This is a genomic window from Glaciecola sp. G7-5, assembly GCF_055808975.1.
The window spans coordinates 1,326,446-1,441,788 of the sequence record NZ_CM147892.1; the positions used below are offsets into that span (position 1 = coordinate 1,326,446).

The window sequence follows — 115,343 nt, forward strand, 5'->3', positions numbered from 1 at the left end:
ACTCTGTTCGTGTGTATTTAGTATTTTTTGAGGTGGTCGCGCCGTAGTTAGGTGCCAAAAAAACCATACCACCATCATCAGCGGTGTAAAAAACAGGTTTAAAAGTAAAGCCATTTTCAAGGGCTGCTTCTGGCACAGTTTGCGCGCTACCGCCTTCTTTACTGCTGACAGGGAGTGTTAGTTGCCAATCAAGTAAGTCAAAGTTTTTACCAGGCGCTAAATTAGGATCGAGTTTTTCAAAACTACCCAACAACTGACCTTCAGCTAAGTTTTTATGACTTGCAAGATCGGCATAAGAAGGCAGTGATAATCCTAGGGTCGTAAACAATGTGGAAAAGAAAAATAATGAACGAGCATGCGAAAACATTCTTAGTTTCATCACGTTAACGCTTTTATTGGCTTGCTTTATACACATTGTGAGTCTCCTAGTAATGGCGAAGCGCGCCAACTTTCGTTTGGGCTAAGTGGAAGCGATTTCAATCATACAATAAAAGTTTGGTAATACCAATAGTGTTAATATTGGTAAATCAAAAGTTGCCAATTGGTTAATAAGTGGTTGACAATTGCCCCTTCGCTTAGTTACATTTAGCCTCATCTGTATGCGCCGAAAACCTTACTGATTTACTGCATTCGGTGGCAATTGTGTCGTTTAACCATGACCACTTTTTACTTAAATCCGCGCTAGTAGTAAAGCGGTACAATGACTTGGAGAGCTGAGTATGTCGATGAAAGATAAAGTCGCAATTGTGGCCGGTGGTGGTCGCGATATTGGCGCTGCTTGCGCAATTGAGCTGGCGAAAGCAGGGGCTTTGGTAATGGTCACCTACCATTCTAGTGCTGATGGCGCTAATTCGGTGGTGAGTCAAATAGAACAATTGGGCGGTAAAGCACATGCAATGCAAGCTGATTTAACCGATGCCGCCGGTGTCGAAGCGGTTGTTGCTTCTACCCTCGAGATTTTTGGCCGAATTGACAGCTTAGTGCATGTATCTGGTGGCTTGATTGCACGTAAAAAAATAGCAGAAATGGACCTCACACACTGGAATACGGTAATGAATGTCAATCTGACCTCATTGTTCCTGATGACCAACGCTGTTATTCCCCACCTTTCTGATGGTAGCAGTATAGTGACGTTTGCATCACAGGCTGGTCGCGATGGTGGTGGCGGTGGAGCCGTCGCCTATGCTACAGCAAAAGGTGCAATTATGACGTTTACTCGTGGCCTCGCAAAAGAACTAGGACCAACAGTACGGGTCAACAGTGTTTGCCCAGGAATGATTGCAACGGGGTTTCATGATACCTTTACGAATCCTGAAATTCGCTCAAATGTAGCAAATGCCACGCTATTGAAACGTGAAGGAAGTGCAGAGGAAGTAGGTAAATTGGTCGCGTTTTTGGCTGGTTCTGACTCTTCTTATATGACAGGGACCAATATAGATATAAATGGCGGTCTTCTCTTTTCATAATATTTAACCCAATGTTTGGGCTCAAGTCCAAACTTACTACCGAATTTGGTCGTGTGTCTTGCGACCGCTTATGCTTGCTACTTGTTGATGTCTTGGCTTTACACTAAAGTTTGAGATTACTTTTTATACAATAGCTTGTGAACGAGTTTTGTAACAGGAATCTATACATGCTAAACCATATTAAACGTCGTCCGTATCCTCCCATCCTACAGACATTATCAAAATTCTGCCTATTGCTGACAGTAGGAGTTTTGGTTGCGTGTGAGCAAACGAGCCTATCGAGCATAAGTAATAATGCTGACGCAAATCGCATTGTTGTGTCGACTATCGAGCAATACAATTCGGCATTAGCAAAAGTTAAACCCGGGCAAACAATCGTTTTAGCAAACGGTACATACAAAGACTTCGAAATTGAGTTAAAGGGTGAAGGAAGCGCCGAAAAGCCAATCAAATTAATGGCACAAACAGAAGGAAAAGTAATTTTATCGGGCCTGTCTAATTTATACCTAGAAGGTAGTTATCTAGAAGTATCAGGCTTGGTATTTAAAAACGGTTATAGCCCGACCGGCGCAGTGATTTCTTTTAGAGGTAAAAGCGGAAAATATGCTAATCATTCTAGAGTAAGTAATACCGTCATAGATGGTTTTTCTAACCCCGACAAATTCAACTCAGATTCGTGGATATCAATGTATGGTAAACATAACCGTTTTGATCACAACCATATAGTAGGAAAGACTAACGCGGGTGTTACCTTTGCGGTGCGTTTGTCCTCACAAGATAGTCAGCAAAATTATCATCGTATAGACCATAACTACTTTGGTCCGCGCCAGATACTTGGTTCTAACGGCGGTGAAACATTGCGCATTGGAACTAGTAAATACTCACTAACAGATTCGTTTACTACGGTCGAAAATAACTATTTTGACCGTACCAATGGCGAAGTAGAAATCATATCTAATAAGTCTGGCAAGAACATCATTCGTAATAACGTATTTTTTGAATCACAAGGTACCTTGACCTTGCGCCATGGCAATGGAAACTTAGTTGAAGGTAATTTCTTTTTCGGAAATGGCGTTGAGCATACCGGCGGCATACGTGTTATTAACGCAGATCAAACTATCCGCAACAATTATATGGAAGGCCTCACAGGTATTCGCTTTGGTGGCGGTTTAGTCGTCATGAACGGTGTGCCTAACTCAAGCATTAATCGTTATCATCAAGTTAAGAACGCGAAAATTGAAAACAATACGCTGGTGCATGTTAGTAATATTAATCTAGCAGGGGGTAGCGATGCAGAACGTTCTGCTGTGCCTATAGACAGCACCTTTAGCCGCAATCTTGTGATTAGTAAAAAAGAACAACCATTCAAATTATTCGATGATATCTCAGGCATCGAGTTTTCAAATAACCTAAGTAACGTTGCAGTTTTAGAGCAAATGGAAAATGGATTTACGCAACAAGAGTTAAGCCTTGTGCGCAATGAAAACGGTGTGATGGTCAGTGAATATGCACAAGCCAATAACATCGGTATGGATACAAGCATTAAACCTACTGCAAAAGAAGACACTGGCGTAAGCTGGTATCCGAAAGCAGCGCCAGTTGTAGAGTTTAATTCAAATAATACTATTTTAGTTAAGTCTACAAGTGCCCTTGAAGATGCCTTTGCAAACGCAACAACAGGCGACAGGATTGAGTTAAGCCCAGGAGAGTATGAGCTTACAAAACAGTTATTAATTACAAAAGTACTCACCGTGACTGCACAAGCGCCAAATACTGTAACGCTTTTCCCCAGACGTTCAGTGATGATGGAAATAGGCGAGGGTGGCAGTTTACGCCTAGAAAATGTGACTATTGATGGCGGTAAAACACCTGATGCAGCAGGCAATGTACTTGTTAAGCACATTCCCATTCCTATGCAGATAAATAATCGTTTTGAACTTTCAGGTGTAAAAGTAGTGAATCTAAATGTTAACCATTCTGCGCATGTTTTTGATGCGGGTTACCGCAGCTTAGCTGACCATATCCTGATTGAGAATAGTCACTTTGAAAACATCACTGGCGACATCTTAAGGCTCGACAAAGAACAAGATGACCTTGGTATATACAATGCTGAATATGTGACAATCAACAACAGCAAATTTGCCAATATTGAAGGCGCAATCGCAAAAGTCTATCGTGGCGGTACCGACGAAAGTACTTTTGGCCCGCATTTCATGTTTACAAATAACAACGTGACCAACGTAGGTGGAGGAAAACGCAATAAGACTAAAGCAAGCCTTTATTTGCATGGTGTGCAAGATACCGACATTTTGAACAATGAGTTTGTAAATACGATGCCAGTGGTTGTCGAACACACTGTGGGCGAGCCTCAAACACTCATCGCTGAGAACCGATTTGTGAACGTGGCCCTACCGCAAGTGCCTGAGTTATTTACCAAAGGTGAGTCAACAGCAGTATTAAAGAACAACAAAGTAGAAGAGGCTAGCGAATAGCTAGCCCGACTCATCCGCAGGGCGAGTACTCGTTGCTTTGAGTCAAAACCGTCTTTTTGTATTTACTGTGCTTGACTAGAAGTTACAGACGCAGCGTAAGCAGAAGTTCCCCATAAAGGTACTGTCGACAAGCTATGTTTATAACTGCCCGAGGTTTCTTTAGTCGAATAGGATACATACATTAAGGTTTGTGATTTAGCGTCCAAGATGCGTCTTACTTTCATGTTTTTGAAGAAGATGCTTTTGGATTTTCTGAATACCACTTCACCTGAAGCGCTTTTGTCGATTTTGCTTATCATCTGCGCGGTGATTTCCCCAGTTTGTCTGCAAGCGATAGAACTATCGCTCGGATCAGCCAAATCTAAATTGGCTTCAATGCTTGATATATGGCAAGTAACACCACTTACAATAGGATCTTGTAGGGAGTCAATTTTTATATCTTTGGTAGTAAACACACCAAGAGACACATCACCCACCTCGTTATCGCTACAGGCTGACAGTAATATTGCTGTCAGACCTAATATTACAACGTTGATTGTTTTTTTCATTTGGTATTCCTTGGTTATGGGCTTAGGGACGAGCGTCTATGAAATAAAGATATTTTGTAAACAGCGCTTGCGCTTTAATAGTCAACTTTGCCACGTAGGCTTTTTGTAACTCCGCTTTTCTTTTTACTTTCTATTCGTTTCCTTTTGGCATTTAGCGAGGGGCGCGTTGCTTTGCGCACCTTATTCTCTTTTGTTGCCGCTGCGATCAAGTCTGCTAGTCGTTTGAGCGCATCAGTTTTATTTTTTTCTTGGGTTCTAAAAGATTGTGCTTTGATGACTAGCACGCCCTCTTTACTAATGCGGCTGTCATTTAAGGCCAATAGCTTTTCTTTGTAGCGATCAGGCAATTGAGATTGGCTAATATCAAAACGTAAGTGAATAGCACTAGACACTTTGTTTACATTTTGTCCGCCACTGCCCATCGCTCTAATCGCCGATAGCTCAATTTCATGGTCTTCTATGACAATATTTTCAGTAATCTTTAACATCAATTGCACGAGTGTGGTATTTTTATTATGGCTATTATATCTAAACCTTCAATTTATACTAATATTCAATCCCCAAGGAAGTAATATGCAATTTGTTCAACAAACAGCACCTATCACGAAGAAAATTGCTTTAGTCGCTCATGACCACATGAAAAGTCTTTTATGCGAATGGTGTGAACGCCATAGCGAGATACTTGCACAACAAACCTTATTTGGAACGGGCACCACGGCAACTAAAATCATGCAAACATCAGGTTTGAGTGTGAGCCCACTATTAAGCGGTCCACTGGGTGGCGATCAGCAAATTGGTGCAAAAATTGCTGAGCAAACTCTCGACATGCTTATTTTCTTTTGGGATCCTTTGGCTTCTATGCCCCACGATCCTGATGTAAAAGCATTACTAAGAATAGCCGCAGTTTGGAATATACCTGTGGCCTGTAATCCCAGTAGTGCAGACTATTTAATTAGTTCACCCTTGCTAACACAGGCGAATGAATATCGAGTGCCAGATTATGAATCTTATAGCGCTCAACGAGCATGAAGCGGGTGCTCTGCTTGATTTTACTTTTGCAAACTTCGCTATATACTGCGCGCCACTACTAATTAAAACACGAGGTTACTCATGCACGATTATCCAATAGGCAGCCAAGGCAAACCTTGGACCGACACTGATAAAAAGACCTGGCTTCAAGCACAAGAGATTAAACGTAGCTATGCAGACGAAGTGTTAAGTAAGTATAGTGAAGTGAGTGAGCGTTTTACGAAAACACAATACGGCGCACTACCAATAGACGAGAGTCGCTATCCGTTATATGCGTTTTCATCGACACCTTGGGATGCGAATAAACCAAACGTATTAGTTAGTGGTGGCGTGCATGGTTACGAAACTAGCGGCGTGTTAGGCGCTTTGGAATTTTTACTTACAGAGAGTGAGAAATATTTATCTCACTTTAATATTATTGTTGTGCCCTGCATTTCCCCTTGGGGCTACGAAACCATCAACCGATGGACATACAATACTAATGATCCTAATCGTTCGTTCTATGCCAATAGCCCTTCTCCAGAAGCGCAACAAGTTATGCAATTTGTGCAAGGATTTATGGCAAAACAAAAACAGCAGATAGACGTGCATTTTGATTTGCACGAAACTACAGATACCGACAATTCTGAATTTAGACCGGCATTAGCGGCCCGTGACGGTGAGGACCTAGATGAATGGGAAATTCCTGACGGATTTTATACTGTTGCTAACACCACAAATCCTCAAATAGACTTCCAAAACGCAGTAATAGCTTCGGTCGAGAAAGTGACGCATATTGCCCCAAGTGATGCCAACGGCAAAATTATAGGCACTGATGTACTTGCTCCTGGTGTCATTTGCTACGACAAAAAGTCGCTGTTCTTATGTGGTGGGTTTACCAACGCAAATTACGTTACAACAACCGAAGTCTATCCTGATAGCCCCAAAGCGACACCACAAATTTGTATACGGGCGCAGATTGCTGCTATTAGTGGCGGTTTAGACTATTTGATTGCTCACAAAATTAGATTTTAGGGATACTTCTAGGTCATGGATAAAACGGCGATAAAAGCACGATTAAAAGAAGTTCTAGCAAAGGCTTATAGCCCTTATTCGAAAGTAAAAGTAGCTGCTGCCGTATTATATGAGGTGAATGGTGAAACGCGCATTGCTTATGGTGTTAACGTCGAAAATGTATCTTACGGGTTGACCATCTGTGCGGAGCGATCGGCTGTCTCTAGCGCAATTGTAGATGGCATGGAGAAGGTAAGCGCCGTCTATGTTATGTCTAATCAAGCATCGCCAATTTCACCTTGTGGTGCATGTAGGCAAGTGCTTACTGAATTTATGCAATTCCCTGATGGATTGGTAGAATGCGTTAACGAGACCTTAGATAAAACGTGGACAAGTTCACTAGGTGAACTTCTTCCTAATCGCTTTGAGTTGTAACTAGAATTAGGTTCGCCATTACGAAAGGTCTTAATTTACCATTAAGGCCACGTTTTTTTCTTTACACCTTTTAAAGCCTCCTACCTCCCTCTCTTTTTTCACCAATTTAATATGTAGATGCAGACTTTTTGTCATTTAAACTGCAAGTACGAGCGCTCCAAAGTCCCTATTGGCACAGTCGCCAGCCCAAATGCTATATATAAAAAATTTGCGCGTAACTTAGTCGCTAAGGTGTTAATTTTATTAGATAAAAGTATAGATTTTAGGTATCAGGTGACTGTCGACAAATTTTACATAAGTTTCACGCGATTATCGTAACTATCTGAATTATATGCAAAAAATAAATGGTCCATATTTTGCAGAGTCACCACCGGGTGTCAGATGGCATCATATTTGATAAATAAATGGAGTAGCCATGAAACTTTTTAAAACAGTTATGATGCTTTCTTGTTTAACTGCAGCCGCATTTTCACAAGCAGGATTATACGAATTCAAAGCCAATCCTACGATTGGTGGTAATGTAGGCGACGCGGTTGAAGAAATTAACAGCACCTACGACTCAAACGCCCAACAATTCACCTGGGACGTAGATTTTACCAGTGCAACTACTGGTGTAGACGGATTTTGGTTAGTTGTAAACGCAGGTGGCAATCCAAAAGATTCTGACGTAAACGAGCTTGCTATCATATACGGCGATTTAGCAACAGGGATCGCTAGTACATATGTGTATAACGGCGCGAATAGCGCTAACAGTATTGACAATCCGGCTATCCTTTTACAGACTGATAGTTTTACTGCTAGCAACAGCGGTTTTAACTTAAATATTGCCACTGGCGCTATTAATAGTTGGTTATCTCCTGATCCTGATTACACTGGTATTTCTTACGATACTAGCATTGGCGTATGGTTCCACGTAGCAACAAATTCTTCTTTTACCTATTTAGATGGAAACATTGTTGACTTTAGTTTTGGTCATTCAGGTTGGTTTGATATCGCTGGTGGCACTGCTACTGAAGTTAGCTCACCAAGTGCGTTTGCATTACTTGGCCTAAGTCTACTCGGTATGTCTTTCTATAGAAGAAAATCTTAATAGATTGGTTGAGCTGAATAGTCTTGTTGATTGACTATTGAAAGAAGCGCTTTGTTGCGCTTTTTTTGAACCGTGTATTAAATCTGGCAGTTGTCTGTTTGCGATATGTAGATAGATCATTGCCTGTTCGGTTTCCGTTCTACTCTACTACCTATGGCAATGAACTAGCCTGTAAACCACTGATTGAGCGTTAAAGTTTGCATAAACAACATTCGCAGCACATACATCATTCACACGAGACGAGCTTGGAACAAAATAATCCACCACTAAGCAGTTTTGTGTTGAAATTGTCGTCTATCGTGTTGTTGGCTTTTCTTGGAGCCACTTTGCTTTTTGTTGTGTCCATATTTGCCGATTTAAACTTTGATAAAAATTTACCTAATGTAATTAAAGGCGAAATCGACCTTAGTGAAACGCCTCTTGGAAATGTTCGTTCTATACCACTTGATGGCGACTGGCACTTCTATTGGCAGAAGCTCATTAGCGCGCAAGATATCGACACTAAGGGCGAGAACAAGACTTTCCTTAAAACCACATCTAGTTGGAACAGTCAGACTATTGATGGAGAGTCGTTACCGAGCTATGGAAGTGCAAGTTATCATTTGCGCGTAAAGCTAGATAAAGCTTATGAAGATTTAGCTATTAGAATGCCTGAGTTAGGTTCAGCCTATAGGGTATACGCTGATGACCAGCTTATCGCGAGTGCTGGGGTAGTGGCATTAGATCCGCAAAAAGCGCAAAGTGAACTTAAGCCAACAATTATTACTTTCGACGCGCCCGCTGCCAATTTCGACCTGATTATACAGGTGTCAAACTACGAATATTATTGGGGGGGATGTGGGAGTCACCTCGCATCAGCCAAGCTCATATCCTGAATAGTGAGCTTAATAAACAGATTTTTCAAAGCGTATTTATCCTAGCTTTATTTTTTGTTGTTTGTGCTTTCAATCTTATGCAGTTCTCACTTAACCCCTTAAATGCATTGCCGTTAATTGTGGCCCTATTGTGTTTCTTACTAGGAGTGCGAGAGGCAGAAAATTCTGAAATTTTCAAAGTGATGAATTTAGTTCACTTGCCGTTTAAGGTTAATAGCCAAATAAATTTCCTTTCATTTTATTTAACAACCCTTGTGGTGATTACCTATTTTTATCAATATTTAAACGATATTCTGAACCGAAAAGTGATATTTGCAATTTGCATCATCTGCAGTGCTTTTTCTTTGCAAGTGCTCTTTGCTGATGTCTACACCTTTAACTCGGGTTTAGTTGCATTCCAAATTTTCTCGGTCATGTGTATGGCCTATTGTGTATATGGCCTAATCAAAGCGGTTAAGCGCAGACAAAGCGGTGCTTTGTTATTGTTGTTAGGAAGTGCCTTGTTATTTGCAAGTGCTATTAACGATATGCTTTATCTTACATCTAATATTGAAACGATCCCCCTTTCTAGCTATGGCCTTGTTTGTTTTGTCTTGTGTCAGAATTACTTAACCTACAGGTTTTTTACGCAGGCGAGTGAACAAAACATTGTGCTTAACTCAATACTCAAAACGAGGAATGCGCAATTAGAAGAACTAAGTGATTCACTCGAGCAAAAGGTGACTTCAAGAACAAATGCACTCGCAAATGCCAAAGAAGAACTAGAAATATTAGCGAATCAGGATCCGCTTACTGGAATAGCGAATAGACGCTATTTAATGCATAAGTTAGGCAAAGCAAAATACTTACAAGAAGTAAATAAACAAGCTTTTTGTATCGCTATGATTGACTTCGATCACTTCAAAAAGATAAACGATACCCTTGGTCATAATCAAGGTGATTTAGTACTCAAAGAAGGCGCGCGTTTGATGCTTTCAACCTTACGAGACAGCGACATACTCGGCCGCTGGGGCGGTGAAGAGTTTTTGCTGATTGCAAATAACACTGACTTGCCAGGCGCTGAAGTTATTGCATCAAAACTCAAAACGGTCGTTCAACAAGTGCTCTCTAAACAGTTAAACACTGCCGTATCAGTTACGGTTGGCATTGCCCGTTGTGATGCTACTGAATCAATAGATGATTGTTTAAAACGAGCTGACGATGCTTTATACGAAGGTAAGCGATTGGGAAGAAATCAAATCATTTTGGCTCCAAATACGCCAAAAGGCTGCGAAGAGCTTTAATGCTCTAGCTCTGCTATTTTCTACCTTAGCCATATTTTCAGTAATCCAACAACTTCAACGCTATGTGTCAACAAAATACAACACAAATTGAAAATTGAAATATTTGAAGCGTGTGGTGTTTTCGTGCTAAAATGTTTAGGTTATGATTTTTGCAAACTTGGGCACATTGTTCCTAAGCAGAGTTTCGTGATTGTATGACATTATTTCAACGGATATCTCAAGCTACTAGATTTAAGGACGAATTATGACGAATATACGTAAACAACTTATTTTACTGCCGCTAATGATTACCATTGCTGCTTGCGGCGGCGGAGGCGGTGGTGACAGCACAACAACGCCTCCTCCTACTACAAATCCTCCTGTTGTTGTCGATCCTACAGCTTCTGACAAACTAGCTGATGCTAATAGTTATGGTCAAGACGAACTTCTTGGCGCTGCAACAGAGCTTGCCAATAGCAAATATACCGGTAGCAGGCAACCAGCTGCTATTAATGTAGAAAACTCACAAAGCGCAATGAATTGGTTGTTCAACACCGAAGAGACTAACGTCCCGGATTTTTTAGAAGCGCCTTTGGAAGACTACCGTGATGCGACCGGAGCATTGAACGAAACTGTGCCATGTGCTTTTGGTGGCTCCTTAAAAATTACTGGCCAGTTAAACTCAGATTTGCAAGGGAACATAAGTTTTAAGTTAACCAATTGCAGAGCAAATAGATACTCTGAAATTCTAAACGGTACAGCTGCAATTACGATAACTAGCATTGAAGATAACCAAAGTGATGTGACGCTATATTATGATAATTTTGAGTATCAGCAAGAGGGAGAGCAATCCTTTGTTTCGGGCTTTATTAGCTATAAATCCGATTACAATAACAACACAGGCGCTTTCTCGAATATACAAGAAAACTACGTTGCTATCACCACAAATGGCACAAGCCTATTATTAGAATCTACTGCAATAGTGGCTAATGGAGGCAACCAAAATACTTTTTCAATGGAGGGTGAATTATTTGTAGAAGGAATGGGTAAAGTACTCGTTTCTACCGATTCTTTAGATTCGCCACCACCTTATCCGTCAGGCGGCTATATAACACTTGTAGGTGATAAAACAGCAACGATTGTATTTGAATCACCTTATATAAAATACCTTCAAGACGACGACAATGATGGCAATGCTGATTATGGCGCTTACTTCTCGGATGCGCTTGACTTTATGCAAGGTGATTTGTCATTAACAAATGTTGTTGCCATTGCAGAATTATCTTTGCCGCCAGTCGCCAGTAGTGTTTGGCATAATTACGACAATATCTATACAACAACGCCTATCGTTGTCTACTCCGGCGAGCCTATCGACCCAGACAATACAGTAGATGAGCTTACCGTGAGTTATGTTTGGTATTTAAATGACGAAGTAATCACCGGCCAAACGAGTAATATCTTACCGGCTAACATTGCTAGGTTTGGAGACGATCTACGCGTCGCGCAAGTCGTCTCTGATGGTCCTAATACGGCAGAAGGCCCAAGCACCCAAATTACAATATTGGATTCCCCCCGCTCTATAAGTGTAAGTAACATGCCTGAAAATGTTACAAGCTCAGACACCTTAACATTTACTACTTTAGTAACAGACCCTGACGAACCCGATTTCTCTGCAAGCGCCGCCGAATTTTTAGTGAGAGCACCAGCAGGGGCTTCAATAGATGCAGAAGGGGTGGTTACATGGCAAGTGCCCGACAGCCAGATGTTTTCATCGCAAACTTATGCATTCACTTTTGCACCAAATGGCGAGCTTGATGAAACTGCACAACTCGTGGATATTGATGTAGAGGTTAACTCTTCAAAAGCCATGCCTTTAGCACGGATGGGTGTAGAAGTGCCGCAAAACAATCGCTCGATGGCTATTGGAGATTTTGATGGCGACGGTACCAACGAGATATTATCAAGCGATAGTCAATCAAGTGTATTCTTATTGAAAAATGTTCCAAATAACTACGAGCAATTGTGGGTTTACCCTTTTAGCATTGAGTTGGGTGATATTGTTCAAGTTTTGGCTGCTCAGCTTGATGGCGATGCAGCGCTAGAAATAGTCGTTGTGTCTGACAATGGAATTAGCATTATTCATGACCTAGAAAGTGCAGCCGAAGTTATATTGACTACCGATCAATATATTCGTTTCGCACAATTAGCAGATACTAATGCTGACGGGGTAGTAGACATCGCCTATTTGCAATCTTCTAACGAATATTTTTATGACGATACTGAGCTTGTGGTCAAGTCGATGAATGCTTTAGACAGTAATTTGTTTTCAAGCAGCGTTGAGCAGGCCAAAGAGTTCTTATTTGGCAACGTTGACAGCGATAGCAACCTGGAGTTAGTGACTAATAATGGACTAGTTTATGACGCCGCTACCTGGGACATTCAATGGACAAGTAGCAACGAGTTTAGTACTGGCCCAATTGCGCTGGGGGACTTCAATGATGATGGTATAGAAGAGGTTGCTGGTGCAAATACTTGGGGAAGTTTAGTTATATATTCGGTTGCAGATCGCGCTCAAATTGCCTCAGTTGATAGTTTTAATAATTGTACTCTTATAGCAGAGAACCTTGACGCCGACAGCGCTGATGAGCTAGTCCTTGGTGATTGTCAGTGGGGTGACATTAGTGCTTTTAACTTAGTCGGAAATCAACTAGAGGAAATTTGGTCAGTAGGCAATGACGCACACGGCGCAATATCTCTAGTGAGTGGTGATTCTGATAACGACGGCGAACTCGAAATACATTGGGGGTCGGGCGTTACAAGCTCTGGAGAAGATAAGCTTGTAGGAGCAGATATTGATATTGCCTTAGGCACTGCGACTAAAAAGAGCTTAAGCCAAGATATTATGCAACTTGATTCGTTCAGCACTGCGGGCTGGTCCACTGTCAATGAGGGCGATGAGAAAGCGATATTTTATGTATTAGGCACTAATAGTGGCTATGGTGGTTCAAGAATTGTTTACATGAATTTGGACGGTACCTATACCTTAAGTAGCGAATTGGGCAACTCTTGGAACAATGACGGCAACGCAATCACAACTGATTTCAATAAAGACGGTGCTGGCGATATCTTCCTGCCGGAGGTAGGCCCGAATGGCAGCTTTGGTGCTATGCAATTATCAGATGAATCCGTGCATTGGCAAGCAGATGAAAGTTATTACTCTGCTGGGAATGTTAAAGTCCATGATATAAACAACGATGGTTTTGATGATGCCATTTTGATAAGTGGCAACACCCTTAAAATATTTGATGTTTACAATGAAACTACATTGGCGTCTATCACGCTGAGCAATTCATTCATCGACGCCGAAGCGTTTAAGCTAGGGGATAGCGCTGCCATTGTGTTAGTTGATTATGAAAAAACCGTGTTATATACCTATAACGGCTCTTCTCTATCAGAACAATCGTTCGTGACTCAAAGCTGTAGACAAATAGTGGCATTCAATTTTGATACTGATGCAGCAAAAGAATTGTTGTGTTTACAAAATGGTAGCGACTACCAATACAATGACCAACAAAGCTTAGTTGTATATGAAATACAAGACAACACCTTGGTAGAAAGCCAAAGAAATGAATTAAATGTTTATGTCTCAGCCTTAGCTGTTGACCCTAGCAGTGACACAGAGCAAACATTATTCTTAGCGGCTAGTTATCAAACATCTGACTATGTATCGGATTATGAAAGAAATAGCTTTATCGCTAAAGCAGGCGTTGATGGAAGTATTGTTTGGCGCAGTCGCCCGTTAGTAGGTGGCGCTAAAAAAGATGGATTGAAAGCGAGAGTAACACCCAGCGGTAATATTGAATTACTATATTCGACAGCACATATGATGTATTGGATTAAGTAATACAAGCAGGCTGACGATTAAGGCTAAGTCTTAATAGATTTGCATGTCATACTTTCAGAGGAGCATCTGCGCTTCTCTGAAATCCCTCTCATCCTCCTAGCTGCCGGCTTCACCTTCAGTGCCTTCATCTCTAACACGCACCCGCTTTCCCTGCGCCCCTCTCGTCATCCTTGCGTCCCTCTCGTCATCCCTGCGCCCCTCTTGTCATCCTTGCGTCCCTTTCGTCATCCTTGCGCAGGCATGGACCTCCTACAACATCCGCAAATACTAAACAAATAATAACGCACCTAGCGCAGATTCATCCTTCCGTAAAAAAGACTATAACTCAGCAAAAGCGAAGAGGTTCGAGTTTAAGCAAAACTTACTAATTACAAACAACATATAGAATAGATCCTAATTTCCCAAAACGCATGGTCTTACCAAAACGCATGGTCTTACCAAAATGCATAGTCTTACCAAAATGCATGCCAATCTAATATATTGGTCAGGTGTTTAGGTAATGCAATATGTGGTGATTATGTTAACCATTAGTTGATGTCTTGGTTTGGTTCGCGTATATTTCGGTTAACAGATGCGCAACATAAATATAACACGCGATTCGCAATCACATGCTCGCAAAAATAACGGAGAACTCGATATGTCGTTGATATCAGGTAAACACACAAGCTCAATCGACCAGGAAAAGCAGTTTACGCTTTCACCTGTTGCAAAGTGGGTAAAGGCGGCAGTAGTCGCCTCTATAGCAAGTTCAATTACATTTTCGGTAACTGCACAAGACTCGCAAACTGAAGAACAAAACAATGCCGAAGCCCCCGTCGAAGTCGTTGAGGTAGTTGGTACGCGTAAAACTATTCAAGACCAAATTGCCATAAAGCGCGAAGCGACAACTGTCGTTGACGGTTTATCGGCCGAAGATATTGGTGATTTACCAGCGCTGTCTATTGGTGAAGCCTTAGAATCAATCACAGGTGCCGCATCTCACCGTGAAAATGGCGGCGCTACTGAAATTACCATCCGTGGTTTAGGCCCATTTTTAAGCGCGACGCACATCAACGGTCGTGAAGCAACTAATGGTAGTGGTGACCGTTCAGTTAACTTCTCACAGTTCCCTTCGGAATTAATGAAGAAAGTAGCAATTTATAAAACCCAAGACGCCTCTATGATTGAAGGCGGTGTAGCAGGTGTTATTACACTCGAAACGCTAAAACCATTAGATTTTGGCAAGCAACGCTTTCAGGGTGAAGTCAAACTAAATTACAACCCAGATCAAGCAAATATCGATAATACAATGCATGATGATTTGGGTTATCGCGGAACGCTTAGTTTTGTAGACCAGTTTGAATTTGATGGTGGTAAAGCATTAGGTGTCACCGTTGGTATACAGCGCCAAAGTATCAGCCAACCTGAAGCTGAATCTCGCGGTTCAAGCCCCACTGGTTCTTCGCTTTGGGCATGTTTAAACGATCCAACCAATACAGCGACTGGTTTTTTTCGCGACAATGCAGATGATTGTGAAGATAGACGTGTTGGTACCTCCGACCAGAACGAAGGATACAATACAGAAATTGACCCAGCTACGGGTCGTGCAATAGACGCAGGTACTTCATATGCTTGGACTGGCTCTAGTAGAAGCTTCCGTCAAAACGAAACATCAGACGAAAGAGACGCTCTGTTTATCGGCTTACAATTTCAACCTTCTGAAAACTGGGATATAAACTTTGATGCGCAATTGTCAGACCGAAATCAAAAAGAAGCTCGCCATGATTTACTTTTCTTACAAAAGCGCGTTACCCCCGGAATAACCGGTCAAAATCTAGTTACCAACGATGTTGGCGGAATTTTGCATTGGGAAGGTTTTGATCGTGTTGAATCTGCCGGCGAGCAATACTCTCGTGAAGAAAATTATCGTGGCTATGGTTTACAAGTAGAGCATTACTTTAACGAAGACTTAACGGTCAGTGCCGATGTTTCTTATTCGCAAACAAAACGTGAAGAGCTTCAAATCTCAAACCGCGGAAGAACTTCGGGGCGTCCATTCTTCTCGTGGGATATGGGCGAGTATATTCCTAACTACACTATCACTGATTTTGACGTAACCGACATCTCTAATTTTACAAGTGATTTACGTACTCGTCTTGACCGAGAAAACCTACGCGAAAATGAAATTATGAGTGCTCGCGTTGATTTCACTTACGGCCTAAATAGTGGTGCATTTACCAGCATTCAAGGTGGCGTTAGGGTTTCTGAGCTAAGTTTCGTTCAATTTGGCGGCACCAACGGTAACGGCTCAAGAGATACATATACGTTAGACGAATCTTCGGTTTCTGCAATAGACATCCTTCAAGGCTGTCAAATCGACTTCCCTGAGACTGACTTTTTGTCAACAGTTTCTGACGGCGATTTGTTCACGCACATTGATAGTTCAGGTGCTGTAGTAGAAAGCGGCACAGGTTCTTCGTGGGCGACTTACGACAATGTATGTTTCTCACAAGCGGTCGTCGCGTCAAACGGTGCCGAGTTTGGTTATCCAGACGTTGTGTATGAAGATCCAGGCACAATTGACGTAACTGAAGAAGGGGTTCTAGGGATTTTCCCCTCTAAAGTAACATAAATCGCCACAACCCTCGCAGTTAATGGCTTGTGGAGCTGGGTTACCTTTCATTTTAGACTTCATTTTCAACAATAGGCCTAGTTATTTCCTGTAAATCAGGTAGTTTGCGGTTACTAGCGAACTGATAAGTGCCGCTCAGATTAATGTTCTGCCATGCAACGGGTGATACTTGTCGAGTTATTGCTGCTTTTTCCTCGTCACCAACTTCTTCAAAGTGCAGTAATAGATGACTTAGGATCATCGAGTTAAAGTAGATAATAGCATTTGCCGTCAAACGGGCACACTCGTTCCAGACGACTATTTCTGATTCGTTTTTTCCACGGAACTGGTCACGATTGACCGATGCAATAGCTCGCCTGAGGAAATGCCAGGCTTCGCCTCGGTTCAGTGCTCGTTGAACATATTGGCGCAGACTTGCATCATCAATATAATCAAGTAAATATTGGGCTTTGATGAGCCTATTATATTCCGTTAATGCTTGTAATATAGGGTGTCTAGATGGATAACCAGATAATTTGCGTACTAGCAATGCCTGTGTTGTGCGTTTTTCTTGAAGGGATAACACAATACGCTGAATATCCTGCCAGCCTTCTTCAATCACATTCATTTTTATCGGCTTTTTCAGCGCCAGATGCGTGTTTCCGTCGTCGCTTTCAGTTACGTTAAATAGGTCATTGATCACACTGGTGAACTGAGCATACCTAGGCGCAAAACTATAACCGCATAAATCCAATAAGGCATAATTAACATGATTAACATGATTAACACCATGGGTGTCGGTTGAGAGGACATCTGGCTTAAGATCACTAGTATTAGATTGTAGTAAGTCGTAAATATAATGGGACTCATGCTCATTAGATCCTATGATACGGGCATTTAACGCACTATGATTGGCAACTAACGTCATGGCCGTAATACCTTTGTTGGTGCCGAAGTATTTCGAGGAGTAGCGAGTTTTAAAAGTCTCAAGGTGAGTTTCAAATTTTTGCCCATCGGTACTGGCGTGCAGGACGTCTTCTTGGATGTGATAGTGGCGGAAAATAGGGAGTGCCGCTACTGCGTTATTGATGATATCACTAGCCTCTTGCAAGGTTTCAGGCCTAATATAATTAGCTTGTATAGTGCTTAGATGCTCATAACTGCGATCAGATATTTGTGCCATCCCATATACGCCGCGATGTGTCGCATTCGCAATTAGAATAGCCAATAAATCATCCTGATTGGCGCCTACTTGTTTTTGTATTGGCAGCACGTGTGCGAAGCATTGCATAAAGTTGGTTTCTTGTTCAACATAACGCAACACATCAGCAATACTGACGGGGATCATTTGTTTAAAGAAAGGGTTGTTGACAAGTGATTGGGAGCCTTTAACTGGCAGTCGCCATCGTGTGCCACTTCGGCTCTTCATGATCACATTGCGGTTATCACCATTATCAATGTGACGAGCAACATCTTCTAGGGATGTTGTTAAGCGTATTTGTTTTACTTGCAGTAGCTTCTGAATCGGCTGCTTTAGCTTTTCCAATGTTGATGATGCCAATAGATCAGGCTGTATTGACGATGCAATTAAGTCGTCTTCTAGCGCACGATATTTAGTGACGTTTGATAAGTAAATTCGACCATTAAGCCGAGAAGCCAGTTGACGGTAAAGCAACCATTCGTATCGCTGTGGATGAACAACATCCTTGTTAATTAACCATGGACGATGTTTTTGTTGGATAAGTGTACTATCCATTGTTTGCAATGTATTACCTGCTAATAGTTCTGTTTTTGTGGTTTTGAGCTGGGTCACTAATGCTTCTGAGCCTTTACCTGCTTGGCATTCAAGACATAGAAACACGGGCCTTAATAACTGCTCAATTAACCCGTTTTGATCATCATAATATTGCCATTGATATTCTTCTACCGTGCGTTTTTGCTTTTTTAAGTACAGGCATAGCGTTTCTATATCTTGGTTATTCATTACACTTAATGCTTGTTGCCTAACCGTTGCAAATGGTTGATTATCGTCGATACTGTCATCAACAAACAGATGCAGTAATTCTGCGGCTTTGGTGACATTGTCTGCAGCTGACCTCCATGAGTCAAACACTGCCTGTTGGGCAAACGCATGCGCAGCTTCTTGTTGTTTACGGATATGATGAATAAACCCATCAGCCAATCGCTCTAGGCTTTGCCGTATGCGTTGAGTCAGAAAACACAGCAACCATAGGTGTTGCTGTGGACGCTTAAAGCGTTTTAGTTTACTGCCATAATAATCCACCATTTCACCGAAGTGTTGTTGGTTTTTAGACGATAAGGCTAAGCCCTTAACAGCATTATCAATCTGTCTTGTATAAGGCTGTAACTGATGATACACCGTCAGTTCTTTTTTTAGCTCTGTCACCATAACGCTTTTTGCACCGGCTCGAAGCTGGCTTAAGGAGAGCCCATCTTTGTCATCGATAATAGTATTTAGAAATCCGTGTAGTTCAGATGAAACATGAATACGAAGCTTATTATTTAACGCCTTCTTGACCTGTTGGATAACACGACTGATAAGCTTTTGTAAGACAGTATATTTAGGGATGGCAATTCTATGCGTTGCTAGATATTCAGCGGCTGCATCGAATAGATAACGAGGCTCAAGCCAAGCTTTGCCGACCATAACAAGATGTTCGTACAGCGGCGCAAAGTGCAGACTTTCGTCCCATTTCTGATAGTTTAATAACCTCAGTATTCTTTGATATATACGGTCTCGCTGCATCTTATTAATGCTGAAAGGCCTGATCCCTTTGCCTCCTTGAACTTGCGTTGAAATAAACTGCATATCGTCAAAGATGAGGTTAAAGCTAGGTGAAAGAATCACAGGCTTAGACTTAAAATACCCTAATAACGCAATGAAATAGCATCGGTGGTTCCTTAGGCGAATACTTTTCAACTCTGTTAACTCGATCTCGTTTGGCGTAAAATACAATCGTTGTTGTTCAAGTGATAATAGCGGCGGAGAATATAGATCAAGCTGCTCAGCTTTGGTAAGAATTGATAGTTCGTTTTTTATAGCCATAGGAATTAAATTAAGTTTAAGGGGTTGTTAACCTCATAATTTGCCATACTTTGGAGAAGTAACCCACCTTTGTATGCCTTTAAATATGGTGAGTATGGCGATTTATGTTACTTTAGAGGGGAAAATCCCTAGAACCCCAATTTGGAATAGAGTTTTTCAGTGCGCCAACATAGTTTTTTATTGTTTTATCTGATTTACCAATAGACTTTGCCCAACGGCCATATTGGTCCTCTAATGAATCAAGGTTAGCTGATAATGCATTTCTTAATATTGAAGAGGTGTGTGGACTTTTTAAAAATTGAAACAACGCGTCGTCGAAATATGCAAAATTAACAGCTTTTTTGATAGCGGCATCCGTTCCCGATGTAACGGCACTGAAATATGACGCCTCTTCAGGTTTTACCATCAAATGCCAAATGCCTGAGGACTTCAAGTGAAAAAAGGGCAAGAATGGGCTGTCGGCGTCATTTCCTTGTTTTAAGCGTTCAAAGTGCCAGCTGAATCGGTTTTTGAGTCTGTCGTCATAATAAATGCGGTTGTCGGTAATGTGGCCTTGTTCAATTAAGTCTAGCACTGCAAACATCATGCACACTTTATGCGGGCGCGCATGACCTGAAGACCGGTCTGGCCGTATACTTTGCAACTTATCGATGTAGTAGGATAACTTCATTGTTATTGAACCGACTCTTTATGAGTGCGAATTGAAACCTAAATGGCGGTTAAATTTTTAAGGTTCAATGTGATATGTAAATATTGACCTTTCGGCCAGGCTATCAGATTTATTAATTATATGAAATTGAAACATTTTGGGGCGAGACCATTTAGGCGTATATGTAAATCACACAACTAACTTTCAATATAGCGACATTTTGGAAAGCTACTGCACCCCAAAAATTCGTTGCCTTTGTGCGCACCCTGCTTAGCAATTCGCTTAACCAACTTAGACGAGCATTTTGGACAATGATGGGTAACTTCGTTACTGCTCGCTGCAGACTCGTTTCGATTAGATTGAACATCAGCGATTAAATTTAATAAGTCATGACCTCCAATAAGCTCAATAGGTAAACCTCGAGCAAATGCAATAGCATCTTTCGTAAATGTGCCAGACGCAACAATAAATACACTTTTAGCATTAGTGGCTTCCTTGATGCCAAACATCTCTCGAACAATTGAGACTCCAATCTTTTTTGAACGCCAGTGCTTGCACTGAACAATGTGAGTCTTATCATCTCTTTTTAGCAGTAAATCAATACCACCATCAGCACCACCAGTCATATTTTCAATGACAGCAAAACCTTTGCGACGAAACGCCTCACCAACCAGCATCTCGAACTCTTGCCAAGAAAGCGCTTTTAGAGTGTCGATACTTTTTTGTTGAGCAAGTAGCTTTTGCTTTTTCTTTCGCATGAAGATTGAGGCAATAGCTGGGATTAGAAATAGGCTTCCAAAAAACGGCGCAATATTTTTACCGGCTTCAGTAAGCATAAATAAAATCTGATTTTCCGAAACCAGCGCTGGGAATACGTAGCTTAAGCAAACGTAAACGACTAACCCGCTAACAAAACTGATCCACCAAGGTAGATACGACAAAACGGTGAATAGTGGTGGCTCTTTTTTACTCAAGATTATTCAACCTTTTGGGAATGATAGATTGCAATGTATGTATTGTTGAATTTCTGCAATTTGCAAACAAGAGAGTAATTAATTAATGCGTATTAAACCTGATATTTAAGTGACTTGTTCGCTATCTTGAAAATGCACTTTTGGTAACTCTTACCCTTTACATTCAGCTGTATATTTTTGGTATAGCAATGTATCAAAAGATATTTTGCTATTAATAGTAAAGCGTGATCAACCGGTCGCTTTTTTAAACAATTCAGTTTTTATGTAAATTATTGCTATGTATTTGTTTTTATTATAAAAAGAATGAGGCAGGACTATGGGTTGGGTCAGTAATTTCGATTTCCTCAAAAAACATCAAGAGTGGTTGTTTAACTTGCAGAAAGTGCAGAACAGAACTTCAGTGTGTTTCCAAATACTACCATAGTCAACATGCGTCAACTTGGTGAAGTCATTGATCAAAATATTGCTACTCGCATTGGTGTCGAGTCTGGTAAAAATTTAAAGCAGATAGATCTGCTCAGAGCGCTTGATTACCACTTAAAACTCGATAACAACATACAAAAGCAACACCATACCGCAAAAGCTCGACTAAACAAAAAAGGAGAATTAATGGCTCGAGAGAAAAAGTTAATCGTTGGAACAATTAACGTTACGATAAAAAATCATACGCCAGAAAGATACGTAGAGCTTTTCAATGATGTATACAAGCTGAAACGTACTACCAAGATAGCCGGTGATCAATATGGCTTGTTAGCTAAATTGTCTGAGTTGCACAAAAATAAAAATTAAAACAAAAATGAGATCGGATCAATAACATGAGACATATTCCGATATACCAACATTGGCCAAAATGCACAACGGTTCAACATATCAACAAATGACTTTGCCAGTGAAGATGAAATTGTCGAGGCTAGCAGTCCCAAAAATTTAAAGTCAAATTCTGCAAGATTCTCTTATATATTTTTTCCTAAACAGTATTTGTTTTTTTACGAAGGTTATTACAACGGCAATTCATTTGGTCCGAGGAACAAAGGCAGACTTTGTTCGCTTCAGCGCGTGTTTATATGTATAGAAAAGGAAGTATTTTATGGCTAAAGAAGTCAAAGATTTAAAAGAGCAAGTATTCGAGGTTTGTGAGCACTTAGAGGAGCAAGGTGAGAACTGTACAGTGAGAAAAGTACTAGACAGAATTGAGGACTATAGCTCTGTCAGTACTACTCACCCATTCGTAAAGGCTTGGCAAGAAATGCGCTTAGCCGAGCGCGAAAAGTTACGCCAAAGCTTCCAGTTGTCTCCAGCCTTTTTAGATAGTCTAGTAACTGAGGCTGAAAAAATTAATAAAGCAGCGTTAAGGTTAGAACAAGAGAAGGTTGAAAATTATAAGTCACTTTCGCAAGAAGTTAGCGCCGAATTGACAAAATTGGCCCAGCAGCTTGTAGCTAGTATGCAAGAAGCAGAGAAACTGCAAAACGATAAGCGGGCACTTATTAATCAGGTAAATGTATTGCATCAAACGCAGGAGTCGAACAATACGGCTTTAAATGCAAAAGCTGAAAAGTTGGTCAGTTTGCACAAACAGGAGGTAGACATCAGCGTGGGGAGTGGTGTGCGAGCGACCCTATTTGAATGTACGGACTCAACCCTGACCTTGTCTTATTGTCAGAAATAACCTTTCAGCCCTCGAATAACGACCATCCCGGTATTTCAATCACACAATTAAGCGCTTTGTATTATTGATTTAGACGATTAGTGTTATAAATAAAGATTATTGAGCGTTGTTGGTTTTTATATTTGCATCATACTTATCCCATCGAAGCAACTTAATATATAAGACAAACAACGGAGGGTCACTATGACTAACATCGAAATATACAGCAAAGGCTATTGCCCATTTTGTAAAAGAACGAAAGCAACCTTGAGTAATTTAGGTTTAGAGTTCACAGAATATGACATTACAGACAATGACACATTGCGCGCCGAAATGATTGAGCGAAGCAATCGTAAAACGGTACCTCAAGTCTTTATTGAAGGCCATCATATTGGTGGGAGCGATGATTTTCATCAAGCGCTTAGCAACGATTTGTTAGCGCAATTTAGAAACAGAAAAACCTCAGAACATGCTTTATAAGCTTTATATAAAACAAGATTTAAACATTAATTAATTGGAGAAATTTATGACTATTACCGCTACTCAAACTCAACAAGCAACACCCGTAACTGGCAACAACTCAATTGATAGCCAAGCACAATTAGCAAAAAGCATAAGTACTTATGGCGATACGGCTTTACGCTTTTCTATTGCACTTATTCTTGTTTGGATTGGTGCTATGAAGTTTACAGGATACGAAGCAGGCGCAATTCAAGGTTTAGTCGCGTCGAGTCCTTTAACGTCGTGGCTGTATAGCGTGTTTAGTGTACAAGGTGCATCTAACTTAATTGGTGGATTAGAAATTGCGACTGCGATTGCTATTTTAGCAACGCCTCTAAATCGAGTTGTTGGTATTGTGGGTAGTCTTGGTGCGATTGCAACCTTTGCGGTCACTTCTAGCCTACTGCTCACAGCGCCTGTTTGGGAAGCATCACTTGGCGGTTTCCCTGCGCTAAATGTTGTACCGGGTCAATTCTTGGTAAAAGACCTAGTATTGCTTGCCGCTTCGGTTGTGCTATTAGGTAAAGCCTTAGCAATGAAAAAGTAATCTCTAGAGATTCGTAGGGCGCTTACAAAACTAAGCGCCCTTTTTTGTTTTGCTCGGCCTACTCTTGACGACACCAAATATTTCTAAGCATTTTTGTAGCTTTAGTAAAGTAAGCTACTTACTCTTCCTAAACTGTTTTGGCGTCATGCCTACATACTTGTTAAACGTTTTAGTGAATGCCCGCTCAGATTCATAGCCCACTGCAAGCGCAATATCATCGATAAATGCTGAGGTAGTTGTGATCATTTCTTTTGCCTTTTGGATGCGTAAATTCGACAAATAAGCAAATACGGTTTGTCCTACAAGATCAGTAAATTTTTTGGCAAAGGCGGCTCGCGACATCCCAATGCTTGTTGCTAGCGCTTCTATTGTCCAAGGGTTTTCTGGTGAACTGTGAATAAGATCTAAGGCTTTTTTAATACGTTTGTCTTTAAGTGCTCGTAAAAAACTATGTTCTTCTTGTCGTCCAAAGTTAATCCTTATTAGCTCGACCAGCACCACTTCTGTGAGTTTGTTCACGATAATTTCGTTGCCCGGGTTTTGTGCCATATATTCAGAACTTAGTTGGTCGAAAGTACTTTTAAGCCACGGATGCTTATTTAATTCATCTTCACGAACAATAGTGACTTGATGGAATATCTCGTTCAGAGGCGAGAGCTTATCGCTTTCGAACGAGCAATTGCCGCACAACAGAAGTGTTGAATCGCCGCTAATTTGCATCTTGCCTGGGGGCGGGATGCTCGTGAGTATATGATCAACACCAGGACCTAAAAATATCAAGTCTCCTGCATAGAGTTGGTCTATTTGATCACCAATTTTCACCCAACAAGCGCCGCGTCTGACTAAATGAAATCCTGCGGTAGTTTTGTTAAAGGAACTCTTTTGTCCAAGGCGGTTCAACATGGCTGCAAAAATAGACGCTGCCGCTCACACGTAAAGCATTCAAAATGTCGCTTAAAATTTCCATCAAGCATCCTTAAAAGTAAATGTGTTTTTAATATAGACGATTGATGCATAAAGTAAAGACATATAGACATTGTTGTAACTTTATTATCGACGATAATACTAATATTGAATACAGACAATGATTTAGGAACTCGAAATGAAAAGCAAACGTCCCCTTATACTATTAACACTATTATTCGTCATATTTTCTAGTTTAAGCTTACCTACACTAGCTAAAGATACCGCCTACTCAAGTGCCGTAGCGGTAGATGTATTAATTGGCTCAGACGATATAACGGGCCTTAGACTTGCTTATCGTCCCCATTCTTACGAACTAAGGGATGTACCTTACTTTGATTCGCTAGATATCTATTGGGAAGTCAGCGTAAATTTTTGGGAATACGGTGAAAACAATGAACATGAAACCAACGTGGTTATTGCGTTATCGCCTGTTGTTGGTAAAACATTTTATTATATAAATGATAAATATCCACTTAAATGGGAGTTTGGTATTGGTGTGTCTCTTGTTAATGATACTCGCTTTGCTGGTAAAGACATTGGTTCACATTATCAGTTTGAAGACCGTCTTGGCTTGAGTATGGATTTTGGTGAAAACCTAGAACAAAATGTATCTGTGCGTTATATGCACTATAGCAATGGCGGCTTGAACACGAAAAATCCGGGAGTCGACTTTTTGAATTTCTCATACGCTTTTACGTTTTAGGAAAGCACCACCATGTTACTTTTCATCACGTTTATTGGTGTGTTGTTAATTGGCTATTTAGCGCAAACAGCAGGTTTGTGCATGTACCGTGGTGTTAATTTGTGGATGCGTGGAAAACGAGAGTTTTTAATCGCAATTTTGTTAAGTGGTGTGTTTGCTTGGGTGGCTGCTTTTTATGCTTATTTTGCACATTTACCAACTGCTTTTATTACACTAAATGTAAGCCCATGGTTAGTACTCGGTGGACTATTGTTTGGACTTGGAACTGCATTTAATAAAGGTTGTGGGGTGTCTACCTTGGGTAAATTGACTCGCGGAGATCTTACCATGCTAGCTACCATCAGTGGATGGTTGCTTGGTTGGTATATACAGACTAAATGGGGAGGGCAAATTGATACAAAGCAAAGTGTAGCAACCAGCCTCTCTAGTTATATTTTATTGATGATTTTTTCTTTCGCCATATTGGTTTGGGTATTAATAGGTAACAAGCAACGCATACGATTATGGTTGCAGTTGATGACCATTGGTTTAGTCGCTGGTTTTCTTTTTTAATTGAACCTAAATGGCCGCCAAGTGGATTGTTAAACCATATAGCTGTTGCATTAACCAGCAACCTGCCTCAGCAATGGCCATCTTTAAACCAATACCTTTTGTTCGCCGGATTATTGATGGGTATGTTTGTTTCGGTATTTAGAGCCAAACGATTTGGGCTATTGTTACCTTCATTTAAACAAATAGTTGTGCACTTAACTGCGGGCACCTTAATGGGAATTGGAGCATCGCTTGCTGCCGGTGGCAATGACGCTCAACTGCTGCTTGCTATGCCTACTTTATCGTTATCAAGTTTTATTACTGTAGCGAGCATGTTGTTTGGAATATGGTGCGGTATTCGCATAAAAATCAAATTTACTTCTTAACTTTAGACTGTTTCAAGTATTGAAAATATAGACGAATAGTGTTGAAAATGAATACGTTCAAACATTGTTTAAATAACTTATTAGCACAGAATAGCGATATAGACAGTAAACGTTAGAACAACGGTGCCCAAGACATGCCTAACATTGAAATTTACACTAAAGGCCACTGCCCATTTTCTAAGGAAGCAAAAGAAACACTAAACAATCACCATATAGGTGACGGCGCAGATTTTCACGAAGCAAAGTGGTTCGTTAGATGAGCTTTTGTCAGCATAAACAAGATGAAATAAGGAATTAATATGAAACCAGCATTAAAAAACAAGCATGTAGATATTGCGATTATTGGTACAGGAACCTCTGGCATGGGCGCATATAGAGAAGCGCGCAAGTATACTGACAGCATTGCTCTTATTGAAGGTGGTGAATATGGCACTACATGCGCACGCGTTGGCTGTATGCCATCAAAACTGCTTATTGCGCCTGCTGAATTGAGACACAATACCGAAAAGTTTACAGACTTTGGCTTGCAAGGTGAAGTGCCAAAAGTTGATGGTAAAGCCGTGATGAATAGGGTGAAATTTGAGCGCGATCGCTTTGTTGGCTTTGTTAATGAAGACGTTGAAAGTTTTGATCAAAAACATCTAGTTAAGGCTTATGCCAGTTTCATAGATGATCACCAATTAAAGCTTAGCAATGGTGAAACAATTAGCGCAGATAAAATAATTATAGCAACGGGCTCACGCCCTAATATCCCAAGCTTTTTTGAGCAAGCCGGCGATAGGCTAATTACCAACGATGACGTATTTTCTTGGGATGATTTACCCAAGTCGATTGCGGTATTTGGTGCAGGTGTTATTGGTTTGGAACTAGGGCAGGCTCTGCATCGATTGGGCGTTAAAACACATTTGTTTGGAGTAGGCGATGCGGTTGGTCCGCTAAGCGATCCGGACGTAATCGCAAGCGCGCTGAATATTTTTAAAGACGAATTCCCGTTCCATAGCAATGGTCAGGTGAAAAGCATAGTGCGAACTGACCAAGGCGTGCAAATTACCTTTAAACCATCACCTGATGACGATGAAATAACAGAGACTTTTGATTATTTGTTAGCCGCGACCGGTAGAAAAGCAAACATCGACAGAATAGACATAGAAAATACCACACTTGCCCTCGATGAGCGTGGTGTTCCTTTGTACGATCCTATGTCGATGCAATGCGGCAACAGTCATATTTTTATTGCTGGCGATGTAAATGGCGATGTGCCCTTATTGCATGAAGCTGCTGATGAAGGTCGCTTAGCCGGTGAGAACGCTGCTCGTTTTCCCAACGTGTTCAAGCGCAGCCGAAAAACAGTATTGGGTGTGGTTTTTTCTGACCCGCAAATTGCAACTGTAGGGGCTTCTTTTAGTTCACTTAACGCTAAGCATGGCTGTGATTTTGCTGTCGGCAGCGTGAGCTTTGAAGGACAAGGCCGATCAAGAGTTATGTTGGTTAACAAAGGTTTATTGCGAGTGTATGGCGATAAAGAAACCGGTGTACTATTGGGCGCTGAAATGATTGGACCTCATAATGAGCATTTAGCACATTTACTCGCTTGGGTAGTACAAATGCGCATGACCGTAAGCGAAGTGCTGCAATTGCCATTTTATCATCCAGTTATTGAAGAAGGCTTGCGAACAGCTTTACGTGATCTATTGTTTAATTTAGGAATGGGCTCACATCCACCGCTTAATTGCATTGATTGCGGACCAGGCTCCTAAAATCTAAGTGTTTAATTTGTAGGTGCCCAAGCGGAGCGGCTTAAACATGGCGGAGCGGCTTAAACATGGCGGGGCGCCTCAAACAATCCGGAGTTGTCTAAAATGTGACTATACTCATGGAAATAAAACCCCTTTACTCACTACAAAACTAGGAAGCATTTATGCGTCAAAAAGTAGAGTTTACAAGCAATGGTAATACGCTGAGCGGCTTACTAGAAACACCCGAAACAAACGTTCGCTTTTATGCCTTATTTGCACATTGTTTTACCTGTGGAAAAGATGTTGCTGCTGCGTCACGTATAAGTAGAGCATTAACTGCAAAAGGTATTGCGGTATTGCGCTTTGATTTTACTGGTCTGGGCAATAGCGATGGAGATTTCGCAAATACAAACTTTTCATCAAATATACAAGATTTAGTCGCTGCTGCTGATTTTTTGCGAGATAACTTTGATGCACCTAAGCTACTTGTTGGACATAGTTTAGGCGGTGCAGCCGTTCTTGGTGTAGCCAGTAAGGTGGCAGAATCTGCGGCCGTTGTGACTATTGGATCGCCGCTTAATGCTGCGCATGTTGCGCATAACTTTGCCGCGCAAATAGACGATATTCAAACAAGCGGTAGGGCTGAAGTAAATCTTGGAGGGCGTGTTTTTACTATTCAAAAGCAATTCTTAGAAGACATCAATACGCATGACACCGGTCACATTCGCAAGCTTAACAAAGCCCTGCTAGTGATGCATTCACCAGTAGACGATGTTGTTAACATCAAAGAGGCAGAGAAGATTTATCAAGCGGCTTTACACCCAAAAAGTTTTGTAAGCCTAGACAACGCCGATCATTTACTTAAAAACAAAAATGATTCTGAATATGTGGCTGAAGTAATTGCTGCATGGGCGACTCGATATGTGTCAATTGACCGTAATACCGACTTAGCCAACATAAACAAGCATGAAGTAAGTCAAGGCAATGTGCTGGTTGAAGAGAAAGATCATAAGTTTGCCCAACATGTCAGTACTGCTAGTCATTACTGGTTAGCAGATGAGCCTGTAAAAGTTGGAGGTAGTAATAGTGGTCCCGATCCATACGAGCATTTGCTTGCTGGCTTAGGTGCATGTACGTCAATGACTTTAAGAATGTATGCTCAGCGCAAGAAGCTACCAATTACCCATATTAAGGTAGAGCTTTCGCATACGCGAAACTATCAAGATGATTGTAACAACTGTGAACAACTAAATGGGCTTGAAGCTATAGTTCGTAACATTACTTACACCGGTAATTTAGATGAGCAACAGCAAAAACGCTTTTTAGAAATTGCAGATAAATGCCCGGTACATAAAACCTTGCATAATAATGTCGCAGTGGTGAGCAAGTTGGTAAGTTAGCTTAGTGTCATTTCTCGTTGGTATAGCCATTAGCTTGATGTTCACGCAGTTCACTTGGATGCGCAGGGTAGCCGAACTTTTGTCAGTATTGGGGGTTAGCACACGCAGTCCATTGCACTTCGCGCAGTTTTAATGCTCTTATAATTGAATCGGCTAAATGACCTATCCTATTAGCCACGTAAAAGCCTTCTTCAATCATAGCAACCTTTCGATCTAGAAAGGTAGCTTCAACCGATATATCGGGGTATATGTCTAAAGGATATTGACGCGCTAGGGGATTTGAGCAAAGTCATGGCTCAAGCTAGTAATGATGATGTTTCTGAGCATCGTATTCAGTGTTTCTGCGCGCTGCAAGAGGTATTATCAAAAATAGCGCTTCGAAACACCCATTGTGAATCGCTTATTGAGGCATATGATAGAAGGTAATAAAGCTACTCACCAAATTAAAACCAAACATAAAGATGCGATGGATGGCTTAAAAGTAGCAAGAATCGCATTTCCTATACATAAATAACTACATCTGTATAGAAAATGAGATAATCTAGCCTTGCTTATTGAGTAGCGGCCTAGACCCTAACAAACTCAACGAGTTATCGAAAATAAACCGATCAAAAATGCCTGTTTGCCCACCAAACTGCCCACCACTTGTCTCTGGCTTTTATTAAATATTAGGGCTTAGCAATGGAAAAACAGTGCCGTTCTTATGCTGCTGTTAGGGTCTAAAAAATAGCAGTTTTGAAAAGCTTTATCGAATGATTTTTCAACACCTCAAGCAGAAATAGACACAATAATATCCACTTTCTGTTTTATTTCGCTATAATGGATATAACTGTATCCATTTGGTCTTTGCGGATGAATTTTACCTTACTTGATGATACCGATGTAAGCCAAGCCTATGCGGCTTATTTGCGTGAGTTACGAAAGCAGGCAAAGCTGTCACGCGCGGTACTTGCTGAGCGAAGCTGTGTACCTGCGGCCACCATTAAGAAATTTGAGCTGACCGGGCAAATTTCATTTCGCCAATTGCTGTTGCTATGGCAGACCCTCGACTCTTTGGATAGGCTTTATCAACTGACACAGCCGAGTAAAGAACACACTGCTATACCCACTAGCATTGATGAGGTACTAAAAGATGAGTTTTAAACCGATTCAAAAACTCATGGTAACTCGTAAGTTAAGCTCAGGTGAACAGGTTGCTGTAGGGATCTTGGCTCAGAATCGGCAAGGCGTTTTTTTCCAATATGCAGACGGCTATTTGCAACAGTTTGGCAATTTATCACCATTTACTTTGCAGTCGAACGTGCAAGTTCAAGCCGCACCTAAAGCGCCGCATCAAGGTGTACATGGCGTATTCGCCGATTGTTTGCCCGATGGTTGGGGCATGCTGTTACAAGATCGTATTTTCCGGCAAAAGGGCATCCTACCTAATCAATTAACAGCGATGGATAGGTTAGCCTTTGTTGGTGATAAAGGTATGGGTGCGCTGTCTTTTTCTCCGGTGTCTGAGTTTTCAGCCACGGCGCCTGCGGATATTGATTTAGCGACGTTAGGCTTAGAAGCACAAACGCTGTTCGATGCTTCAATGTCAGATTATATGGATGATAATCACGATGAGTTAGATGAGCACACGCAACAGGTGTTGGCCGCATTAGTCGCGGGTGGTAGTTCGGGTGGGGCAAGGCCCAAGGCACAGATTTATATGCCTACAGGGGAAACTCAGCAATGCCGAACCTTTGCTCAGCATGGAGATAAGGCTTGGCTGATTAAATTTACCTCAAAGAATCTAGCGCTCGGGCATGAAGAAGGTTTGTGTGAGGCGGCTTATTTGCAAATGGCTGAGCAAGCTAAGTGCCAACCACCAGTCTGGCAACTCATTGAAGCACCGCCTAAAAGCGGTGCGCCTGCGTGGTTAGCGCTTGAGCGTTTTGATTATGTCACTGAACAGGCCGACTTAGGCAGCAAGTGCAGTGCAGGTCGATTGCATATGCACAGCGCTTGCGGGCTATTGGATGCAGACTTTAGAACGCCAAGTTTAGATTATATTGACCTGATAAAAGCCAGCCGTCAGTTGTGTAAATCACCCGCCGTTGGGCAACTGCAATTTCGCCGCGCCATTTTTAACCTGCTTTCGTCTAACCAAGACGACCACAGTAAAAACTGGGCGTTTTTGCAAGCGGATGACGGTCAATGGGCTCCTGCCCCTTTTTACGATGTTACCTACAGCCCACATCCATTTAACGAACACGCCACTGCGTTCGGAGGTTATGGCAAAGCGCCATCGCTTAAAGTGATGCAAAAACTTGCTACCAGTGCTGGCTTTGCGAATTGGAATGATGCAAGGCAAGTCATTGAAGAAGTCGCAGAAGCCATCAGCCAATTTACTTATCTTGCCAAGCAACAAGGGATCAGTAAAACAAAAGTGTTTGCGATTGCTAAGACATTGGAGCAGCGCAAACATGAAAATGCGGCGCTTTTTCTATAACAATAAGAAGGGAGAGTAATGAAGCTCGGTCGAAACGATCCTTGCCATTGTGGCAGTGGTAAAAAATTTAAACGTTGTTGTATGAGCAGCGTTTCTAACCAACATGCCCAAGTTTCCGATGATGTAGAAGCTATGCTGGCAATGAACCCAAATTTGAGCCTTGATGAACTCAACGCTGCTTTACAACACAAAGTTCAGGATCGCAATAATCAACCTCATCCCGATTTTAGTGGTGTGACGCCAACGCAAATGGCCAATTGGCTTTATGCGCCTTTTGAACAATTACAGTGGGGTTCTAGGGATTTTCCCCTCTAAAGTAACATAAATCGCCACAACCCTCGCAGTTAATGGCTTGTGGAGCTGGGTTACCTTTCATTTTAGACTTCATTTTCAACAATAGGCCTAGTTATTTCCTGTAAATCAGGTAGTTTGCGGTTACTAGCGAACTGATAAGTGCCGCTCAGATTAATGTTCTGCCATGCAACGGGTGATACTTGTCGAGTTATTGCTGCTTTTTCCTCGTCACCAACTTCTTCAAAGTGCAGTAATAGATGACTTAGGATCATCGAGTTAAAGTAGATAATAGCATTTGCCGTCAAACGGGCACACTCGTTCCAGACGACTATTTCTGATTCGTTTTTTCCACGGAACTGGTCACGATTGACCGATGCAATAGCTCGCCTGAGGAAATGCCAGGCTTCGCCTCGGTTCAGTGCTCGTTGAACATATTGGCGCAGACTTGCATCATCAATATAATCAAGTAAATATTGGGCTTTGATGAGCCTATTATATTCCGTTAATGCTTGTAATATAGGGTGTCTAGATGGATAACCAGATAATTTGCGTACTAGCAATGCCTGTGTTGTGCGTTTTTCTTGAAGGGATAACACAATACGCTGAATATCCTGCCAGCCTTCTTCAATCACATTCATTTTTATCGGCTTTTTCAGCGCCAGATGCGTGTTTCCGTCGTCGCTTTCAGTTACGTTAAATAGGTCATTGATCACACTGGTGAACTGAGCATACCTAGGCGCAAAACTATAACCGCATAAATCCAATAAGGCATAATTAACATGATTAACACCATGGGTGTCGGTTGAGAGGACATCTGGCTTAAGATCACTAGTATTAGATTGTAGTAAGTCGTAAATATAATGGGACTCATGCTCATTAGATCCTATGATACGGGCATTTAACGCACTATGATTGGCAACTAACGTCATGGCCGTAATACCTTTGTTGGTGCCGAAGTATTTCGAGGAGTAGCGAGTTTTAAAAGTCTCAAGGTGAGTTTCAAATTTTTGCCCATCGGTACTGGCGTGCAGGACGTCTTCTTGGATGTGATAGTGGCGGAAAATAGGGAGTGCCGCTACTGCGTTATTGATGATATCACTAGCCTCTTGCAAGGTTTCAGGCCTAATATAATTAGCTTGTATAGTGCTTAGATGCTCATAACTGCGATCAGATATTTGTGCCATCCCATATACGCCGCGATGTGTCGCATTCGCAATTAGAATAGCCAATAAATCATCCTGATTGGCGCCTACTTGTTTTTGTATTGGCAGCACGTGTGCGAAGCATTGCATAAAGTTGGTTTCTTGTTCAACATAACGCAACACATCAGCAATACTGACGGGGATCATTTGTTTAAAGAAAGGGTTGTTGACAAGTGATTGGGAGCCTTTAACTGGCAGTCGCCATCGTGTGCCACTTCGGCTCTTCATGATCACATTGCGGTTATCACCATTATCAATGTGACGAGCAACATCTTCTAGGGATGTTGTTAAGCGTATTTGTTTTACTTGCAGTAGCTTCTGAATCGGCTGCTTTAGCTTTTCCAATGTTGATGATGCCAATAGATCAGGCTGTATTGACGATGCAATTAAGTCGTCTTCTAGCGCACGATATTTAGTGACGTTTGATAAGTAAATTCGACCATTAAGCCGAGAAGCCAGTTGACGGTAAAGCAACCATTCGTATCGCTGTGGATGAACAACATCCTTGTTAATTAACCATGGACGATGTTTTTGTTGGATAAGTGTACTATCCATTGTTTGCAATGTATTACCTGCTAATAGTTCTGTTTTTGTGGTTTTGAGCTGGGTCACTAATGCTTCTGAGCCTTTACCTGCTTGGCATTCAAGACATAGAAACACGGGCCTTAATAACTGCTCAATTAACCCGTTTTGATCATCATAATATTGCCATTGATATTCTTCTACCGTGCGTTTTTGCTTTTTTAAGTACAGGCATAGCGTTTCTATATCTTGGTTATTCATTACACTTAATGCTTGTTGCCTAACCGTTGCAAATGGTTGATTATCGTCGATACTGTCATCAACAAACAGATGCAGTAATTCTGCGGCTTTGGTGACATTGTCTGCAGCTGACCTCCATGAGTCAAACACTGCCTGTTGGGCAAACGCATGCGCAGCTTCTTGTTGTTTACGGATATGATGAATAAACCCATCAGCCAATCGCTCTAGGCTTTGCCGTATGCGTTGAGTCAGAAAACACAGCAACCATAGGTGTTGCTGTGGACGCTTAAAGCGTTTTAGTTTACTGCCATAATAATCCACCATTTCACCGAAGTGTTGTTGGTTTTTAGACGATAAGGCTAAGCCCTTAACAGCATTATCAATCTGTCTTGTATAAGGCTGTAACTGATGATACACCGTCAGTTCTTTTTTTAGCTCTGTCACCATAACGCTTTTTGCACCGGCTCGAAGCTGGCTTAAGGAGAGCCCATCTTTGTCATCGATAATAGTATTTAGAAATCCGTGTAGTTCAGATGAAACATGAATACGAAGCTTATTATTTAACGCCTTCTTGACCTGTTGGATAACACGACTGATAAGCTTTTGTAAGACAGTATATTTAGGGATGGCAATTCTATGCGTTGCTAGATATTCAGCGGCTGCATCGAATAGATAACGAGGCTCAAGCCAAGCTTTGCCGACCATAACAAGATGTTCGTACAGCGGCGCAAAGTGCAGACTTTCGTCCCATTTCTGATAGTTTAATAACCTCAGTATTCTTTGATATATACGGTCACGCTGCATCTTATTAATGCTGAAAGGCCTGATCCCTTTGCCTCCTTGAACTTGCGTTGAAATAAACTGCATATCGTCAAAGATGAGGTTAAAGCTAGGTGAAAGAATCACAGGCTTAGACTTAAAATACCCTAATAACGCAATGAAATAGCATCGGTGGTTCCTTAGGCGAATACTTTTCAACTCTGTTAACTCGATCTCGTTTGGCGTAAAATACAATCGTTGTTGTTCAAGTGATAATAGCGGCGGAGAATATAGATCAAGCTGCTCAGCTTTGGTAAGAATTGATAGTTCGTTTTTTATAGCCATAGGAATTAAATTAAGTTTAAGGGGTTGTTAACCTCATAATTTGCCATACTTTGGAGAAGTAACCCACCTTTGTATGCCTTTAAATATGGTGAGTATGGCGATTTATGTTACTTTAGAGGGGAAAATCCCTAGAACCCCTTGATGGTCAGTAAGTCCAGTAACTCTGGTATCGCTGTGATTTCATTCGATTTTTCTTCGGTTTTTACTTGTCCCATCACCACGCCATTGGCGGTCGCAAAGGCGCTGACCATGTGAATAGCTGAGCGACGGCTTTTTCGATTGTACGAGCTGCAGAGTGTTTTGCCATCTATCGCCACCACCTCGCCATCGGTCAGCACGGCCACTGCCTGCATCCAATTGGCGAAACTTTGCTGTAATTGCGTCGGCTCAATGCGCGCGATAATCCGCGCAATCGTGTCGTGTACCGGTAAACCTAACGCGAAAAATCCAAGTTTTTGCAGCCAAGGCAGTCTGTCTTCGCCGAAATCTTCAATATCTTCCCAGCCCTGACAGCCAGCAATCACAGCGCATAGCGTGAGAAACAGCACATCAAACAGTGGGTAAGTGACTTTGGCGGACTGGCGAGTGTCTTCGATGCTGGAAAAGTGTTCAGAAAATACGTTCAGGTTCACGGAATTGCCCTTTTGCAAAAGGCAGTATCTGATCATAAGCTGGCGATTGGGTCAACTACTAGCTTGGTTTGGTTGAAAAATGTTCGTGATCTTGCCCTGCCCTAAATACCCACCTATAATGATATGGGGAGGCCTGCGCGGTGCTGTTACCATTGCATTGGTGCTGTCATTACCAACAGAACTACCCTATTGGTGGACAATTCAATCTATAGGGTTTGGTATTGTACTTTTCACCTTGATTGTTCAAGCAACAACTAACCCTATGTTAGTCAGAAAATTAAAAATTTAATGGGAGTCTTTTAATCCATAATTTTTATAAAAATTGCATCGTAAATTAAACATAATGTAGATCATTGAGTTAACCGCTTAATAGTTTGTCTGATTGTTAATTTAATATACAAAGCTAAAACTATTAATCTAACGTAATTTAAGGAAATCATGTCATATGACGATACCAATACCACACCGCCCAAGCGGTTTTCTACTGGGTGATGCCGCAGCCCAAATAACGATTGATGCCTTTATTGATATTCAATGTCCTCATTCACGTACAATTTGGCCGAGGTTACTTGAAGTTTCAAACTACTACAAGGGTGAATCTGTCAGTTTAAGGGTTCACCTGATAACGCTGAGTAACCACCGACAAGCTTGGGACATGAGTTTAGGCCTCTTTGCATTCGCAGAGCGTGATGCCGACAAATTTTATGATTTTGCGACATTTATTTATGAACGCCAATCACAATTTTATAATAGCCGTTTTCTCAATAAAACTCATGCGGATCTTTTACAACTTGTGGCGAGCTTTGCTCAGGAGCATTCAGGCCAAGAGTATGAAATATTCCTAAAAAAATGGCTGACAGTGATACTTATGAGCAAGCACGTACACCCATTCGTTATGCGGCAACAAAGGCGGTTTGGGCAACACCGACATTATTTATCAATAATGCGAATAAAGTGCCCGTTGATCACAAGTCGACATTTGCTGATTGGCAAGCTGTTATTGAACCATTGTTGCCTACTTAACCGTGCTACATTGATGACCAAACAAGGTAATAGTTTTTTGAATAAGTAATAAAATAATGAGTTGTATTTAATACTCAGAGGATTGAAAAAATGAGAACAAAAGTAGAATTTTCTAGTCAAGGACAAAAGCTAGCTGGATTGCTTGAAACACCTGACAGCACAATACGAGCTTATGTATTATTTGCTCATTGTTTTACCTGTGGTAAAGATATTGCCGCAGCCTCGCGAATTAGCCGATTTTTGGTTCAACATGGTTTTGCCGTTTTTCGATTTGATTTTACAGGCTTAGGCAATAGTGATGGTGATTTCGCTAATACTAATTTTTCATCTAATACCGAAGATTTGTTGTCAGCGGCAACATTTCTTGAAGCACATTATGAAGCGCCGAAATTACTTATTGGCCATAGTCTTGGTGGAGCTGCTGTTTTAGCGATGGCTGCACATCTTCCTAAGGTGAAAGCGGTAGTGACTATCGGTGCTCCATATGAGGCAAGCCATGTGGTTCACAATTTTGATGCGCACCTTGAGACCATAGAAAGCAAAGGATGTGCAAAAGTGAGTTTAGGCGCGCGTGAGTTCACTATTAAAAAGCAATTTTTAGATGATTTGCGTAATCAATCGACAGAGCACATAGAGCACCTTAATAAAGCGTTATTAGTCATGCACTCACCTGTAGATTTAACTGTAGAGATTTCAGATGCCGAGAAAATTTACAAAGCTGCTAAGCATCCTAAAAGCTTTATTAGTTTAGATACGGCAGATCACCTGTTATCAAAATCTAACGATAGTGAATATGTAGCGCAAACGATTTCAGGCTGGGCAAGTCGATATATTCCTGTGGAAGAAATATATCGCCCTAATCTCACTAAAGGACACGTTTTGGTTGCCGAGATTGACCATAAATTTCAACTAGATGTTTTTAGTGATCATCATCACTGGAATGCAGATGAACCTGTACAGTTAGGCGGTAAAAATTCAGGCCCCGATCCATACGAGCATTTATTGGCTGCTCTAGGCGCATGTACTGCAATGACTATTCGTATGTACGCTACTCGAAAGGAAATTCCACTCGAGCATGTTGAGGTATCCTTGTTGCACGAGCGTAACTATTTGGATGATGCGGGTAATGCTGCAGAACAAAACAAGAACATGGAGGCATTAATTCGGAAGGTTCAGCTATTAGGACCGTTGAGCGATTCAGAGAAGGCTCGGCTAATGGAAATTGCTGATCGCTGTCCGGTGCATAAAACGCTGCATAATAATCCACACGTGTTGACCACATTGATTAAATAGTATGTAATTTGGATGTCATAAAGTGTTAGAAGCGTCAATTTGTATTCGCTAAGTAATTTCGTCAGTAAAAGAGGTTTAATTGAAGAATATGTATTATTCAGTGCATATTAATTATTGAACGAATGATAATAAAGCTCATTGAGCATCGTGTAGTTGCTAATCGGCTCTATAGTAATTTTATCAATAATAATCAGTTTAAGGATATTAAATGAAAAACAATCAGAACATTCACGTAGAAGTTGCCATAATTGGTACGGGTACAGCAGGAATGGGCGCATACCGCGAAGTACGTAAACACATCGACAGCATTGCTTTAATTGAAGGCGGGCATTACGGGACTACTTGTGCAAGAGTAGGTTGTATGCCATCCAAGTTATTAATCGCGCCTGGCGAGTTACGTCATAACACAGAAAAATTTGCAGATTTTGGTTTGCAAGGAAAAATACCAAGCGTTGACGGCAAGGCAGTAATGAAACGCGTTAAAGATGAGCGCGACCGTTTTGTAGGTTTTGTAAATGAAGATATAGATAGTTTTGACGAAAAACATCGCATTCAGGCTTACGCTAGTTTTGTCGATGACCATACTTTGAGCCTATCAACAGGCGGCACGCTTACTGCTGACAAGATAATTATTGCCACGGGCTCTCGCCCCAATATTCCAGGATTCTTTGAACAAGCAAAAGATCTGCTCATTACCAATGACGATGTTTTCTATTGGGATGACTTACCCAAATCGATTGCGGTTTTTGGCGCAGGAGTAATTGGTTTAGAATTAGGCCAAGCACTGCATCGCTTAGGCGTTCATACGCATTTATTTGGTGTGGGTGACGCGGTTGGCCCCTTGTCTGACCCAGAGGTTATCGCCACTTCCCTTGAAATTTTTAAAGATGAATTCCCATTTCATAGCAATGGCCAAGTTAAATCTATAGAGCGCACCGACAAGGGCGTGCAAATAACGTTTAAGCCGACACCTGATAGCGAAGAAGTTACAGAAACATTTGACTACCTACTAGCCGCAACGGGTCGTAAAACAAATATTGATAATATTGGAATAGAAAATACTTCACTTGAATTAGATGGACGCGGCGTGCCTATTTATAATCTTATGTCAATGCAATGCGGTGACAGCCATATATTTATTGCAGGTGATGTTAATGGTGATATTCCTCTACTACACGAAGCGGCAGACGAAGGCCGATTAGCAGGTGAGAATGCCTCAACCTTCCCTCAAGTATTTAAAAAAGCCCGTAAAACCAGCTTAGGCGTAGTGTTTTCCGATCCACAAATAGCTACCGTGGGCATGTCATTCAGAGCACTGACTGAAAAACTAGGCTGTCATTTTGCAAGTGGTAGCGTGAGCTTTACCGGACAAGGTCGCTCAAGAGTCATGCTGGTCAATAAAGGCTTATTGAAAGTATATGGTGACAAAGAGACTGGCGTATTACTTGGCGCAGAGATGATAGGCCCACACAATGAGCACATTGCACATTTGTTAGCATGGGTTATTCAGCTTAGAATGACCGTAAGTGAGGTATTGCAAATGCCATTTTATCACCCGGTTATTGAAGAGGGGTTGCGTAGTGCCCTTCGTGACTTATTGTTTAACTTAGGCATGGGCGCACACCCACCGCTTCGTTGCATTGATTGTGGTCCAGGGGCGTAATTTCACTCGTTCCAGTTCAATTTTTCCATGTTATCACTTACCGTACTGCAGGATTTTTTATAGCCGGCAGTACATTAAAAACTGTTTGAATGTAATACCTATATATTGTTGCAAAGCGGCTTTGTTTAACAACTTAGTTAGAAACCAACTTACCTTCATAATGTAGACGGTTAGTGACAAGATCAAAGATTTTTGAGTATTGTTAGTATTAACCAATGCGTAACAATAGATTTATCAACAACAAGCAATCCATTAAATAAAATAGGAAATACCCCATGACTAAAATTGAAATATACAGCAAAAGCTACTGCCCGTATTGCAAACGCGCCAAAGCCACTCTCAGTCGTTTAGGTCTTGATTTTGAAGAATTTGAAATTACTGATTCTGAAAAACTGACTAAAGAAATGCAACAACGTAGCGGTGAAAAAACCGTACCACAAATTTTTATCAACAAGCAACATATTGGTGGTGGCGATGATTTTCATCATGCACTAAATTCGGGCGCATTAAGTGATTTAATCGGTAAGCCTATTTAATTTTCTCAGTTAACACTATTTTATCGATTACACTTACTTTATAGAGAAAAACACCATGCTAGCAACGAACACCAAATCATTGCAAATAAAGGAACAAAAAATAGCTCTATTGGTTACTGCGCTTGGCGATAATACCCTACGTTTTTCAATTGCACTTATTTTAATATGGATAGGGGTGATGAAGTTTACAGGTTATGAAGCTGGCGCTATTGAGGGTCTATTGCTCTTTCAGTGTTAAAGTTGATTCAATTTAAAATGGCTTTGATCGCGACGCGAGTTTTGAAGCATAGTTATTTATGTAACAAACGAGCAGCAATATGTAAAAGCCGTTTTAAATGAACCCAAAGGGCAGCGTTTGTTTGAAATGTATACTGCGTTATTGCACTTCATGTAGCAAACTATACTCCCTGTGCTCTGCTTTGTCTTCATCTCAAACAAGCTGCTGTAAAAGTAAACCCGAAAGATCAACAGACCATAACGCTTTTAAACTTTAGCTTGTTCAGTTTATTATTTATATAGGGCATATAATGCTGCTTTTATCGATCATACTATTATTCGCTGGAATTATTGGGTATTTGTCCCAAAGCACTGGTTTATGTCTAGTCAACAGCGTAAGGCTTGCACTCAAAAGAAGGTTTTCTCTGCTATTTGCCACTTTACTTAGCGGTTCGTTTTCTTGGATTTCAATTAGTATTGGTCAGCAATCAGGCCTTAGCGATGTCAATGTTGCCTACGGTCCAAATTTTTGGATTGCACTTGGGGGCTTTATGTTTGGTATTGGTGCGGCATTTAATCATGCTTGTACCCTTTCTACGCTTTATAGGCTAATGCGAGGCGATATTAGAATGTTTGCCACCATAATCGGCTGGGCATTAGGTTGGTGGTGTTTTACTCAATTTTCATTGCCACTACCTGAGCACATTACTTTATTCTCTGAGGAACTCCAGTATTGGACACTATTTGTAATTTCAATGTTGGTACTCATTTGGGCATTTTTTGGAAACCCAAATCAAATGCGTTTATGGCTTAGTATTAGCATGATTGGTGTATTAGGGGGAATACTATTTTTATATCAACCTAATTGGCCACCTTCAGCTTTAGTAAACGATATTAGTTATGCTGTTGTTGGACCACAAGAGACCGTTTGGCCAGAGATAAAACGTTACCTTCTGACTATAAGCTTATTGTCAGGAATGTTTTATGCTGCATATTCAAAAAGAGATTTTAAATGGAGAAAGACAAGACTATTAGATTGGCCCTTACACCTTTTTTCGGCACGCTTATGGGATTTGGGTCTTCTATGGCCTTAGGTGGCAATGATGCGCAACTATTAATTGCTCTTCCTAATTTTTCACTTGCTAGTGTAGTGGCAATATTGTCGATGTTGATTGGTATTACTGTGGTTCTTGTTTTACAAGATTTACGCAAATAACACGGCCTGAAGAACATGTTCCTCCACAACAAACCGTCGCCACATTTTTACGTTTATTAATCGCTATAATGTTTTCGCCATCGTGACAGCATGAACGGGTGAATGTTGAGCTTTAGTGCGATAATTTTGATTGTGATGCCAACAGCGAAACTAAGTTGAACAGCATTGAATTTAAGTCGTTTGAATACTTCTAAGTTCGTCTGGGTTATTGTATTTTTGCATGGACACCTCATCTTTAGTAAGGTTTTGGTGTCCGTTTTATCGAGGAAGGAAGGCCCTCTCTTTTCAGCTGTTTCACATTTGTCGTGTTCATTACTTAGATTAAAAAACACAAGTATTAAGGGCTTAGCTATTAGTTTTAGATGTATTTGTGCTGTCAGACCAAGCTTTAATCACTGCATCAACGTCATTATTATGTATTTTCATTGATTCATGAAACTGGTTACGAAAAGTCAAACCAAGATTGACTCCGTTAATTATGAGGTTTTTCACGCGCCATTGCTCTTTAGACAAAGATAGTGAGAATAAAATATTATAAGTTGCTGCGTTCGATATCTTAACTTCAACAGGTACTTGAGCACGTTTTTCATTCTTCATTTTTGCTTGTTTTGTTTCCAAGCTGTAATCTTTAACATCGTCAAAGGCAACGACCAGTATATTGACGATTGAACGTTCGAATTCTGTTTGAAACAGGGCCTTTTGAGCATCACTCAACAACTGTTTGTTTTTACCAATTACACCTTTGGTTATAGATTTAAAATCTACAATTTCAGATAACATAGCCCTAACGTCTGTTCTGAATTTTTGTTGTGATGCTTCATTTGATGCTGAAGTGACTTCTTCCCCGCCCGTTGCACCAGATTTTAGCAGAGTAAACAAACGTGTTGCTACCTCTTCAACACGCTGTTGAGGGCCTTCTATTGCAGCCATCGATGTTGAGTTGTAGCTTGTAATAAACAGTAAAATAAAAACTTTTAAAAAGAATCGCATATTTATTCTCCTAATATGGGTTTGACATAATTATGCTCTTCAGTTGAGCTACTAATAGATGATTGCTTTCCACTACGATTATAAGTTTTAACCAATAATGCAGGTAACAAGGTTAAATTGGCTGTTAAGGCTAAAATCATTGCCAATGCCGCTAACCAGCCAAAATAGACTGTAGGTACAAAACGGGAAAACAATAATACCGAAAACCCTACCACAACAATTAGCGTAGTTAAGTACAAGGCTTTACCTGTGCTTTCGTGTGTGATTTTTACTGCTGTTACGGTGGAGTGCCCTTCATCAATTTCTTCTTTAAAGCGATGCAAGTAGTGAATGGCATCATCTACTCCTATACCGATAATGACGGCAGCAATGGTAATAGTCATAACATCTAGCGGTATACCCGCGAACCCCATAAAGGCCAATATCAAAACGGCCGCAAGTAAGTTAGGTGCTAAAGCTATTAATGCCAATGAGACAGATCGCAACAAAAACGCAAACATCAAAAAGGTTGCCAATATAACAAAGGCAACCGTGAAGAGTTGTGAGTCTACTAGTTGCTTTAGCATATCGCTGAATAATACGGCGACACCTGTGACGTGTACGCTTTCTGGAGCAAAACCCACTACGTTTATGGCAAAATTTTCAATATCTGCGATGAGATCATGCAAATTATGCTCGGGACCAGTTTCATGTATACGTGACGAAATACGCATCTGACCTGTATGAGGCGAAGCATAGGGAGAAATTAAATTCGTACGCACGTCATCAGGCAATAACCCCATAATGGCGGTAAGCTGTGTGTAAGAAAGTGCTTCGTTGTTATTAAAGCTACGAGCAACTCGCTCCATATTTGCCAATGATATAGACTTACCTAGTGCTTCTTTGGATTCCAAAAAGACTTGTAACTTATCAATCATTGCCAATTTTTCAGGAGTATACCAAAAGCGCTCAGGATAGTTATCAGTGCCTTCTTCAGCAAAATCATCGAACGGATCTTCTTCAACTACGTCGGGTTGTTCGAAGGGGTCAAATTGTAAGACGATATCCAGTGGTATGGTTCCGCCTAATTCCTGGTCGATAAAATTAAGGCCTTGTCTAATTTCTGTATCCGCTCGAAAATACTCTACTAAACGAGTGCCAATTTTAAGCTGTTGTAGACCTACGACAGAAACAACAATGGCTAAAAGCGCAATCCACAATACTCGAACTGGTCGATCCGTAGACATTCGTGCAAACCATGCAGTTAAACGAGGTGTATGTGCGATAGATTCAATAGATTCGTTTTTAGGGACAAGTACAAGTACGCTTGCAAAAAAACTATAGGTGACTATTAGTGACAAACATATGCCTATACACATCATCCAACCGAAATCGATGATAGGCACAATATCACTCGTGGTTAACGATGCAAATGCCACCATAGTAGTAATAGCTGTATACAGGCAAGGTTCGAGTTTTGAGCGCATGGTTGCATGCGGCAGTGCACAAGGTCTCGGATCATCCTTATAGGCCTCGTAAAGCTCGCGGTAACGGGCGGCCAAGTGAATAGTAAACGAAATTGTGATAATGGTTAACAATGCCACCATATTGGGGTTCTGGGGATTTTCCCCTCCAAAAAGACATAATCCTCTGTAGACCAAACCAATAAATGGCTGCGGAGGTGGTTTACTTTCAGTTTGGAGCCTAATCATCCACTATCGGCCTCGTTATTTCGCCAATATCGGGCAATTTCCCAGTATTAGTGAAGTTATACGTTCCGCTTAAGTTGATATTTTGCCACGCAACGGGCGAAACAGTACGAGTGATACCCGCTTTCTCTTCATCTCCTCTCGCTTCAAAGTGTCCCAGCAGATGACTCAGTATCGCGGAGTTGAAGTAGATGATCGCGTTGGCAAGCAATCTTGCACATTCATTCCAGATAGCGATTTCACTCTCGTTTTTGCCTCGGAACTGATCGCCATTCACCGACGCAATAGCCCGTCTCAAGAAGTGCCACGCTTCTCCCCGGTTAAGGGCACGCTGAACGTACTGCCGCAAACTGGCATTGTCTATGTAATCCAGTAAATATTGCGCTTTGACCAGTCGATTATACTCCGTCAGCGCCTGTAATGTCGGGTGCCCCGAAGGATAACCAGACAACTTTCTTACCAGCATTGCCTGTGTCGTTCGCTTTGTCTGAAGTGACAGAACAATGCGCCTAATATCCTGCCATCCCGTTTCGATGACATTCGTCCTGATGGGCTTTTTCAGGGCAAGGTTGGTGCCGCCGTGTTCATTTTCAGTTACGTCAAACAGATCATTGATGACACTACTGAACTGCGCGTATCGCGGTGCAAAACTGTAACCGCATAGATCCAGTAAGGCGAAGTTAACATGATTGACACCGTGTGTATCTGTCGAGAGTACGTCAGGTTTGATATCACTGCTGTTGGATTGTAACAGGTCATAAATATAGTGTGATTCGTGCTCGTTGGAACCGATGATCCGAGCATTGAGGGCGCTGTGGTTGGCCACCAGTGTCATGGCCGTGATCCCTTTATTGGTGCCGAAATACTTAGAGGAGTACCGGGTTTTAAAGGTTTCCAGATGGGTTTTGAATTTCTGACCATCCGCACTGGCATGCAACTGGTCCTCCTGAATATGGTAGTGGCGGAAGATAGGTAGCGCTGCAACCGCATTATTGATCACGTCGCTGGCGTCATGCAGCGTTTCAGGCCGGATATAGTTGGCCTGCACCGTACTCAGGTGTTCATAGCTTCGATCGGAGATCTGCGCCATGCCATACACACCACGGTGAGTGGCGTTGGCAATCAGAATGGCCAGTAAATCATCCTGATGAGTGAACCCTTGTTTTTGTATCGGAAGTACATGAGTCAGACATTTCATGAACCCGGTTTCGCGCTCTACATACCGCAGTACATCCGCGATACCGACCGGTTGCATTCGCTTAAAAAAGGGATTGTTGACCAGAGATGTAGCGCTTTTGGTCGGCAGACGCCAGCGGGTACCGGTACGATTTTTCATGATCACATTTCGATTGTCTCCCTCATCAATATGGAGAGCAACGTCTTTGAGCGCACTTTCCAGCCGGTGTTGTTTCTCCTGTAACAATAACTCTGCAGGCTGTTTTAGTCTGTCCAGTGTTGATGAGGCCAGCAAGGTATCCTGCGATGTCTGGGAGATCAGGTCGTCTTCCAGTGCGCGGTATTTGGTAACATTTGGCAGATAAATGCGTCCGTTCAGTCGCGAAGTCAACTGGCGGTAGAGCAGCCATTCGTAACGTTGCGGGTTAACGTTATCCTGTTTAACCAACCATGGGAGGTGCTTTTTCGGGATGAGCGACGTATCCATCGTCTTCAGTGGTCCACCGGATGCGATTTCCGTCTGCATCTGTTGAAGTTGGGCGACGACGGCTTCTGAGCCTTTACCGGCCTCACATTCAAGGCACAAGAACACCTGCCTTAACAGTTGCTCCAGGAGATTGCATTGTTCATCGTAATGTTGCCACTGGTACTCTTCCACGGTCCGTTTCTGTTTTTTCAGGTAAAGGCAGAGGGTCTGGATATCCCTGTCATTCATGACCTTCAATGCCTGTTGTCTGACTACTGAGAAGGGTTGATTATCATCAATGTTCTCATCCACAAACAGATGCAGTAACTCTGCCGCTTTCGTGACATTGTCCGCGGCTGACTGCCAGGACAGGAACACTGCTTGTTGTGCAAAGGTGTTGGCAGCTTCTTGTTGCTTGCGGATATGGTAAATGAACCCATCAGTTAACCGTTCCAGTGCCAGTTGTATCCGCTCTGTCAGGTGACATAGCAACCATAGATGCTGCTGTGCGCGTTTGAATCGTTTGAGTTTACTACCGTAATAGTTGATGAGCTCACCGAAGTGTTGTCGATTTTTAAGAGACAGATTAAGCCCATCGATAACGCCATTGATTTGCGTGCGCCATGGCGCTAACTGATGATAAAGGGCAAGCTCTTTTTTAAGTTCAGGTACGGTCAGACTTTTTGCACCGCCTCTGAGCTGGTTCAGGCTTAGTCCGTCATCAATGGCTGTTATGCTGTCCAGAAAGACGTGAAGTTCAGGACTGGTGAGTTGATTAAGTTGGTGCGCCAGGTCTTTTCTGACCTGCTGCATCGCTCTGCTTATCAGTCTCTGGAGTACGGTGTACCTAGGGATAGCAATGCTGTGACTGGTTAGGAATTCAATAGCAGTATCAAAGAGGTAACGCGGCTCCAGCCAGGCATTGCCCACCTGAACAAGGTGGTCGAAAAGAGAATTGAAGTGCTGACTTTCGTCCCATTTGTGATAACCAGCAAGGTCTAATACTTTTGCGTAGAGTCGATCTTTTTGTTTTTGTGAGGGAGTGAATGGTCTGAGCCCCTTGCCGCCAAGCAGCTCTTTACTGATGAACATTAAATCCTTAGAAACCTGCGAGTAAGCGATATCTAGGATGACGGGCTTTGATTTGAAGTATCCCAAAATCGCGACAAAGTAACATCTATGAGCTCTGAGACGAATTGACCGAAAAACTGCCAATTCCGCATCGTTCAGAGAAAAGTACAGACGTTGTTCTTCGATTGAAAAAATGGGTGGGGAATAAAGATTTGCCTGTTCTGCTCTCGTGAGAATAGTAATTTCGTTTTTGATGGCCATATCAGGGCTGTTCCGTATTAAATGTACGATATTTACCTAATTTGCCACACTTATAAGTAGTAACCCACCTCCGCAGCCATTTATTGGTGTGGTCTACAGAGGATTATGTCTTTTTAGAGGGGAAAATCCCTAGAACCCCAGATAGCGAATATTAACAAGGCTAAAACTATCAACAATACAAACCTTAGATCACCATACGTTCCATTTTGGAACGTATGGTGAACGACTTGAAGTCGTCTGAGTGCCAAAAGCTGCCGTACCCGACTGCTCTGTAAGGTCGCTTCTGGGTAGTCTCAGTGGCCAAGTCAGTTAGCCTTTATAAGTCTGCCAAGAATCATATGTTTTCCAGTTAGATACCCACTCAGGAATATCACCGGCAGTCATGGGCCGAGCAATGCCATAACCCTGCGCCAACTCACAACCCAGTCGTAATAGTGCTGCTCCGTGTTCGATGGTTTCTACTCCCTCGGCAATGACTTCGCGCTTGAATGTTTTAGCTAAACCTATGACGCTTTCAACAATCGCTAAATCGTCGACATCTTCCAGCATGTCACGCACAAAGCTCTGGTCGATTTTAATCAAGTAGGCTGGTAGACGTTTGATATGGGTAAGCGATGAATACCCTGTACCAAAGTCATCCAAGGCAAAGCATACGCCTAGTTCATGGCAAGCACTCATGGTGTTAAGCAATTGGCTGATGTCACTTAACTCACTGGATTCCAATACTTCCAATTCTAAATAGTGAGGGTCAACTTCGGGATGCGCTTCTAACAACGCTGTTATGCGAGTGGTGAAGTTACCTTGTTGTAATTGATAGGCGCTAATGTTGACACTGACAGATAGGTCTAAGCCCATGCTTCGCCATTGGCTTATTTGAATTAGTGCAGTGTCTATGACCCATTCACTTAGCTCCAGACTAATGGCATGACCTTCTATCGCTGGTAAGAAATCTAAAGGTGGGACTATACCGCGAGTAGGATGCTGCCATCGGATTAATGCTTCGACACCTATCACATCACCTGTGCGCATATTCACCTTGGGTTGATAATGCAACACAAACTCACGTCTACCCAAAGCTGAGCAAACATCGCCTATACTTTGCTGCCGAATCTTCATCGCATTATCTTGTGTGGTATCAAAAAATTGATAACGGTTTTTACCTGCTTGCTTAGCAAAATACATGGCTTGGTCGGCGTGACGCATGAGCAGGTCTGCATCTGCTTCGTCTTGTGGATAAAAGCTGACACCAATACTCGCTGAGATTTGCATTACAGCATCACCCAAAGTAACAGGAGCAGCAGCGGCCTTTAGTAGTCGTTTTAATACAGACTCACTATCTTCAATATTTTCCAAATCAACCATGACAGCAATAAATTCATCGCCGCCAATACGTGCCAGCGTATCACCTTCTCGTAACGCCTCTTTCATGCGCTGTGCCACTTCAACGAGTAGTTCATCCCCCACATAATGGCCGTAGAGGTCATTGACGGCTTTGAAGCCATCTAAGTCCATAAACGCAACGGCTAATGAATTATTGCGGCGTTGACACTGCACCATGTCATGGTTCAATCGGTCAGCCAGTAGTACACGGTTGGGGAGGTTGGTTAATGCATCGTAATGAGCAACGAGTTTCAGCTTTTCTTCGGCTTGTTTACAGTCAGTGATTTCTGTCCGAATGCCTACATACTGAAAGGGCTTACCTTTATCATCTAGGGTCGGAACAATAGTCGTTTTAACCCAATAGTCGCTGCCAGTCTTATTGGTATTCTTAATCTCACCATGCCACGCCTGACCACTAGAAATGGTCTTCCATAAATCCACGAAAAACTCGTCTGGGTGTTCATCGGACTTAACGATTTTGTGGTTATGGCCCAGTAGCTCTTCACGGTCATAACCGCTGATGGCGCAGAACTTGTCATTGACATAGGTAATGCGGCCAGCAACATCAGCGATGCTCACAATGGCGTGTTCGTCTATTGCACCCTTTTGAGAGATTAACTCTCTATTCAACTCTTGGGTCGCTTTGGTCGCTTGGATTAGAGCGAGTTCCTTCTCTTTTTCAGCGGTTATGTCGCGGGCAGTGACAACTATCCTTTTATCCTCAAGCGAGATAATATGTGCGCTATAAGTACTATCGCCCGATGGCATCGACAGCATGTAGTCGAATGACACTAACGAGTTAGTTTCAATTGCCTCATCAAATGCATTTTTAAACTGCTCAGATACTTGTATTGGAAGTAAATCAAGCATCTTTTTCCCAATTAATTCATCGGGTGTCAGATATAAATCTTTACTATCATTCACATTATATTTGACTATAACGCCATCACTGTCGAGTACGAACTGTATATCTCGGTTTGACTCATTCACTGCGCACATTAAATCGTTTGTCTCGTTAAGTTCCTTGCTTTGAATTTTAAGTCTGGTGACATCTTTTTGAATGCCTAAATAATGTATTAGCTTTCCTTGATTATCAAAAATTGGCGACATGCTGAGTTCATTCCAAAACATCGAGCCATCTTTTCGATAGTTTCTGAGCGTTACTAGGCAGGTTTGTTGTTTCTTGATAGTTTCACGAATGATAGTTAATTGATCTTCTTGATCTTTATCATCTCCCTGTAGATAACGACAGTTTTTACCAATAATCTCTTCAAGGCTATAGCCAGTCATCCTCTCAAAAGCCGAGTTAACAAATATCAGCGGATTATCTGGCAGTGTAGGGTCCGAGATCGTTATGCCGTCACGAGAGTTCATAACAGCTGCCTTGAGTACGTTTAGATCAATCATATTTGTCCTTTTACAGCATCAATCATAAGCGCAATGCCATTACGCGTCTGTTCGTTATAACGCCTAAGAGGCAACTACCCACTTATTGACACTCAGCAATTTTTTTATATTATTACTTTGTAACGCGGTTGTAAATTCTTCAGTAATCATTGCCTCACACCACTATTTTATTATTGCTACACGTGCGCAAGAGTTATTGATATGGCAATTGTAAAAACTACGATGAGTGAATTTGTAAGCAAGGGTTTAAGTTTTCCATAGATGATTCTGATACGGGTTATTCAAGCCTTGCTTATTTAAAGGAATTGCCTATTTCGGAATTAAAAATCGACAAGTATTTTGTTGACGACATTGAAATTAATCAGCCTGAAAAATCTTACGCTATTGTTGACACGATTATTGAAATGGCTCGCGCATTTGTTGTGAAGAGTGTTGCAGAGGGAGTCGAGACTGATAAGCAATTTGCCTATTTAAAGAAAAAGAGGCGTAATCATTATTAGGGATATTTATTTTCAAAACCAATAGATAAGGACGACTGGTTAAAGTCTGTTAACAAAGAAACTAAGAAGAAAATTGGATGAATGATTAATCTATTTTATGCTTTCTGAAGGTCTCCTAACTCAGCTTTTGATACGGTAGGTAAACATAAACCAATGACCGCTTTTCGCTCAGGCTGTGTGAAAACTATTGATCACCTTTTGGACTAAGCACGGTGTTTATATGATCAATCAGTCTTAATGTAATCACCTATCTAATCTCCGTTTTTAGTATAATTAAATGGTCAGCCAAACCAGAGAGAATCTGTGATGTCTCACCATATTAAAGGTCAATCAAGAACACAAACTACACTGCTACCAGAAGTGCTAGATGATTTTGTCACTGAAGATAATCCCGTTCGAGTCATTGATGTTTTTGTGAATGAAATAAATCTTGAATCATTAGGTTTTAATCGGGTGCAGGCAAAACAAACAGGCCGTCCTTGTTATCACCCAGCAACACTGCTCAAGTTATATATTTACGGTTATCTAAACCGTATTCAATCATCACGCCGTTTGGAAAAAGAGACGCATCGCAACGTTGAACTGATGTGGTTAGTCGAACGTTTGCAACCTGATTTCAAAACCATTGCTGACTTTAGAAAAGACAACGGCAAAGGCATCAAGAATGCTTGCCGCCAGTTCGTTCAACTGTGCCGTCAAATGAACATGTTCAGCGATGCGGTATTCGCCATTGATGGGGTTCTAGGGATTTTCCCCTCTAAAAAGACATAATCCTCTGTAGACCACACCAATAAATGGCTGCGGAGGTGGTTTACTTTCAGCTTGGAGCCTAATCATCCACTATCGGCCTTGTTATTTCGCCAATATTGGGCAATTTCCCAGTATTAGTGAAGTTATACGTTCCGCTTAAGTTGATATTTTGCCACGCAACGGGCGAAACAGCACGAGTGATACCCGCTTTCTCTTCATCTCCTCTCGCTTCAAAGTGTCCCAGCAGATGACTCAGTATCGCGGAGTTGAAGTAGATGATCGCGTTGGCAAGCAATCTTGCACATTCATTCCAGATAGCGATTTCACTCTCGTTTTTGCCTCGGAACTGATCGCCATTCACCGACGCAATAGCCCGTCTCAGGAAGTGCCACGCTTCTCCCCGGTTAAGGGCACGCTGAACGTACTGCCGCAAACTGGCATTGTCTATGTAATCCAGTAAATATTGCGCTTTGACCAGTCGATTATACTCCGTCAGCGCCTGTAATGTCGGGTGCCCCGAAGGATAACCAGACAACTTTCTTACCAGCATTGCCTGTGTCGTTCGCTTTGTCTGAAGTGACAGAACAATGCGCCTAATATCCTGCCATCCCGTTTCGATGACATTCGTCCTGATGGGCTTTTTCAGGGCAAGGTTGGTGCCGCCGTGTTCATTTTCAGTTACGTCAAACAGATCATTGATGACACTACTGAACTGCGCGTATCGCGGTGCAAAACTGTAACCGCATAGATCCAGTAAGGCGAAGTTAACATGATTGACACCGTGTGTATCTGTCGAGAGTACGTCAGGTTTGATTTCACTGCTGTTGGATTGTAACAGGTCATAAATATAGTGTGATTCGTGCTCGTTGGAACCGATGATCCGAGCATTGAGGGCGCTGTGGTTGGCCACCAGTGTCATGGCCGTGATCCCTTTGTTGGTGCCGAAATACTTAGAGGAGTACCGGGTTTTAAAGGTTTCCAGATGGGTTTCGAATTTCTGACCATCCGCACTGGCATGCAGCTGGTCCTCCTGAATATGGTAGTGGCGGAAGATGGGTAGCGCTGCAACCGCATTATTGATCACGTCGCTGGCGTCATGCAGCGTTTCAGGCCGGATATAGTTGGCCTGCACCGTACTCAGGTGTTCATAGCTTCGATCGGAGATCTGCGCCATGCCATACACACCACGGTGAGTGGCGTTGGCAATCAGAATGGCCAGTAAATCATCCTGATGAGTGAACCCTTGTTTTTGTATCGGAAGTACATGAGTCAGACATTTCATGAACCCGGTTTCGCGCTCTACATACCGCAGTACATCCGCGATACCGACCGGTTGCATTCGCTTAAAAAAGGGATTGTTGACCAGAGATGTAGCGCTTTTGGTCGGCAGACGCCAGCGGGTACCGGTACGATTTTTCATGATCACATTTCGATTGTCTCCCTCATCAATATGGAGAGCAACGTCTTTGAGTGCACTTTCCAGCCGGTGTTGTTTCTCCTGTAACAATAACTCTGCGGGCTGTTTTAGTCTGTCCAGTGTTGATGAGGCCAGCAAGGTATCCTGCGATGTCTGGGGGATCAGGTCGTCTTCCAGTGCGCGGTATTTGGTAACATTTGGCAAATAAATGCGTCCATTCAGTCGTGAGGTTAACTGCCGGTAGAGCAGCCATTCGTAACGTTGCGGGTTAACGTTATCCTGTTTAACCAACCATGGGAGGTGCTTTTTCGGGATGAGCGACGTATCCATCGTCTTCAGTGGTCCACCGAATGCGATTTCCGTTTGCATCTGTTGAAGTTGGGCGACGACGGCTTCTGAGCCTTCACCGGCCTCACATTCAAGGCACAAGAACACCTGCCTTAACAGCTGCTCCAGGAGATTGCGTTGTTCATCGTAATGTTGCCACTGGTACTCTTCCACGGTCCGTTTCTGTTTTTTCAGGTAAAGGCAGAGGGTCTGGATATCCCTGTCATTCATGACCTTCAATGCCTGTTGTCTGACTACTGAGAAGGGTTGATTATCATCAATGTTCTCATCCACAAACAGATGCAGTAACTCTGCCGCTTTTGTGACATTGTCCGCGGCTGACTGCCAGGACAGGAACACTGCTTGTTGTGCAAAGGTGTTGGCAGCTTCTTGTTGCTTGCGGATATGGTAAATGAACCCATCAGTTAACCGTTCCAGTGCCAGTTGTATCCGCTCTGTCAGGTGACATAGCAACCATAGATGCTGCTGTGCGCGTTTGAATCGTTTGAGTTTACTGCCGTAATAGTTGATGAGCTCACCGAAGTGTTGTCGATTTTTAAGAGACAGATTAAGCCCATCGATAACTCCATTGATTTGCGTGCTCCATGGCGCTAACTGATGATAAAGGGCAAGCTCTTTTTTAAGCTCAGGTACGGTCAGACTTTTTGCACCGCCTCTGAGCTGGTTCAGGCTTAGCCCGTCATCAATGGCTGTTATGCTGTCCAGAAAGACGTGAAGTTCAGGACTGGTGAGTTGATTAAGTTGGTGCGCCAGGTCTTTTCTGACCTGCTGCATCGTTCTGCTTATCAGTCTCTGGAGTACGGTGTACCTAGGGATAGCAATGCTGTGACTGGCTAGGAATTCAATAGCAGTATCAAAGAGGTAACGCGGCTCCAGCCAGGCATTGCCCACCTGAACAAGGTGGTCGAAAAGAGAATTGAAGTGCTGACTTTCGTCCCATTTGTGATAACCAGCAAGGTCTAATACTTTTGCGTAGAGTCGATCTTTTTGTTTTTGTGAGGGAGTGAATGGTCTGAGCCCCTTGCCGCCAAGCAGCTCTTTACTGATGAACATTAAATCCTTAGAAACCTGCGAGTAAGCGATATCTAGGATGACGGGCTTTGATTTGAAGTATCCCAAAATCGCGACAAAGTAACATCTATGAGCTCTGAGACGAATTGACCGAAAAACTGCCAATTCCGCATCGTTCAGAGAAAAGTACAGACGTTGTTCTTCGATTGAAAAAATGGGTGGGGAATAAAGATTTGCCTGTTCTGCTCTCGTGAGAATAGTAATTTCGTTTTTGATGGCCATATCAGGGCTGTTCCGTATTAAATGTACGATATTTACCTAATTTGCCACACTTATAAGTAGTAACCCACCTCCGCAGCCATTTATTGGTGTGGTCTACAGAGGATTATGTCTTTTTAGAGGGGAAAATCCCTAGAACCCCTCCTTGGTGGCTCATTTTACACAATGACGCCGAACAGTAATGTCGATCTTAGCAGAGAACAAATCTCCAAAAAATAAAATCCTTTTGGATCTGGGATTTTAATAATGAAAGATGTTTATTAGAGGCTATTTACCAATTTATCCTAGAACACTCTAAGTCTGTTCGAAAGGCCCACCAGAATAAACATGGACTTGTTTTATGTGGAATTGGCATTACAACGTCTGACACTCCAGTATTATTTGAATTATTCAAACGATTCAAAATTCTATCAAATGCAGATGCGTTTATTTTTCAAAGTGAATTACGCTACTTAGATTTATCTCAATTAGCATTAATGACTTTTAACTGTAAGCATGACTATCTTTACCCTAAAACAAAGAACGACATACTCAACAAATTCATGAACGGTGAGCGATTTGCGTGTGGATCAGATGTCTGGGCATTATATGAGAAAAAGGCTTTTTCCGATATTGAGACAAGAACTGAAACTGAAGTTATATGTACATTTGAAGTTTATAGGTTATTAATAGCAGAAATACGTAAACTCAAAACTTTGGAGGAACAAGAAAAAAAGAATTTGAGATGGGAAATGAAGAATAAATAATTGCCTACATTAAGAGCTATCGTAATTTGCTAAGTGTAAATCGACAAAAATGTCTCATGCTGTTTTTGGAGATTTATATACTGCGAACGGCTCTTAAGGTGCAGAAAGCGGACGGTTTACAATCTTTAAAGTAAGTAAACCAGCACCTCCAAGGCAAGGTGAAGCAACTACTCTTAGTCCCGGAGAAGGTTAGATTTAATAGTGACGATTGATGAGCTTTGGACCTTGCCTCATCATACTCGTTTTCTCACCAGTTGATGTTTCTATGTTGTCATAGATAAGGTTCATTATTCTGTGGCTTTCATCTCCGTCCTCTCTTGATTCTACCCAATAGTAATTAGCTAAAAAGAAACTCGCCCCTTGCGCAGACATTAATCGATACCAGTTATTCAACGGTCCTTTTCCTGCCTTACCTGAAATATCTCTATCCGCACGCAGGCTATCTTTATTTGAGATATCCATCGCCTCAAACTTTGCTCGAAGCTGCTTGATGAGTTTTGCTCTTGTTTCAAAATCAGCTTTCAAATATGCATCGGCCTTGGCTTTGCCATCTAAGGTGCGCGGCTCAGCGGCTGAGAACATGGCATGGGCAAGCATTTTTTCAGTGCCCCAAAGTATCTTTGACCCTCTGTCTACAAACTGAGAATAAAAGTCAAAAATCCCTCTAGACAACGCAAAGTTATGATAGAAGTCTTGAGCTTGTTTATTTTTACCATCATCCCAAATTACTATATCTGGCATAAAATAAAGATTGTAGTTGTTTAAAAACATTGCACACAAGATGGAATGTTGCAGCGTATCGCAGTACCAGACTTCCCACGATAACGACTCACTCCATGAGCTCCTAGGGTTATTTCGCAACAACATATGGTGCTGAAGTTGGCTATCACCTCTTCCTTTTCTAAAATCCAGATACATGTTGGCCATGACTTCTTGGGTGTTGAGCTTTCTATTGCCCCTGAATTTATCCGTATTCTCACCATTAAATAACAAGGCAGGGGTAAAGCCTGGCGGCAGTTGACTGTTTGATGCGAATACGGTGCTGGGCAACAAGAAATTAAGCGCACCTAATGCACCCATGGCACTTGCTCCCATCATAAATTGACGTCTAGAGGCAGTTACCATTGAAGCCCTGATATCTTCGATAGAGATGCCGTGGTGATTGAAGTCTTTACTTTGCTTTTTATTATTCATGCCCGTTTCCCTATTGAGAGCAATGTTAACAGCGTGCGGATAATGCCTGTTAGAAACTCTAAATTACAAGATAGCGCCGCATCTTGCAAATGCTCAACAGTTGGAGAAGATGTTGTGATATGAGTCGAGCTGCATGATTATGCGCTATGTCTGCTTTTGGATGGCACTTGTCCGTCAACTAACCCCAAAGAACTCATTAAATATTAAATTAATGCTTTAAAGTGAACGTCCGTTGACTTGGTGTAAGTTCAGCCAAACGACGCAATCTAGGCAATGGAAACTCCGAAAAAGTATGACACTTTCTTGTCAGCCTTTGTTGAACGATAAAGAAGCTTGTATATTATCCAGTCTACGATACGCTTCAACGATTAACCTCGATGAAAAACGTGGTTCCTTTGATTTACTTTAAGGTAAATCACGGGATGGGCCACGTTTAATCACTATACATAGCGCTTCAATAAACGGGAATGGCAAGTGCTAAAAGAAGCTAACCAATCACTTTTCGATTGAAGATAACAAGAACTATGCTTTAAATATGCCGTAAAGGTAGTATTAAATTTTTCCATACGCTCCTTTTCAGAGATTGATGATTTGTTCATTAGATTTAAAAAGTGTTTGTGACCAAAATCGTCAATATTTGACATAACAAGATGTTGGCCAGAAAGTATTATGAAACGATCATAGAGTTTATATTCGTAATCAACACGACCATGTTTATCAATAGCTTTTATAGCTTTATAATCAAGATTGTCATCATTGATAATGGCAAAGGCTTTTGCATCGAAGAATGGTGTTTGATGATGTGCTTTTCGTAACATTTTAATAAAGGCATTTATTAATTGTTCCATTGTGACTTTAGAAAAAAATGCCTTTAATTTAGCCTGAGCAGGAACTGATAATTCTTCAACTATGGAATACTCTCCTAGCTCAGTTAGCAAGTTATGTCCGTCGCTGACGTGTTTCTCTAAACCCAAATCAGTCCAAGATAACCAGTAGGTGTCTCCATCAAAAAGCGTTCCCCACCTTACGTTTGGTTTGATCATCGGTCCATCGATTTGCAATTCTTCTTGCAATTTGAAGTCACAAAGTGAATCAAGAAGTGCATGTTGTTGTTCCGGATCTTGTGTAACACAACGGTAAATTTCAGCAAAGAAACTATATATCGAAAGTTGTCGAACAGTCTCACCAAGAAAGTCTATATCACGTGTTAGTTCGATATAAAGCTTAAGAAAAGGAATAGGACTAGTGTGAATTGTTTGGCAACTTGCCATTCTCCTAGAAATCTCAATCAAATCTATGTCAGACAAATCAATGACTGGATTAAACTTGAGAGACGCTTTAAAGTTGCCGTAGCCATGCTTTGCATTTAAAGCTGTAGCATACATGTTATGCAACATAGAAAGTTTATTTTTACCCCATAAGGTAAAAGACATGTCGTTAGTAAATGCCTGGAGAGTGTCTTGAACAACTGATTTATTGAGTGGAATTGTAGTAACCATTACTATCACCTATTTTGGCTGCGTAACGTCCCCATTTAACCAAACACAGCATATGTGATGATAATCGTTATCAATATAAGTAATATATTCTTTAGGCTGAGGAAAGCCTGAGCGATTGAGCTCCTGTTCCCGTAGAAACAGATACAAGGCTAGTACATAGTTCGACCAATTGCAATAAACAGTAGATTAATTAAATTTAGCTTTATATAACTCAGAATAAGCGTTTTCTATATCTGGGTTAAGGCACCTGTTGTGTTCTCAATAATTGTTTCAGTCAAATTAATTTCGTTATTAAAAAATAAGTATTACTGCAATTAATACAGTCTAGTAACAAATATTACTTTGAGAACTTATAAATGAACAAGTTACAAAAACAATCTGCCCAGCCTCTAATCGAGTTCGAAACACTTGATTTTCCTTTAGACGATGAGGAAGCTGATATATTTTCTGATCTACTATATACATCCAAGATCAAATTCGAAGAAATGTGCATTTCATCATACGACTTTGGTAACCTAGACTGGGATGTCGAAACGGGTGGGCCCCGATTAATTAGCATACCATTTCAGGCAAATGTTTTTAGTATAGACAGCGTGAAAGAAGTGGTGTCAGTTTTTGAACTGGAAGCGATTTCAGAATTTTTGGACCCTGATAAATATGAGTTAATTTTTTTCGTAGAAGCGGCTAATCCAAGGAAGTGGCATGGTTTCGTGGCGCTATCTTTTAATGAAGAAACAACAAGTAGTTCCTATTGTCTCAATATAGACTTTGGGACTGCTTATATTCGTGATAGTTCGCGACGCGCTATAAGACGAAATGTGCATTTAGGAGACGTCATGGCCTATGAAGTTGGTCGGCTGATAGGTGCCAATAAGAGTTATAACGACAACATAACAAACGGTAAAATAAAAAAAGGCACTGTGAATATAGTCAACCGAAGCACAGACTTCGATGACAGACAAGTTTCTAGACGCTTCAAAGAAGGGATAGAATTTCACTTATTGACTGTTTATTTAGATGATCATGATGACTTGGAATTCAACATAACGCTGAAGAACACATATTGATGCTAGTATGGTCTGATAGTACTGTACTCTTTTGATGATAAGCAACTACAAAAATACCAGATAGGCGCTAGAGGATAATGCCCCAATTTTTTTCATGTGATTTTCCAAAAGACGCTTGGGACTTTATAGAGACGCATTTTTTTGGCGACAAGTATATTGCTCAACTGTAATCCCCCCATTTTAAACAGTAGTCATTTGTAGAAATTCATTAAGCTGCCTTTAACACAGCAGTTGGCGGTATACCGCCAACTGCTGTGTTGGGTCGTTCATTATTGTATAACCATAACCACTGCGTTGCCAATTCTTGCGCATGCTCCACACTTTCGAACATATGCATATTCAGCCATTCATGCCTAACCGTTCGGTTAAATCGCTCCACATATGCATTCTGTGTAGGCTTGCCAGGTTGAATGTATAGCAATGTGATTCGGTTCTCATTTGCCCAGCTCACAAGCTCATTTGAGATGTATTCTGGGCCATTGTCGCATCGAATGGCCGATGGCTTTCCACGCCATTCAATTATTTGCTCTAACGAGCGTATCACACGAGTACTAGGCATTGATAAATCAACGTCTATCGCCAATCCTTCGCGGTTGTAGTCATCAATCACATTAAATGTGCGCAAGTTGCGGCCATCAGCCAAGCTATCGGACATAAAGTCCATCGACCATACTTGGTTCTTTGCAATCGGCACACTCAGCGCGTCTGGCTCATCGCGCTTAAGCCTTTTTCGTGGCTTGATACGCAAGTTAAGCTCCAGTTCACGGTAAATACGATAAACACGCTTATGGTTCCAACCAAACCCTTTCACATTACGTAAATATAAGAAGCATAAACCAAATCCCCATTGCTTATTGGCTTCGGTTAATCGCAATAACCAATCTGCTACCATTTGATTTTCACCGGATAACTTAGGTATGTAACGGTAACCGCTCTGACTTATTTCAACGCATGCACATGCTAAACGTATGCTAAATTGTCGCTCTACCACAAGCTTCCTCGCCACCTCGCGTCGCGACGATGGCGTTATAGCTTTCCCTCAATTATCTCCTGGCGAATATCAGCCTTAATACGCTCTTCTGCGTACATTTTCTTTAGGCGTTTATTCTCATCCTCAAGCTCTTTTAGCCGCTTCATCATTGAGGCGTCCATACCGCCGAACTTTGCACGCCATTTATAAAATTGAGCGCTGCTCATGCCATGCTCCCGACATAGGTCTGGCACTGAAACGCCCGCTTCGTTTTGTTTGATCATCGCCATTATCTGGCTGTCACTGAATTTTGATTTACGCATTAGAAAACTCCTTCGTTTTATTTTATTGGAATTTTCTACTAATAACTACTTTGGTTTCGCGGGGGGATTACACAACGATGTTGTTTAACGGTCAAAGAATTACGAACAGTTCTAAGAGAAAGTAGAGACCCACGAGCAATTGATGACATTCTTTTTTATGCGGGAGCATGTATAGAATTATCAATTGTTGATGAGTTATACGTAACTAGAAGTTCACAAATTTGTTCTGGAAGCTATCGCATTATCAAACAAAGAATGAGCATTAAAACGCTTGTCCACCTATGCAATGATTTTACTGATTGCGGAGATATTTGTGATGGTGATGTATATCGGATTATTGAAATTTCGGGCGTTACTCTTGTTCTAATTCATCATTCAGATGAAACGCACATAATTGAAATTAAAAGAGACTGGGTTCATTTTGATAAACTTCAGACTATTTTATTGAAACAGACATATGGCCTCCAAATTATCGGGGGACTTTCTCCACTGAGCACTGCGGTTATTAATCAGTTTCTTATCGATCTTAATGGTATTGAAAGCGCTCAAGAATATTACAAATTAATTAGTCAGTTTAATCAGCTCGCAAGTCACTTTGAAAACTCGTTACCAAGAACATTGTCTTTCTCATAAAACTAACAACTGCCTTTAATAATATAAATGTTCTACTTCCTTAGTTATAGATATTGACGATAAGAGGAGAAATTTTCATTTGTAGTCGGTTCGTTGATTTTAGCAAGGACGACACTTATTTTTATTTATCAGTTGTCCCTTCTATTTTTCCGCGGTAATTTAGTAAAGAAAGAGATAAATTGGAGATACTTTATTGCGGTGATTACCAACTAAAGACGCAAAGAGTTCATCCTTCTCTCCCAAAAAACTTTGCAGTTTGTGCTCTGAACGCAATCTTCTTTTTCTAGACTGCTCAATCGCTTTTGAAGCGATATTAAATTTCTATTAGCTATCTCTCTTTTTGGACCAATTAATTCAATAAAATTTCTTTCAAACGTTATCCAAAAAAGAAAACTCCTTGTCCCACCTACGCCATACATGCTTGCAATTTGCAAGTCGATTCCTCGAACTAGCCGCCTGTCAACAGTTTCCGCCAGTTCTCTATCTAATCTTTCATTAAATTTGTTGTACTCAGTAAAATTTTCATTGTTTTTAAGCGCTTTTTGATACAAAACTCTCAGTAAATCTATATATTCTATAAAGTATTTTATTGTATGGAAGGGGTTCTTCAGACGGTAATCGGCGAGAGATTCAATTTCTCTTTCGGTCATATCTTGGAAGAAATCCATTGATCTTTCTATATTTGGAACCTTATCTTCAATTATTTTCTGAAGATCGCTAACATCGTTTATATAGTCATTTAAAACGCTGTTCATAGCAGCTAAAGATTTAACTCTATCCATGCTATGAAGTGACAGCAGTAGTATAAAGTGATGAGAACGCCTAGCGTCACTAAGAACATCTAAATCTTCATCAAATAACATCGCTTTCGACAGAACTGCTTCGCTAATATCAGGATGTCCTTTCAAATACATCAACCACGCATATTTAACCTCTTCATCAATGGTGTCAATACCGGCTGTTTTTTGCAGCACTAGATTGGTATTGCGTAGGGCTTCGCTGATATGAGATTTAATGAGCTCTTGGTTTTTGCTGGTTATAAACCCTTTATCAACCAGTTCTTTAAGTATGGGATTTGCTGTTTTTGGAATTTGACTATTGGGATCATTGCATATCACGGTTAAATTGAATGAGACGATACTGGATGTTGCTAAATTGCAGTTACCTTTAATTAAAATCTCGTCAGCTTCAATTCCAAATGAAAAAAAGCAAAAAAAAACCGCAATAAATACAAAGAATATATTAGATTTCGACATGGTTTCTGTCACCATCTATAGCTATTGAATGTGAATTGGTTGAATTCACTGCAAAAACTAATAATGCCAGAAAAAACACTAGAATAATGACCGATGAATTTATGAATAGTCTCACACGTGAATTGATTGGGAATTTGTCTAAATGATAAAACAAAATTGCTAGCAAAAGAATGGGAATTGAAGTAGCTGCGGCGGCAATCCTACCAATAATATTCTGAGAATCTAACTCAGTAACTGATAAATAAGCGACAACGCCGACAACAAAGGCTATAAGAGTCGTAAATACGGTAAATTTACCTTTCTTATTGACTAGCTTGATCAGAATGTTTTCAAATAATTCCATCTCGAAACTCTGTTGCTAAATTGCAAGTATTAATGTTCACATTAAAATACAAAAATAGCAAACACACTAAATTTCATACCAATTCATGTACGTTAACATTCAAAGAAAAAAAGAAGATTGGCTCAACTTCGATACTTACAAGCTGCGTAGGAATGAACCAGCGCTATATCTAAAAATGGAGGTTGATTATCGTTTTAGGTTATTAATTTGTGCCATACCACCTTTTGAAGCCTCGGTTTCTTCTGTATATCGTGCTGGCATGACCGACGACTTCCAGCCACCCGCCTTTTGAATATAAAACCCTGACACATCGTTTTCAGCCATAGTGACAGCGGCGCCCACACGTGCACTGTGCCCGGTTAAATTAACCCCCACATTCACTTCCTCGCCAATACGCTGATAGGCGCGTAACACAGTTTTATAGTCGATGGGCTCAATAGGCTGCTCTTCGCCTTTTTTATCGGCAGGCACTCGTAAGGTAGTCAATTTACTGTGAATAGGGCGAAACAAAGGGCCTTTATAAATGGCTTTTCTATCCGATTTGTCACGCGTAACCTTGTTTTTCTTGTCATAATTAGCCGCGGCGATATAGGCATCAATCATGGCGATGGTCTCATCGGAGATAAAGCGTCGTTGCCCTTTACCGGCCCGGTCGGTTTTACTTTTGCGGATAAAGACTGTGTTCTTGGACCGGTTGATGTCACTTACGCGTAATCGCCTGACTTCATCGGCGCGAAGCAAGCCGTCATAGGCGGTATTGAGAATGGCAATGTCGCGCAAGTCTTGTAAGTCTTTGGGCACAAACTTGTGGTTAATTTCGTTGAGCACATCCACGGTCATGGCGTCGGCTTGCTGAGGATTATTATCAATCTCAGCGTCATCCAGTGACACTTTCACGAAATCCCGTAGATGTTTGGACTCCAATAAAGGATTGGGCAACGTGGCCACTTCTAGAAAAGCACTGATGGCAGCCAGGCGTCGCTTGATGGTGCTGTAGGCAAATTCTTTTTCGCACATGTGCAAAAAATACGCTTTGATGGAATCTTCCGTCTGCTCGATGCTATTAGAGAAGATCACAAAGCCACTGCCCACACAAAACGCCCGGTACAAATTAATGTCAGATTGATAGGCACGACGCGTATTTTTCGGCAGCTTGAAAAAAATGTCTTCGAAATACTGATTGATGTTTTTTTGAGCAGCGTGAAAGGTGATTTAGGTTATTTGCTACTTTTGCCCCAGAAATGTCCGTAAGTCGCTGTTTTATTGAAATAATAGCCTCAAGAAACTAGCGTTAAGGCTGGAGAAGGGGCTTACCCTTCGTTCAATCCGTTTAATTGCCTAGGCCTTGCTTTTTACTAAGAATAATGGTGAGCCAACATCACAGGCTAATAGATCCCTGCCGGAACAATTTGGTATTGGCATATCCATAATGCACCTAACATTGCTGCCATTGCATAACTTTGTGTTATATAAAATTATGCAATGGATTTGTTTTTAGTAAAACTGAAGCAGGGTAGGTCTAGTAGGTAAAATGACAGAAGAGAGTACTCATTTCTATATTCTCTGTAGAGTGAAAAATTGATGCGTATTGATACTCTTTCAAGCGATAGAGCTGATATTTCCAGGCGCTCATTACATAGATAACTTTTGGACATTTAAAGAACCTGTAGCTGGCCATACAGCTACGCTAAAAGTACATTACGGCAACAGATCGTGAGCTTTGCAATTTAAAACTTCTGCTAATAAATACACTTTCTCAAGCGTAATATTAGCTTCACCGCGTTCAATTCTTCCGATATAGCTTCTATCAATACCGGAGCGTAATGCTACTTCGTCCTGAGATAGACCCGTTTCCTTTCTTTTTACTTTAAATTTTTCACCAAAGGATTTCGCTAATTTAGTCATTGATTTATGCCCGCATATAAACCAATAACTATCTTGATTTGCGGATTAATTAACCACGGATTATAATCCGTATTTCTTGGTTAATTTCTAACTAATTTCTTGCCTTTTCGCACCTTTTAGGTATTTGTTATGTCCGTTATAAAAGTAAATTTAAGTGAAGACTTTCTATTAATAATTAGACGAAAGGATTTCGACAAATTTACTGTTTTAGAGCTTAGAAGCGCTTATATGGCGCTTTCAAGCAATAAACTTTTGGATAAGAACGAGGCGCAACGAATTGTTTATCGTGAAATACTGAAACTAAAGAATAAAGGATTATTAAGACGAGTTGACTCCAAATCCTCAAAAAAAACGACGTACTTTAAAACTGAATTATTTTCGGAAGCTATATTTAATATTGATAAAAAGAAAGATGATGAAATGCTCAAGCAAAATGTACCTAGCTCAGATGCGGTGATTAAAAGCCTTCGAGAGAAAATCCAGACTTATAAATCTCAACTTTTATCAAGCATGGGAGAGTCTGATGAATATAAAGAGCTCTATACTGACTTTCCACACCTAAAAGGCCCGCTACAAGATAGTTATAATACTGCGAGAGAAATAAATTCGAAATTGCATGGTCGTATTAAAGCAATCGAGACTTTAATTGAACTACAGCAAGGGGCTATTGTGTAAAATGAAACTCCGTAAATGGCAATCTGAATGCGTTTCTGCTGTTCTCAATAAGTTCTCTAAAGATAAGAAACACTTTCTCTGTCTTGCAACACCAGGTGCTGGTAAAACCACTATGGCAGCAGAAGTGGTAGCAAAGCTTTTTGATGAAGACCTAATAGACTTTGTGTTGTGTTTTTCTCCTGGGAAAAGTATTTCACAGGATATCCAACTAACACTGGAAGCTCGAACTTCGCAGCGCTTTGATGGTGTTATTGGTGCGAAAGGTAAGTCTTATACTTATCAATCTATGCCGACTTTAGATGATAAAATATGGGAATTACTCAGAGAGTATCGCGTCTTTGTTATTTTTGATGAAATACATCATTGTTCTGGAACCTTCCCTGAGGACGCTAATGCTTGGGGTGAAGGTATTATCACCAACATTAAGCACCAAGCGGCATATACACTTGCCTTAACGGGCACGCCTTGGCGCTCTGATAATACACCGATTGCACTTGCTGAATACCAGGAATCAGACAGTCATATAATATGTGATTATGTTTATGGTTTAGCTGATGCCGTTCAAGATGGCGTTTGTCGTAAACCCCAGATCGTTGTAACGGACAATAACGATGTAAGCATAGACGAGGCTGATGGCATCAAAAGGTCATTCGGTAGTTTCTCGGAATTACTTGAAGAGACGCCATGTAGATATCAAAAGATTGTTGAAAATAAAACCGTAATTCGGCACATCATTAGTCAAGCAAATACTAAACTCATTGAAATCCGCAAGCAAAATCCATCTGCTGGCGGTCTAGTTGTTGCCACATCTGTTGGTCATGCCACTAATATACTCAGCATATTGCAGAATGAGTTAAACGTATCGGCCGTAATAGCAACCTACCGCGAGGATGAGCCGACAACAATCATCCAAGATTTTAAAAAAAGCTCGATCTCATGGATTGTATCAGTTGGAATGATAAGTGAGGGGACTAATATTCCTCGGCTACAAGTTTGCTGTCATCTAACGAGAATAAAAACAGAGCTGCTTTTTCGACAAATTCTTGGGCGTATTCTCAGAATGACTCACACAGTGAATCAAGAAGCTTGTTTGTTCATGGCCGCTGAGAAAACCTTAGTTGAGTATGCATACCGTGTCGCTGAGGATATTCCAGAAGAAAAAGCTGTCGTATTCTTTGAAAAATCTAAAACTGCGATTCAGATTGATTGCTCTGATGAGATACCCGAAATAGGGAGGGGGAAAGTGGTGAAGTTTGCTATGACATAAGTATTGGTAAAAGTAATGAAGATCAAAATATTGAAGCGTTACCACCCCCAACTCAACCTTCGCTTCTTACTCAAACTTATGAAGCAACACTGAATGTCTTTGGACGATTTCAGCAAGACATTCTGGCTGTAAATTTATCGCCATTTGATTGATTTAATAGAGTGTGACCACAATGTATAAGCAAAACCCTCACCCTGAAATTCTATGCTTTAGAGCTTTTGATATGAGAGATCATTTTCCCCAGCCCGTAGAAACATTCAGGGATGCCCTAGAGCTACTTCAATCTGACCGCGCTTACCTCCCTGAAGAGAGTGCTCAAATTGCTTGCTACCTTAAAAATGGGGTATCAATACAAATACCTGATCGTTTTTACTGGAATGAGGTGCCGAGATTTCAAAACGATGACGATGCGAGAAAATGGGTTTTGGAGCGTATGGGTGAGATTCAGCGTGGTGTTTCCCTACCGATAATTGGACTTGTCATTACTGATTCAAAATTGCCTGTCGAGGATCAAGTACAAGAGGCCTTGGGTTATTCAGATACTGAAGTTATTGAACCAAGTGAGAATGATCGTGTATGCGCTGAAGTTCATAATTGGTTGAATGCTGCAGTTAGTGCTATGCCGGGCAATAAAACTGATGAAGGTAAGGCGAAAAGGTTAATGCATATGCGAGCTGCACTTAAGGATTTACCTTCTGCAAATCCAGAGCGCAAGGATTCAGATGATAGTCATGACACGGGTGAGCATACTTTACACGAGAGTCCGAAAGACGATGACTTACTCGATTTTATAAAGTCAGCGCATGCCAAGCAAAATAATCCAGCAAGGTGGGTGATAACCTGCCGTGATCATGGCCTAACGGATGTTAGCGGCAATGCATACTTTGATATGGTCAACGGTATCTGGGGGCCAGATATTTCTGATGCATCCTGTATCAAAGAGCGAAGTGTTGCAGATGCAGTTGCAGCATCATTTGATCCTGAGTGCTTGGTGGGTGTCGCACAACACTTTATAAACCAGAAAGAACTCGCCAAAACAGCAATCAAGCTTGAGCAAGACGCTAAGGTCCTTACCTATCATGCAGATACAGAGACTTATCTTTATCAAGAGCATAATGTCTTTAGTGATTTTGATTCACACGCGATGATATCGATGCGTAAACCCGAGCAGTTTGCAATTCAAAAAGTAACAGCGGGCTCTGAACAATTATTTGTAAGTGTTCCTGATACAGCGATGGATGAAGTTGCTATCGCCTGGTGCAAGCATAGAAAGCTACAAAGTGCTTTAGGCGGGCCGGTTGGAAAAGAGTGGGGCTCACCTGATTGTGATTATGACTGACAAAACTGAGCAAATGCGAAGAGCAGAACCGTTTAATCAACTCAACGACTAGGTGATGATGAAATGAAGATGTATAAGCCAGACAAACAAATTATCACTCGTTTGTTGATGTTAATCGATCCCATGTTTTTTTCTCATACTGATAGAGAACACATACTGATAGAGAAAAGGATAAACGTCGCCAGCACTATTACGAAGAGAATAGAGATAAGGTCGAACGATTTCTTTATCGAGAGCTGTTTGGTTTGACGTTTGATGGTCAAACAGAGGATGACCCTTTAACGTCGTCACAGCGCCATTTGCTTAATGCCCATACCACTGCTTTAACCGGTATTGGCAAAAATTCCTTTCGGCTTTGCGAGTTACAAGGCACTGATTTTGACTTAACTAGTTTTGATTCACTGTATGACTATGATCTTGACGCATATGAATACCAACAAGAGGCTATAAAGGCAGACTTTCCAAGCTGCTTTGTTGATCGAGATTACCGACTGTACCTAAATCATAACTGGGTGAGGGTGTTAGACAGTAAAGGTCATTTCTATTATTCAACGCTATCAAGTTTAAGTTACTACTTGTATGACGCGCTAGAGGAGGTAGCGACTGAGATTATTGAGTCACTGATACCTTATGACTTAGTTGGTGGGGATGACCATGGTAAAAATGTCGATGGTGGCATGCTCTGGGATTTCAAAACTGACGCAAAGGGTCTTGAAGCAGAATTAGAAGAATTACAATCGAGAAATCGAACTTACTTAAGTGAAACCTATGATCAATTGAATGATGAATTTCAGGCTGAAATCACAAATGAAATTTACTTCGAAAAACAGGGTGACGAAGTAGATGGACCCTCTTGGAATGTCATTGTGAATAACGCCGAGACAGCCAGAAAGATTACGTTTATAAACTTCCTAGATGATTGCCAAGACTACCTCCAGTCTAATGAAAAGCTGGAGCATCTCAAAGAGCGTGAAGGCACAAAGCTAAAGAAACTCCTAATTGATGCTTATGAAGATATTGTCAAAAACTTTGATCCGACGGTCGTTAAGCTGAAAAAGAAAATGAAGATTGTCATGTCGCCGAAGGCATTAGATGGCTTGAACAGCCTGGGGGATGATAGTGAATAACAACAGATTGAAACGAGGTAGAGCATGACGACAATCGCATTGCACAGTGATATGCACTTGGAGCTACAGAAGTTGCCTGAAGGCTGGTTAGATGCTGTGCCGGACGTATTAATCTTGGCAGGGGATATTTCATATATAACTGATATCGCAGGTTTGTTAACCGAACTAAGCGATAAATATCATGAATTGCAGATTATTTTTATTTCTGGCAACCATGAGTATTACGGGACTGAGGATATGCTGAGCTCTGAAGAGGAGCTTAAAGAATCTCTCAAGGCATATGAGCGTATTCATTTTCTTCAATGCGATACTGTTGAGTTATTTAATATTCGATTTATTGGCTGCACTGGTTGGCCGAGAATGCTGGGCTTAGGGCAAGACCAACAGCAACACGCTAGTAGGGTTGTTGGCCAATCAATAAACGACTTTTATCAAATAAGGATAGGCGACAATATATTTACGACTGATGACTGCATTGAAATGGGTGAGCAGCAAAACAAATGGCTTGAGAAAGCGCTATCGACGCCGACATCTTGCGAGCATACCGTGGTCATCACTCACTTCGCTCCAACAGTTAAAGTGGCCAACCCTAAATTTCCTATCGATGAAATGACAGCTTATTTTTGCTCATCGTTTGATGCATTAATTGAACGGCATCAACCCGCTATCTGGGCTTTTGGTCATACACATGCAAATTTTGATGTAAACATGGGAGCAACTCGTGTTGTCAGTAATCAGCATGGCTATGGTAGAGAATGCCAGGACTCATACCTTACCAACAAGGTAATCGAGTTATGAAATACAAGCTAGCTTTTTTGCAGTATGAGTGCGAGATTCAAAGCGTAGTTAACTCAGAAAAAGGAGAGTTAGTTGTCGTATCACAGGAAAAAGGCGAAGTATTGGCACGATTACCAGAGAGTCCAGCAAATGATGGAACTCATTTGGCGGGTGACAGCATTAGGGTTTCTTACCAGCATGATGAGAAAGTACTAGAAAACATTTCTTGCCAAGTATTACCTGTAGCCCGCTTTAGACGAAACTTGAATAGTGTGCTGAGAAACATGGTGAATGAACGACATACTTTGAATCGTGTATCAGTGATAGCTAAAACCAAACCTTATTGGGTTTTACCGCATGATCAAAAATTTCGACCTGAATACTTCAGGTCAATGAACTGTGATGCAACCTATCAAAGGACTGGCGATGACTTTTGATATGGATAAGTTGATTAATTGCCTAAGCATGGGCTTATCGAGTCACATCGTAATTACTGGTTCAGAACTGGATATTGAACAGTTCCAAATAGACCTGATGAGACGGCTTGAAAAAGAAGGGAAAAGTACTCGTGAGCTGCTCTGTACAACAGAGCATCTTGATTTAAATCAGTGTGAACAAGTTGATTTCTTATTGGTGAAAGGTCTTGGATACTTGCCTGCACAGCACAATAACAGTTATGCAATACGTACATATTTAGATATGGGAACCTATAACAAATTAAGGTCAGTTATTTTTTGCGAGACGGAGCATTATTCAAGACACTTCAATGACTATAATGCACCGTTTTACCAGTTTTGCACGCGTTACCCCATCGGTAGTTAATAAGCATATATCATGAAAGGGTAAGGGAGAGAATCATGTCCTTTGATAACGCAAAAGCTGCGTTAGTGATGCCAGCTGTTTGCAAGGTACTCAGTAAATGGAAGTGCTCAGGACAAGTAAAGGCAGAACTACTTGGGTTTCCGGGTGAAGAAGAGCTTGAGGAAGTGATATCAATCCCTGATTGCCACATATTCTCAAAAGAAGAGGTTGAGAGAATGAGCTATATTTTAAATATTTATCGATCATTGAATGTTCTTTTTAGTAAACCTAATCAGGCAGATGAGTGGGTCAATAAGCCAAATAAAGCTAAGATTTTTGGTGGTCGATCTGCGTTAGGGCTAATGAAGGGCGGAGCCCTCAGTGATCTTGCGTTAGTTTCGAACTACCTAAGTCGTTTTACTAATCTCTAACAAGGTATTAATTCGGACTAATGATCAAGCTAAACCCTCATAAGTTAATCAAACCTAGAGCTGGGCAGAGAGTGTTCTTCTGTGGTGATGTGCACGGTGATAAGGCTGCGCTTGATAAGCAACTTAATAAAGTGGGATTCGCTGAACGTGACGATATGCTCATTTTTACCGGTGACTTGATTGATCGGGGCGACTTTAGCGCCGAGCTCATTGAGTTTGCTAGTTGCACGCCACACGTTTACAGCGTCATAGGAAATCATGAGTCACTTTTTTTACACGGTCTACATGACCCCCTATGCAGGCATACGCATACGAGTTCAAATGTAGGTGGGCAGTGGATAGAGCAATGCACTCAAGGTGAACTTGAAGATCTAGCTGAACTCATTAGAAGTACAATGAGTATCGCAATTACTGTAGAAACTGACCAGTCTAGAATTGGGGTGATTCATGCTGCAGCTCCTGATAACTGGCAACAAGTTATGAGCCCAGAGACCGTAGATGAAGAGAAATGGTTAGTGGAGCCGTAAACAGTTTGAGCAAGCTTCAGCAGGTCAAGAGCACGTTGTAAATGGCATTGATGCAGTTGTGCATGGACATGTGTCAAATTACAAAACAGTATCTGGGAATCATATGTGGATCGATACGCTTTATCATTCGGGGTCGTTAACAGTCATTAAAGCCACAGATGTGTTGGGATCAGTAAACACAGTTAACTCAACTGAGGATGGAAAATGATTGATTACATTGAAAGGGCTTTCTGATCTCGATCAAGAATTAGATTTAGGGTATTAATGATCACTAGTTCAACTCCATATTTGGCCAATAGCAAAGTTGGTACTAGCGCTCTAGATGGCAAATTTGTGCCAATGGACTAAACCGTTAAAGGTTAATTCAGGTTAGGCTTGATTTTCTTGGTATTGCTTGCTCGTACCGTGCTAGCTTTGGAGTAAATGTTACCCAGAGTTCAGTTATTATTAGCGACTTAAGCCGCTTTCATTTATTTGGTTTAATGAGCGTAAACGTTAATGTGGCGAATCTAGGAATAAAACCTTTCTCATTGTGAATGCCACTGGTTAGTTCTGCGATGGGTGCTCTTGGGAAAGTTTTCTTGTTTTTGGCTGTATAGCTCAGACCGCTGTCTGTTCCCGCATCATACGTTTTAAGGCTAATTCTTTTGCTCAAAACCCATGTGCTATTTTCACAGAGTTCGATTCCGGAAACACCTACGAACCAGTCTGGGCTAGGTGCAATCATTGAAAGCAGTGTTACTTTCGAATGATCTTTGAATATGCTGAAGACCATACTGGCGCTGCCTGGGGAATGTTTGATATCTGGACCCACGAGTACTGACTTGGCGTTACCTCGCTTGATTGTGTGCTCTATTTCCTGTTTAAATTTCGTATTCTTACCTAGTTCTGCGACATCTCTAAGACCTTCCGAAGCAAGTTGCCCTTCTTTCCAAAAGCTAATCTCACTGTTATGGCTTGCACCAATCAACTCTGAATAATGGGGGGTCTTTGGAAAGTCATCAGGGTGGGTAGATGCGCTCCATGTACTATCAAGTTTCACGGAGTAGCTGGCAGAACTATCACATTGACCATACAACTCACGTTGTGACATAGAGACACAACCCGAAAGTACTAGTATAGTGATTAAACTACCAGTAACGGCGGGTATGTTTAAACGGCTTGTATCCAATAAGTTTAGCGGCATTTTTGATTCTCTCAAAAAATTGAAGGGAGTGTATCGAGAATTGTAATTTAGCGATAGACTTGATTTGAAGCAAGTTAAAGACCTGCATTGTTGAATAGTATGGTGCTAGCTAATTGAAACATGAAAATATTTGCCCAAACTACAATCTGGGATGTATCTTATTTATAAGGATGCATCTTGTTAATATTTTTAATTAATGATGAATGATCGACCATGAATTTTAATCAAATATGCTACTTTCTGGCACTGTCGGAGAGTCTGAATTTTACACGAGCAGCTGAAAAGTGCTGCGTCACGCAACCAGCACTTACTCAAGCGATCAGGCGACTTGAAGACGAATTGGGCGGAGAACTTGTTTGCCGAGAGAGCCGAGAGATTACAGTGACAGCGCTAGGGGAATTATTGCATGCACATTTTGAGCAGATTAACCGTTCGCGGCAATTGGTGAAGGCGACTTCGAAGGCTGTGGCTTTAGGTGAAATAGCCAAGTTAAATATTGGAATTATGTGCACTATAGGGCCAAGAGTGCTTGCTCGCTTGTTAGAGGACTTTCAGGCTCAGCAGCCAATGGTTTCGTTTGTACTTCACGACGTAACACCTAACTCGATCCCTAATCTATTACTTTCTGGCGAACTTGACGGCGTGTTCTGCGCGCTTCATTGTGAGCCGCTCCCTCAGCTGCATTACACTGATTTATTTGAGGAGCCTATGGTCGTCGCATTTCCAAAAGATCATGAGTTTACAAATATGGATGCTGTTCCTCTTGAAGATATCGCAAAGCAGGTCTATATTGATCGGCGTCATTGCGAGTTCAGGGAAGACTTTCTCAAGTTTTGTGAGGATGAAGCGATTCAGCTTGATGTTGCATACAGTAGTCAGCGTGAAGACTGGATCCAGAGCATGATTCGTGATGGCATGGGGGTCACGGTAATTCCGCGCTTTTCACTTTTACACCCAGAACTCGATTATAGAGTTATTGTTAAGCCTACATTGTTGCGTAGGGTAGAGTTTGCGACTGCTGATCAGCGCAAAGTCGCACCCGCATTGGATATGTTTATAAAACATGTAGTCAATTACGACTGGTCGGCTGAAAATCATCCTCTTACTAACCTTCTATGAGCCCTTGTTACGTGAATGTTCCATTGTTGATCTGAGCGGGTAATGGCGGGTATTCGCGTCATAGCTGATATCCGCAGTCCAAGATATTCGTCATGTGTTGGCAGCGTAGCCGCTTCATTCGAAACTTTATCAATGGTAAAGAGCTAAATTTTTAGTTTAGATAGCTGGGGTATTTCTTACTAAGAGTACTTGTTCGCCGACTTAATGTAATCGCTTTCATACAATAAATTCTCGAGCGGCTTCACGTTACTAGCTGTCATTGTATTCAGACCTCCATTGTATTCAGACCTCAGCTCAAGCTGAATTACGGTGCCGGGGGACTTGAATTAATTCGTAAAGTTAATACCTTCAACAATTAGATACCGGCACAAACCTTAACTTCCATAAGCAATGCTTTATGGCATGAAAACAAAACTCTATTTCTCATCTCCATAAACTGCCGCTAGACTCCTGTCTTACCCAATCAAACCTCAGAGAGAAGGCTAGGACAAAATGAAACTAAAACAAAAATTAACTAACAGCGTTCTATCAGGTATCGCGGTTGTAGGAACTTTTGTTGTGGTAACCGGCGCTGGAACGTTGGCTGCTGATGAGTATTTTAAAATTAAAGGCGGAGAACTTGAACGACCTACAGGGTATCGAGAGTGGGTTTATGTCGGTACACCAGTTACACCGAATGATCTTAATAACGGTAAGGCTGCATTTCCCGAGCACCACAATGTTTATGTTGATCCAAAAAGCTGGGCACATTGGAAAAATACCGGCGAATTTCGTGACGGTACTATCTTGATGAAAGAATTGGTGTCGGTAGGTTCCAAAGGGGCGGTTAGTGGTAACGGATATTTTCAGGGAGAATTTATAGGGCTAGAAGCTACGATTAAGAGTAAAAAGCACTTCCCTAAGGAGCCAGGCAACTGGGCATATTACAGTTTCTCGAGCAAGGATCATAAAACGCTAGCTGAATCTGCGAAACCGTTTGCGACTGCATCCTGTAACGCTTGTCACGCTGCCTCAGCTGCTGATGACTTTGTCTTTACACAGCACTATCCAGTTCTGAGAGCTGGGAAAGGGGCGGGTATGAAAGCCTCGGGCGGTCATATGTCTGATTTGAATAATAATTATGTTGAACCAAAAGGTATGTGATCATGAATAAGAAAAACAGTTTTAAACTCGGGCATGCTTGTATTCTTGTGTGTGTGATAAGTACTTCATTTGTCTCTAATGCCATTGCAGGAGGAAATTTTTCCCCTTATGTCGATGGAAAAGGTAATATCAGTTTTCCAGACGGTTTTAGGACCTCTATGGCGCACTTGGGCTCTTGGTTTGTGCCTGATGGCGGCGCGAGCGGTTTTCACGACGTTTATACAGAGAAAGAATCCATCGAGGCATTTCGCAAAACCGGAAAATTTCCTGATGGTGCCACTATCGTAAAGGAGCTGAGGGCTTCCAAGAAAGGAAATTACACCACAGGCAATGATGTTAGTCATTCAACCTCCGGTCTTAAGCAGTGGTTCGTGATGGTCAAAGATGAAAAAGGAAGGTTTGCTGATAATGCCTTGTGGGGTGACGGCTGGGGTTGGGCGCTGTTCAAGCCAGATAACGTGCGAAACAATGCTGCCTCTAACTATAAAGATGACTGCCTGGGGTGTCATATCCCTGCAAAGCAGAACGATTGGGTTTATACCGAGGCCTATCCGGTTCTAATGCAATCGAAATAATTCTTTTCGTAGTCTAAAGCCGCTCTTAAGTGTTTTCAACGAGCGGCTCATATCGGTTTAGAAGGAGAGACTTCTCATGAGCGCTTCTTTATCGATTGTTGTCTTATTGAGTTTATCAGTGTTGGTAATATGAACCGCTTCTGTGACATTAAGGCTTGACTGTTTGCTAAACTCGTCTTGATGTGGTTCCTGATTTTGAATAAAAACCGAATATTTTATGCGCTGTTTTATTAGTAGAATACGTGATTCAACAGTCTTTCTTGGCAAGCCTTATTTTTATCGTTTCATACAGAAACGCGATGATACTGTGTATGTGAACACCTCATTGTAGTTGGTTGGGCTGAGAGCAAAGGTTTTTTTGACTCTGGGCATGAAACGCTAGACATTTTTAGCTTCAAACGCTGTGATGATCGTTAGATGCCTGAATTTGGAGGTATAGTCTAGTATTTGGATAATACTCACGGTCGTGGTAAGGGTAGCTTATGCATTCAGTTAAGAGCAGCGAGAGATCAGGCATAGAGGAACTCATCTGCCGATATCAAACAATTCGTAATTATACGACTGAGATATGTAGCCGCCTGGAAAAAGAAGATCACGTCGTACAGCCGACTACTGAGGTGAGTCCACCGAAATGGCATTTAGGGCATACCACTTGGTTTTTTGAGGAATTGATACTCGTTCGTTTCTTCCAAGGGTTTACTCGATTTAATGACCAATACCGATTGTTGTTTAATTCGTACTATAAGTCTGCCGGTACGCATTGGTTACAGGGAGATAGAGGTATTTTATCAAGGCCTACCGTAGACGATATAATGGAATACCGGGCCTATGTAGATAAAAAAATGGTTGAGTTTCTACACATGGGTAATCTTCATCCAGACATCGATACCATATTAGAAATAGGCCTGCATCATGAGCAACAGCATCAGGAGCTCTTATATATGGATATTAAGTTTATTCTGGGGGCAAATCCTATTTCTCCAGCCTATATTGATAAGCCTCTACCCAAGGCCCGGGTTGTCGTAGATAACTGGAAGTACTTTGATGAAGGCGTTTATGAAGTAGGAAATCATAGAGAGGGGTTTGCTTATGACAATGAAGAGCCACAACACAAGACCTACATTCATCCGTTTACCGTGAGCGAAAACACCGTAACCAATGGTGAATACCTACAATTTATCAATGAAGACGGGTATTCAACCCCTCGGTATTGGTTGAGTCAAGGCTGGGATTGGCTAACCAATGAGCAGGTTCAATACCCACTTTATTGGGAGATGGTCGATGATACTTGGTATGAATTTACTCTGCATGGCAAGCAGCTATTAGACCTGTATGCTCCGGTAACACATATCAGTTATTTTGAGGCTGATGCCTTTGCCAACTGGAAAGGCTATCGGCTTCCGACTGAGCAAGAACTGGAAATTTACTTAAGAAAGTTTCCTGAACATGTAGTTGCAGATGCTGAGCATAGTGTTCACCCTCTTTCAGCTAATAGTAATGTTGGTCAGGTGTGGTGCTGGACCAGGAGTCACTACTCTCCCTACCCGAACTATAAGCCGTTCAAGGGGATGCTTGAAGAATACAATGGCAAGTTCATGTGTAATCAGTTTGTGTTAAAAGGCGGATGCATTGCCACGCCACCTGGACATTACCGTCATACTTACCGAAATTTCTACCAAGCTCATCAAAGGTGGATGTTTTCTGGAATACGATTAACAAAGGATCTACAGTGAATGGTGACATGTTTCCGGTTAACTGTAAGAATTCTCGAATCGAAGTATCTGGTTTAGGTTGAACAGTGTTATGAAAAAATCAATAAACAAAAGAATGAGACAATAAATGAGTAACGAATTTGACTACGATTTATTTGTAATTGGTGCCGGTTCGGGTGGTGTGCGTGCCGCTCGTATGGCTGCAGCAACGGGTGCAAAAGTAGCCATAGCTGAAGAAAAATACTTAGGAGGCACCTGCGTGAACGTGGGTTGCGTTCCGAAAAAATTATTGGTTTTCGCCTCGCATTTTTCAGAAGATTTAGAGGATGCTAGCGGGTTTGGTTGGAATTTAGGTGAAAGCTCATTCAATTGGAGGAAGTTAATTGATAATAAAAACAAAGAGATTAAGCGCTTAAATGGCATTTATAAAAACCTGTTAGAAAATGCCGGTGTAGATATTATTTATGGTCGTGCGCGTTTAGCATCGGAAAATAGTGTAGAAGTTAATGGCGAAACCGTTACGGCAGAAAAAATTCTTGTTACCGTTGGTGCTACACCTAGTGTGCCTGAATTTCCGGGGTCAGAGCATGTGATCAGTTCTGACCAGGTTTTCTTTTTACCAGAATTACCGACTAAAATGGTTATTGTTGGTGGCGGTTATATTGCTGTTGAATTTGCCAGTATCATGAATGGCCTGGGTGTGGAGGTGCATTTAATCTATCGGGGTGAAAAACTTTTACGTAATTTTGACCAGCCGACAGCAAAATTCGTTGCGAATGAGATGCAAAAGAAGGGCGTGAATATTCATTATTCCACTAATATTACGGCTATTGAAAAACTAGAGAATGGTGAGCTGCAATGCTCTCTAGACAATGATGAGGTTTTCCTTGCTGATCAGGTGATGTATGCAACCGGGCGTAAATCATTAACGAATAATCTTGGTTTGCAAAACGTTGCGATCAAAACTCATGATAACGCGACCATTGTGACTGATGAGCGGTTTCAAACTTCTTTACCTTCAATTTTTGCCTTGGGTGATGTTATTGGTACGCCTGAGTTAACACCAGTGGCAACAGCTCAGGCCATGGTTTTTGTCGATCAACAATATGGCGCTAATAACAAAACAATTAACTATGATAATATCCCAACAGCGATTTTCTGCCAACCGAACATTGGAACGGTTGGATTGTCAGAAGAAGCTGCAAGGAAACAAGGCCTGTCAGTAGATGTTTATCAATCAGAATTTAAACATTTGAAACATACGCTTTCGGGTAATGAAGAACGCATCTTAATGCGCATGTTGGTTAACAAAGATAGTCAAAAAGTCATTGGTATGCACATGGTAGGGCCCGATGCCGGAGAAATTATTCAGGGTTTTGCTGTCGCAGTAAAAGCAGCGTTAACTAAAGAACAGTTCGATGTAACTATTGGTATTCATCCGACGGCTGCCGAAGAGTTTGTAACACTTAGAGATATTGAATATTCTTTTAGTATTTCTGTCAGCCCATTAGTTGATGCTTATGTTGGACGTGCACCAGTCGGCCACAGTGTCGGCTGATTGGCGCTATAAAATTTATTTACGTCGATCTAAATTATTGTAGAGGCCACAATTGTTATGACCATACCTATTCCCCATCGCCCAAGCGGTTTTCTTCTAGGAGACCCTGCTGCCCTAGTCACTATTGATGTATTTGTTGATATTCAATGCCCGCATTCACGTATGATTTGGCCAACTTTGCTTAATGTTTTAGAGCACTACAAGAGTAAACCTGTCAGCTTAAAAGTACATATGATTACACTGAGTAATCACCGGCAAGCCTGGGACATGAGTTTAGGTTTATTTGCCATGGCAGATGGTGATGCTAAAAAGTTTTATGACTTTGCCACTTTTATATACGAGCGTCAGGAGCAGTTTTACAATGCACCGTTTTTGCATAAAACGCATGACGATTTACGGCAACTAGTGGCTAACTTTTCCAAGGAGCATTCAGGTGTAGATCGCGCTAAATTTCTTAAAAGAATGAGCGATAGCGATATATACATTGATGCTCGCACCCCGATTAGGTACGCAGCAACAAAAGCAGTTTGGGCAACACCCACAGTATTTATCAATAACGCTGGTAAAGTGCCTGTTGATCACAAATCAATCTTAGCAGATTGGTTGAAGGTTATTGACCCTCTATTGCAAACATAACGACATAGGCCATTTTCATAGATGCAGAAATCAATATTTATATGTCTTTCGTATAAATAGAATGTCTTGATCTATTCGTTCTTCATCTCATCAATATCTGTGTCGATGTGTCGATGTGGTTGTGCTTATTGGGCTCGTACTGACTAAAAGCCTGTTGTCAGTTTCTTGTCAATCCACAATGTATGACTTGAAGTAGCATAATATTTGGACAGGTCACAGTCACCATAAGCTGTGTTTATGGTGCGACAACAAAACTCTATTTCTCCCCTTCGGAACATGTTGTTAGGATGAGTCATCCAGTCAAAAACGCCAGAAAGAAGATAAGAGAAAGATAGTAAACGGCGTTCTATCAAGTCTCACAGACGCGCTTCAATGCCTCTAGGTCATCGCCGTCACTTCTAATGAAACGATTATTAGAGCTAATAATGATGGATGTCTTTCGGCATACCCTTAACTAAGGAAATGTAGTGGAGATTACAATACTAACTAACCAAGGTTTGGCCGATGACAAGCTGCAGAAAGGGCAGTTTGCCATTGATGTGCTGACAGGTCTGTGTGCTACGCCGAAGAATCTCTCTGCAAAGTATTTCTATGACGATGTCGGCAGCGAGATTTTTCAAAACATCACTCAACACGATGATTATTATCCTACCCGCACAGAGTATAACATTCTTGATATGATCAAACGTGAACTGCCTGAAATGATTGAGGGGCAAGAGATCGATATCATTGAATTGGGGGCGGGCGATGGTCACAAAAGCCAGCTGATAATTGATGGGTTCTTGAGCGCTAACCGTAAAGTAAATTTTTACCCTATCGATATATCTGAGAAAGCAATGTTACTGTTGAGAGAGAATATTGTACCGCACAAAAACTTGAAGATTCACGGCATCGTCGCCGAGTACCACGAAGGCCTTCGTTTTGTAAGGCGGACATCAACTAACAAGCAGCTAGTGTTATTTCTAGGTTCAAATATTGGTAATTTCGATCGTGTTCAGAATCAGGGTTTCTTAAGAAAGTTGTGGATGAATCTGAATGCATCAGACCACGTGTTGCTGGGTTTTGATTTAAAGAAAGATGTGGGTGTATTGACTTCCGCTTATAACGACTCTGCCGGCCATACCAGGGACTTCAATCTCAATCTCTTAAGTCGGATTAATAAAGAGTTGGGCGGAAACTTTGATATTAACAAGTTCCAGCATTTCGGCGTTTACAGCCCGGTCCTGGGGGCAATGGAGAGCTACGTGCTGGCGACAGAAGAACAAGACGTTTATGTCTCTGCACTAGAACGTTCTTTCCATTTCGATGCTTTTGAGCCGATTCATCTGGAATACTCATTTAAGTTTCTTAAAAGTGACATTGATTTTCTGAGTCAAAAAACCGGCTTTGAAGTGGTTGCGCATTTTTCAGACCCTAAAGAGTACTTTATTGATTCGCTGTGGGAAGTCGTCCAAGGAAGCGATTCTTGAAATGAATCGTGCCATGTTTACCTGAGAGCATGGCAACAATACATTAAACAACATAACTAATAAGTAGGGGGATTGGTAAATGGCGGACTATATCAGCATTATTTTTTCTTTTTTGGCGACTTCATTTCTGGTGGTGGTTGGATTGCTAATACTAATGGCCATTGTGCTAGCTATTAGCGATATGGCCCAAACAAAAGATGCAATTCGAAAAAATTACCCGTTAATTGGCCGGTTCCGTGACTTATTTAGTACCTTGGGCGAGTTTTTCAGACAGTACTTCTTTGCGATGGATCGTGAAGAAATGCCTTTTAATCGGGCAGAGCGCGACTGGGTGTATGGTGCGGCAAAAGATACTGACAACACGATAGCCTTTGGTTCGACAAAAAATATCAATCCAACGGGCACGGTTATTTTCGTAAATTGTCCGTTTCCTACGCTGGAGGGCGACGCGACGCCTCCTCAACCTTTGCTTATTGGTGCGCGTTCTGCTAATCCCTACAAAGCACCTTCTTTTTTCAATATTTCTGGAATGAGTTTTGGTGCGCTGTCCGGGCCAGCTGTCACAGCGTTGGCGCGCGGAGCGAAACAGGCCAATTGTTGGATGAACACAGGGGAAGGCGGCTTATCACCATACCACGAGGCAGGTGGCTGCGATATTGTCTTTCAGATTGGAACTGCCAAGTACGGATTGCGCACACAAGATGGCGGTATTGATGACAATAAACTTAGGGCCCTGGCCGAAAAAGACCAAATCAAGATGTTCGAAATCAAGATGAGCCAAGGTGCGAAACCGGGTAAAGGTGGAATCTTGCCAGGTAACAAAGTTACCGAAGAAATTGCGTCTATTCGCGGTATCCCGGTTGGTGAAGACTCGATTTCACCGAATCGTCATCCGGAAATTGGCAATGTAGACCAGCTACTGGATTTTATCCAACGGGTCAAGAGCATTACCCAAAAACCTGTGGGCTTTAAAACGGTTATTGGCTCTTATGGTTGGCTAGAAACACTCGCGAAGCGGATAAAGGCGCGAGGCATGGAATATGCTCCAGACTTTATTACCGTAGACAGCGGTGATGGCGGTACTGGCGCAGCGCCTATGTCACTGATGGATAATGTCGGTTTGCCTGTTCGCGAAAGTTTGCCTTTAGTCTGCGATATCTTAGCCAAATACTCGTTACGCGAGGATATAAAGGTCATTGCTTCGGGCAAACTAATTACACCTTCTGATGTGGCATGGGCTTTGGCCTCTGGGGCTGATTTTGTGAATTCTGCACGCGGGTTTATGTTGTCGTTGGGATGCATACAGGCTCTCAAATGTAATAAAAATACCTGCCCAACAGGAATTACCACGCACGACAAGCACCTTCAAAAAGGGCTTAACCCTGCTGACAAGGCGGTGAAAGTTGCCAATTACCATCGAAATATGGTCCACGAAGTGGAGGTTATTGCTCATTCATGTGGCGTCAGCCGACCTCGTCAGTTGGAACGCTATCATGTCCGAATTGTGCAAAACAGTGGTAAATCCTGCCCAATGGATGATCTGTATCCTGAGGTCGAAGCATTAACTGAGTTTCAATAAATCAATTAAACCAATTCACAGCAGAAAAATTCAAAGGAGAATTTATGAAAGCCTCAGACCTCTTAGTCAAAGCATTGGAAAAAGAAGGTGTTAAACATATTTTCGCTGTCCCTGGAGAAGAGAATCTTGACGTACTGGAGTCTCTGCGGACATCGAGCATTGAACTGGTATTAACTCGTCATGAGCAGGGCGCTGGATTTATGGCTGCCACTTATGGCCGTTTAACGGGTAGAGCAGGGGTTTGTATGGCCACACTAGGCCCTGGCGCGACGAATTTTGCTACGCCTGCTGCGTATGCGCACTTAGGCGCCTTCCCCTTGATCATGATCACCGGGCAAAAGCCGATAAAAAAATCAAAGCAAGGGCAATTTCAGATCATAGACGTGGTGAAACTGTTTGAACCTATTTGTAAATTGAGCAAACAAATTGTTCACGGCAATACCATTCCTTCGCTGGTACGAGAAGCGTTTCGTCGCGCAGAAGAGGAACGCCCGGGCGCTATTTTACTCGAGCTACCGGAAGATATTGCGGCTGAAGAAACTGATACCTGTGTGCTAGAGCCTAGTGTACGTCACTATGCGGTGGCTGACGACGCGGTTCTGGACCAGGCTGTGTCTTTGATTAAGCAAGCGAAAATGCCACTGCTTTTACTGGGGGCCGGAGCGAATCGTCAGAGTGCCTGTGAGGCGCTGGTTAAATTCGCGGAGAGTACCGGCATTTACTGCTTCAATACGCAAATGGGTAAAGGGGTAATAGATGAGCGTTGCGAATATTTTTTGGGAACCGCAGCGCTATCCACCGGTGATTACCTGCACTGCGCGATTGAGCGTGCCGACCTGGTTATTAATATTGGTCATGATGTAGTTGAAAAACCGCCCTTTTTTATGACGCCGGAAGGGAAGACGGTGATTCATCTTAATTATCGTGCGGCACAGGTTGATGAGGTGTACTTCCCACAATTGGAAGTTGTAGGCGATATCGGCCGTTCGGTTAAGCGCCTCAGCCAAAAACTAGAGGGCTGGCGTTGTGCCGAAATGGATTACTTTAAACGTATCCGTCAGGAAATCGAAGCCCATGTGGCCGAAGAAAGCGAGAGTGATGCGTTCCCACTGATGCCGCAACGATTTGTGGCTGATACCCGTAAGGTCATGGGAGAGGAGGGCATTATTGCACTTGATAACGGTGTTTATAAAATTTGGTATGCCCGTAATTATAAAGCATATAAACCTAATACTGTGCTGTTGGATAATGCACTGGCAACAATGGGTGCTGGTCTACCTTCTGCTATGATGGCGGCCATGCTTAACCCGGAAAAAAGAGTATTATCCATCTGTGGTGATGGTGGTTTTATGATGAATTCTCAAGAGATAGAGACCGCATTACGCTTGAAACTAAATTTGGTTGTAATGATACTCAATGATAGCTCTTATGGCATGATCCGCTGGAAACAGCAAGATGCAGGCTTTAGTGATTGGGGCTTGGAGTTTAACAACCCCGATTTTGTGCGATATGCCGAATCATATGGTGCTAAAGCGCATCGTATAGAAAGTGCCGATTCATTCATTGGTACTTTTGATAAAGCCTTCAATGAAGGTGGTGTTCACCTTATAGACGTGCCAGTAGACTATTCAGAAAATCAACGGGTCCTTATTGATGAGCTTGCAGCCAAGGCGTGTCTATTATGAGCAAAATTACTGTCCTAAACCCTCTTAATCAAGAACCTATAGGTGAAGTAGAAAAGACTGAGTGGAGCGAGTTGGATGCCTATCTTCAGCAAGCTAGTGATTTGCACAAAGATAAGTCTCAGCATCTGGCAGCTCATGAACGTAGCGCTATTCTTATGCGTTGCGCAGAACTAATGCGCCAAGAAGCGGATGAACTAGCCTTATTGATTGCCAGTGAAGGTGGCAAACCGCTTAAAGATGCCAAGGTGGAGGTGACCCGTGCAATTGATGGAGTGGAGCTTTGCGTAAAAGAACTATTGCACCTTAGGGGTAATCAAATCCCAATGGATTTAACATCGGCGGGTTCAGGACGTATGGCTTTCACCTATAGGGAACCCATTGGTCCAGTCGTGGCAATCTCTGCTTTTAATCACCCACTCAACTTAATCGTGCATCAAGTCGCACCTGCAGTGGCAGTGGGTTGCCCAGTTATGATAAAACCAGCAAACGATACCCCGTTAAGTGCGCAGCGTTTTGTACAGTTACTGCATGAAGCAGGGCTTGACGAAAAGTGGTGTCGTTTTTTTGTGGCTGATCGTAAATATTCTGAGCGCCTAGTCAGTGATCCACGTACCGCTTTTTTCTCTTTTATAGGCTCAGCCAAAGTTGGGTGGTACCTGCGCAGTCAGCTAGCACCCGGTACGCGTTGTGCACTGGAGCATGGTGGCGCAGCTCCCGTCGTCGTGGATGAAACAGCAGATTTTAGTTCGATGATTCCTTTGCTGGCCAAAGGTGGTTTTTATCACTCAGGTCAAGTTTGCGTTTCGGTACAGCGAATTTATGCGCATAAGAGTATTGCAAAGCGGCTTGCCGTTCAGTTGGCTGAGCACGCGGAACAATTGGTAGTTGGTGATGCTCGCGATATTAATACCGACTGTGGACCACTGATTCGTCCAGCCGAATGCAAACGAGTCGAAGAATGGGTTGAAGAAGCCAAGGCTAACGGCGCAGACATTTTATGCGGCGGCAAAGCACTTTCTGAAACACTCTATGCACCCACAGTAATCTATAATCCTGATGACTCACTGAAGGTGTCGCAGCTTGAGATTTTTGGGCCGGTGGTTTGCGTGTATAGCTACGATAACATCGAAGAAGCGTTCGCCAGAGCCAACGATGTGCCGTATTCATTCCAGGCATCGGTATTTAGCGATAACCTCAATGTAGTCTTAAGAGCACAGCATGAGCTGGAAGCAGCAGCTGTTATGGTTAACGACCACACGGCCTTTCGTGTGGATTCGATGCCTTTTGCCGGGCGTAAGCAATCGGGCTACAACGTCGGGGGGATCGCCTACACCATGCACGACATGAGCGAAGAAAAAATGGTCGTGATTAAACTTCCTGGCGAACAGCACTAGAAACTGAGCTATCATCGTCTCTTGTATGGCATTGTGACTTTTTGAATCGTGACTCTGGGGTTTCGATCTGGAATGGATAAGGTAGTCGTAAGGAACAGTTATGTCGAATCATTCAGGTTCTATTTGGGGTGGTAGCGGAGGCAACGAAAATGTTGGAAAAAATTGGAGATAGTGTATGAAAGCCCATTTGTTAAAAATGACGCTACGACCTCTATTTATAGGTCAGTTGAATGATTTTTTCCTAATCTCTACCGTAATAGAAGTTTATTCATGAGCGGACTTTAGTCGAAATTACACCATGCTGAAATTTATTCACTGGATAATGGCCATCATTGTTTTTGCAATGCTTGGTTCAGGCCTTCTCATGACAAATATGAAGGATACCAACACGATTAAATGGCTTTTATACACTCACCATGAATCTCTTGGTGTCATCTTGTTCTTTCTGATTTTTGTAAGATTAGTCGTACGTTTTTCGGCACTATATTCAAGGCACTATAAAGCGTTACCACTCCCTCGAATGGTCATTGCCCGTACTACTCATACCATGTTGTATCTTGCAATAATTTGCTTATCTGTGAGTGGTTATTTTCAAGCAGCCCCCTATGGCGTGTATTTATTTGATATTCCGATACCGGTTGTCCGTGGAGAATTTTATGCTGCTGGCCTGGGTTTCTATTTTCATGTTGCGCTTGGAAAAATCATCATGTGCCTGATTCTGGTTCACATTGTTGGTTATTTGTACCACCGCTACGCCAGTGGCTTTAAGAGCCAGAAATCCTCTAATCATAAACATTTTACTATCGAGTCAGGCAAAGACCTTAACTGTCTTAGAGGTAGAAGCGAATAATCATTCAAACCATGAATCGTTAACTGAAAAAGAGGCAAATATGACTGTATATAAAAAATCTGCTGATGCGGTCACTGCATTAACGCAAGAACAATACCGAGTCACCCAGCAAAATGGTACAGAGAGACCAGGTACAGGGGAACTTCTTCATAACCATGAGCCAGGTATTTATGTCGATATCGTTTCGGGTGAGCCTTTATTTGCATCTTCTGACAAGTTTGAGTCTGGTTGTGGCTGGCCGAGTTTCACTAAACCGATTGAATCAACGCACATCAATGAGCTTACTGATGCTACCCACGGCATGGTTCGTACAGAGGTACGGTCAACACACGGAGATAGTCATCTTGGACATGTCTTTACTGATGGGCCAACTAATAGTGGTGGACTACGTTATTGCATAAATTCAGCGTCTCTACGTTTTGTTCATCGCGATGAAATGGAAACCGAAGGCTATGGTAGATATTTGGATCAAGTGGAGGAGACATCCTAATGGCAAATGAACAAGCAGTTTTAGCTGGAGGTTGTTTTTGGGGGATGCAAGAGCTCATCCGTAAGCTCCCGGGAGTCAGATCGACGCGCGTCGGGTATACGGGTGGGGATGTACCAAATGCCACCTATAGAAACCACGGCAGTCATGCAGAAGGGATTGAGATCATATTCGATAACGAGACTATCAGTTTTCGGAAACTTCTAGAGTTTTTCTTTCAAATTCACGACCCATCAACAAGCGATAGGCAAGGTAATGATCGAGGTTCATCCTACCGTTCAGCTATCTATTATGCTTCTGATGAGCAGCGCCAAGAGGCCTTGAGGACTATTGATGACGTTAATGCCTCTGGTCTATGGCCAGGGCTGGTGGTGACAGAGCTAGAGCCTGTTGGTGATTTTTGGCAAGCCGAGCCTGAGCACCAAGATTATCTTGAAAGGATTCCAAACGGTTATACCTGCCATTTCGGGGTTCTAGGGATTTTCCCCTCTAAAGTAACATAAATCGCCACAACCCTCGCAGTTAATGGCTTGTGGAGCTGGGTTACCTTTCATTTTAGACTTCATTTTCAACAATAGGCCTAGTTATTTCCTGTAAATCAGGTAGTTTGCGGTTACTAGCGAACTGATAAGTGCCGCTCAGATTAATGTTCTGCCATGCAACGGGTGATACTTGTCGAGTTATTGCTGCTTTTTCCTCGTCACCAACTTCTTCAAAGTGCAGTAATAGATGACTTAGGATCATCGAGTTAAAGTAGATAATAGCATTTGCCGTCAAACGGGCACACTCGTTCCAGACGACTATTTCTGATTCGTTTTTTCCACGGAACTGGTCACGATTGACCGATGCAATAGCTCGCCTGAGGAAATGCCAGGCTTCGCCTCGGTTCAGTGCTCGTTGAACATATTGGCGCAGACTTGCATCATCAATATAATCAAGTAAATATTGGGCTTTGATGAGCCTATTATATTCCGTTAATGCTTGTAATATAGGGTGTCTAGATGGATAACCAGATAATTTGCGTACTAGCAATGCCTGTGTTGTGCGTTTTTCTTGAAGGGATAACACAATACGCTGAATATCCTGCCAGCCTTCTTCAATCACATTCATTTTTATCGGCTTTTTCAGCGCCAGATGCGTGTTTCCGTCGTCGCTTTCAGTTACGTTAAATAGGTCATTGATCACACTGGTGAACTGAGCATACCTAGGCGCAAAACTATAACCGCATAAATCCAATAAGGCATAATTAACATGATTAACATGATTAACACCATGGGTGTCGGTTGAGAGGACATCTGGCTTAAGATCACTAGTATTAGATTGTAGTAAGTCGTAAATATAATGGGACTCATGCTCATTAGATCCTATGATACGGGCATTTAACGCACTATGATTGGCAACTAACGTCATGGCCGTAATACCTTTGTTGGTGCCGAAGTATTTCGAGGAGTAGCGAGTTTTAAAAGTCTCAAGGTGAGTTTCAAATTTTTGCCCATCGGTACTGGCGTGCAGGACGTCTTCTTGGATGTGATAGTGGCGGAAAATAGGGAGTGCCGCTACTGCGTTATTGATGATATCACTAGCCTCTTGCAAGGTTTCAGGCCTAATATAATTAGCTTGTATAGTGCTTAGATGCTCATAACTGCGATCAGATATTTGTGCCATCCCATATACGCCGCGATGTGTCGCATTCGCAATTAGAATAGCCAATAAATCATCCTGATTGGCGCCTACTTGTTTTTGTATTGGCAGCACGTGTGCGAAGCATTGCATAAAGTTGGTTTCTTGTTCAACATAACGCAACACATCAGCAATACTGACGGGGATCATTTGTTTAAAGAAAGGGTTGTTGACAAGTGATTGGGAGCCTTTAACTGGCAGTCGCCATCGTGTGCCACTTCGGCTCTTCATGATCACATTGCGGTTATCACCATTATCAATGTGACGAGCAACATCTTCTAGGGATGTTGTTAAGCGTATTTGTTTTACTTGCAGTAGCTTCTGAATCGGCTGCTTTAGCTTTTCCAATGTTGATGATGCCAATAGATCAGGCTGTATTGACGATGCAATTAAGTCGTCTTCTAGCGCACGATATTTAGTGACGTTTGATAAGTAAATTCGACCATTAAGCCGAGAAGCCAGTTGACGGTAAAGCAACCATTCGTATCGCTGTGGATGAACAACATCCTTGTTAATTAACCATGGACGATGTTTTTGTTGGATAAGTGTACTATCCATTGTTTGCAATGTATTACCTGCTAATAGTTCTGTTTTTGTGGTTTTGAGCTGGGTCACTAATGCTTCTGAGCCTTTACCTGCTTGGCATTCAAGACATAGAAACACGGGCCTTAATAACTGCTCAATTAACCCGTTTTGATCATCATAATATTGCCATTGATATTCTTCTACCGTGCGTTTTTGCTTTTTTAAGTACAGGCATAGCGTTTCTATATCTTGGTTATTCATTACACTTAATGCTTGTTGCCTAACCGTTGCAAATGGTTGATTATCGTCGATACTGTCATCAACAAACAGATGCAGTAATTCTGCGGCTTTGGTGACATTGTCTGCAGCTGACCTCCATGAGTCAAACACTGCCTGTTGGGCAAACGCATGCGCAGCTTCTTGTTGTTTACGGATATGATGAATAAACCCATCAGCCAATCGCTCTAGGCTTTGCCGTATGCGTTGAGTCAGAAAACACAGCAACCATAGGTGTTGCTGTGGACGCTTAAAGCGTTTTAGTTTACTGCCATAATAATCCACCATTTCACCGAAGTGTTGTTGGTTTTTAGACGATAAGGCTAAGCCCTTAACAGCATTATCAATCTGTCTTGTATAAGGCTGTAACTGATGATACACCGTCAGTTCTTTTTTTAGCTCTGTCACCATAACGCTTTTTGCACCGGCTCGAAGCTGGCTTAAGGAGAGCCCATCTTTGTCATCGATAATAGTATTTAGAAATCCGTGTAGTTCAGATGAAACATGAATACGAAGCTTATTATTTAACGCCTTCTTGACCTGTTGGATAACACGACTGATAAGCTTTTGTAAGACAGTATATTTAGGGATGGCAATTCTATGCGTTGCTAGATATTCAGCGGCTGCATCGAATAGATAACGAGGCTCAAGCCAAGCTTTGCCGACCATAACAAGATGTTCGTACAGCGGCGCAAAGTGCAGACTTTCGTCCCATTTCTGATAGTTTAATAACCTCAGTATTCTTTGATATATACGGTCTCGCTGCATCTTATTAATGCTGAAAGGCCTGATCCCTTTGCCTCCTTGAACTTGCGTTGAAATAAACTGCATATCGTCAAAGATGAGGTTAAAGCTAGGTGAAAGAATCACAGGCTTAGACTTAAAATACCCTAATAACGCAATGAAATAGCATCGGTGGTTCCTTAGGCGAATACTTTTCAACTCTGTTAACTCGATCTCGTTTGGCGTAAAATACAATCGTTGTTGTTCAAGTGATAATAGCGGCGGAGAATATAGATCAAGCTGCTCAGCTTTGGTAAGAATTGATAGTTCGTTTTTTATAGCCATAGGAATTAAATTAAGTTTAAGGGGTTGTTAACCTCATAATTTGCCATACTTTGGAGAAGTAACCCACCTTTGTATGCCTTTAAATATGGTGAGTATGGCGATTTATGTTACTTTAGAGGGGAAAATCCCTAGAACCCCAAGAAACTACTTCAGCTTATGTAATGGCAAACTACGATACTGAAATGTTTGGGAAGTTTATTCGCGGTAACTTTGGTGTTCGTGTTGTAAATACAGAAGTGACTTCACTTGGCTTTAGACAAGCCTTTGACGTTCTGACGAATGAACTCGGGGTAGTAAGTTTAGAGCCAACCGGCACAGTTGAGCAAATTGTTGGTGGCGGTGATTACACCGAAGTATTACCAAGTTTCAACTTAGTTGTAGATTACAACGACGATATCTTATTAAGAGCAGGTATTTATCGCGGTATGTCTCGCGCAGACCCGTCGGATTTAGGTTACAGTCGTAGATTTGATACTGATGATGATAGTGCGCCTCTTTCTGTAAATGACCTATTAGTAGGGGCTGTCGGTGCGGGTAATCCCAATACTCAACCGTTAATGTCTTGGAACTATGATGTGTCGTTTGAATGGTACCCTAACGACGATTCTATTGTTGCAGTTGGCTTGTATTACAAGCAGTTTAACGGCGGCTTCCAACAGCAAACTGTATTAGAAAACTTTACTGTTGACGGTGTTGATGTAACGCTACCAATAACAAACTCAGTAACCACTGATGAATCGAGCGACCTTTACGGTTTAGAAGCCTCATTCTCATATCGTTGGGATAACGGAATTGGCTTCAAATTTGGCTATAACTACGCTGACACTGACTTTGAGTTTGAAGACAGTTTATACGGTGACACCTTTATTACTGATATAAACGGTGTTACTACGCAACTTACAGAAGGTATCGTAGACCCTGCTGCCGTGCCAGGATTCTCTGAGCATGTATTTAACGGACAGTTGTACTATCAGAACGGCGGTTTTGATACTGCACTTATCTACAAGTTCCGTAGCGACTATTTCCAACCATACACAAGTAACGGTACGCGCTTACGTTATGTTGATGAAGTAGGCGTTTGGGAAGCACGTGCTTCTTACAAAATAAATAAAAATATTCGCGTTAAAGTTGAAGCAATTAACTTGTTCAGCGAACCAAAATCTACAGACTTCTATGCTCAAGGTAACCGCGGTGAAGTAAACGACTACGGTCCTCGTGTGTTCGCAGGTATCAGCGTTAAGTACTAGGCTTGCCTAGTACTTTGTTAGAACAATGAACAATATTAGAAGTAAAACTTTCAGGAGTAGAAAGCATGTTTAAAAAATCTCTTATACCCTTTATTGTCGCCACGGCCCTAGTGGGTTGCGGTGGCGGTGATGATACCGCTGAACTAGGTAGTAATACTCGCGGCAACATTGAAATTGTTGGTAACGATTTTGTGGCCGGCGCCACGCTCTCAGTAAACGTTAGTGATGCTGACGGCATTATCGCTGATACCCTTACTATCGTTTGGTCAAACGGCTCAACTGGTAACACATATACTATCACCGAAGCAGATGAAGGAACTGAAATTTCGGTTTCTGCTAATTATAGTGATGAAGCTGGCTTTACCGAAGGACTTGGCGCTAGTACACCCGTTATCATGCCAACTCTAGACGTTTTTGCTAGCGTTGTGAAAGGCCCTGTTGACGGCGCGAGCTGCGAAATATTTGAAGTAAGCGATAGCGGAAGCGCAATTACCCCAGCACAAGCAACAGCAACCAGTGACGCTTTTGGTGGTGTTACCTTTAGTGGCGTTAATTTTGAGGGCGCTGGCTTAGTTAGCTGTGTCGGTGGTACCTATACCGATGAGTCTACGGGTACTACATTAGATGCTCCACAATTAAGAGCGGTTGTTAATGTAATAGAAGCGACAACAGAAAACCCTGCGCCAATGTACGTCGTGTCTCCTTTGACTGAATTAGCAGTACAAGCAGCTTCTGCCGATTTAAATGGCTTTGCTGACGCAGCATCGTCCATCAATGAGCGTTTTGGTATTCGTTTTGATACTACGCAAGTCCTTCCAACAGCTGTTGGTGTTGTGCCTTTAGGTGCAGATGATGCCGCTGATGCAGACCGCTACGGCTCAGTTCTCGCGCTTATATCGCAGCTAGATGCCGACGCAACCGATAAAGATATTGCGGCGGTGTTGGCTGACCTTGCCGCTGATTTCGCAGATGATAGTTTGTCAGATGCAACATTAGATGCCTTTGAGACTGCGCAAACCAATCTACAAACTACCTCAGAAGTAGCGGGTGATGTAGACATTGATTTATTAAACGTAATTGGTTCCGCAGTTGGCTATAACAACGACCCAGTCCAAGCAATCATTGAAGGTAGTTTGGGTGGTACAGTTCAAAATACGTCAGTTGCACCATTAACGGGTATGGTCATTGTTACCGATCCAAACTTTGAAGAAGACAGAGTAGTCGCACAAACAGACGTTGTACTCGACTATGGTACGTTTTCTATCAGTGCTGACGGTAGTTGGTCTTATACCGTTGATGTTGCAAATGATACAGTAGCCAATCTTGAAGTAGGTAATTCTGTTAATGATTCAGTGACTATTGAGTCTATTGACGGTACCACGGCTGATATGAGCTTTAGAGTTGCAGCACTAACGCAAGTCGTTAAGATTACCGATATTGGCAATGATACTGGTGAAATTAGATTTAGCGTGAATGATCTTCGCCAAGGTAAGCTAAGTGCATCCTTCTTAAAAGAAGTCGCGCTCGGTAGTGATGGCAACAATAAAGATGCTTACATCACGCTTTATGGTTCATCAGGCAGTAGCGCAGAATCGCTCATTGATGTCCGTATCCAAGGTGAGCAAACTGATAACTTAGGCAACGTAATAGCGCCTCGCTTCCTTGTTCGAAACACTGAAAACGACGCTTATCCTGGAAGTATGGTTACCGCTCCATTCGTTGAAGATCAATTTTACACGATAGAGATTCAGTGGGATTTAGATGCAACCAACCAAATAACTTTAACTATCAATGGTGAAGTTATTACTGGCGGAGCGTTCTCAACTGCAGCGGTTGTTGATTCTGACTTTACCGACCTAGATCAGTGGTTTGCTGAAGGTATTAAAGCTATTCAATTCCGTTTTGGCGATAATGATAGAACCATCCCATTTGGTGCATACTATGTTGATGACATCGAAGTATTCTCTGATACTGCAGGCACCACTAGTGTCTTTGCAGATGACTTTGAAAGCTATGATGTTGGTGACAGCCTAGACGGCTCAGATAGTCCTTATAGCTTAGCTATTTATTCTGAAGTAACGGTATTTGATGTTGGTGACGGCACTGTAGAGCCAACACCAGCAGTATTCTTTGATTTGAGCGCTGCTCTACCTAGCGATTCTACTGCGCCAATAACGGGTACAGCGAGCGTTATTGACCCAGATGCTGGCGAAGATTCCTTTATGCCTGCAACTACGGTCAGCACCTACGGTACTTTCTCAATATTAGACGACGGTAACTGGACTTATACGCTTGATACGACAAATGCTGTTATTGCAGCGCTTGTGAGCGGTGAACGCGAAACTGATACCATTACGGTCGAGTCAGCCGATGGCACGACAGACGACTTCGTAATCACGATTACTGGTGTTGGTGGTAATGTTGGTGGACCAAACAAAGTCGCGGTCATTAGAGATACTGACAGCGGAGATACAGGGGAACTTCGTTACGCACTTGGCGCTGATGGCCCACTTGCCCAGGGTAGAGTAGAAGCTAAGGTTAAACGTCTTGATGACACCTTAGGTGATGCTGATGCTTTCATTACATTGTTTAACGAAAATACAAACAACTCTGGTGCAATAATTGACCTTCGTATTAAAGATGATAGCTTTAGTTTACGTAGCCCTAGTGATGTTGACACTTCTGCAGCAACAGTCTTGTTAGACCAATTCATGAATGTAGTCATTACTTGGGAATACCCTGGTGGCGACACTAATGTGAATCCACTAGTGACTGTTGAAATTGACGGAGTACGCTTTACTGCTGCTGGATTCACTCCTGATAACAGTTCTACTGGAGGTGTTACTCACGTAGCCTTCAGATTTGGTGATAATAGCCGTGTAGTAGACGTAACAGGTACGTTTACAGTTGATGACTTGGTTATATATTCAGATACAGCGGGTACAAGCTCAGTATTTACAGATGACTTTGAATCATATGCAGATGGCGATTCACTAGATACCGACAACTCGGCATCTCCGTACCATTCTAATACATCAGAAGCAGTCGTTGAGGCTAGCGGCGATGTAGGTGGCCCAGGAACTGATGGCAATAAAATAGCGGAAATTCGTGACACTAGTGATAGTGATACCGGTGAACTACGCTATGCAATAGGCGATACTGTTGGTCCATTAGCACAAGGACGATTTGAAGTGGCGATTAAACGCTTAGATGATGACCTTGGAAATGGCGATGCGTTTATTACCTTGTTCAACTCGGCTACGAATAATGATGGTGCACTTCTAGACCTTCGTATTAAAGACGATAGTTTTGGCGTACGTAGCCCGGGCGATGTAGATGTTTCTGCTGGAACCGTGGTACTAGACCAGTACATGAATATTGTTATTACATGGGAATATCCAGGTGGCGAAACCACAGTTAACCCACTAATCACAGTAACGGTTGATGGTGTACCTCTTACTACTGCAGGATTTACGCCTGACAACAACTCTTTCGGCGGGCTTACCCACGTAGCCGTTAGATTTGGTGACAACGGCGGAGTGAGAGAAGCAACAGGTGTTGTATCAGTAGATAACTTTGCTATTTTCTCTGATACAGCTGGAACAACGTTAGTGTTCTCTGATGACTTTGAGTCTTATGTTGATGGCGATTCGCTTGATGACGACAACTCAGTCTCACCTTACAATTCATCAACTTCTGAAGCTGTAGTTGCTGTTGAATAAAAATAAGCCCCGAGCGCACACACGCTGCGCTCAAGCTTAAGTTAAGGCAAAATACAAAGCCCCGACAATCTTCAAGATTGCCGGGGCTTTTTTTATCCCTGTGTCTCGCACGTGCACGCTCTGTCATACTTGCGAAGGCAAGTACCAAAACCCTCCCGTTACATTTGCGAAGGGAATTACCACCTCCCGCCCGTTATATTTGCGAAGGGAATTACCACCCCCGCCCGTCATACTTGCGAAGGCAAGTACCTCCCCCGCCCGTCATACTTGCGAAGGCAAGTACCTCCTAAAAGCATCCTCTATTTATGCGATAAAAGAGGTAGTATCAAGCAGATTCCTGCCTTCGCAGGAAAGACGGGGGGCGAGCAGGAAAGACGGGGGGCGAGCAGGAAAGACGGGGGGCGAGCAGGAAAGACACGGGGTCGAGCAGGAAAGACGGGGGCGAGCAGGAAAGACGGGGGCGAGCAGGAAAGGCGCGGGGTCGAGCAGGAAAGACGCGGGGCCGAGCAGGAAAGACGCGGGGTCGCGCAAGAATAAAAGGGGTAGTGACAACTCTATGTGCGTCAGGCTCGGATTTTCTTTATGCCAATAAAGCCCAAAAATACAACGAAGCCCGCAGCGATACCAATAGCCCCATTTAAAGCAATGCCGGCAAGTGAGCCTGCAATAGTGCCAAAGGTAGGCCAGACAGAAACCACATCGATAGACTGCTCTACAAAGTGATGCAAGAAAGGAATACCATGAGCAATGATGCCACCCCCAACTAAAAACATCGCGGCGGTGCCGACGACAGAAAGTGTTTTCATCAAAATGGGCGCAAAACGCAGTAAAGCTTTACCTGTTAATCCTTGAACGCTATTGAAGTTACCCTTTTCAGATTTGCGCAGTAAGTACAAACCTAAATCATCAATTTTTACGATCATAGCCACAAAACCATATACGCCCACGGTAAATAAAATGCTGAGTAAGGATAAAATCGTTATTTGTGTGGTAAATGTTTCTGCTTGCACAGTCCCCAAAATAATCACAATTATTTCTGCACTTAAAACGAAGTCGGTGCGAATAGCGCCTTTAATTTTATCTTTTTCAATGTCGGCTAAATTAATAGATGGATCAGCTAAGGCCTTTAATTTCTCGCGATGAGCAACTTCTTCTTCATGCTTATTGCTTGTGAATTTATGCATGAGCTTTTCAACACCTTCAAAGCACAAATACAAGCCACCAATAATAAGCAAGTACATGATTAACCATGGTGCAAAATAGCTAATGGTTAACGCACTTGGCACCAAGATGAGTTTATTGAGAAAGGACCCTTTTGCAACCGCCCACACAACGGGTAACTCGCGGTCGGCCTTTACGCCTGAAACCTGCTCCGCATTTAGGGCTAAATCGTCTCCTAGGACGCCAGCGGTTTTCTTTGCGGCGACTTTGGAAAGCACCGCAACATCGTCTAAAACTGTCGCGATATCGTCTAGTAACGTGAGTAAATTTGCAGCAGCTATAAGATCTCTCCTTGAATGTGAGGGTATTACGACGCGTTAATTGCTTGTAGCGCGCTAATTAATTCTGGGGCTGATTGATAGCCTGGAATGACCGAACCATCTTCTAAAATTATAGCTGGCGTGGCGTTGAAGCCAAAGCTTTTGCCTAAGTTATAGTGTTCAACCAAAGGTGCACCGCAGTTCATTGCGCTAACGATATTTTCGCCGGCTTTAGCTTTAGTAAGTGCAGTTTGAGAGTCCCTAGCACACCATACATTCATTAACGCAGTATATCCTGCACTTTGTAATCCATTTCGAGGAAAGGCCAAATAGCGCACTGTTACGCCGGCACTTAATAAGTCGTCTAACTCATTGTGTAGTTTGCGGCAGTAGCCACAGGTAATATCTGTAAAGATGGTAATTTTATGCTTTTCATCTGGCGCTTTATAAACAATCATCGAATCTTCTAAGGTTTGAAGTTGATTGTTTCGCAAGGATTTGGTTTTTAATTCAGTAAGGTTAGTCCGATTTTCTAAATCAATGATCGCGCCACGCACCAAAAATTGGCCATCAAGGCTTGTATAAATTACACCGCGATTAGTGACAAGCTCTTTTAGTCCGTCGATTGGGGTCTCGTTAATTTCTATTACTTCAACGCCTAGTTGAGCAAAGCGCGCAATCAAAGGATCCTTGGGATCTAGCGTATTCTCAAGGCTGTTTGCGAAAAATGGCACAAGGCTAAACGCGAAAAGCGTAAATATTATTAAATTCTTCATTTTTATCTCTATTCTAAAAGCCCTTATATATTACACTACACGCGGTTCAATTTAATCATTTTAATTTTTAGTGACATTTACATAACAAGGGAACGACATGAAGTTTATCATTGTGGCGATTATTATTGCACTAGCGGTGTTTTTGTTTACTCGGCATTCAAACAATAAAAAGGCTGCCGTTGAAAATAAAGCGGAAGCGGCGCAGTTTTTAATCGAGAACAAAGCTCGAGAAGGCGTTGTTGAAACTGACTCAGGCTTACAATACATGATCCTAGAAAAAGGCGAGGGCAACACTCACCCAAATGCGAATACTACGGTTGAAGTTCATTACCATGGCACATTGATGGACGGAACTGTGTTTGACAGTTCGGTAGACAGAGGCGAATCAATTAGTTTCCCCCTAAATCGTGTTATATCAGGCTGGACTGAAGGCGTACAATTAATGGTAGAAGGTGACAAGTTTCGCTTCTTTATTCCTTCTAACCTTGCCTACGGTGACAACGCCACAGGTAGTATCACTCCCGGCTCGTTATTGATTTTTGAAGTCGAGCTTATCGCTATAAAATAACGAAAACGGGTTATCTAATTAAGTCACTTTAGCCTCGCTAGCATTAAACCGTCTATTCATAAACTGAATAGACGATAGCCCCACAACAATCATTACGAAAAACAATATGTGCAACCACAGTTTTGGTCCAAGCTCAGTATTAAATGCAGATAATGCACTTAGTGGCGGAAACTGCATTGTGCCAATGAGCTTAAGCACAAGCTCATTAGCTGGCGTAGCGACAAGTGTCGTTAGCCAACCAAGGAAAATAATTTGCAAGCCGTTTACTAGTGCAGAATGGTTGATGTTAAAAATAATTGCAGAAACGAAGGCATAAAAAACAGAAACACTAATATGCACCGACCAGGCAATCACTAGAGCGACTATCTCATTATAATCACCCATATAAACATAAGCTGAAGCATGCCGCGAGGTCAATGTAGCCATTGAAAACAGCGGTTGTATTAATATAAAAAGAACACTGGCAATCAGACCAACGATTAGTGTTTGTTTAAGACTTAAGTTTTTCATTATCTATCTTGTAAAAGTATCCGATGCTATACAGATAGATTTTTACACGAAAAACTTTCAACTATATTTAATTGAACTCACTTAAATATTGGTGCACTTTGTCACGTTTAGCTAGTACAAACAAGAGCAACAAGTCACCTGCTTTTGCCGACTCAACCGCGTATTTAGTGCCTTCGAAAGGATCGCCTACCTTTACAATATCGCCGTTACTTACGCCTTTATTTAGCAAATGTTTCTCAACAAGGTTTGACACCTCGCCAAGCTCGCGCCCACGCAGGTATTCTTCAAGCTCTGATAATATATAGGTGTTCGGTGCTAAGCTGTGCACGGCATCAGCAACCGCGGTAATGTCTTCGTTTGACCTGTCTCCACCGTGACTAAAGAGCACTTTTATCTGCCCATCGTTTGGAAGTGCGTCAGCCATATTTTTTGCCATCTGCATCACGGCTTTCATGCTATGTGGATTGTGGGCAAAATCGACAATCACTGTAGCGCCTTTGACCTGATAAATATTACCACGGCCTGGGTTGTCGCTTGGGTTTTGGCCAAAGTCCATTAGCCCAGATTTTATGGCCTCGTTGTTTATGCCCATAATTTTACACAAACCAACAACTCCTAGTGCATTTTCAATATTGTGCTTAGCAGTACCTGCTACGGTCATCGGAATTTGGTCTATTTGCGCAATTGATTCAATTTTTGTATGACTATAGAAAAGAGTATTGTCTTTGGCGTAAACGCAAGGTCGTTTGTTTTCAATTTGGCTAACAATAAGAGGGTGTTGAGCGTCCATACTAAACCAACAAATGGGTGCCTCTTGTTCAGTACTAAAAAAGTCAGGCGCAAATTTTACTAAACGTTTGTCGTTTGCATTTAACACAATAAAACTGCCGTCATCTTTAATGGCCTTAGCTACCATTAATTTAACTTGTGCTATTTCATCTACCGTATTAATGCCATATTGCCCTAAATGGTCACTTGCCGCATTTGTTACCAAGGATGCACTCACATTGCCAACCGGAAGGCCGCGGCGCAATAGACCACCGCGAGCCACTTCTAAAAAGGCAATTTCGGTCCGCTTATCACGTAACAACATGCGCGCGCCGCCGGGGCCGGAGTAATCTCCTTTATCAATAATGCTATTGCCAACTTTGATAAAGTCGGTGGAAGTTACACCGGCTTGCATGTTGGCAGCTTTTGCTATTTGCGCCGCCAAGCGCACACTTGTAGATTTGCCGTTGGTGCCTGTAATAAGGGCGATGGGGATTTGTTGGTAGCGTGACCAGTTTACTTCTTCGGCGGCTGGGAAAGTATCAATTGGCCATGTTTGTGAATTCGCGCCAGCCCCTAGGCTAACCTCGTCATCATCGCTTAAGCAAAGCACGCCATGCTCTTTAGCAGCATCTAGTAGGGCAATCAACTTTGGGTTTGCTTCATCAACAATTGCACTTTGCAAGCTTTTGAGGCGTTCTTCAACCTCAACATTATGCGTTCCTGTTAATTCATCAACACAGCAATCCCAAGCGAGTTCAAGCACATCACAAGCACTGTAAAGAAGGTCCATGGGGGCGGTCAGTGAAACGCTTAGTCCACCATCATAAAAACGATGAAAATAGCATTCGTTCCACTTCAGCGCTGCTAAGCAATACTCAAGATGCCGCTGCCAACAGGTCAATACTTCCTGTTGGTTTTTACCTTGAATAAAGACATCCGCAATGGCCCCAGGATAATCTGACAACAGATTAGGCCCAGTTAAGCGCCTTACTTCGTCTAAACTAAGTTGCATTACTTCTACCCCTTGGTTCAGTCAGACTCTTCGCTACGGTCAACAACAATATGCACGCCTCGGTCATCTTGCACAATACGCTGACCTTCTGACAGTTCGAATTTATGCTCTACATGTTCATATAGTTTTTCAGGGAAATCTTGTGATGGCTTATCACTTTCTTGAATGGTTCTGCCACCTGCATCATCAAAGTGCACGATTTGTTTCCAGCAACGCGTAATATTATCGCCAAGAATAACGATTAGGTCACCGGCATGACAACTTGTTAAGCCAGCTTCTACCGCGTCAGCTTCACTAGGAATAACTTGAATGTTACTTTCATCTACGCCAGCCTTCATAAGCGTTTCTTTTAACAACATAGGAACTTCGTCGTGCCCGCGCCCGCGTCTATCGTCGTCAGCCTTACACACAAAGGTATCGAAAGTGTTCGCTACTGAATTTGCTGCTTCAATAATATCTTCATCGCGGCGGTCACCGGGCATGGCAATCACTAAGCGGCGTTTACCTTTAACTTCTAATCTTGCAGCTAAATCGGTAATTGTTTTAATGGCAGCAGGGTTATGCGCGTAATCTAAGATGACTTTAAATGGATATTCGTCGTAGATATTTAAGCGACCAGGTGCTTGGTAGAATGATGTATTAAATATGCGAAGTCCTTGGCGGATATTCTCAAGCGACGTATCAAAACTATAGGCCATGGCCGTTGCAAACATCGCATTTTGTACGTTATGCATTGCCTTGCCTTCAATGGTGGCCGGAATTAAATGAGTCCATAACAAGGGTATATGCGCGCCATTGTCATAAATGGTGATCATGTCGCCGTTTATGCCTTTTTCAAGGACAATGGCCATTCCGCCTTGGCGGATATGCTCGCGCACTAAGCCATGACCTGAATCCATGGTGACATAACAAATTTGCTTAGCAGTACAAAATTCGGCCATTTGTAAGCAATTTATATCGTCTGCGTTTAGTACTACGCAATCTTGTGCTACCTCTACTACTACGCGTTTAATTTGTGCCAATTGCTCTAGCGTGTCTACGCCGCGCTGTCCTAAATGGTCAGCTGAAATATTAAGACAAGCGCCTACATTACAACTGGTATAACCTAAACCACGTTTAACGATGCCGCCTCGCGCTGTTTCCATAATTGCAAAATCGACGCTTGGGTCGCGTAATACTATTTGTGCTGATGTTGGGCCGGTCATATCGCCTTTTACGGTAAGGTGACCGTCTATATATACACCATCGGTAGAGGTCATGCCGGTGGTAAAACCCGCGCTTTTCATAATACTAGCAAGCATTCGCGAGGTAGTTGTTTTACCATTGGTACCGGTAATTCCGGCAACCGGTATGCGCGCGTTTCTGCCTACGGGGAATAGCATGTCCATAACTTTGCCCGCCACATCCCGCGGTTTTCCTTCACTTGGTGCAACATGCATTCTAAAACCAGGGGCGGCGTTACATTCACATATTCCGCCACCAATCTCTTTGTATGATTTACTGATGTCGTCGGTTAAAAAGTCTACACCACCAATATCAAGCCCAATGGCTCTTATAGCGCGAATAGCCATATCGCGGTTGTCGGGGTGGACTATGTCAGTCACATCAATGGCAGTGCCACCGGTCGATAAATTAGCTGTAGAACGTAAATAAAACGCCTCACCTTTGGGAAGGACGGTATCTTTGGTATGACCCGCTTCTTCCATCAAACGAGTAGCTTGGTTGTCTAGTTCTAAGCGAGTTAATACCTTTTCGTGACCAACACCGCGTCGTGGATCTTGATTCACCACGTCGATAAGCTGCTCTATTGTGCTAACACCGTCACCTACTACGTGTCCGGGCACACGCTTGGCGACCGCGACTAATTCGTTGTTTACCACTAGCATTCGGTGGTCGTAGCCGGTTAAAAAGCTCTCTATTAAAATTGCGCGGCTTGTACCGTGTTTTTGCGCTTCGCCAACGGCGACTTCGATTTCTGCATCTGTCGTGAGGTTAATACTCACACCGCGTCCATGGTTTGCATTGAGTGGCTTAACCACTACTGGATACCCAATACGACGAGCAGCCCTTACTGCTTGATGGCTACTGTAGACCATCATTTGCTGGGGTACTGGTAAGCCTAAATCGTTAAGTAAATTGTGGGTGTCTTCCTTGTCACAAGAAATCTCTACCGCAATATGCTTGGTTTCACTGGTGATAGTGGCTTGTATGCGCTGCTGGTATTTACCATGGCCAAATTGTACCAAGCTATAATTATTTAAGCGTAGCCACGGAATGTCGCGCGCTTCAGCGGCTGCTACCAAAGAAGCGGTACTTGGGCCAAACTCTTTACGCTGGGCCATTTTAATAAAATCGGTCAGCTCTTGGGCAAAATCAAAGTCTTCTTCAATGTCGGCATTGATTGCTTTTTGAACGTTTTTAGGCATGAGGTGCTTAAGTAATTTAAGTCCTAAAATACCTGCTTCAAGACCTACATCGCGTTGTTGATACTGATAGACCACATAATAAGTACCTTTTTCAGCTAGGCTACGCGTGCGACCAAAGGTGACGGCAGCGCCTGCTAAGTTTTGAAGTTCAATGGCGACATGTTCCCAAATATGCCCCATCCAGGTGCCTTCATCTTCGCGCAAGCGACGCAAAAAACCGCCTTCTTCACCATAAGAACAGCCATGTTTGTGCAAGCTTGGGATCGCCTTTACTAGGCCTTCAATAAAGTCTTGGCCAAGTTTAACTGAAGGCCAGTTTTCTAGCTCTTCTAAATCGATTTGGTAGCATATAACGGGGAAGTTGGCGTAAACATTGGGTCCAACATAGACATTGCGACTAAGAATTTTCATTGCGACTGTATCCCTTTACTGAGTTTTTATAATTGAATGTATGGGGAAATAACCTTGACCTGCATCTTGATTACTCTGTGTATGTATAAACTACATAAAAAAGGTAGCTTTCGCTACCTTTGATTGTTGATTTTGATATTTCTAACGAGATTACAATAAGCTTTTTAATTCACGTAAGCTTTGCGTTCGCCAATATCATAGCGACTACCCGAGGCGAGTATATGCACTTTTAGGTTTAGCAAAGTTAAAGCATCACCAGTGCGGGCCTCGGCCATCGAAGAATATTCGATATCGCTTGGATCTACTACGGTTATTGCGCCGCTTCCAACCACGGTAAATACATTGTTGTGGTCAATAAAGGCCGCGGTGTTTTCATCAAGACCAACGCCTACTAAAAATGGATTGTAGGATACCGCTGACAGCAAGCGCGCTAAACGATTACGTTCGTTAAAGTGCTGGTCAACCACAACAGTATTAATTAAGCCCATGCCTGGGGCTAAGTTAACACCGCCCTCGGTTGGGACTATGCCAGTGTTACCACCGGTGATCATATGTTGCGAGACAATCGCAGCGCCCGCCGATGTGCCTGCATAGTTTACGCCTTTAGCGTTAAGCTGGCGAATAGCCGTTGCGATTGGCGTGCCGCCTAAGATAGTTGATAACCTTAGCTGATTGCCACCGGTTACGAAAATCCCAGTACTTTTCTCTAAGGTTTTCACGTAATCAGGATTTTGCGCATCGCTGCGCTCATTAATAGGTAAAGAATAGGTTTTTTTAACGCCTATTTCTTCAAATATCTTTTGATAACGCTGGCCTGTATCGTCTAGCTGAGAGGCCGTGGGGACGATGGTAATTACCGCATCTTTACCGCCTGAAAGCTCGACAAACTTAGTCAGTATTTCAGGGTTATCTAATTTTTCTTCTGCACCACCTATAGGAATTACATATCCTCTAAGGGTGCCTTCAATTGTTGGAGAGGGCATAATATTTACTCGAAAGTGCCTTTTAGTAGTTGTTGCTTGGATTTAACATGCCAACGGCCCATGGCCATCACATGCTCGATTCGATTATGTTTATCAAGGATGAGAATATCGGCGTCGCAGCCAACTTCGATACGTCCTTTTTTATGTAAATTCATTAATTGCGCTACGTTTAAGGTGAAAAAGGGCAGTATATTTGCCATATTTTCACCGTTGTCTAACAGCTCGTAAAATACCGCGGTCATTGACGACGACGACGCAAAGTCCATTTTCTTAAGACTACCATCGGCATGAAAGTCTGGCAGGCAGCCGCCACCATCAGAGCTAATGGTGAGCTTGTCTTGGGGCAGGTCTCGGTCCATGTAGCGCAAGAGAGCTTCACCCGGATCGTAGCCCACATCCCCTGATTCAAATGCGGTTACGTCTATCCAACAACCCTTGCGAGCCAGATCGCAAGCTTCATCGAAGAGAAATTTTTGCCGGTTAATGTGGGTTGGGTTATAAGTTCGTGGCGGAATTTCAGCATGCTCCAGCGCCTCACGAACCAGACTCAAACCCTTTGCTCCGTCACCTAAATGCAAATGCAACATTCCTGCTTTACCTGTCATCAGGCGTGCCACATGAGCTTGGGAGGCTATTTTAAGTAATTCGTTAAGGGTCGGTTGGCTTGAACGGTGATCGCTAATGGCTAGTTCGCCAACGCCAATCACAGGCTCAATAAACACGATGTCGCGCTGAACTGAGCCAGTCAAGGTGGTTGGCGGTAGGTGATAACCACCGGTGTAACAATATGCCGAAAAGCCCTCTTCACGCAGCGCATATACTTGCGCCACAAGTGATTCGGTAGAACGTGTTACGTCGTCAGTACCTAGCAGGCCGACAGCGGTAGTAACGCCGGCACTCGTAAATTTACTTAAGGGAACAGGAGGTACGCGGGTTGAAAAACCTGCTTCACCGCCGCCGCCCGTAAGATGTGTATGACCGTCAATAAACCCAGGGATTAATGCGCAGCCTTGGGCGTCAACTACCTCGTGCTCTATGCCAATGTCGGGACACTGCGCTGTGATCGAGACTATCTTGTCATGAGCAATAAGCACATGTTTTAAGCCGCTTTGCACAGGCGTATAAACATTGGCATTTTTTATCAAAGTAATCAAAAACGAGCTCACGTGATTTGGAGGATGAATAATTCGCGCAATTCTAACGCGTTACGGCGCAATTACAACAGAATCAGTTGTTTTGTCATGGATAAATGTACATTTTATGTACTAATGCTTAAGCACAGCTGTTTGATAGAAAGTGTCCGCTGCGGACACTTTTTATGTCCGCGGACACAATAAATAAACCGAAATACATAAAAAATTCAGTTATTACAATAGGATAGTTGTTGGCATGGTATTCGCAAACAATTCAACTATATCAGTGACAATGGCAATAGCTCAGTTTGCTATGGCAATAACTCAACACTAAAAAGGAACAAGTTATGATTGTTTATTTTCTTATTTCGCCCCTTACCGTGCTAATTATGGCCTGGCTTATTTCCTACTTCGAAACACCACTTGTTTCTTAGTACAGCTTTTACATACAACGAAAATATTAGTTATAGCGCTCAAGGAACCCACAATGATTCAAGACACTAGTGCAACAGACGTTGAAATTACGACCTCGTCTTCTAAAAAACGCAATTGGATTATTTTTATTGTGCTCATCATTATTATTTCCTTTGCCGCTAAGCTATTTATTTCGTCGCCTAAAGCAAGCCGCTCTATCGAGCGTGCCTCAGTGCAAGTAGCAACATTAGAAGTAGGCGATTTAGTACGCGATGTTTTATCTACAGGGCGCATCGTGGCAGCCAACGCCCCGCAGTTGTATTCACCTGAACAGGGTTTTGTTAATCTAAAAGTGAATGCCGGTGACAAGGTTAGTATAGGACAGCTAGTCGCCACGGTAGAAAGCCCCGAGCTTCAAAACCAATTGCAGCAGCAACGTTCAGAAATGGAGCGTTTAAAAGGAGAGCTGGCAAGAAGCGAATTAGATGCACGTCGTCAAACCTTACAATTAACAAAGTTACTTGATTTGTCAGAGGTTGATTTACAAGCAGCAATGCGTGAGGAACGCCGAGCGCAAGCCTCTATTGTGAATAATCTAATTAGCCAGATTGACCTAGAAAAAGCCGTCGATGACTTAGCGCGCGCAAAACTGACTTTCAAGCATGCTAAAGAAGAAGTCTCGCTCGCCAAAGACACTCTCGCGTTCGAGCTCGACAGCGCCCGCAGCACCGTTGCCCGTCAGTCTTTAGTGCTTGAAGAATTAGAACGTAAAACCGGTGAACTCAATATTCTCGCGAGTGTTGACGGTGTTGTGGGCAATTTGCTTGTACAACAACGTGCACTGGTTAACCAAAACCAAGCGTTAATGACATTGGTTGATTTAAGTGCCTATGAAGCCGAATTAAACGTCGCAGAAAGCTACGCCAATGAGTTGGGCTTGGGTATGGATGTAGAAATTACGCTGGGTAATCAAGTGTTGCTTGGCAAACTATCCGGTATTTCGCCCGAGGTCACTAACCGCGAAGTAACCACACGTGTCCGCTTCAATCAAAAAGATATTCAAGGGATTCGCCAAAACCAACAAGTAACGGCGCGAGTGTTACTCGAAAACAAGTCGCAAGTATTGAAAGTACGCCGAGGAAGCTTTGTACAAGCCGGTGGCTTTGTTGCCTACAAAGTGGAGGGCCAAGTGGCCACTCGCGTGCCTATCCAAATAGGGGCGACTAGCATGCGTGAAGTTGAAATACTCAGCGGCTTAAGCGCTAACGATCAAATAATTATTTCAAATTACGACGAATTTAAAGATTCAGAATCAGTGCTACTTAATTAGGCGCTAATTAAAACGAACACAACGCAAGACGTAAAAAATAAAAGGAAGCATTCAATGTTATCAATGAAAAATATCGCCAAAGTATATCAAACCGAAAAAGTCCAAACTCATGCCCTACGCGACTTTACCTTAAATGTAGAAGAGGGTGAGTTTATCGCTGTGACTGGCCCTTCTGGTTCGGGCAAAACGACCTTTTTAAACATCGCCGGCATGCTTGAGAATTTTACCGGTGGTGAATACATGCTAGATGATGTGAATGTGGGTAAGTTGACTGATAACCAGCGAGCTGACTTACGTAATCAAAAAATTGGTTTTATATTTCAGGGTTTTAACCTTATTCCTGACTTAAACCTATTTGAAAACGTAGAAGTGCCTTTACGCTATCGCGGCATAAAAGCAGCAGAACGCAAACGCCGCATTGAGGACTGTTTAGAAAAAGTAGGTTTAGGCAGCCGCGCCAAACACCTTCCTCAGCAACTATCGGGTGGACAACAGCAGCGCGTCGCCATTGCCAGAGCACTAGCAGGGCAGCCACGCTTTTTATTGGCCGATGAACCAACAGGTAACCTTGACAGTTTAATGGCACGCCAAGTAATGGAGCTACTTGAAGACATCAACAAAGACGGTGCCACCATTATAATGGTAACCCATGATCCTGAACTGGCACGACGTGCGCCGCGAAATATCCAAGTTGTTGATGGCCAATTGGCTGATTTCACCCTTTATCAAAGCCGCGAAAGTGGCGTTGTTGTGCCTGAAGGTGCTGCTAGCGAAGCATTCAGTTCGCCAGTCGCTCAGGAGGTGTAGCATGTTTCTTCATTATATTGATTTAGCATGGCGTAGCTTTAAACGCACGCCCTTAGTGTCGGGGTTAATGGTAATGGCCATCGCGGTTGGCATTGGTATCACCATGACCAGTTTATCGGTTTTCCATATGATGTCGATGGACCCAATCCCACAAAAAAGCGATAAGTTATTTGCTGTGCAACTAAACACAATGGATGACGGCAATACTTGGTGGACTGAAGACGACTTGCCCCAGCAAATTACCTACAAAGATGCGATGGCACTTTATCAGGCCCCTATCCCTGCGCGTAAAGTACCATCAGTGCGAAGTGGTTTTACCGTGCACATGAATTCTGACCGCGTAAAACCGTTTTTAGAAGCAACGCGACTAACTGGCCGCGACTTTTTTGCGATGTTTGACCTAGGCTTTATTTATGGTGATACATGGAGCGTAGAACAAGAGCAAGGCGCAGCTCCTGTGATTGTGATCTCCGAAGAATTAAATGACAAATTATTTGGCGGCGAAAATTCAGTCGGTAAAGAAATATATTTAGACGACGCGAGCTTTCAAATAGTAGGCGTGATTAAAAATTGGAACATCCACACAAAATATTATGATTTAACTAACGGTGCTTTTAATCAACCTGAAAACGTTTTTATGCCGGTAACTCAGGTGGTTGCTAAAGAATTGGATACATGGGGGAACACTAATGGCTGGAAGTTCGAAGACATTAATACCTTTGAAGATCGCTTAAATGCAGAGTTATTTTGGTTTCAATTTTGGGCAGAAATAGACAGTCCTCAGCAAGAAGCGCAATACCGTGAATATTTAACTAACTACTTAACTGAACAAGGCAAGCTAGGGCGATACACCCGCGAAAAAATAGCCTTTGGCTTACGTAATGTAAATGACTGGCTTAAGTACAACAATGTGGTATCTGAAGAAAACCGTATACTGGTTGGTTTGAGCTTTATGTTTCTAGTCGTGTGTTTGGCTAATATCTTAGGTCTCTTACTTGGCAAGTTTTTACGCCGAGCACCTGAGGTTGGGGTTCGCCGAGCATTAGGCGCGAGTAAGCGCGATATCTTCTTGCAGCATTTAGTGGAAGTCTCAGCACTAGGCTTTTTTGGCGGCATACTGGGTATTTGTATCGCTCAACTTGGCCTTTGGGGCGTACGTCAATCCTACAGTTACTATAGCGCGCTTGCGACCATGGACCTAAGCATGCTGTTGGCCGCGCCGCTGATTGCAATCTCGGCTTGCATTATTGCCGGACTTTATCCCGCTTGGTTGGTGTGTAGAACCACCCCTGCCTTATACTTAAAAACCCAATAGGAGCGCATGCACATGTTAGAAATTAAACCTATATTTAATGCCTTGCGTCGTTCAAAAGCGGGCGCGATGATGTTACTAATTCAAATTGCCATCACCACGGCTATTGTGAGTAACGCGGCCTTTATCATTAAAGATAAAGTTGACTACTTGTCTCAAGAGACCGGGTACCCTGAAGAAGAAATCTTTAGCTTTGCGGTGATGACCTACGGTAAAGATATTGATTTAAGCCAAAAGCTGATAGAGAACACGACGTTGTTGCGCAACATTCCTGGCGTGACTAATGCGAGTTTAATTAGTGATGTTCCCTTAAGTGGCAGTGGCTCGGCGTCAAGTTTTCACCTTGACCCAAATCCAACTGATAGTAAAGGTGTGCGTGCAGCCTACACCATGACCGACGACAAAGGGCTTGAAATCTTTGGGGCAAACATCATTGAAGGCCGAAACTTCACTCCCGACGAGGTTATTTTTTCTAATAATCCGTCTGATGTGCCGAAAGTAGGCATTGTTACAAAAGCCTTTTCAGAAGAAATGTTTCCTGATGGGAATGGTTTAGGTAGCACCATTTATTTTGGCCCTTACCCGATGAAAATAATCGGCGTAGTAGAAAAAATGATGGGCCCTTGGCTTAAAGACCGCTCTTCAGACAATATGATTGTTTTCCCGATGGTACGCACTACAAGTTTTCAAAAATTTATAGTTCGCACAAATGCCTCAGACCGAACCGCAGTGATGCGTCAAATTGAAGACCTGATGCTGGCTGATTACGACAAGCGAGTTATTGTTGGTTTACAAGGAATGGACGAAGACAAGGCCGAGTATAACGCCGGCGACGTGCTGATGATGCGTATGCTGATTGTGCTAATTGTAGTGCTGGTGTTAGTAACGGCGCTGGGAATATTTGGCCTTACCGTATTTAATATCAACAAACGCACTAAACAAATTGGTACGCGCAGGGCTTTAGGCGCGCGTAAGTCAGCCATTGTGAATTATTTCTTAGTAGAAAACGCCTTGATTTGCATCGCCGGTCTTTTTGTTGGTGTTGCCGGTGCGGTGGCTTTAGGGCAAGCACTGTTTCAGTACTACTCTTTACCCGAGTTAGATTATCTGTATATTGTGCTAACGGCGGTGTTTGTCTTCAGTTTTAGTTTGTTGTCGGTAGTATTTCCAGCAAACCGCGCTGCAAACATTTCGCCCAGCGTCGCTACGCGCAGTATTTAAGCTATTTTTTAGTTAATCAATAGGAAGTAATGACAGGCTAATTGCTTCCTCTATCAACGCCAAGCGGCGTCGAACACTGTTAGATTTAAGAAGTATTATGGATAAAATTCTCATCGTTGATGACACCACCGCAGTATTGCAAGCTTTGTCATTATTGCTTGAAATACATGGCTATGATGTTGTTACTACAACGTCGCCAGAACAAGCTGTACAGTTGGTCAATCAACTGCGCGTGTCGTTGGTGATTCAAGATATGAATTTCACAAATGATACAACCTCAGGGGAAGAGGGCGCCAAACTGTTTAAAGATTTGCGCGCACTTAATCCACATTTACCTATTATTTTGATTACCGCATGGACTGATTTAGAACAAGCCATTGCCTTGGTGAAAGCCGGCGCTGCCGATTATATAGCCAAGCCTTGGGATGACCAAAAGCTGCTAACCAGTATTGGCAATTTAATTGAACTAGGCAAAACCCGCGAAAAAACCGATGTGTTAGCCCGTCATGAAGCACAAGTAGCCCCAACAAAATCTGCCGCCGCCACAGCGGGTCTAGTCTATGCAAGTACCGCTATGCAGCGCGTGATAGACATGGCAATTCAAGTGGCAAAGTCTGATATTTCTGTGCTTATTACAGGCCCTAATGGCTCTGGTAAAGAAAAAATAGCCGAAGTTATCCAAACCCAATCCCCGCTTTGCGACAAGCCTTTTATTAAAGTTAACTGCGCTGCATTACCGGCGGATTTAATTGAAGCTGAACTATTTGGCGCGGAGCCTGGGGCATATACCGGGGCAACTAAATTACGGGTAGGGCGTTTTGAGGCTGCTGATGGTGGCACCTTATTTTTAGATGAAATTGGAACACTTTCGTACTCAGGACAAACTAAATTACTGCGCGTGCTGCAAACCGGACAGTTTGAACGCTTAGGTTCAGTAAATACCTTGCAAGTAAATGTTAGAGTGATATCGGCTACTAATGCCCAGCTTCAAGAGGCGATTGAGGCGGGTACTTTTAGGGAAGATTTATATTATCGATTAAACGTGGTGGAACTACAGTTGCCTTCTTTGGCGATGCGCAAAGACGATATTATGCCTTTGGTTAAGCACTTTTTAAGAGAGCGAAGCTTAAGCCATTCAGCTGAAAATGCGCTACTAAGTCATACTTGGCCAGGCAATGTGCGAGAGCTCGAAAACGCATGTAAACGTGTTGCGGTGTTAAAACCGGCAGGCATTATTGAAGCAGACGATTTTGCCTTTAACGACAATACCGGCTTTAATGTGAGTGCGCCCGCTATTAGCATCGAACAGCCAAATAAAGCGCAATTAGAGGCCGCTATGCGAGAGCACGAAGGCGTGATTGCCCGCGTTGCTCGCCAGTTTGGTCTTAGCCGCCAAGCCTTGTACCGCCGCCTAAATAAACACGGAATCGAGTATTGAAAAATATAAACATAGTCACGCGAATTTGGTTAATCACTTCGCTTTGTTGCGGCTTATCGCTTATGCCCATTTTTTGGTTCCTAGATTGGCCACTTTTGGAAAAATGCGCCTTTGCTGCTGTCGTTATATTTATCTGTTTTTTGTTGTTGCGCTACTTATTTAGAGATTTATACGAAGGCCTTAGCGCCTTAGAAACGGGCTTGCTGAACCTTAAAGATGGCGAGTTTTCTACCACCTTAAAGTACGACAACAAAGACGAGCTTGGCCATATGTGCGAGCTGTATAACCAAACGGTGGAAAAACTAAGACAAGAAAAGCACTGGTTATCTCAACGAGAATTATTACTCGATAAAATTACCCAAAGTTCGCCAGAAGTCTTATTTTTAATAAACGACCTTGGACAAGTGGTCTTTAGCAATATTGCCGCAAGACGATTTTTCCAAATAAAAACAGGATTAGAAGGGCGCGACATAGGCGAGTTATACGTTAACGCACCCAAGGGTACACAAACCGCGATAGAAGAGAACAAAGAGGGCTTGTTCAGTTTAGTCAAAGAAGATCAAGAAGCTGAAACATGGCACATGTCTACGGGGCGATTTTTACTTAACAATCAATCCCATACACTTTATATGTTAAAACAAATGACGCGTGAACTCAGTCGCCAAGAGGTAACGGTGTGGAAAAAGGTCATTCGCGTTATAAGCCACGAACTTAATAATTCATTGGGACCTATTTCGTCGATGCTGCACAGTGGCCGCATCTTAAGCATGCAAGTTGATGAAGACCGCCTCGCAAGGGTATTTGAAACCATAGACGAACGCATAAAACACCTAAGTGATTTTGTGCAGGGCTATGGCAAATTTGCAAAAATCCCCGAACCTAAAGTCGAAGCGATAGCGTGCAAGGCGCTTTTCGAACAATTAGCTCAGCAATGGGAATTTACCTATGTAAATAATGATGTGAGTACTATTTACGCTGACCCAGCGCAACTCGAGCAATTACTCATCAACCTAATTAAGAACGCCCACGAGTCTGAAACGGCAGTTGATAAAATAATGGTAGAAGTTAACGTTCGCGCAAAAGACACGGTGATTATCGTCACTGACCGCGGCAAAGGCATTGCCGAGTCACGCCTTAATAGTGTACTTATTCCATTCTATTCAACCAAAGCCAGTGGCAGTGGTTTAGGGCTCGCATTATGCCGCGAAATAATAGACGCTCACCATGGCAATATCGCCTTATATAACCGTGAAGGTGGTGGTCTGAAGGTCAGAGTTAGCCTGCCTCGGTTGTAAGAAGCAGCTATCCCTCGTTTATTTGCTTATCAATCAGAATAGCTATAAATTGCATAGTACAGCAATCACCTATAGTAAAGGCTCGCATACAATATGAAATCGTCCGGTATAAAAATTGACTCATTAGTGCTGATTTTTTCATTTATTGTTTTTGCTCAACTGCTTTCGTATTTAGTGCCGCAGGGTAGCTTTGAGCGCCAGCCTTTTGCTGATAACCCGAGCAGAGAAATAGTCGTTGCTGGTACCTACCAAGTATTACCAGAGGAAAAGCAGGTTAGCCTTCCTGTGTGGCATTTTTTAAATGCAGTGACTAAGGGCTTAGCGGATGCCCAAGACATCATCTTTTTGATATTCATTGTGGGCGGCGTGATTGAGATATTAAGAAAAACCGGCGCGATTGATGCCGCCTTAATGTCTGCGGTTCATAAAATGGGGCATAACCCAAGTCTGCTAATTATTGGCTGTTTCGCTATGTTTGGCTTTGGCTCCTTTACTATTGGTATGGGGGAAGAATATGTGCCTTTAATACCAATACTGGTTTCGATGGCGTTGGCAATGCGTATGGATGCCATGGTTGCGATGGCCATGGTGTGGATACCTTACGGTATAGGTTGGGGCTGTGCTGGTATTAATCCGTTTAATGTGTTAATTGCTCAGAATATAGCAGGCGTACCCTTAACCTCGGGCTGGGAAATACGTGTTTTAATGATGATCGCCTTTTTAGCTTTGGGATTTCATCATACCTATCGATATGCAAAGCGTGTAAAGGCAGACCCAAGCACAAGCCTAGTTGCCGATGTTAATTACGATGACGGCTTTAAACCCCCTGAAGATATTAAAATGACAGCGACAAGGACCGCCATCCTGTTGGTGTTTGTTGCCGGTATTGCGCTTTTTGTGTGGGGAGCGGCAGAGTATGGCTGGTATATAATGGAATTAAATACCGTCTTTCTTGGCATTGGTTTGTTAGCTGCCATCATTGGCAGGATTGGCGCAGTAAATACCAGTGATGCTTTTTTAAATGGCGCGAAAGGTATGATTGGCGCTGCGCTATTAGTTGGTTTCGCTCGCGCAATAGCAGTCGTCATGACTGACGGGCAAATACTCGATAGTGTGGTTCAAAGTACAGCTCAGCTTCTCGATGGTTTGCCGGCAGAAGTGTCTGGCGTAGGCATGTTATTGGTTCAATCCATTTGTAATTTCTTTATTCCTTCGGGCTCTGGCCAAGCTTTTGTCACCATGCCTATTATGTCACCCTTAGCTACTTTAACCGGCGTGCCGCAGCAAACCGCGGTACTGGCTTTTCAGTTTGGGGATGGTTTTACTAACATGTTTGTACCCACCAGTGCGCTACTTATGGGAGGCTTAGCACTTGGCAGAGTCCCGTATATTGCTTGGTTAAAATTTATTGCGCCATTAATGCTGAAAATACTGCTTCTTGCCTCGACTTTTATTGTGTTGTCGATTCATTTCCCATTCTAGTAAGCAATCGGGACAAGGTAAGTCAAAACTTAAGAATCTGTAAAACACTCACTCCTATTAAAAGCATTGGCGAGACTTAACTAAGTTTCGCCTTTGTTAATCAATAACACTTTGTTTTTACGCTCGTTCAATTCAGTTCTGCATACTTTATCTAACTTCTCAGTCTGAACTAGCACCTAATTTAAAAAAGCGATTAACGCTATCGTTAAAAGTCGTTGTACCT

At 42.2% G+C, this 115,343-nt stretch carries 91 protein-coding genes and 7 pseudogenes (1 of these 98 cut by a window edge); 67 read left to right on the forward strand and 31 right to left on the reverse strand.

The genetic code is table 11. The features are described 5' to 3' along the window. A protein-coding gene (locus tag AC0L6H_RS05745) for a polysaccharide lyase family 7 protein (protein ID WP_473393127.1) crosses the window boundary here: on the reverse strand, window positions 1–415 show its start. It extends 614 nt beyond the left edge of the window; 415 of the gene's 1,029 nt are visible here — the first part of the coding sequence; its start codon is at window positions 413–415; the stop codon falls past the left edge of the window. A 304-nt stretch (window positions 416–719) separates the two neighbouring features. Here AC0L6H_RS05745 and AC0L6H_RS05750 point away from each other — a divergent pair, with 304 nt between their 5' ends. Next, on the forward strand, window positions 720–1,466 hold the full coding sequence (locus AC0L6H_RS05750; protein WP_473393128.1) for an SDR family NAD(P)-dependent oxidoreductase: 747 nt from the start codon (window positions 720–722) through the stop codon (window positions 1,464–1,466). A gap of 167 nt (window positions 1,467–1,633) precedes the next feature. Beyond that, a complete protein-coding gene (locus AC0L6H_RS05755; protein WP_473393129.1) occupies window positions 1,634–3,958 on the forward strand; it encodes a chondroitinase-B domain-containing protein in 2,325 nt (774 codons plus the stop codon). A 62-nt stretch (window positions 3,959–4,020) separates the two neighbouring features. On the opposite strand, the gene AC0L6H_RS05760 is transcribed toward AC0L6H_RS05755, so the two are convergent. Both AC0L6H_RS05760 and arfB read right to left on the reverse strand, forming a co-directional pair. Next, complete coding sequence (locus tag AC0L6H_RS05760; RefSeq protein WP_473393130.1) at window positions 4,021–4,506, reverse strand: CreA family protein; 486 nt, start codon at window positions 4,504–4,506, stop codon at window positions 4,021–4,023. A gap of 74 nt (window positions 4,507–4,580) precedes the next feature. After that, window positions 4,581–4,994, reverse strand: a complete 414-nt coding sequence (gene arfB, locus AC0L6H_RS05765; protein WP_473393132.1) for an alternative ribosome rescue aminoacyl-tRNA hydrolase ArfB — start codon at window positions 4,992–4,994, stop codon at window positions 4,581–4,583. An 85-nt stretch (window positions 4,995–5,079) separates the two neighbouring features. On the opposite strand from arfB, the gene AC0L6H_RS05770 reads away from it, so the two are divergent. From AC0L6H_RS05770 to AC0L6H_RS05805, 8 genes and pseudogenes are all read left to right on the forward strand, one after another. Then, window positions 5,080–5,535, forward strand: a complete 456-nt coding sequence (locus tag AC0L6H_RS05770) for a methylglyoxal synthase (RefSeq protein WP_473393133.1) — start codon at window positions 5,080–5,082, stop codon at window positions 5,533–5,535. Window positions 5,536–5,616: 81 nt separating this feature from the next. Continuing rightward, the gene (locus AC0L6H_RS05775) at window positions 5,617–6,549 is read left to right on the forward strand and encodes a M14 family metallopeptidase (RefSeq protein ID WP_473393134.1); all 933 of its coding nucleotides are present in this window, start codon (window positions 5,617–5,619) and stop codon (window positions 6,547–6,549) included. A gap of 15 nt (window positions 6,550–6,564) precedes the next feature. After that, window positions 6,565–6,963 carry a cytidine deaminase gene (locus tag AC0L6H_RS05780; protein WP_473393135.1) on the forward strand — a complete coding sequence of 133 codons (399 nt, stop codon included), beginning with the start codon at window positions 6,565–6,567 and terminating at the stop codon, window positions 6,961–6,963. 415 nt (window positions 6,964–7,378) lie between these two features. Next, entirely contained in the window at window positions 7,379–8,053 is a 675-nt protein-coding gene (locus AC0L6H_RS05785; protein WP_473393136.1) for a hypothetical protein, read from the forward strand. Between the two features lie 245 nt (window positions 8,054–8,298). Beyond that, complete coding sequence (locus tag AC0L6H_RS05790; protein WP_473393137.1) at window positions 8,299–8,928, forward strand: hypothetical protein; 630 nt, start codon at window positions 8,299–8,301, stop codon at window positions 8,926–8,928. Further along, window positions 8,889–10,211 (forward strand): sensor domain-containing diguanylate cyclase, encoded by a 1,323-nt coding sequence (locus AC0L6H_RS05795; RefSeq protein WP_473393139.1) that lies wholly within the window; start codon window positions 8,889–8,891, stop codon window positions 10,209–10,211. The genes AC0L6H_RS05790 and AC0L6H_RS05795 overlap by 40 nt, the downstream gene beginning before the upstream one ends. A 244-nt stretch (window positions 10,212–10,455) precedes the next feature. Beyond that, window positions 10,456–14,094, forward strand: coding sequence for an FG-GAP repeat domain-containing protein (locus AC0L6H_RS05800; RefSeq protein ID WP_473393140.1), 3,639 nt, complete (start codon window positions 10,456–10,458; stop codon window positions 14,092–14,094). A gap of 637 nt (window positions 14,095–14,731) precedes the next feature. Further along, window positions 14,732–16,669: pseudogene (locus AC0L6H_RS05805) on the forward strand (TonB-dependent receptor plug domain-containing protein); the annotation flags it as partial. Between the two features lie 88 nt (window positions 16,670–16,757). On the opposite strand, the gene AC0L6H_RS05810 reads toward AC0L6H_RS05805, so the two are convergent. From AC0L6H_RS05810 to AC0L6H_RS05820, 3 genes are all read right to left on the reverse strand, one after another. Further along, window positions 16,758–19,751: a Tn3-like element ISKox2 family transposase gene (locus AC0L6H_RS05810; RefSeq protein WP_473393141.1), complete on the reverse strand. Its 2,994-nt coding sequence runs from the start codon at window positions 19,749–19,751 to the stop codon at window positions 16,758–16,760. A 112-nt stretch (window positions 19,752–19,863) separates the two neighbouring features. Then, on the reverse strand, window positions 19,864–20,421 hold the full coding sequence (locus AC0L6H_RS05815) for a hypothetical protein (protein ID WP_290295039.1): 558 nt from the start codon (window positions 20,419–20,421) through the stop codon (window positions 19,864–19,866). Window positions 20,422–20,597: 176 nt separating this feature from the next. After that, window positions 20,598–21,374, reverse strand: a complete 777-nt coding sequence (locus tag AC0L6H_RS05820) for a restriction endonuclease (protein WP_290295040.1) — start codon at window positions 21,372–21,374, stop codon at window positions 20,598–20,600. 429 nt (window positions 21,375–21,803) lie between these two features. Between AC0L6H_RS05820 and AC0L6H_RS05825 the strand changes: the two are divergent. The 4 genes and pseudogenes from AC0L6H_RS05825 (at window position 21,804) to AC0L6H_RS05840 (ending at window position 24,070) form a co-directional block, all read left to right on the forward strand. Continuing rightward, window positions 21,804–22,469, forward strand: a pseudogene (locus AC0L6H_RS05825) (DUF4747 family protein). Further along, window positions 22,462–23,043 carry a DNA-binding protein gene (locus AC0L6H_RS05830; RefSeq protein WP_290295042.1) on the forward strand — a complete coding sequence of 194 codons (582 nt, stop codon included), beginning with the start codon at window positions 22,462–22,464 and terminating at the stop codon, window positions 23,041–23,043. The pseudogene AC0L6H_RS05825 and the gene AC0L6H_RS05830 overlap by 8 nt, the downstream one beginning before the upstream one ends. Window positions 23,044–23,226: 183 nt before the next feature. After that, window positions 23,227–23,502: a glutaredoxin 3 gene (gene grxC / locus AC0L6H_RS05835; RefSeq protein ID WP_290295044.1), complete on the forward strand. Its 276-nt coding sequence runs from the start codon at window positions 23,227–23,229 to the stop codon at window positions 23,500–23,502. 46 nt (window positions 23,503–23,548) lie between these two features. Further along, window positions 23,549–24,070 carry a YkgB family protein gene (locus AC0L6H_RS05840; RefSeq protein ID WP_290295045.1) on the forward strand — a complete coding sequence of 174 codons (522 nt, stop codon included), beginning with the start codon at window positions 23,549–23,551 and terminating at the stop codon, window positions 24,068–24,070. A 114-nt stretch (window positions 24,071–24,184) separates the two neighbouring features. On the opposite strand, the gene AC0L6H_RS05845 is transcribed toward AC0L6H_RS05840, so the two are convergent. Continuing rightward, on the reverse strand, window positions 24,185–24,892 hold the full coding sequence (locus AC0L6H_RS05845; protein WP_473393145.1) for an AraC family transcriptional regulator: 708 nt from the start codon (window positions 24,890–24,892) through the stop codon (window positions 24,185–24,187). Window positions 24,893–25,172: 280 nt separating this feature from the next. Here AC0L6H_RS05845 and AC0L6H_RS05850 point away from each other — a divergent pair, with 280 nt between their 5' ends. The 8 genes from AC0L6H_RS05850 (at window position 25,173) to AC0L6H_RS05885 (ending at window position 32,589) form a co-directional block, all read left to right on the forward strand. Continuing rightward, entirely contained in the window at window positions 25,173–25,739 is a 567-nt protein-coding gene (locus tag AC0L6H_RS05850; RefSeq protein ID WP_290295047.1) for an acyloxyacyl hydrolase, read from the forward strand. A 12-nt stretch (window positions 25,740–25,751) separates the two neighbouring features. Further along, window positions 25,752–26,291 (forward strand): YeeE/YedE thiosulfate transporter family protein, encoded by a 540-nt coding sequence (locus AC0L6H_RS05855; RefSeq protein WP_473393146.1) that lies wholly within the window; start codon window positions 25,752–25,754, stop codon window positions 26,289–26,291. Next, on the forward strand, window positions 26,243–26,656 hold the full coding sequence (locus AC0L6H_RS05860; RefSeq protein ID WP_473393148.1) for a YeeE/YedE thiosulfate transporter family protein: 414 nt from the start codon (window positions 26,243–26,245) through the stop codon (window positions 26,654–26,656). Before AC0L6H_RS05855 ends, AC0L6H_RS05860 begins: the two co-directional genes overlap by 49 nt. A 299-nt stretch (window positions 26,657–26,955) precedes the next feature. Then, window positions 26,956–28,413 carry a dihydrolipoyl dehydrogenase gene (locus tag AC0L6H_RS05865; RefSeq protein ID WP_290295051.1) on the forward strand — a complete coding sequence of 486 codons (1,458 nt, stop codon included), beginning with the start codon at window positions 26,956–26,958 and terminating at the stop codon, window positions 28,411–28,413. Window positions 28,414–28,574: 161 nt separating this feature from the next. Continuing rightward, a complete protein-coding gene (locus tag AC0L6H_RS05870; RefSeq protein WP_290295053.1) occupies window positions 28,575–29,792 on the forward strand; it encodes a bifunctional alpha/beta hydrolase/OsmC family protein in 1,218 nt (405 codons plus the stop codon). An 852-nt stretch (window positions 29,793–30,644) separates the two neighbouring features. Next, window positions 30,645–30,935 (forward strand): helix-turn-helix domain-containing protein, encoded by a 291-nt coding sequence (locus AC0L6H_RS05875; RefSeq protein WP_290295054.1) that lies wholly within the window; start codon window positions 30,645–30,647, stop codon window positions 30,933–30,935. Then, window positions 30,925–32,274: a type II toxin-antitoxin system HipA family toxin gene (locus AC0L6H_RS05880; RefSeq protein WP_290295055.1), complete on the forward strand. Its 1,350-nt coding sequence runs from the start codon at window positions 30,925–30,927 to the stop codon at window positions 32,272–32,274. The genes AC0L6H_RS05875 and AC0L6H_RS05880 overlap by 11 nt, the downstream gene beginning before the upstream one ends. 18 nt (window positions 32,275–32,292) lie before the next feature. Then, window positions 32,293–32,589: a YecA family protein gene (locus tag AC0L6H_RS05885; protein WP_290295056.1), complete on the forward strand. Its 297-nt coding sequence runs from the start codon at window positions 32,293–32,295 to the stop codon at window positions 32,587–32,589. 62 nt (window positions 32,590–32,651) lie between these two features. Here AC0L6H_RS05885 and AC0L6H_RS05890 read toward each other — a convergent pair whose 3' ends face one another. Both AC0L6H_RS05890 and AC0L6H_RS05895 read right to left on the reverse strand, forming a co-directional pair. Further along, complete coding sequence (locus AC0L6H_RS05890) at window positions 32,652–35,636, reverse strand: Tn3-like element ISKox2 family transposase (RefSeq protein WP_008126957.1); 2,985 nt, start codon at window positions 35,634–35,636, stop codon at window positions 32,652–32,654. A gap of 134 nt (window positions 35,637–35,770) precedes the next feature. Continuing rightward, window positions 35,771–36,304 (reverse strand): annotated as a pseudogene (locus AC0L6H_RS05895) (ISAs1 family transposase); the annotation flags it as partial. 43 nt (window positions 36,305–36,347) lie between these two features. On the opposite strand from AC0L6H_RS05895, the gene AC0L6H_RS05900 reads away from it, so the two are divergent. The 9 genes and pseudogenes from AC0L6H_RS05900 to AC0L6H_RS05940 all read left to right on the forward strand — a co-directional run bounded on the left by AC0L6H_RS05900 (window position 36,348) and on the right by AC0L6H_RS05940 (window position 42,215). Next, window positions 36,348–36,557: a hypothetical protein gene (locus AC0L6H_RS05900; RefSeq protein ID WP_473393150.1), complete on the forward strand. Its 210-nt coding sequence runs from the start codon at window positions 36,348–36,350 to the stop codon at window positions 36,555–36,557. A gap of 156 nt (window positions 36,558–36,713) precedes the next feature. Next, a pseudogene (locus AC0L6H_RS05905) lies at window positions 36,714–37,076 on the forward strand (DsbA family protein); the annotation flags it as partial. A gap of 41 nt (window positions 37,077–37,117) precedes the next feature. Then, the gene (locus AC0L6H_RS05910; RefSeq protein ID WP_473394635.1) at window positions 37,118–37,291 is read left to right on the forward strand and encodes a hypothetical protein; all 174 of its coding nucleotides are present in this window, start codon (window positions 37,118–37,120) and stop codon (window positions 37,289–37,291) included. 90 nt (window positions 37,292–37,381) lie between these two features. Continuing rightward, a complete protein-coding gene (locus AC0L6H_RS05915) occupies window positions 37,382–38,584 on the forward strand; it encodes a bifunctional alpha/beta hydrolase/OsmC family protein (RefSeq protein WP_257695928.1) in 1,203 nt (400 codons plus the stop codon). 208 nt (window positions 38,585–38,792) lie between these two features. Continuing rightward, entirely contained in the window at window positions 38,793–40,247 is a 1,455-nt protein-coding gene (locus AC0L6H_RS05920) for a dihydrolipoyl dehydrogenase (protein ID WP_257695929.1), read from the forward strand. Window positions 40,248–40,522: 275 nt separating this feature from the next. Next, window positions 40,523–40,783 (forward strand): glutaredoxin 3, encoded by a 261-nt coding sequence (gene grxC / locus AC0L6H_RS05925; protein WP_257695930.1) that lies wholly within the window; start codon window positions 40,523–40,525, stop codon window positions 40,781–40,783. A 55-nt stretch (window positions 40,784–40,838) separates the two neighbouring features. Next, window positions 40,839–41,021, forward strand: a complete 183-nt coding sequence (locus AC0L6H_RS05930; RefSeq protein ID WP_290295066.1) for a DUF417 family protein — start codon at window positions 40,839–40,841, stop codon at window positions 41,019–41,021. Between the two features lie 289 nt (window positions 41,022–41,310). Further along, window positions 41,311–42,093, forward strand: a complete 783-nt coding sequence (locus AC0L6H_RS05935) for a YeeE/YedE thiosulfate transporter family protein (RefSeq protein ID WP_473393152.1) — start codon at window positions 41,311–41,313, stop codon at window positions 42,091–42,093. Beyond that, entirely contained in the window at window positions 42,066–42,215 is a 150-nt protein-coding gene (locus AC0L6H_RS05940; protein WP_473393153.1) for a YeeE/YedE thiosulfate transporter family protein, read from the forward strand. Before AC0L6H_RS05935 ends, AC0L6H_RS05940 begins: the two co-directional genes overlap by 28 nt. 59 nt (window positions 42,216–42,274) lie before the next feature. Here AC0L6H_RS05940 and AC0L6H_RS05945 read toward each other — a convergent pair. The 5 genes and pseudogenes from AC0L6H_RS05945 to AC0L6H_RS05965 form a co-directional block, all read right to left on the reverse strand. Then, window positions 42,275–42,437 (reverse strand): annotated as a pseudogene (locus AC0L6H_RS05945) (transposase); the annotation flags it as partial. 123 nt (window positions 42,438–42,560) lie between these two features. Continuing rightward, window positions 42,561–43,205: an MlaC/ttg2D family ABC transporter substrate-binding protein gene (locus AC0L6H_RS05950; protein ID WP_473393154.1), complete on the reverse strand. Its 645-nt coding sequence runs from the start codon at window positions 43,203–43,205 to the stop codon at window positions 42,561–42,563. A 2-nt stretch (window positions 43,206–43,207) separates the two neighbouring features. Further along, entirely contained in the window at window positions 43,208–44,896 is a 1,689-nt protein-coding gene (locus AC0L6H_RS05955) for an efflux RND transporter permease subunit (protein WP_473393155.1), read from the reverse strand. Further along, the gene (locus AC0L6H_RS05960; protein ID WP_473393157.1) at window positions 44,889–47,867 is read right to left on the reverse strand and encodes a Tn3-like element ISShfr9 family transposase; all 2,979 of its coding nucleotides are present in this window, start codon (window positions 47,865–47,867) and stop codon (window positions 44,889–44,891) included. The genes AC0L6H_RS05955 and AC0L6H_RS05960 overlap by 8 nt, the downstream gene beginning before the upstream one ends. Before the next feature lie 309 nt (window positions 47,868–48,176). Next, a complete protein-coding gene (locus AC0L6H_RS05965; protein ID WP_473393159.1) occupies window positions 48,177–50,654 on the reverse strand; it encodes a sensor domain-containing protein in 2,478 nt (825 codons plus the stop codon). A gap of 257 nt (window positions 50,655–50,911) precedes the next feature. Here AC0L6H_RS05965 and AC0L6H_RS05970 point away from each other — a divergent pair, with 257 nt between their 5' ends. Together AC0L6H_RS05970 and AC0L6H_RS05975 are read left to right on the forward strand one after the other, a co-directional pair. Then, on the forward strand, window positions 50,912–51,154 hold the full coding sequence (locus AC0L6H_RS05970) for an EAL domain-containing protein (RefSeq protein WP_230237747.1): 243 nt from the start codon (window positions 50,912–50,914) through the stop codon (window positions 51,152–51,154). A gap of 306 nt (window positions 51,155–51,460) precedes the next feature. Further along, a pseudogene (locus AC0L6H_RS05975) lies at window positions 51,461–51,892 on the forward strand (transposase); the annotation flags it as partial. Window positions 51,893–51,983: 91 nt separating this feature from the next. On the opposite strand, the gene AC0L6H_RS05980 reads toward AC0L6H_RS05975, so the two are convergent. The 3 genes from AC0L6H_RS05980 to AC0L6H_RS05990 form a co-directional block, all read right to left on the reverse strand. Continuing rightward, a complete protein-coding gene (locus AC0L6H_RS05980; protein WP_473393161.1) occupies window positions 51,984–54,962 on the reverse strand; it encodes a Tn3-like element ISShfr9 family transposase in 2,979 nt (992 codons plus the stop codon). A gap of 938 nt (window positions 54,963–55,900) precedes the next feature. Beyond that, the gene (locus tag AC0L6H_RS05985; RefSeq protein ID WP_473393162.1) at window positions 55,901–56,899 is read right to left on the reverse strand and encodes a hypothetical protein; all 999 of its coding nucleotides are present in this window, start codon (window positions 56,897–56,899) and stop codon (window positions 55,901–55,903) included. 440 nt (window positions 56,900–57,339) lie between these two features. Then, the gene (locus AC0L6H_RS05990) at window positions 57,340–58,398 is read right to left on the reverse strand and encodes a hypothetical protein (protein ID WP_473393164.1); all 1,059 of its coding nucleotides are present in this window, start codon (window positions 58,396–58,398) and stop codon (window positions 57,340–57,342) included. Between the two features lie 356 nt (window positions 58,399–58,754). Here AC0L6H_RS05990 and AC0L6H_RS05995 point away from each other — a divergent pair, with 356 nt between their 5' ends. Next, complete coding sequence (locus tag AC0L6H_RS05995) at window positions 58,755–59,465, forward strand: hypothetical protein (RefSeq protein ID WP_473393165.1); 711 nt, start codon at window positions 58,755–58,757, stop codon at window positions 59,463–59,465. 208 nt (window positions 59,466–59,673) lie between these two features. On the opposite strand, the gene AC0L6H_RS06000 is transcribed toward AC0L6H_RS05995, so the two are convergent. After that, a protein-coding gene (locus tag AC0L6H_RS06000; protein WP_473393166.1) for an IS3 family transposase occupies window positions 59,674–60,758 on the reverse strand; the annotation gives its coding sequence in 2 pieces (ribosomal slippage) (window positions 59,674–60,497 and window positions 60,497–60,758; 1,086 coding nt in all). 255 nt (window positions 60,759–61,013) lie between these two features. Here AC0L6H_RS06000 and AC0L6H_RS06005 point away from each other — a divergent pair. Further along, the gene (locus AC0L6H_RS06005) at window positions 61,014–61,391 is read left to right on the forward strand and encodes a hypothetical protein (protein WP_473393167.1); all 378 of its coding nucleotides are present in this window, start codon (window positions 61,014–61,016) and stop codon (window positions 61,389–61,391) included. A gap of 209 nt (window positions 61,392–61,600) precedes the next feature. On the opposite strand, the gene AC0L6H_RS06010 is transcribed toward AC0L6H_RS06005, so the two are convergent. The 4 genes from AC0L6H_RS06010 to AC0L6H_RS06025 all read right to left on the reverse strand — a co-directional run bounded on the left by AC0L6H_RS06010 (window position 61,601) and on the right by AC0L6H_RS06025 (window position 64,895). After that, window positions 61,601–62,647, reverse strand: a complete 1,047-nt coding sequence (locus AC0L6H_RS06010; protein ID WP_473393168.1) for a hypothetical protein — start codon at window positions 62,645–62,647, stop codon at window positions 61,601–61,603. Then, the gene (locus AC0L6H_RS06015; RefSeq protein WP_473393169.1) at window positions 62,634–62,990 is read right to left on the reverse strand and encodes a hypothetical protein; all 357 of its coding nucleotides are present in this window, start codon (window positions 62,988–62,990) and stop codon (window positions 62,634–62,636) included. The genes AC0L6H_RS06010 and AC0L6H_RS06015 overlap by 14 nt, the downstream gene beginning before the upstream one ends. 186 nt (window positions 62,991–63,176) lie before the next feature. Beyond that, entirely contained in the window at window positions 63,177–64,067 is an 891-nt protein-coding gene (locus AC0L6H_RS06020) for a tyrosine-type recombinase/integrase (protein ID WP_473393171.1), read from the reverse strand. Window positions 64,068–64,688: 621 nt separating this feature from the next. Further along, entirely contained in the window at window positions 64,689–64,895 is a 207-nt protein-coding gene (locus AC0L6H_RS06025; RefSeq protein WP_473393172.1) for a helix-turn-helix domain-containing protein, read from the reverse strand. Window positions 64,896–65,024: 129 nt separating this feature from the next. On the opposite strand from AC0L6H_RS06025, the gene AC0L6H_RS06030 reads away from it, so the two are divergent. From AC0L6H_RS06030 to AC0L6H_RS06070, 9 genes are all read left to right on the forward strand, one after another. Then, the gene (locus tag AC0L6H_RS06030) at window positions 65,025–65,570 is read left to right on the forward strand and encodes a hypothetical protein (RefSeq protein WP_473393173.1); all 546 of its coding nucleotides are present in this window, start codon (window positions 65,025–65,027) and stop codon (window positions 65,568–65,570) included. 1 nt (window position 65,571) lies between these two features. After that, the gene (locus AC0L6H_RS06035; protein ID WP_473393175.1) at window positions 65,572–66,837 is read left to right on the forward strand and encodes a DEAD/DEAH box helicase; all 1,266 of its coding nucleotides are present in this window, start codon (window positions 65,572–65,574) and stop codon (window positions 66,835–66,837) included. A gap of 172 nt (window positions 66,838–67,009) precedes the next feature. Further along, entirely contained in the window at window positions 67,010–68,176 is a 1,167-nt protein-coding gene (locus AC0L6H_RS06040) for a hypothetical protein (protein WP_473393176.1), read from the forward strand. A 245-nt stretch (window positions 68,177–68,421) separates the two neighbouring features. Further along, window positions 68,422–69,303, forward strand: coding sequence for a hypothetical protein (locus AC0L6H_RS06045; RefSeq protein WP_473393177.1), 882 nt, complete (start codon window positions 68,422–68,424; stop codon window positions 69,301–69,303). 24 nt (window positions 69,304–69,327) lie between these two features. Next, the gene (locus tag AC0L6H_RS06050; protein WP_473393178.1) at window positions 69,328–70,101 is read left to right on the forward strand and encodes a metallophosphoesterase; all 774 of its coding nucleotides are present in this window, start codon (window positions 69,328–69,330) and stop codon (window positions 70,099–70,101) included. Continuing rightward, window positions 70,098–70,517 carry a hypothetical protein gene (locus tag AC0L6H_RS06055; protein WP_473393179.1) on the forward strand — a complete coding sequence of 140 codons (420 nt, stop codon included), beginning with the start codon at window positions 70,098–70,100 and terminating at the stop codon, window positions 70,515–70,517. The genes AC0L6H_RS06050 and AC0L6H_RS06055 overlap by 4 nt, the downstream gene beginning before the upstream one ends. After that, entirely contained in the window at window positions 70,507–70,902 is a 396-nt protein-coding gene (locus AC0L6H_RS06060) for a hypothetical protein (protein ID WP_473393181.1), read from the forward strand. Before AC0L6H_RS06055 ends, AC0L6H_RS06060 begins: the two co-directional genes overlap by 11 nt. Before the next feature lie 35 nt (window positions 70,903–70,937). Then, window positions 70,938–71,312 (forward strand): antitoxin Xre/MbcA/ParS toxin-binding domain-containing protein, encoded by a 375-nt coding sequence (locus AC0L6H_RS06065; RefSeq protein ID WP_473393182.1) that lies wholly within the window; start codon window positions 70,938–70,940, stop codon window positions 71,310–71,312. 20 nt (window positions 71,313–71,332) lie between these two features. Continuing rightward, a complete protein-coding gene (locus tag AC0L6H_RS06070; RefSeq protein WP_473393183.1) occupies window positions 71,333–71,839 on the forward strand; it encodes a metallophosphoesterase in 507 nt (168 codons plus the stop codon). A 466-nt stretch (window positions 71,840–72,305) separates the two neighbouring features. Here AC0L6H_RS06070 and AC0L6H_RS06075 read toward each other — a convergent pair whose 3' ends face one another. Next, the gene (locus AC0L6H_RS06075; protein ID WP_473393184.1) at window positions 72,306–73,025 is read right to left on the reverse strand and encodes a spondin domain-containing protein; all 720 of its coding nucleotides are present in this window, start codon (window positions 73,023–73,025) and stop codon (window positions 72,306–72,308) included. Window positions 73,026–73,238: 213 nt separating this feature from the next. On the opposite strand from AC0L6H_RS06075, the gene AC0L6H_RS06080 reads away from it, so the two are divergent. The 13 genes from AC0L6H_RS06080 to msrA all read left to right on the forward strand — a co-directional run bounded on the left by AC0L6H_RS06080 (window position 73,239) and on the right by msrA (window position 87,735). Further along, complete coding sequence (locus AC0L6H_RS06080) at window positions 73,239–74,144, forward strand: LysR family transcriptional regulator (RefSeq protein WP_473393186.1); 906 nt, start codon at window positions 73,239–73,241, stop codon at window positions 74,142–74,144. Between the two features lie 492 nt (window positions 74,145–74,636). Then, the gene (locus AC0L6H_RS06085; RefSeq protein WP_473393187.1) at window positions 74,637–75,287 is read left to right on the forward strand and encodes a cytochrome P460 family protein; all 651 of its coding nucleotides are present in this window, start codon (window positions 74,637–74,639) and stop codon (window positions 75,285–75,287) included. 2 nt (window positions 75,288–75,289) lie between these two features. Further along, complete coding sequence (locus AC0L6H_RS06090) at window positions 75,290–75,862, forward strand: cytochrome P460 family protein (RefSeq protein WP_473393188.1); 573 nt, start codon at window positions 75,290–75,292, stop codon at window positions 75,860–75,862. A 482-nt stretch (window positions 75,863–76,344) separates the two neighbouring features. Next, a complete protein-coding gene (gene egtB / locus AC0L6H_RS06095; protein ID WP_473393190.1) occupies window positions 76,345–77,595 on the forward strand; it encodes an ergothioneine biosynthesis protein EgtB in 1,251 nt (416 codons plus the stop codon). A 106-nt stretch (window positions 77,596–77,701) separates the two neighbouring features. Then, window positions 77,702–79,132, forward strand: coding sequence for a glutathione-disulfide reductase (gene gorA, locus AC0L6H_RS06100; RefSeq protein WP_473393191.1), 1,431 nt, complete (start codon window positions 77,702–77,704; stop codon window positions 79,130–79,132). 57 nt (window positions 79,133–79,189) lie between these two features. Beyond that, on the forward strand, window positions 79,190–79,768 hold the full coding sequence (locus AC0L6H_RS06105; protein WP_473393192.1) for a DsbA family protein: 579 nt from the start codon (window positions 79,190–79,192) through the stop codon (window positions 79,766–79,768). A gap of 467 nt (window positions 79,769–80,235) precedes the next feature. Further along, window positions 80,236–81,237, forward strand: coding sequence for an L-histidine N(alpha)-methyltransferase (locus AC0L6H_RS06110; protein WP_473393193.1), 1,002 nt, complete (start codon window positions 80,236–80,238; stop codon window positions 81,235–81,237). A gap of 79 nt (window positions 81,238–81,316) precedes the next feature. Then, window positions 81,317–82,816: an FMN-binding glutamate synthase family protein gene (locus tag AC0L6H_RS06115; protein ID WP_473393194.1), complete on the forward strand. Its 1,500-nt coding sequence runs from the start codon at window positions 81,317–81,319 to the stop codon at window positions 82,814–82,816. 44 nt (window positions 82,817–82,860) lie between these two features. Then, the gene (locus AC0L6H_RS06120; RefSeq protein ID WP_063529314.1) at window positions 82,861–84,501 is read left to right on the forward strand and encodes an acetolactate synthase large subunit; all 1,641 of its coding nucleotides are present in this window, start codon (window positions 82,861–82,863) and stop codon (window positions 84,499–84,501) included. Beyond that, the gene (locus AC0L6H_RS06125; protein WP_473393195.1) at window positions 84,498–85,895 is read left to right on the forward strand and encodes an aldehyde dehydrogenase family protein; all 1,398 of its coding nucleotides are present in this window, start codon (window positions 84,498–84,500) and stop codon (window positions 85,893–85,895) included. The genes AC0L6H_RS06120 and AC0L6H_RS06125 overlap by 4 nt, the downstream gene beginning before the upstream one ends. A 298-nt stretch (window positions 85,896–86,193) precedes the next feature. Continuing rightward, window positions 86,194–86,745, forward strand: coding sequence for a cytochrome b (locus AC0L6H_RS06130; protein ID WP_473393196.1), 552 nt, complete (start codon window positions 86,194–86,196; stop codon window positions 86,743–86,745). A gap of 40 nt (window positions 86,746–86,785) precedes the next feature. Next, window positions 86,786–87,235, forward strand: a complete 450-nt coding sequence (gene msrB / locus AC0L6H_RS06135) for a peptide-methionine (R)-S-oxide reductase MsrB (RefSeq protein ID WP_473394473.1) — start codon at window positions 86,786–86,788, stop codon at window positions 87,233–87,235. Next, window positions 87,235–87,735, forward strand: a complete 501-nt coding sequence (gene msrA / locus AC0L6H_RS06140; protein WP_473393197.1) for a peptide-methionine (S)-S-oxide reductase MsrA — start codon at window positions 87,235–87,237, stop codon at window positions 87,733–87,735. Before msrB ends, msrA begins: the two co-directional genes overlap by 1 nt. Window positions 87,736–87,787: 52 nt before the next feature. On the opposite strand, the gene AC0L6H_RS06145 is transcribed toward msrA, so the two are convergent. Beyond that, complete coding sequence (locus tag AC0L6H_RS06145; RefSeq protein WP_473393141.1) at window positions 87,788–90,781, reverse strand: Tn3-like element ISKox2 family transposase; 2,994 nt, start codon at window positions 90,779–90,781, stop codon at window positions 87,788–87,790. Window positions 90,782–90,918: 137 nt separating this feature from the next. Here AC0L6H_RS06145 and AC0L6H_RS06150 point away from each other — a divergent pair. After that, window positions 90,919–92,028, forward strand: a pseudogene (locus tag AC0L6H_RS06150) (TonB-dependent receptor domain-containing protein); the annotation flags it as partial. A 65-nt stretch (window positions 92,029–92,093) separates the two neighbouring features. Further along, complete coding sequence (locus tag AC0L6H_RS06155; RefSeq protein ID WP_473393199.1) at window positions 92,094–95,750, forward strand: VCBS domain-containing protein; 3,657 nt, start codon at window positions 92,094–92,096, stop codon at window positions 95,748–95,750. Between the two features lie 563 nt (window positions 95,751–96,313). On the opposite strand, the gene AC0L6H_RS06160 is transcribed toward AC0L6H_RS06155, so the two are convergent. Together AC0L6H_RS06160 and dsbC are read right to left on the reverse strand one after the other, a co-directional pair. Next, window positions 96,314–97,252 carry a DUF808 domain-containing protein gene (locus AC0L6H_RS06160; protein WP_473394474.1) on the reverse strand — a complete coding sequence of 313 codons (939 nt, stop codon included), beginning with the start codon at window positions 97,250–97,252 and terminating at the stop codon, window positions 96,314–96,316. Between the two features lie 26 nt (window positions 97,253–97,278). Continuing rightward, window positions 97,279–98,007: a bifunctional protein-disulfide isomerase/oxidoreductase DsbC gene (gene dsbC / locus AC0L6H_RS06165; RefSeq protein ID WP_473393200.1), complete on the reverse strand. Its 729-nt coding sequence runs from the start codon at window positions 98,005–98,007 to the stop codon at window positions 97,279–97,281. Between the two features lie 97 nt (window positions 98,008–98,104). On the opposite strand from dsbC, the gene AC0L6H_RS06170 reads away from it, so the two are divergent. Then, a complete protein-coding gene (locus AC0L6H_RS06170) occupies window positions 98,105–98,575 on the forward strand; it encodes an FKBP-type peptidyl-prolyl cis-trans isomerase (protein WP_473393201.1) in 471 nt (156 codons plus the stop codon). 18 nt (window positions 98,576–98,593) lie between these two features. Here the strand turns inward: AC0L6H_RS06170 and AC0L6H_RS06175 are convergent, their stop codons facing one another. The 5 genes from AC0L6H_RS06175 to iadA all read right to left on the reverse strand — a co-directional run bounded on the left by AC0L6H_RS06175 (window position 98,594) and on the right by iadA (window position 105,842). Next, window positions 98,594–99,085, reverse strand: coding sequence for a hypothetical protein (locus AC0L6H_RS06175; RefSeq protein WP_473393203.1), 492 nt, complete (start codon window positions 99,083–99,085; stop codon window positions 98,594–98,596). Between the two features lie 67 nt (window positions 99,086–99,152). Continuing rightward, window positions 99,153–100,868, reverse strand: coding sequence for a Mur ligase family protein (locus AC0L6H_RS06180; RefSeq protein ID WP_473393204.1), 1,716 nt, complete (start codon window positions 100,866–100,868; stop codon window positions 99,153–99,155). 17 nt (window positions 100,869–100,885) lie between these two features. After that, on the reverse strand, window positions 100,886–103,705 hold the full coding sequence (gene cphA / locus AC0L6H_RS06185) for a cyanophycin synthetase (RefSeq protein ID WP_473393205.1): 2,820 nt from the start codon (window positions 103,703–103,705) through the stop codon (window positions 100,886–100,888). A 164-nt stretch (window positions 103,706–103,869) separates the two neighbouring features. Further along, the gene (locus AC0L6H_RS06190; RefSeq protein ID WP_473393206.1) at window positions 103,870–104,688 is read right to left on the reverse strand and encodes a cyanophycinase; all 819 of its coding nucleotides are present in this window, start codon (window positions 104,686–104,688) and stop codon (window positions 103,870–103,872) included. Window positions 104,689–104,693: 5 nt separating this feature from the next. Further along, entirely contained in the window at window positions 104,694–105,842 is a 1,149-nt protein-coding gene (gene iadA / locus AC0L6H_RS06195; RefSeq protein WP_473393208.1) for a beta-aspartyl-peptidase, read from the reverse strand. 466 nt (window positions 105,843–106,308) lie between these two features. Here iadA and AC0L6H_RS06200 point away from each other — a divergent pair, with 466 nt between their 5' ends. The 7 genes from AC0L6H_RS06200 to AC0L6H_RS06230 all read left to right on the forward strand — a co-directional run bounded on the left by AC0L6H_RS06200 (window position 106,309) and on the right by AC0L6H_RS06230 (window position 115,120). After that, the gene (locus AC0L6H_RS06200) at window positions 106,309–107,565 is read left to right on the forward strand and encodes an efflux RND transporter periplasmic adaptor subunit (RefSeq protein ID WP_473393209.1); all 1,257 of its coding nucleotides are present in this window, start codon (window positions 106,309–106,311) and stop codon (window positions 107,563–107,565) included. 54 nt (window positions 107,566–107,619) lie between these two features. Next, complete coding sequence (locus AC0L6H_RS06205; protein ID WP_473393211.1) at window positions 107,620–108,372, forward strand: ABC transporter ATP-binding protein; 753 nt, start codon at window positions 107,620–107,622, stop codon at window positions 108,370–108,372. Window position 108,373: 1 nt separating this feature from the next. Beyond that, on the forward strand, window positions 108,374–109,687 hold the full coding sequence (locus AC0L6H_RS06210) for an ABC transporter permease (RefSeq protein WP_473393212.1): 1,314 nt from the start codon (window positions 108,374–108,376) through the stop codon (window positions 109,685–109,687). A gap of 12 nt (window positions 109,688–109,699) precedes the next feature. Further along, a complete protein-coding gene (locus AC0L6H_RS06215) occupies window positions 109,700–110,905 on the forward strand; it encodes an ABC transporter permease (protein ID WP_473393214.1) in 1,206 nt (401 codons plus the stop codon). A 97-nt stretch (window positions 110,906–111,002) separates the two neighbouring features. After that, entirely contained in the window at window positions 111,003–112,343 is a 1,341-nt protein-coding gene (locus AC0L6H_RS06220) for a sigma-54-dependent transcriptional regulator (RefSeq protein WP_473393215.1), read from the forward strand. Further along, a complete protein-coding gene (locus AC0L6H_RS06225) occupies window positions 112,340–113,638 on the forward strand; it encodes a sensor histidine kinase (protein ID WP_473393216.1) in 1,299 nt (432 codons plus the stop codon). Before AC0L6H_RS06220 ends, AC0L6H_RS06225 begins: the two co-directional genes overlap by 4 nt. Window positions 113,639–113,731: 93 nt before the next feature. After that, window positions 113,732–115,120: a YfcC family protein gene (locus AC0L6H_RS06230; RefSeq protein WP_473393217.1), complete on the forward strand. Its 1,389-nt coding sequence runs from the start codon at window positions 113,732–113,734 to the stop codon at window positions 115,118–115,120. The last annotated feature ends 223 nt before the right edge of the window (window positions 115,121–115,343 follow it).

Coding starts and splice junctions, on each gene's coding strand:
- AC0L6H_RS06025 (WP_473393172.1), bottom strand. CDS start 64,895: ATGACTAAATTAGCGAAATCCTTTGGTGAAAAATTTAAAGTAAAAAGA.
- AC0L6H_RS05795 (WP_473393139.1), top strand. CDS start 8,889: ATGTGGGAGTCACCTCGCATCAGCCAAGCTCATATCCTGAATAGTGAG.
- AC0L6H_RS06065 (WP_473393182.1), top strand. CDS start 70,938: ATGTCCTTTGATAACGCAAAAGCTGCGTTAGTGATGCCAGCTGTTTGC.
- arfB (WP_473393132.1), bottom strand. CDS start 4,994: ATGTTAAAGATTACTGAAAATATTGTCATAGAAGACCATGAAATTGAG.
- AC0L6H_RS05930 (WP_290295066.1), top strand. CDS start 40,839: ATGCTAGCAACGAACACCAAATCATTGCAAATAAAGGAACAAAAAATA.
- AC0L6H_RS06010 (WP_473393168.1), bottom strand. CDS start 62,647: ATGTCGAAATCTAATATATTCTTTGTATTTATTGCGGTTTTTTTTTGC.
- AC0L6H_RS06070 (WP_473393183.1), top strand. CDS start 71,333: ATGATCAAGCTAAACCCTCATAAGTTAATCAAACCTAGAGCTGGGCAG.
- AC0L6H_RS05860 (WP_473393148.1), top strand. CDS start 26,243: ATGGTTGCAGTTGATGACCATTGGTTTAGTCGCTGGTTTTCTTTTTTA.
- AC0L6H_RS06030 (WP_473393173.1), top strand. CDS start 65,025: ATGTCCGTTATAAAAGTAAATTTAAGTGAAGACTTTCTATTAATAATT.
- AC0L6H_RS06190 (WP_473393206.1), bottom strand. CDS start 104,688: ATGCCCTCTCCAACAATTGAAGGCACCCTTAGAGGATATGTAATTCCT.
- AC0L6H_RS05960 (WP_473393157.1), bottom strand. CDS start 47,867: ATGGCCATCAAAAACGAAATTACTATTCTCACGAGAGCAGAACAGGCA.
- AC0L6H_RS05755 (WP_473393129.1), top strand. CDS start 1,634: ATGCTAAACCATATTAAACGTCGTCCGTATCCTCCCATCCTACAGACA.
- AC0L6H_RS05940 (WP_473393153.1), top strand. CDS start 42,066: ATGGGATTTGGGTCTTCTATGGCCTTAGGTGGCAATGATGCGCAACTA.
- AC0L6H_RS06060 (WP_473393181.1), top strand. CDS start 70,507: ATGACTTTTGATATGGATAAGTTGATTAATTGCCTAAGCATGGGCTTA.
- AC0L6H_RS05950 (WP_473393154.1), bottom strand. CDS start 43,205: ATGCGATTCTTTTTAAAAGTTTTTATTTTACTGTTTATTACAAGCTAC.
- AC0L6H_RS05780 (WP_473393135.1), top strand. CDS start 6,565: ATGGATAAAACGGCGATAAAAGCACGATTAAAAGAAGTTCTAGCAAAG.
- AC0L6H_RS05840 (WP_290295045.1), top strand. CDS start 23,549: ATGACTATTACCGCTACTCAAACTCAACAAGCAACACCCGTAACTGGC.
- AC0L6H_RS05985 (WP_473393162.1), bottom strand. CDS start 56,899: ATGAATAATAAAAAGCAAAGTAAAGACTTCAATCACCACGGCATCTCT.
- AC0L6H_RS05955 (WP_473393155.1), bottom strand. CDS start 44,896: ATGATTAGGCTCCAAACTGAAAGTAAACCACCTCCGCAGCCATTTATT.
- AC0L6H_RS06210 (WP_473393212.1), top strand. CDS start 108,374: ATGTTTCTTCATTATATTGATTTAGCATGGCGTAGCTTTAAACGCACG.
- grxC (WP_257695930.1), top strand. CDS start 40,523: ATGACTAAAATTGAAATATACAGCAAAAGCTACTGCCCGTATTGCAAA.
- AC0L6H_RS06090 (WP_473393188.1), top strand. CDS start 75,290: ATGAATAAGAAAAACAGTTTTAAACTCGGGCATGCTTGTATTCTTGTG.
- AC0L6H_RS05850 (WP_290295047.1), top strand. CDS start 25,173: ATGAAAAGCAAACGTCCCCTTATACTATTAACACTATTATTCGTCATA.
- AC0L6H_RS06085 (WP_473393187.1), top strand. CDS start 74,637: ATGAAACTAAAACAAAAATTAACTAACAGCGTTCTATCAGGTATCGCG.
- AC0L6H_RS06115 (WP_473393194.1), top strand. CDS start 81,317: ATGGCGGACTATATCAGCATTATTTTTTCTTTTTTGGCGACTTCATTT.
- AC0L6H_RS05980 (WP_473393161.1), bottom strand. CDS start 54,962: ATGGCCATCAAAAACGAAATTACTATTCTCACGAGAGCAGAACAGGCA.
- AC0L6H_RS05830 (WP_290295042.1), top strand. CDS start 22,462: ATGGCTAAAGAAGTCAAAGATTTAAAAGAGCAAGTATTCGAGGTTTGT.
- AC0L6H_RS05995 (WP_473393165.1), top strand. CDS start 58,755: ATGAACAAGTTACAAAAACAATCTGCCCAGCCTCTAATCGAGTTCGAA.
- AC0L6H_RS05855 (WP_473393146.1), top strand. CDS start 25,752: ATGTTACTTTTCATCACGTTTATTGGTGTGTTGTTAATTGGCTATTTA.
- AC0L6H_RS06220 (WP_473393215.1), top strand. CDS start 111,003: ATGGATAAAATTCTCATCGTTGATGACACCACCGCAGTATTGCAAGCT.
- egtB (WP_473393190.1), top strand. CDS start 76,345: ATGCATTCAGTTAAGAGCAGCGAGAGATCAGGCATAGAGGAACTCATC.
- AC0L6H_RS06050 (WP_473393178.1), top strand. CDS start 69,328: ATGACGACAATCGCATTGCACAGTGATATGCACTTGGAGCTACAGAAG.
- AC0L6H_RS06230 (WP_473393217.1), top strand. CDS start 113,732: ATGAAATCGTCCGGTATAAAAATTGACTCATTAGTGCTGATTTTTTCA.
- AC0L6H_RS05760 (WP_473393130.1), bottom strand. CDS start 4,506: ATGAAAAAAACAATCAACGTTGTAATATTAGGTCTGACAGCAATATTA.
- AC0L6H_RS05810 (WP_473393141.1), bottom strand. CDS start 19,751: ATGGCTATAAAAAACGAACTATCAATTCTTACCAAAGCTGAGCAGCTT.
- grxC (WP_290295044.1), top strand. CDS start 23,227: ATGACTAACATCGAAATATACAGCAAAGGCTATTGCCCATTTTGTAAA.
- AC0L6H_RS05880 (WP_290295055.1), top strand. CDS start 30,925: ATGAGTTTTAAACCGATTCAAAAACTCATGGTAACTCGTAAGTTAAGC.
- AC0L6H_RS05815 (WP_290295039.1), bottom strand. CDS start 20,421: ATGAAGTTATCCTACTACATCGATAAGTTGCAAAGTATACGGCCAGAC.
- cphA (WP_473393205.1), bottom strand. CDS start 103,705: ATGAAAATTCTTAGTCGCAATGTCTATGTTGGACCCAATGTTTACGCC.
- AC0L6H_RS05935 (WP_473393152.1), top strand. CDS start 41,311: ATGCTGCTTTTATCGATCATACTATTATTCGCTGGAATTATTGGGTAT.
- msrB (WP_473394473.1), top strand. CDS start 86,786: ATGACTGTATATAAAAAATCTGCTGATGCGGTCACTGCATTAACGCAA.
- AC0L6H_RS05800 (WP_473393140.1), top strand. CDS start 10,456: ATGACGAATATACGTAAACAACTTATTTTACTGCCGCTAATGATTACC.
- AC0L6H_RS06130 (WP_473393196.1), top strand. CDS start 86,194: ATGCTGAAATTTATTCACTGGATAATGGCCATCATTGTTTTTGCAATG.
- AC0L6H_RS05870 (WP_290295053.1), top strand. CDS start 28,575: ATGCGTCAAAAAGTAGAGTTTACAAGCAATGGTAATACGCTGAGCGGC.
- AC0L6H_RS06015 (WP_473393169.1), bottom strand. CDS start 62,990: ATGGAATTATTTGAAAACATTCTGATCAAGCTAGTCAATAAGAAAGGT.
- AC0L6H_RS06035 (WP_473393175.1), top strand. CDS start 65,572: ATGAAACTCCGTAAATGGCAATCTGAATGCGTTTCTGCTGTTCTCAAT.
- AC0L6H_RS06120 (WP_063529314.1), top strand. CDS start 82,861: ATGAAAGCCTCAGACCTCTTAGTCAAAGCATTGGAAAAAGAAGGTGTT.
- AC0L6H_RS05920 (WP_257695929.1), top strand. CDS start 38,793: ATGAAAAACAATCAGAACATTCACGTAGAAGTTGCCATAATTGGTACG.
- AC0L6H_RS06175 (WP_473393203.1), bottom strand. CDS start 99,085: ATGAAAAACTTAAGTCTTAAACAAACACTAATCGTTGGTCTGATTGCC.
- AC0L6H_RS05910 (WP_473394635.1), top strand. CDS start 37,118: ATGGCTGACAGTGATACTTATGAGCAAGCACGTACACCCATTCGTTAT.
- AC0L6H_RS06155 (WP_473393199.1), top strand. CDS start 92,094: ATGTTTAAAAAATCTCTTATACCCTTTATTGTCGCCACGGCCCTAGTG.
- AC0L6H_RS05900 (WP_473393150.1), top strand. CDS start 36,348: ATGTTCGTGATCTTGCCCTGCCCTAAATACCCACCTATAATGATATGG.
- AC0L6H_RS06170 (WP_473393201.1), top strand. CDS start 98,105: ATGAAGTTTATCATTGTGGCGATTATTATTGCACTAGCGGTGTTTTTG.
- AC0L6H_RS06040 (WP_473393176.1), top strand. CDS start 67,010: ATGTATAAGCAAAACCCTCACCCTGAAATTCTATGCTTTAGAGCTTTT.
- AC0L6H_RS05775 (WP_473393134.1), top strand. CDS start 5,617: ATGCACGATTATCCAATAGGCAGCCAAGGCAAACCTTGGACCGACACT.
- AC0L6H_RS05890 (WP_008126957.1), bottom strand. CDS start 35,636: ATGGCTATAAAAAACGAACTATCAATTCTTACCAAAGCTGAGCAGCTT.
- AC0L6H_RS05770 (WP_473393133.1), top strand. CDS start 5,080: ATGCAATTTGTTCAACAAACAGCACCTATCACGAAGAAAATTGCTTTA.
- AC0L6H_RS06105 (WP_473393192.1), top strand. CDS start 79,190: ATGACCATACCTATTCCCCATCGCCCAAGCGGTTTTCTTCTAGGAGAC.
- AC0L6H_RS06145 (WP_473393141.1), bottom strand. CDS start 90,781: ATGGCTATAAAAAACGAACTATCAATTCTTACCAAAGCTGAGCAGCTT.
- AC0L6H_RS06200 (WP_473393209.1), top strand. CDS start 106,309: ATGATTCAAGACACTAGTGCAACAGACGTTGAAATTACGACCTCGTCT.
- AC0L6H_RS05965 (WP_473393159.1), bottom strand. CDS start 50,654: ATGATTGATCTAAACGTACTCAAGGCAGCTGTTATGAACTCTCGTGAC.
- AC0L6H_RS05875 (WP_290295054.1), top strand. CDS start 30,645: ATGAATTTTACCTTACTTGATGATACCGATGTAAGCCAAGCCTATGCG.
- AC0L6H_RS06205 (WP_473393211.1), top strand. CDS start 107,620: ATGTTATCAATGAAAAATATCGCCAAAGTATATCAAACCGAAAAAGTC.
- AC0L6H_RS06215 (WP_473393214.1), top strand. CDS start 109,700: ATGTTAGAAATTAAACCTATATTTAATGCCTTGCGTCGTTCAAAAGCG.
- AC0L6H_RS05915 (WP_257695928.1), top strand. CDS start 37,382: ATGAGAACAAAAGTAGAATTTTCTAGTCAAGGACAAAAGCTAGCTGGA.
- AC0L6H_RS05885 (WP_290295056.1), top strand. CDS start 32,293: ATGAAGCTCGGTCGAAACGATCCTTGCCATTGTGGCAGTGGTAAAAAA.
- gorA (WP_473393191.1), top strand. CDS start 77,702: ATGAGTAACGAATTTGACTACGATTTATTTGTAATTGGTGCCGGTTCG.
- AC0L6H_RS06180 (WP_473393204.1), bottom strand. CDS start 100,868: ATGCAACTTAGTTTAGACGAAGTAAGGCGCTTAACTGGGCCTAATCTG.
- AC0L6H_RS05990 (WP_473393164.1), bottom strand. CDS start 58,398: ATGGTTACTACAATTCCACTCAATAAATCAGTTGTTCAAGACACTCTC.
- msrA (WP_473393197.1), top strand. CDS start 87,235: ATGGCAAATGAACAAGCAGTTTTAGCTGGAGGTTGTTTTTGGGGGATG.
- AC0L6H_RS05750 (WP_473393128.1), top strand. CDS start 720: ATGTCGATGAAAGATAAAGTCGCAATTGTGGCCGGTGGTGGTCGCGAT.
- AC0L6H_RS06075 (WP_473393184.1), bottom strand. CDS start 73,025: ATGCCGCTAAACTTATTGGATACAAGCCGTTTAAACATACCCGCCGTT.
- AC0L6H_RS06055 (WP_473393179.1), top strand. CDS start 70,098: ATGAAATACAAGCTAGCTTTTTTGCAGTATGAGTGCGAGATTCAAAGC.
- AC0L6H_RS06005 (WP_473393167.1), top strand. CDS start 61,014: ATGAGCATTAAAACGCTTGTCCACCTATGCAATGATTTTACTGATTGC.
- AC0L6H_RS05865 (WP_290295051.1), top strand. CDS start 26,956: ATGAAACCAGCATTAAAAAACAAGCATGTAGATATTGCGATTATTGGT.
- AC0L6H_RS06080 (WP_473393186.1), top strand. CDS start 73,239: ATGAATTTTAATCAAATATGCTACTTTCTGGCACTGTCGGAGAGTCTG.
- dsbC (WP_473393200.1), bottom strand. CDS start 98,007: ATGAAGAATTTAATAATATTTACGCTTTTCGCGTTTAGCCTTGTGCCA.
- AC0L6H_RS06125 (WP_473393195.1), top strand. CDS start 84,498: ATGAGCAAAATTACTGTCCTAAACCCTCTTAATCAAGAACCTATAGGT.
- AC0L6H_RS05785 (WP_473393136.1), top strand. CDS start 7,379: ATGAAACTTTTTAAAACAGTTATGATGCTTTCTTGTTTAACTGCAGCC.